The sequence below is a fragment of the Mucilaginibacter kameinonensis genome, from assembly GCF_003675385.1.
Taxonomy (GTDB): Bacteria; Bacteroidota; Bacteroidia; order Sphingobacteriales; family Sphingobacteriaceae; genus Mucilaginibacter; species Mucilaginibacter kameinonensis.
The window spans coordinates 980,413-1,095,755 of sequence record NZ_RCWZ01000003.1 but is presented as its reverse complement, the minus strand read 5'-3'; the positions used below and the strand labels follow the sequence as shown (position 1 = coordinate 1,095,755).

113 protein-coding genes (2 of these 113 only partly in view) are annotated in these 115,343 nt (G+C 42.4%); 49 read left to right on the top strand and 64 right to left on the bottom strand.

Annotation, left to right across the window (positions count from 1 at the left end; all coding sequences use genetic code 11):
• Together bioA and EAH55_RS17780 are read left to right on the top strand one after the other, a co-directional pair.
• Positions 1 to 572: the final stretch of an adenosylmethionine--8-amino-7-oxononanoate transaminase gene (bioA, locus tag EAH55_RS17785; protein ID WP_121810805.1), read on the top strand. It extends 694 nt beyond the left edge of the window; 572 of the gene's 1,266 nt are visible here — the last part of the coding sequence; the start codon falls outside the window, past its left edge; it ends in the stop codon at positions 570 to 572.
• A 3-nt stretch (positions 573 to 575) separates the two neighbouring features.
• Entirely contained in the window at positions 576 to 1,181 is a 606-nt protein-coding gene (locus EAH55_RS17780; RefSeq protein ID WP_208644873.1) for a hypothetical protein, read from the top strand.
• A gap of 111 nt (positions 1,182 to 1,292) precedes the next feature.
• On the opposite strand, the gene EAH55_RS17775 is transcribed toward EAH55_RS17780, so the two are convergent.
• The 6 genes from EAH55_RS17775 to EAH55_RS17750 form a co-directional block, all read right to left on the bottom strand.
• Complete coding sequence (locus EAH55_RS17775) at positions 1,293 to 3,170, bottom strand: LTA synthase family protein (protein ID WP_121810804.1); 1,878 nt, start codon at positions 3,168 to 3,170, stop codon at positions 1,293 to 1,295.
• Positions 3,171 to 3,244: 74 nt separating this feature from the next.
• On the bottom strand, positions 3,245 to 3,889 hold the full coding sequence (locus tag EAH55_RS17770) for a DUF4412 domain-containing protein (protein ID WP_112574155.1): 645 nt from the start codon (positions 3,887 to 3,889) through the stop codon (positions 3,245 to 3,247).
• 79 nt (positions 3,890 to 3,968) lie between these two features.
• The gene (locus EAH55_RS17765) at positions 3,969 to 6,071 is read right to left on the bottom strand and encodes a ComEC/Rec2 family competence protein (RefSeq protein WP_121810803.1); all 2,103 of its coding nucleotides are present in this window, start codon (positions 6,069 to 6,071) and stop codon (positions 3,969 to 3,971) included.
• A gap of 90 nt (positions 6,072 to 6,161) precedes the next feature.
• A complete protein-coding gene (locus EAH55_RS17760) occupies positions 6,162 to 6,497 on the bottom strand; it encodes a MerR family transcriptional regulator (RefSeq protein WP_114940357.1) in 336 nt (111 codons plus the stop codon).
• A gap of 116 nt (positions 6,498 to 6,613) precedes the next feature.
• Positions 6,614 to 7,276 (bottom strand): hypothetical protein, encoded by a 663-nt coding sequence (locus EAH55_RS17755; protein ID WP_121810802.1) that lies wholly within the window; start codon positions 7,274 to 7,276, stop codon positions 6,614 to 6,616.
• A 272-nt stretch (positions 7,277 to 7,548) separates the two neighbouring features.
• Positions 7,549 to 7,749, bottom strand: a complete 201-nt coding sequence (locus EAH55_RS17750; RefSeq protein WP_121810801.1) for an addiction module protein — start codon at positions 7,747 to 7,749, stop codon at positions 7,549 to 7,551.
• A gap of 137 nt (positions 7,750 to 7,886) precedes the next feature.
• On the opposite strand from EAH55_RS17750, the gene alaS reads away from it, so the two are divergent.
• Positions 7,887 to 10,526, top strand: a complete 2,640-nt coding sequence (alaS, locus tag EAH55_RS17745; protein WP_121810800.1) for an alanine--tRNA ligase — start codon at positions 7,887 to 7,889, stop codon at positions 10,524 to 10,526.
• A gap of 200 nt (positions 10,527 to 10,726) precedes the next feature.
• Here the strand turns inward: alaS and EAH55_RS17740 are convergent, their stop codons facing one another.
• Entirely contained in the window at positions 10,727 to 11,239 is a 513-nt protein-coding gene (locus EAH55_RS17740; RefSeq protein ID WP_121810799.1) for a hypothetical protein, read from the bottom strand.
• A gap of 373 nt (positions 11,240 to 11,612) precedes the next feature.
• Between EAH55_RS17740 and gatB the strand changes: the two genes are divergently transcribed.
• From gatB to EAH55_RS17725, 3 genes are all read left to right on the top strand, one after another.
• On the top strand, positions 11,613 to 13,082 hold the full coding sequence (gene gatB / locus EAH55_RS17735) for an Asp-tRNA(Asn)/Glu-tRNA(Gln) amidotransferase subunit GatB (protein WP_121810798.1): 1,470 nt from the start codon (positions 11,613 to 11,615) through the stop codon (positions 13,080 to 13,082).
• Positions 13,083 to 14,228 carry a TlpA disulfide reductase family protein gene (locus EAH55_RS17730; RefSeq protein ID WP_121810797.1) on the top strand — a complete coding sequence of 382 codons (1,146 nt, stop codon included), beginning with the start codon at positions 13,083 to 13,085 and terminating at the stop codon, positions 14,226 to 14,228.
• A gap of 106 nt (positions 14,229 to 14,334) precedes the next feature.
• On the top strand, positions 14,335 to 15,024 hold the full coding sequence (locus tag EAH55_RS17725; protein ID WP_022831601.1) for a response regulator transcription factor: 690 nt from the start codon (positions 14,335 to 14,337) through the stop codon (positions 15,022 to 15,024).
• 91 nt (positions 15,025 to 15,115) lie between these two features.
• Here EAH55_RS17725 and arsB read toward each other — a convergent pair whose 3' ends face one another.
• From arsB to EAH55_RS17675, 10 genes are all read right to left on the bottom strand, one after another.
• Positions 15,116 to 16,198 (bottom strand): ACR3 family arsenite efflux transporter, encoded by a 1,083-nt coding sequence (gene arsB / locus EAH55_RS17720; protein WP_121810796.1) that lies wholly within the window; start codon positions 16,196 to 16,198, stop codon positions 15,116 to 15,118.
• A 1-nt stretch (position 16,199) separates the two neighbouring features.
• Positions 16,200 to 16,625, bottom strand: coding sequence for an arsenate reductase ArsC (locus tag EAH55_RS17715; protein WP_121810795.1), 426 nt, complete (start codon positions 16,623 to 16,625; stop codon positions 16,200 to 16,202).
• A gap of 10 nt (positions 16,626 to 16,635) precedes the next feature.
• Positions 16,636 to 17,469, bottom strand: a complete 834-nt coding sequence (locus tag EAH55_RS17710) for an arsenite methyltransferase (RefSeq protein ID WP_121810794.1) — start codon at positions 17,467 to 17,469, stop codon at positions 16,636 to 16,638.
• Between the two features lie 40 nt (positions 17,470 to 17,509).
• Entirely contained in the window at positions 17,510 to 17,839 is a 330-nt protein-coding gene (locus EAH55_RS17705) for an ArsR/SmtB family transcription factor (RefSeq protein ID WP_121810793.1), read from the bottom strand.
• Between the two features lie 152 nt (positions 17,840 to 17,991).
• Complete coding sequence (locus EAH55_RS17700) at positions 17,992 to 18,477, bottom strand: hypothetical protein (protein WP_121810792.1); 486 nt, start codon at positions 18,475 to 18,477, stop codon at positions 17,992 to 17,994.
• 157 nt (positions 18,478 to 18,634) lie between these two features.
• Positions 18,635 to 19,801 (bottom strand): aldose epimerase family protein, encoded by a 1,167-nt coding sequence (locus EAH55_RS17695; RefSeq protein WP_121810932.1) that lies wholly within the window; start codon positions 19,799 to 19,801, stop codon positions 18,635 to 18,637.
• Between the two features lie 43 nt (positions 19,802 to 19,844).
• On the bottom strand, positions 19,845 to 20,897 hold the full coding sequence (locus tag EAH55_RS17690; RefSeq protein WP_121810791.1) for a UDP-glucose--hexose-1-phosphate uridylyltransferase: 1,053 nt from the start codon (positions 20,895 to 20,897) through the stop codon (positions 19,845 to 19,847).
• Between the two features lie 295 nt (positions 20,898 to 21,192).
• Positions 21,193 to 22,062 carry an HAD-IIA family hydrolase gene (locus EAH55_RS17685; protein WP_121810790.1) on the bottom strand — a complete coding sequence of 290 codons (870 nt, stop codon included), beginning with the start codon at positions 22,060 to 22,062 and terminating at the stop codon, positions 21,193 to 21,195.
• Positions 22,063 to 22,114: 52 nt separating this feature from the next.
• Positions 22,115 to 23,152, bottom strand: coding sequence for a hypothetical protein (locus tag EAH55_RS17680; protein WP_121810789.1), 1,038 nt, complete (start codon positions 23,150 to 23,152; stop codon positions 22,115 to 22,117).
• A 199-nt stretch (positions 23,153 to 23,351) separates the two neighbouring features.
• On the bottom strand, positions 23,352 to 24,710 hold the full coding sequence (locus tag EAH55_RS17675) for a glutamine synthetase family protein (protein ID WP_114940342.1): 1,359 nt from the start codon (positions 24,708 to 24,710) through the stop codon (positions 23,352 to 23,354).
• Positions 24,711 to 24,828: 118 nt separating this feature from the next.
• On the opposite strand from EAH55_RS17675, the gene EAH55_RS17670 reads away from it, so the two are divergent.
• The 3 genes from EAH55_RS17670 (at position 24,829) to EAH55_RS17660 (ending at position 26,883) form a co-directional block, all read left to right on the top strand.
• Positions 24,829 to 25,245, top strand: coding sequence for a gamma-glutamylcyclotransferase family protein (locus tag EAH55_RS17670; protein ID WP_121810788.1), 417 nt, complete (start codon positions 24,829 to 24,831; stop codon positions 25,243 to 25,245).
• Between the two features lie 12 nt (positions 25,246 to 25,257).
• A complete protein-coding gene (locus EAH55_RS17665; protein WP_121810787.1) occupies positions 25,258 to 25,842 on the top strand; it encodes a Crp/Fnr family transcriptional regulator in 585 nt (194 codons plus the stop codon).
• A gap of 69 nt (positions 25,843 to 25,911) precedes the next feature.
• Positions 25,912 to 26,883 (top strand): quinone oxidoreductase family protein, encoded by a 972-nt coding sequence (locus EAH55_RS17660; RefSeq protein WP_121810786.1) that lies wholly within the window; start codon positions 25,912 to 25,914, stop codon positions 26,881 to 26,883.
• Between the two features lie 208 nt (positions 26,884 to 27,091).
• Here EAH55_RS17660 and EAH55_RS17655 read toward each other — a convergent pair whose 3' ends face one another.
• The 3 genes from EAH55_RS17655 to EAH55_RS17645 all read right to left on the bottom strand — a co-directional run bounded on the left by EAH55_RS17655 (position 27,092) and on the right by EAH55_RS17645 (position 30,698).
• The gene (locus tag EAH55_RS17655; protein ID WP_091210736.1) at positions 27,092 to 28,102 is read right to left on the bottom strand and encodes a glutamine synthetase beta-grasp domain-containing protein; all 1,011 of its coding nucleotides are present in this window, start codon (positions 28,100 to 28,102) and stop codon (positions 27,092 to 27,094) included.
• 335 nt (positions 28,103 to 28,437) lie between these two features.
• Positions 28,438 to 29,916 (bottom strand): ATP-binding protein, encoded by a 1,479-nt coding sequence (locus EAH55_RS17650; RefSeq protein ID WP_121810785.1) that lies wholly within the window; start codon positions 29,914 to 29,916, stop codon positions 28,438 to 28,440.
• Between the two features lie 56 nt (positions 29,917 to 29,972).
• A complete protein-coding gene (locus tag EAH55_RS17645) occupies positions 29,973 to 30,698 on the bottom strand; it encodes an RluA family pseudouridine synthase (RefSeq protein WP_112574132.1) in 726 nt (241 codons plus the stop codon).
• Between the two features lie 275 nt (positions 30,699 to 30,973).
• Here EAH55_RS17645 and EAH55_RS17640 point away from each other — a divergent pair, with 275 nt between their 5' ends.
• Positions 30,974 to 31,417 carry a KTSC domain-containing protein gene (locus tag EAH55_RS17640; RefSeq protein WP_121810784.1) on the top strand — a complete coding sequence of 148 codons (444 nt, stop codon included), beginning with the start codon at positions 30,974 to 30,976 and terminating at the stop codon, positions 31,415 to 31,417.
• On the opposite strand, the gene EAH55_RS17635 is transcribed toward EAH55_RS17640, so the two are convergent.
• Positions 31,418 to 32,008 (bottom strand): nucleotidyltransferase family protein, encoded by a 591-nt coding sequence (locus EAH55_RS17635; RefSeq protein ID WP_112574130.1) that lies wholly within the window; start codon positions 32,006 to 32,008, stop codon positions 31,418 to 31,420.
• A gap of 433 nt (positions 32,009 to 32,441) precedes the next feature.
• On the opposite strand from EAH55_RS17635, the gene moaA reads away from it, so the two are divergent.
• The 5 genes from moaA to EAH55_RS17610 all read left to right on the top strand — a co-directional run bounded on the left by moaA (position 32,442) and on the right by EAH55_RS17610 (position 37,439).
• Positions 32,442 to 33,431 carry a GTP 3',8-cyclase MoaA gene (gene moaA / locus EAH55_RS17630; RefSeq protein WP_121810783.1) on the top strand — a complete coding sequence of 330 codons (990 nt, stop codon included), beginning with the start codon at positions 32,442 to 32,444 and terminating at the stop codon, positions 33,429 to 33,431.
• A gap of 20 nt (positions 33,432 to 33,451) precedes the next feature.
• Positions 33,452 to 34,657 (top strand): molybdopterin molybdotransferase MoeA, encoded by a 1,206-nt coding sequence (locus EAH55_RS17625; RefSeq protein ID WP_208644872.1) that lies wholly within the window; start codon positions 33,452 to 33,454, stop codon positions 34,655 to 34,657.
• Positions 34,658 to 34,746: 89 nt separating this feature from the next.
• Positions 34,747 to 35,217: a cyclic pyranopterin monophosphate synthase MoaC gene (gene moaC, locus EAH55_RS17620; RefSeq protein ID WP_114940333.1), complete on the top strand. Its 471-nt coding sequence runs from the start codon at positions 34,747 to 34,749 to the stop codon at positions 35,215 to 35,217.
• On the top strand, positions 35,198 to 36,388 hold the full coding sequence (locus EAH55_RS17615) for an NTP transferase domain-containing protein (RefSeq protein WP_208644871.1): 1,191 nt from the start codon (positions 35,198 to 35,200) through the stop codon (positions 36,386 to 36,388). The genes moaC and EAH55_RS17615 overlap by 20 nt, the downstream gene beginning before the upstream one ends.
• On the top strand, positions 36,381 to 37,439 hold the full coding sequence (locus tag EAH55_RS17610) for a HesA/MoeB/ThiF family protein (protein ID WP_121810781.1): 1,059 nt from the start codon (positions 36,381 to 36,383) through the stop codon (positions 37,437 to 37,439). The genes EAH55_RS17615 and EAH55_RS17610 overlap by 8 nt, the downstream gene beginning before the upstream one ends.
• 140 nt (positions 37,440 to 37,579) lie before the next feature.
• Here EAH55_RS17610 and EAH55_RS17605 read toward each other — a convergent pair whose 3' ends face one another.
• From EAH55_RS17605 to EAH55_RS17595, 3 genes are all read right to left on the bottom strand, one after another.
• The gene (locus EAH55_RS17605) at positions 37,580 to 37,999 is read right to left on the bottom strand and encodes a molybdenum cofactor biosynthesis protein MoaE (RefSeq protein ID WP_244228234.1); all 420 of its coding nucleotides are present in this window, start codon (positions 37,997 to 37,999) and stop codon (positions 37,580 to 37,582) included.
• Between the two features lie 18 nt (positions 38,000 to 38,017).
• Positions 38,018 to 38,446 (bottom strand): GNAT family N-acetyltransferase, encoded by a 429-nt coding sequence (locus EAH55_RS17600; protein WP_121810779.1) that lies wholly within the window; start codon positions 38,444 to 38,446, stop codon positions 38,018 to 38,020.
• 148 nt (positions 38,447 to 38,594) lie between these two features.
• The gene (locus tag EAH55_RS17595; RefSeq protein WP_112574123.1) at positions 38,595 to 38,837 is read right to left on the bottom strand and encodes a MoaD/ThiS family protein; all 243 of its coding nucleotides are present in this window, start codon (positions 38,835 to 38,837) and stop codon (positions 38,595 to 38,597) included.
• 385 nt (positions 38,838 to 39,222) lie between these two features.
• Here EAH55_RS17595 and fdhD point away from each other — a divergent pair, with 385 nt between their 5' ends.
• The 9 genes from fdhD to EAH55_RS17550 all read left to right on the top strand — a co-directional run bounded on the left by fdhD (position 39,223) and on the right by EAH55_RS17550 (position 46,938).
• Positions 39,223 to 40,107, top strand: coding sequence for a formate dehydrogenase accessory sulfurtransferase FdhD (gene fdhD / locus EAH55_RS17590; RefSeq protein WP_121810778.1), 885 nt, complete (start codon positions 39,223 to 39,225; stop codon positions 40,105 to 40,107).
• Positions 40,108 to 40,122: 15 nt separating this feature from the next.
• Positions 40,123 to 40,479 carry a DUF7009 family protein gene (locus EAH55_RS17585; protein WP_121810777.1) on the top strand — a complete coding sequence of 119 codons (357 nt, stop codon included), beginning with the start codon at positions 40,123 to 40,125 and terminating at the stop codon, positions 40,477 to 40,479.
• Positions 40,476 to 42,791 (top strand): FdhF/YdeP family oxidoreductase, encoded by a 2,316-nt coding sequence (locus EAH55_RS17580; RefSeq protein WP_121810776.1) that lies wholly within the window; start codon positions 40,476 to 40,478, stop codon positions 42,789 to 42,791. The genes EAH55_RS17585 and EAH55_RS17580 overlap by 4 nt, the downstream gene beginning before the upstream one ends.
• A 75-nt stretch (positions 42,792 to 42,866) precedes the next feature.
• Positions 42,867 to 43,184, top strand: a complete 318-nt coding sequence (locus EAH55_RS17575; RefSeq protein ID WP_091210719.1) for a ferritin family protein — start codon at positions 42,867 to 42,869, stop codon at positions 43,182 to 43,184.
• Positions 43,185 to 43,289: 105 nt separating this feature from the next.
• Positions 43,290 to 43,895 (top strand): GDSL-type esterase/lipase family protein, encoded by a 606-nt coding sequence (locus EAH55_RS17570; protein WP_112574119.1) that lies wholly within the window; start codon positions 43,290 to 43,292, stop codon positions 43,893 to 43,895.
• A gap of 42 nt (positions 43,896 to 43,937) precedes the next feature.
• Complete coding sequence (locus EAH55_RS17565; RefSeq protein WP_112574118.1) at positions 43,938 to 44,666, top strand: esterase family protein; 729 nt, start codon at positions 43,938 to 43,940, stop codon at positions 44,664 to 44,666.
• A gap of 49 nt (positions 44,667 to 44,715) precedes the next feature.
• Positions 44,716 to 45,237 (top strand): O-acetyl-ADP-ribose deacetylase, encoded by a 522-nt coding sequence (locus EAH55_RS17560; protein ID WP_121810775.1) that lies wholly within the window; start codon positions 44,716 to 44,718, stop codon positions 45,235 to 45,237.
• Between the two features lie 42 nt (positions 45,238 to 45,279).
• Positions 45,280 to 45,849, top strand: a complete 570-nt coding sequence (locus EAH55_RS17555) for a Crp/Fnr family transcriptional regulator (protein WP_121810774.1) — start codon at positions 45,280 to 45,282, stop codon at positions 45,847 to 45,849.
• Positions 45,850 to 45,915: 66 nt separating this feature from the next.
• A complete protein-coding gene (locus EAH55_RS17550; protein WP_121810773.1) occupies positions 45,916 to 46,938 on the top strand; it encodes an alpha/beta hydrolase family protein in 1,023 nt (340 codons plus the stop codon).
• Positions 46,939 to 47,009: 71 nt separating this feature from the next.
• Here EAH55_RS17550 and EAH55_RS17545 read toward each other — a convergent pair whose 3' ends face one another.
• Complete coding sequence (locus EAH55_RS17545; RefSeq protein WP_121810772.1) at positions 47,010 to 48,020, bottom strand: Kelch repeat-containing protein; 1,011 nt, start codon at positions 48,018 to 48,020, stop codon at positions 47,010 to 47,012.
• A 201-nt stretch (positions 48,021 to 48,221) separates the two neighbouring features.
• On the opposite strand from EAH55_RS17545, the gene EAH55_RS17540 reads away from it, so the two are divergent.
• Positions 48,222 to 49,631, top strand: coding sequence for a hypothetical protein (locus tag EAH55_RS17540; protein ID WP_121810771.1), 1,410 nt, complete (start codon positions 48,222 to 48,224; stop codon positions 49,629 to 49,631).
• Between the two features lie 8 nt (positions 49,632 to 49,639).
• On the opposite strand, the gene EAH55_RS17535 is transcribed toward EAH55_RS17540, so the two are convergent.
• Positions 49,640 to 50,029 carry a hypothetical protein gene (locus EAH55_RS17535; RefSeq protein ID WP_121810770.1) on the bottom strand — a complete coding sequence of 130 codons (390 nt, stop codon included), beginning with the start codon at positions 50,027 to 50,029 and terminating at the stop codon, positions 49,640 to 49,642.
• Positions 50,030 to 50,193: 164 nt separating this feature from the next.
• On the opposite strand from EAH55_RS17535, the gene EAH55_RS17530 reads away from it, so the two are divergent.
• Together EAH55_RS17530 and EAH55_RS17525 are read left to right on the top strand one after the other, a co-directional pair.
• Complete coding sequence (locus EAH55_RS17530; RefSeq protein WP_121810769.1) at positions 50,194 to 52,611, top strand: glycoside hydrolase family 3 N-terminal domain-containing protein; 2,418 nt, start codon at positions 50,194 to 50,196, stop codon at positions 52,609 to 52,611.
• Between the two features lie 118 nt (positions 52,612 to 52,729).
• Positions 52,730 to 53,170, top strand: a complete 441-nt coding sequence (locus tag EAH55_RS17525) for a DUF695 domain-containing protein (protein ID WP_112574110.1) — start codon at positions 52,730 to 52,732, stop codon at positions 53,168 to 53,170.
• Between the two features lie 133 nt (positions 53,171 to 53,303).
• Here the strand turns inward: EAH55_RS17525 and EAH55_RS17520 are convergent, their stop codons facing one another.
• Entirely contained in the window at positions 53,304 to 54,134 is an 831-nt protein-coding gene (locus EAH55_RS17520) for a sterol desaturase family protein (protein WP_121810768.1), read from the bottom strand.
• Positions 54,135 to 54,274: 140 nt separating this feature from the next.
• On the opposite strand from EAH55_RS17520, the gene EAH55_RS17515 reads away from it, so the two are divergent.
• From EAH55_RS17515 to EAH55_RS17485, 7 genes are all read left to right on the top strand, one after another.
• Positions 54,275 to 54,655, top strand: coding sequence for a hypothetical protein (locus EAH55_RS17515; protein ID WP_162996924.1), 381 nt, complete (start codon positions 54,275 to 54,277; stop codon positions 54,653 to 54,655).
• Between the two features lie 55 nt (positions 54,656 to 54,710).
• Positions 54,711 to 55,574: a helix-turn-helix domain-containing protein gene (locus EAH55_RS17510; protein ID WP_121810766.1), complete on the top strand. Its 864-nt coding sequence runs from the start codon at positions 54,711 to 54,713 to the stop codon at positions 55,572 to 55,574.
• Positions 55,575 to 55,671: 97 nt separating this feature from the next.
• Positions 55,672 to 56,208, top strand: a complete 537-nt coding sequence (locus EAH55_RS17505; RefSeq protein WP_121810765.1) for a carboxymuconolactone decarboxylase family protein — start codon at positions 55,672 to 55,674, stop codon at positions 56,206 to 56,208.
• 90 nt (positions 56,209 to 56,298) lie between these two features.
• Positions 56,299 to 56,916, top strand: a complete 618-nt coding sequence (locus EAH55_RS17500; RefSeq protein ID WP_121810764.1) for a pyridoxamine 5'-phosphate oxidase family protein — start codon at positions 56,299 to 56,301, stop codon at positions 56,914 to 56,916.
• 64 nt (positions 56,917 to 56,980) lie between these two features.
• Complete coding sequence (locus EAH55_RS17495) at positions 56,981 to 57,406, top strand: VOC family protein (RefSeq protein WP_121810763.1); 426 nt, start codon at positions 56,981 to 56,983, stop codon at positions 57,404 to 57,406.
• An 8-nt stretch (positions 57,407 to 57,414) separates the two neighbouring features.
• Positions 57,415 to 57,948: a hypothetical protein gene (locus tag EAH55_RS17490; RefSeq protein ID WP_121810762.1), complete on the top strand. Its 534-nt coding sequence runs from the start codon at positions 57,415 to 57,417 to the stop codon at positions 57,946 to 57,948.
• 259 nt (positions 57,949 to 58,207) lie between these two features.
• Positions 58,208 to 59,440, top strand: coding sequence for an ROK family protein (locus tag EAH55_RS17485; RefSeq protein ID WP_112574103.1), 1,233 nt, complete (start codon positions 58,208 to 58,210; stop codon positions 59,438 to 59,440).
• Positions 59,441 to 59,544: 104 nt separating this feature from the next.
• Here the strand turns inward: EAH55_RS17485 and EAH55_RS17480 are convergent, their stop codons facing one another.
• From EAH55_RS17480 to EAH55_RS17450, 6 genes are all read right to left on the bottom strand, one after another.
• A complete protein-coding gene (locus tag EAH55_RS17480) occupies positions 59,545 to 60,405 on the bottom strand; it encodes a hydroxymethylglutaryl-CoA lyase (RefSeq protein ID WP_121810761.1) in 861 nt (286 codons plus the stop codon).
• Between the two features lie 241 nt (positions 60,406 to 60,646).
• On the bottom strand, positions 60,647 to 61,960 hold the full coding sequence (locus EAH55_RS17475) for an NAD(P)/FAD-dependent oxidoreductase (RefSeq protein WP_121810760.1): 1,314 nt from the start codon (positions 61,958 to 61,960) through the stop codon (positions 60,647 to 60,649).
• Positions 61,961 to 62,196: 236 nt separating this feature from the next.
• Complete coding sequence (gene secDF, locus EAH55_RS17465; protein ID WP_121810758.1) at positions 62,197 to 65,187, bottom strand: protein translocase subunit SecDF; 2,991 nt, start codon at positions 65,185 to 65,187, stop codon at positions 62,197 to 62,199.
• Positions 65,188 to 65,301: 114 nt separating this feature from the next.
• Positions 65,302 to 65,784 (bottom strand): dihydrofolate reductase, encoded by a 483-nt coding sequence (locus EAH55_RS17460; RefSeq protein WP_121810757.1) that lies wholly within the window; start codon positions 65,782 to 65,784, stop codon positions 65,302 to 65,304.
• A gap of 90 nt (positions 65,785 to 65,874) precedes the next feature.
• Complete coding sequence (locus EAH55_RS17455; protein ID WP_121810756.1) at positions 65,875 to 66,240, bottom strand: four helix bundle protein; 366 nt, start codon at positions 66,238 to 66,240, stop codon at positions 65,875 to 65,877.
• Between the two features lie 79 nt (positions 66,241 to 66,319).
• On the bottom strand, positions 66,320 to 67,141 hold the full coding sequence (locus EAH55_RS17450; RefSeq protein ID WP_121810755.1) for a thymidylate synthase: 822 nt from the start codon (positions 67,139 to 67,141) through the stop codon (positions 66,320 to 66,322).
• Positions 67,142 to 67,322: 181 nt separating this feature from the next.
• On the opposite strand from EAH55_RS17450, the gene ispE reads away from it, so the two are divergent.
• Positions 67,323 to 68,123 carry a 4-(cytidine 5'-diphospho)-2-C-methyl-D-erythritol kinase gene (gene ispE, locus EAH55_RS17445; RefSeq protein WP_121810754.1) on the top strand — a complete coding sequence of 267 codons (801 nt, stop codon included), beginning with the start codon at positions 67,323 to 67,325 and terminating at the stop codon, positions 68,121 to 68,123.
• A gap of 385 nt (positions 68,124 to 68,508) precedes the next feature.
• Here the strand turns inward: ispE and EAH55_RS17440 are convergent, their stop codons facing one another.
• From EAH55_RS17440 to tgt, 5 genes are all read right to left on the bottom strand, one after another.
• A complete protein-coding gene (locus tag EAH55_RS17440; RefSeq protein WP_121810753.1) occupies positions 68,509 to 69,396 on the bottom strand; it encodes an NAD(P)-dependent oxidoreductase in 888 nt (295 codons plus the stop codon).
• A 3-nt stretch (positions 69,397 to 69,399) separates the two neighbouring features.
• Positions 69,400 to 69,678: a lipopolysaccharide assembly protein LapA domain-containing protein gene (locus EAH55_RS17435; protein ID WP_121810752.1), complete on the bottom strand. Its 279-nt coding sequence runs from the start codon at positions 69,676 to 69,678 to the stop codon at positions 69,400 to 69,402.
• Positions 69,679 to 70,687: 1,009 nt separating this feature from the next.
• Positions 70,688 to 71,593 carry a DMT family transporter gene (locus EAH55_RS17430; protein WP_394339777.1) on the bottom strand — a complete coding sequence of 302 codons (906 nt, stop codon included), beginning with the start codon at positions 71,591 to 71,593 and terminating at the stop codon, positions 70,688 to 70,690.
• A complete protein-coding gene (locus EAH55_RS17425; protein ID WP_114940302.1) occupies positions 71,590 to 72,693 on the bottom strand; it encodes an LptF/LptG family permease in 1,104 nt (367 codons plus the stop codon). The genes EAH55_RS17430 and EAH55_RS17425 overlap by 4 nt, the downstream gene beginning before the upstream one ends.
• 65 nt (positions 72,694 to 72,758) lie before the next feature.
• Complete coding sequence (gene tgt, locus EAH55_RS17420; protein WP_121810750.1) at positions 72,759 to 73,889, bottom strand: tRNA guanosine(34) transglycosylase Tgt; 1,131 nt, start codon at positions 73,887 to 73,889, stop codon at positions 72,759 to 72,761.
• Between the two features lie 222 nt (positions 73,890 to 74,111).
• Here tgt and EAH55_RS17415 point away from each other — a divergent pair, with 222 nt between their 5' ends.
• From EAH55_RS17415 to rsmG, 3 genes are read left to right on the top strand one after another with little or no spacing between them, the layout of a single operon-like run.
• Positions 74,112 to 75,233 (top strand): glycosyltransferase, encoded by a 1,122-nt coding sequence (locus EAH55_RS17415; protein WP_121810749.1) that lies wholly within the window; start codon positions 74,112 to 74,114, stop codon positions 75,231 to 75,233.
• Complete coding sequence (locus EAH55_RS17410) at positions 75,224 to 75,829, top strand: RNA polymerase sigma factor (RefSeq protein WP_112574090.1); 606 nt, start codon at positions 75,224 to 75,226, stop codon at positions 75,827 to 75,829. The genes EAH55_RS17415 and EAH55_RS17410 overlap by 10 nt, the downstream gene beginning before the upstream one ends.
• Positions 75,819 to 76,445: a 16S rRNA (guanine(527)-N(7))-methyltransferase RsmG gene (gene rsmG / locus EAH55_RS17405; protein WP_121810748.1), complete on the top strand. Its 627-nt coding sequence runs from the start codon at positions 75,819 to 75,821 to the stop codon at positions 76,443 to 76,445. Before EAH55_RS17410 ends, rsmG begins: the two co-directional genes overlap by 11 nt.
• Positions 76,446 to 76,799: 354 nt before the next feature.
• Here rsmG and EAH55_RS17400 read toward each other — a convergent pair whose 3' ends face one another.
• From EAH55_RS17400 to EAH55_RS17390, 3 genes are all read right to left on the bottom strand, one after another.
• On the bottom strand, positions 76,800 to 77,042 hold the full coding sequence (locus EAH55_RS17400) for a hypothetical protein (RefSeq protein WP_121810747.1): 243 nt from the start codon (positions 77,040 to 77,042) through the stop codon (positions 76,800 to 76,802).
• 274 nt (positions 77,043 to 77,316) lie between these two features.
• Positions 77,317 to 79,029, bottom strand: coding sequence for a M56 family metallopeptidase (locus tag EAH55_RS17395; protein WP_121810746.1), 1,713 nt, complete (start codon positions 79,027 to 79,029; stop codon positions 77,317 to 77,319).
• Positions 79,029 to 79,403, bottom strand: coding sequence for a BlaI/MecI/CopY family transcriptional regulator (locus EAH55_RS17390; protein ID WP_121810745.1), 375 nt, complete (start codon positions 79,401 to 79,403; stop codon positions 79,029 to 79,031). The genes EAH55_RS17395 and EAH55_RS17390 overlap by 1 nt, the downstream gene beginning before the upstream one ends.
• Before the next feature lie 157 nt (positions 79,404 to 79,560).
• Between EAH55_RS17390 and dprA the strand changes: the two genes are divergently transcribed.
• Positions 79,561 to 80,658 (top strand): DNA-processing protein DprA, encoded by a 1,098-nt coding sequence (dprA, locus tag EAH55_RS17385; protein ID WP_121810744.1) that lies wholly within the window; start codon positions 79,561 to 79,563, stop codon positions 80,656 to 80,658.
• A gap of 96 nt (positions 80,659 to 80,754) precedes the next feature.
• Here the strand turns inward: dprA and EAH55_RS17380 are convergent, their stop codons facing one another.
• The 7 genes from EAH55_RS17380 to EAH55_RS17350 form a co-directional block, all read right to left on the bottom strand.
• A complete protein-coding gene (locus tag EAH55_RS17380) occupies positions 80,755 to 81,231 on the bottom strand; it encodes a SixA phosphatase family protein (protein WP_112574084.1) in 477 nt (158 codons plus the stop codon).
• Between the two features lie 161 nt (positions 81,232 to 81,392).
• Entirely contained in the window at positions 81,393 to 82,013 is a 621-nt protein-coding gene (locus tag EAH55_RS17375) for a porin family protein (protein WP_114940294.1), read from the bottom strand.
• A 133-nt stretch (positions 82,014 to 82,146) separates the two neighbouring features.
• Entirely contained in the window at positions 82,147 to 83,112 is a 966-nt protein-coding gene (locus tag EAH55_RS17370; protein ID WP_121810743.1) for a glycosyltransferase family 9 protein, read from the bottom strand.
• 14 nt (positions 83,113 to 83,126) lie between these two features.
• On the bottom strand, positions 83,127 to 83,630 hold the full coding sequence (rfaE2, locus tag EAH55_RS17365; RefSeq protein ID WP_091162286.1) for a D-glycero-beta-D-manno-heptose 1-phosphate adenylyltransferase: 504 nt from the start codon (positions 83,628 to 83,630) through the stop codon (positions 83,127 to 83,129).
• 86 nt (positions 83,631 to 83,716) lie between these two features.
• Positions 83,717 to 84,286 (bottom strand): D-sedoheptulose 7-phosphate isomerase, encoded by a 570-nt coding sequence (gmhA, locus tag EAH55_RS17360; protein WP_121810742.1) that lies wholly within the window; start codon positions 84,284 to 84,286, stop codon positions 83,717 to 83,719.
• 120 nt (positions 84,287 to 84,406) lie between these two features.
• Positions 84,407 to 85,402, bottom strand: a complete 996-nt coding sequence (gene rfaE1, locus EAH55_RS17355) for a D-glycero-beta-D-manno-heptose-7-phosphate kinase (RefSeq protein WP_121810741.1) — start codon at positions 85,400 to 85,402, stop codon at positions 84,407 to 84,409.
• A gap of 86 nt (positions 85,403 to 85,488) precedes the next feature.
• Positions 85,489 to 87,162, bottom strand: a complete 1,674-nt coding sequence (locus tag EAH55_RS17350; RefSeq protein ID WP_121810740.1) for a DNA polymerase/3'-5' exonuclease PolX — start codon at positions 87,160 to 87,162, stop codon at positions 85,489 to 85,491.
• A 138-nt stretch (positions 87,163 to 87,300) separates the two neighbouring features.
• Between EAH55_RS17350 and EAH55_RS17345 the strand changes: the two genes are divergently transcribed.
• Together EAH55_RS17345 and EAH55_RS17340 are read left to right on the top strand one after the other, a co-directional pair.
• On the top strand, positions 87,301 to 87,675 hold the full coding sequence (locus tag EAH55_RS17345) for a hypothetical protein (RefSeq protein WP_121810739.1): 375 nt from the start codon (positions 87,301 to 87,303) through the stop codon (positions 87,673 to 87,675).
• 9 nt (positions 87,676 to 87,684) lie between these two features.
• Positions 87,685 to 88,434 (top strand): ankyrin repeat domain-containing protein, encoded by a 750-nt coding sequence (locus tag EAH55_RS17340; protein ID WP_121810738.1) that lies wholly within the window; start codon positions 87,685 to 87,687, stop codon positions 88,432 to 88,434.
• Between the two features lie 55 nt (positions 88,435 to 88,489).
• Here EAH55_RS17340 and EAH55_RS17335 read toward each other — a convergent pair whose 3' ends face one another.
• A complete protein-coding gene (locus EAH55_RS17335) occupies positions 88,490 to 88,954 on the bottom strand; it encodes a hypothetical protein (protein WP_121810737.1) in 465 nt (154 codons plus the stop codon).
• A gap of 80 nt (positions 88,955 to 89,034) precedes the next feature.
• Positions 89,035 to 90,825 carry a signal peptide peptidase SppA gene (gene sppA, locus EAH55_RS17330; RefSeq protein WP_121810736.1) on the bottom strand — a complete coding sequence of 597 codons (1,791 nt, stop codon included), beginning with the start codon at positions 90,823 to 90,825 and terminating at the stop codon, positions 89,035 to 89,037.
• 87 nt (positions 90,826 to 90,912) lie between these two features.
• Between sppA and folK the strand changes: the two genes are divergently transcribed.
• The gene (folK, locus tag EAH55_RS17325) at positions 90,913 to 91,401 is read left to right on the top strand and encodes a 2-amino-4-hydroxy-6-hydroxymethyldihydropteridine diphosphokinase (RefSeq protein ID WP_121810735.1); all 489 of its coding nucleotides are present in this window, start codon (positions 90,913 to 90,915) and stop codon (positions 91,399 to 91,401) included.
• Between the two features lie 16 nt (positions 91,402 to 91,417).
• Positions 91,418 to 91,795: an Hpt domain-containing protein gene (locus tag EAH55_RS17320; RefSeq protein ID WP_112574073.1), complete on the top strand. Its 378-nt coding sequence runs from the start codon at positions 91,418 to 91,420 to the stop codon at positions 91,793 to 91,795.
• A gap of 159 nt (positions 91,796 to 91,954) precedes the next feature.
• Here EAH55_RS17320 and purS read toward each other — a convergent pair whose 3' ends face one another.
• From purS to rho, 3 genes are all read right to left on the bottom strand, one after another.
• Complete coding sequence (gene purS / locus EAH55_RS17315) at positions 91,955 to 92,209, bottom strand: phosphoribosylformylglycinamidine synthase subunit PurS (RefSeq protein WP_112574072.1); 255 nt, start codon at positions 92,207 to 92,209, stop codon at positions 91,955 to 91,957.
• Positions 92,190 to 92,912, bottom strand: a complete 723-nt coding sequence (gene pssA / locus EAH55_RS17310) for a CDP-diacylglycerol--serine O-phosphatidyltransferase (protein ID WP_091210667.1) — start codon at positions 92,910 to 92,912, stop codon at positions 92,190 to 92,192. Before pssA ends, purS begins: the two co-directional genes overlap by 20 nt.
• A gap of 90 nt (positions 92,913 to 93,002) precedes the next feature.
• Positions 93,003 to 94,643, bottom strand: coding sequence for a transcription termination factor Rho (rho, locus tag EAH55_RS17305; protein WP_121810734.1), 1,641 nt, complete (start codon positions 94,641 to 94,643; stop codon positions 93,003 to 93,005).
• Positions 94,644 to 95,009: 366 nt separating this feature from the next.
• Here rho and pyrF point away from each other — a divergent pair, with 366 nt between their 5' ends.
• Entirely contained in the window at positions 95,010 to 95,840 is an 831-nt protein-coding gene (pyrF, locus tag EAH55_RS17300; protein ID WP_121810733.1) for an orotidine-5'-phosphate decarboxylase, read from the top strand.
• A 166-nt stretch (positions 95,841 to 96,006) separates the two neighbouring features.
• On the top strand, positions 96,007 to 96,528 hold the full coding sequence (locus tag EAH55_RS17295; RefSeq protein WP_121810732.1) for an REP-associated tyrosine transposase: 522 nt from the start codon (positions 96,007 to 96,009) through the stop codon (positions 96,526 to 96,528).
• Positions 96,529 to 96,647: 119 nt separating this feature from the next.
• Here the strand turns inward: EAH55_RS17295 and EAH55_RS17290 are convergent, their stop codons facing one another.
• Positions 96,648 to 98,090: a B12-binding domain-containing radical SAM protein gene (locus EAH55_RS17290; protein WP_121810731.1), complete on the bottom strand. Its 1,443-nt coding sequence runs from the start codon at positions 98,088 to 98,090 to the stop codon at positions 96,648 to 96,650.
• Between the two features lie 279 nt (positions 98,091 to 98,369).
• Here EAH55_RS17290 and EAH55_RS17285 point away from each other — a divergent pair, with 279 nt between their 5' ends.
• Entirely contained in the window at positions 98,370 to 100,343 is a 1,974-nt protein-coding gene (locus EAH55_RS17285; protein ID WP_121810730.1) for an alpha/beta hydrolase family protein, read from the top strand.
• A 30-nt stretch (positions 100,344 to 100,373) separates the two neighbouring features.
• Positions 100,374 to 102,374 (top strand): alpha/beta hydrolase family protein, encoded by a 2,001-nt coding sequence (locus EAH55_RS17280; RefSeq protein WP_121810729.1) that lies wholly within the window; start codon positions 100,374 to 100,376, stop codon positions 102,372 to 102,374.
• A gap of 103 nt (positions 102,375 to 102,477) precedes the next feature.
• Here the strand turns inward: EAH55_RS17280 and EAH55_RS17275 are convergent, their stop codons facing one another.
• From EAH55_RS17275 to trpS, 10 genes are all read right to left on the bottom strand, one after another.
• Complete coding sequence (locus EAH55_RS17275) at positions 102,478 to 103,014, bottom strand: pyridoxamine 5'-phosphate oxidase family protein (RefSeq protein WP_112574066.1); 537 nt, start codon at positions 103,012 to 103,014, stop codon at positions 102,478 to 102,480.
• Positions 103,015 to 103,189: 175 nt separating this feature from the next.
• The gene (locus EAH55_RS17270; protein WP_121810728.1) at positions 103,190 to 104,554 is read right to left on the bottom strand and encodes an exonuclease domain-containing protein; all 1,365 of its coding nucleotides are present in this window, start codon (positions 104,552 to 104,554) and stop codon (positions 103,190 to 103,192) included.
• Between the two features lie 53 nt (positions 104,555 to 104,607).
• Positions 104,608 to 105,165 carry a hypothetical protein gene (locus EAH55_RS17265; protein WP_121810727.1) on the bottom strand — a complete coding sequence of 186 codons (558 nt, stop codon included), beginning with the start codon at positions 105,163 to 105,165 and terminating at the stop codon, positions 104,608 to 104,610.
• Between the two features lie 102 nt (positions 105,166 to 105,267).
• On the bottom strand, positions 105,268 to 107,112 hold the full coding sequence (yidC, locus tag EAH55_RS17260; RefSeq protein ID WP_121810726.1) for a membrane protein insertase YidC: 1,845 nt from the start codon (positions 107,110 to 107,112) through the stop codon (positions 105,268 to 105,270).
• 22 nt (positions 107,113 to 107,134) lie between these two features.
• On the bottom strand, positions 107,135 to 108,745 hold the full coding sequence (locus tag EAH55_RS17255) for a CTP synthase (RefSeq protein ID WP_121810725.1): 1,611 nt from the start codon (positions 108,743 to 108,745) through the stop codon (positions 107,135 to 107,137).
• A gap of 199 nt (positions 108,746 to 108,944) precedes the next feature.
• Entirely contained in the window at positions 108,945 to 110,477 is a 1,533-nt protein-coding gene (locus EAH55_RS17250; protein ID WP_121810724.1) for an ATP-binding protein, read from the bottom strand.
• 3 nt (positions 110,478 to 110,480) lie between these two features.
• The gene (locus EAH55_RS17245) at positions 110,481 to 111,617 is read right to left on the bottom strand and encodes an FIST signal transduction protein (protein WP_121810723.1); all 1,137 of its coding nucleotides are present in this window, start codon (positions 111,615 to 111,617) and stop codon (positions 110,481 to 110,483) included.
• 240 nt (positions 111,618 to 111,857) lie between these two features.
• On the bottom strand, positions 111,858 to 112,592 hold the full coding sequence (kdsB, locus tag EAH55_RS17240) for a 3-deoxy-manno-octulosonate cytidylyltransferase (protein ID WP_121810722.1): 735 nt from the start codon (positions 112,590 to 112,592) through the stop codon (positions 111,858 to 111,860).
• Between the two features lie 9 nt (positions 112,593 to 112,601).
• Positions 112,602 to 113,216 carry a deoxynucleoside kinase gene (locus EAH55_RS17235; protein ID WP_112574059.1) on the bottom strand — a complete coding sequence of 205 codons (615 nt, stop codon included), beginning with the start codon at positions 113,214 to 113,216 and terminating at the stop codon, positions 112,602 to 112,604.
• 125 nt (positions 113,217 to 113,341) lie between these two features.
• Positions 113,342 to 114,337 carry a tryptophan--tRNA ligase gene (trpS, locus tag EAH55_RS17230; protein ID WP_121810721.1) on the bottom strand — a complete coding sequence of 332 codons (996 nt, stop codon included), beginning with the start codon at positions 114,335 to 114,337 and terminating at the stop codon, positions 113,342 to 113,344.
• 37 nt (positions 114,338 to 114,374) lie between these two features.
• On the opposite strand from trpS, the gene EAH55_RS17225 reads away from it, so the two are divergent.
• Together EAH55_RS17225 and gatC are read left to right on the top strand one after the other, a co-directional pair.
• Complete coding sequence (locus EAH55_RS17225; RefSeq protein WP_317127580.1) at positions 114,375 to 115,130, top strand: lysophospholipid acyltransferase family protein; 756 nt, start codon at positions 114,375 to 114,377, stop codon at positions 115,128 to 115,130.
• Positions 115,131 to 115,268: 138 nt separating this feature from the next.
• A protein-coding gene (gene gatC, locus EAH55_RS17220) for an Asp-tRNA(Asn)/Glu-tRNA(Gln) amidotransferase subunit GatC (protein ID WP_121810719.1) crosses the window boundary here: on the top strand, positions 115,269 to 115,343 show its 5' end (the start). Its footprint extends 216 nt past the window's final position; only the first 75 of its 291 coding nucleotides appear in the window; the start codon lies at positions 115,269 to 115,271; its stop codon lies beyond the right edge, outside the window.

Here is a 115,343-nt window from a genome sequence, read left to right as displayed (position 1 = left end):
TTGCTGATGAGGTATTTACTGGTTTCGGGCGTACAGGCAAGCCTTTTGCTACAAATCATGTGGAGGTAGAGCCGGATATTATGTGTTTTTCTAAAGGGCTTACTGGCGGTACCATGGCCCTTGGTTTAACAACTTGTACGCAGCAAATTTATGATGCCTTTTTATCTGACAATAAACTGAAAACCCTTTTTCACGGGCATTCATTTACAGCTAATCCGATAGCTTGTGCTTCGGCACTGGCCAGCCTTGACCTGTTTCAACAGCCCGAAACGGCAGAGAACATTGCCAGGATCAAAGCTGCCCATAAGGTCTTTGCCGACAGGATTCGCAATCACCCTAAAGTAAAAACCATAAGGCAAACGGGCACCATAGTGGCTATGGAGTGGGAAACCGGCGATAATACATCGTACTTTAGTTCACTTAGGGATAAGCTATACCATTATTTTTTGACTGCGGGGATCATATTGCGCCCGTTAGGGAACGTTATTTATATTTTACCGCCATATTGCACTACTAATGAGCAACTCAATTATGTTTACAGCAAAATTGAGCAAGCTCTTGAAGAACTATAAATTATGCTGAACAAAATACTACCTACCATAATAGCCGATAATCAACTGCATTCTCGCTGGTTAAACACATTGTCATTAATGGAAAATACCGGCGCGCGCAAGATCTCGGCCAGCGAAGATCCGCTTACTGTTACTTACATTATATTAAAGCACGCTGCCGAAGAGCACCGTCATGCTTTCTACCTGAAAAAACAGCTTGAAAAAACAGGCGTAACCTTGCCAACCTATGCCGCGGAATATTTGTTGGCCCCGGGTTCAAGCAAGTATTATTTAAACCAACTGGATGTTGACGTTTGCCGCTATTTAAAAAACGAGCTTAACCTTAAAGGTGCCGAACTCCGTTTTGCGGCTTACCTGTTGGTTACTTATGCTATTGAAGTGCGTGCCGATGAACTTTACCCTATTTACCAGGATGCCCTTGACGAAGCAGGCAGCAAAGTGAACGTGAAATCGATCATTTTAGAAGAAGAAGGCCACCTGGAAGAGATGATCAACCAGTTACAGCATTTCTCACCGCAATGGGAGCTACACGCCCAAAAAGCAGTTGAATTTGAAACCAAATTGTTTAATCAATGGGTTGAGCAGTTGGGGAAAGAACTGGCCTTGTAAGGAATAAAAAATATGTCATTGCGAGCGAAGCGTGGCAATCGCACGGAAGCAGAGCGGCTCTGTATAACATGCGATTGCCACGCTTCGCTCGCAATGACATGAGAATAAACCTCAATAACTCATATACTCTGTAAACACCTGCTGCAAATAAGCCTTACCATAGGCAAGTGCAGCTTCGGTGGTTTTGTCATCTGCGTTACGGTTGTTGTTATATATCATGGTGCGACCGGCGTTGTCATAGGATACGGTTTGCCCGTGTTGCATAAAACCGAAACCATTATCCCAATCAAAAAAAGCAAATGCTTTACTGTTAGGATTCAGTAAATCTTTCGACCATTTAAATTGGCTATGCGGGATACCCAATTGCGACAGCAGGGTGGCGGCGACATCGGTTTGTCCGCCCAATTTGCTGATCTTTTTGCCGCGGTATTCGGGTTTTATCACATCGCCAAAAAACAATAGCGGGATGTGGTACTTAGCGGGGTCATAAGCTTCGGCGGTATTACGGGGCAGGCGGTGACCGTGATCGGCTACTAAAATGAACAATGTATTTTTATACCACCTTTGCTTTTTAGCATGCTCAAAATAAGCGTTCAGGCATGAGTCGGTAAAGTAGGCTGTACTGCGGAATTTGTTGGCTGGATCGCCATTAGCATCGTCTGCGAAATGATGTTTTACCGGTAAAGTGAATGGCTCATGGTTGGATGAGGTTTGCACATAATTAAAAAAGGGCTGTTTCTGCCCGGCCGAATATTGCAGGTTGCGCATAAGCAGGTCATCGTCATAAACACCCCATTGTGTTTTTATGTGACTATTATCGAAGCTGGCCTCGTCAATAATATGATTGATATTGTGCGAGGTCATGAACTTATCAAAATTCATGTAATTGCTTTTGCCACCATAAAAGTATGCGGTTTCATAGCCTGCATCTTTAAATGATACAGATATGGCTGGAAGCTTTTTATGTTTAACGGTATCGCTGATAATGGTGCGGATGGCCTGTGACGGGAAGCCGCTCATAAGGGCTATAATACCTTTATCAGTACGATCGCCGGAGGCGTAAATGTTGTTGAAGAACAGGCCGTTTTTTATGAACTTTTCAAAGTTGGGCGCTACGCCTTTGTCGCCGCCTAATGATTCAATGACATCGGCTGTATAGCTTTCCATTTGTATAATTACCACATTGGGCCTGCTGGTGGTAAGGATCTGCTCGGTGGCGTTATCCTTAACATGGTATAACTCATCAACGGTTTTTTCAGCCTCGTCCGGATGGTCGTAAAGGTAAGGGTTATAAAGCGGGCGCAGATTTTCAAATACGTTGTTAAACAGGTTCCACTCCGTATTCAAGGCGCTTTGGTTCAGGATCTGTTTTTCGGAAAAATAGGCTGAGTTCTGGCTTACGGGTTTAGCTTGCAGGCCGCCACGCATCAGCACAAAGTTTACAAACACCAGTAGTGTAGTTAACGAAACCTTGAGGCTTGGCCGGGCGTCGGGTTTTTTAAACCGGTAGTTGATGATCAAATGCGATAGCACAATGCCTGTAGTAAGTAAGGCCATGCCAATGAAAATACATTTACCAACCGGCGATGAACCGCTTGAGGCAATGGCTTCAGACGGGGCATGATAAAATGAAGTGAACACCCTGAAGCTAACCTTAGTGCCCCATTCGCGGAAAATATTGAAGTTAAGTACCGTATTTAACGAAATGCAGAACAGGCAAAACCAAACATAAACCTTTAGCCAGATAGGTTTTACCTCTACTTTTGGAATAAACCAATTGATGATGAATACAAGGATGGGAATAATACAGATATATGCCGTAGCCGAAGCGTCAAGCCTTAAGCCCCAGAAAAAAGTTTGCAGGATTTCGCCTATGTGGGCATCGTTAAGCTTATGCAGAAAATAGATCTCAAATGTAGCCCTCGTGATAGCGAAGAAGACGATCCAGAAGACAAAAAATCTGAAGAAGCTGAAAAGGTTCCTTAACATTGGTGTAACAAAAATAATATTTTGCTACAATGTTAAGGAACCTTTAATGAATTGTTAATGAAATATTTTTTCGATTACCTGCCGCCGCTCATTGCTTTCAGGTCATCCAGGGTGATCTTTTCAAAGTCAGCAGGGATGCCAAATGTACCGGCAGGGTTTTTTTGTTCGGTGATGCTTTTAACAGTAACCTCGGTACTTTGACCTTGTGAAAATGAAGTATACTGAACCGGGAAACCGCCAACGTTGCGGTAATATTTAGCGATACCAGTGGTTGGTAAAGTAACATCGTTAGTTACCCAAACATCATAGGTTTTGTTGGTTTTGGTATCAGTAGCAACTACTTTTTTGCAGTTGAAGCCTGAAATTACTTTGGTTTCGGTACCCGGAGCAAATGTTAGTGTTGGCAAGGTAGCCAAAGCCTGATCAACCTCGTCAGGAGTTGCGATGGCCGCTTTTTTAATTGAAGCCACCGGCACGTCAACCAAAACAGCTAAAGATTTGCCATCGGCATCGGTTAATATTTTAATAGTAGCCGGACCGGTAGTAAATTGCATAGCTGCAGAATCGGCACGGAAATAACTTTTCGCTTCAACCTGTTGTCCCTGCATTGCCGTAGAAATAGTTATCACACCCTCTTTGTAAGCTTTTTGGGCGTTAGCACTGATTGCTGTTGCGGTAAGGGCAAGGCCTAAGGCAACGTTGAAAATTTTAATGTTCATGTTTTGAGTTTGATTTAATACAAAATTGACTTTTATTAATTAAAAGACAAATTTTTAGGTATGTAGTTTAATATGTTTTTCAATTAGATGCTGCCACAAACGAATTGTTACGTTTTAAAACCACATAATTAGTATGCAGGTAGCGGGCCTGATCCACAATAATCTGCACGGTTTTAGGGGTGTTTGTGGCATCAATAATTATGGTATGATATTCGTGATTTTTATTAATAATAGCAAGCGGAATTTTAGGGCTGCCGGTAATGTATAGGTAGTCAGTTTTTTGTTTTAGGGTTGATGTAGTATCGATATCGCCTTTGCTAATGATAGCTATAGATTGATCCCGGAACTGTATAAAATTATCCTGCTTTCGTAAAAATGCCGACCGGATCTCTTGATCTGGTTGGTACAATGCAACATCGCTTACTTTACAACTATCAAGGTACGGCCTTATGGAGTAATTGTAGTTTTTATCGGTATCGGTAAGGTTGCTTATTACAATGGCGTGGTTGCCGTTTTTGAACACGATACCCGAGTTTTTACGCAGGTTTAAAAAGGCGATGCCGTTTGTGTTGTATGAGCGATATTTTTTTACGCCGATACTAAAGGCAAACAAAAGCATCAGTACAAAGCCCGTTCGTAACAGCCAGGCTCGTTTATCATACAAAAAGTAAAACATGCAAATGATAATGGCATAGAGTAAAAGGTACTCGGTTGTGGTGAGCCATATTTTGCTGATGCTTGCAAAAGGTAAATGCTCAACCCAGGCCAGTACATAGTTCATGAGTAAAATGGTTTTTTCTAAAAGCCAGGCCAGGCAAGCCGATAGATAAGGGATTTGAGGTAGCAGCAGGTAAAAAATACCGCTGTACATGATAACAGCGGTTGGGATAACAATAAATAAATTACTGAACAGAAAATAAACCGGGAACTGGTGAAAGTAAAAGGCACTTAGCGGAAAGGTAATAACCTGCGCAGCTACAGATACCGAGCAAAGGACCCAGAGTTTGTCTATCCATTGATTTTTGAAAGTAAACCACGCGTAAACTACCGGCTGTAAAATAACAAGTCCGGCTACGGCGAGGTAGGACAACTGAAAGCCCACATCCGTTATCAGTAAAGGATTGTACAATAACAATATAAACGCGGATATAGCCAGGATATTTAAATTGTTGATATACCGGTTATAGGTTTTCCCTATGATAACTGTACTGATCATTACTGCGGCCCGGCAAACTGCAGGTGAGAACCCGGTAAGCATGGCATAATACCAGATAACGGGAATGATGATGACTGCCCTGATGAGCCGGCCATGCCTCCACCTGTCCAGAAAACGAAGGATAAAAGCCAGCAAAGCCCAGATTATTGCCACATGTGCGCCTGAAACCGACAGCACATGGATAGTACCGGTTTTGGAATATGCCTGCAGTACATCGTCGCTTAAATCGGCTTTGTAACCTAATATCAGGGTAGAGGCTACGGCTATGGCGTTTGGATTACGTAATTGTTGTTTTAGTCTTTGAACCATTTGTCGCCTGAGGGACAATGCTTGCGATATGAAAGGGTTACCTGTATTTGATTGTACCAAACGATATTGTCCCGGATATAAAAACTCCTGGTAATAAACATTCTGGTGCGCGAGGTATTTTTTGTAGTTAAATTCTGCCGGGTTAAAGGGCGGATCGATAGGGGAGTACTTGCCGGGAATCAGCAGTTCATCACCATAAGTGAGTTTTATTGCCACGCTATCTTTTATCGCGATTAGCAATGTACCGTTTGTCGGAATTGCTTGCTTTTGGTTGACATTTGCAATCACACTGGCGGTAAATCGGAATATCCCATTTTTCAACTGTGGCTCATTATTAATACGCACCAATAGCGTTTGTGCTGGCTGCTTTGAAAAATACCCGGTACTATTAAGCTCATTGTTATTGATGGCAGCTATCCAACCTGCAAGTAGTAGCAGCAGATGAATGAGAATACCGCCGAGCCATCGTTTTTTATAAACTTTAAAACGGTTATAATAAAAATTAAGCAGCAGGAACAAGATCAGCAGACTGGCAAAACCAATAGCCAGCGGCATCAAATATATTCCCGAATTGAAATTGATACCGAGGCTTATACCTAATAAAAACGGAAGCAATAAAATAACAACCGGGATCTCGCCCTTATGGTTAGCGATCATATTAAGTACGGCTTGTTATTGCAGGTAACGGCATGGTTGTAGGTTAATCCAACAAGATTATAAAAATAAAGATAGTTTTTATGCTGCAGATTACAACTGGTCGCGTACTTCGAGCAGGAACTTTTTGAGGTTTTCGAGCGAGTCGATAACACGTTGGTTATCCTTGGTATCACCCATATTGTTTTTGAGGTGTTCCTTAGCGCCGTTTAATGTGTAGCCCTTATCGCGGATGAGGTGGAAGATGATCTTGAAGTTTTCAATGTCTTCGGGAGTGAAATACCGGTTGCCTTTTTTGTTTTTCTTGGGCTGCAGTACATCAAATTCCTTTTCATAAAAACGTATAAGCGACTGATTAACATCAAACATGGCCGATACCTCGCCCATGGTGTAGTACATCTTGCTTATTTCACGTTCCTTATACGGCATAATACAAATGTAAGTGTTTAGTATTAAAGTCCGCAAGTCTATAAAACGGAAAGTCTGCAAGTTTCAGATGTTATTTTTCCTGATGGCCAGTAAAGGGAAGCAGGAAAAACTTCTGCTTATTTTTTTTCAGCGTAGTTGAGTGTGTATTCCCTTATAGCAACAGTATCACGATCGCCGAGTGTGCTAAGACCTGCTGTATTAAATTCGTTGGATACCCACATTACATTACGCGCGATAACTTTACCTGTATTAGGATCACGTTGCAAATAGCAAAAATCCATTTGACTGATTTTGGTAGCAGAATAGTCTCCCTGTAAAATTAAAGGCCATTGGTAAATAAAATTATTACCAGAGCTTTTTAAACCTGGATATTTATATAATGGAGCAAATTTTACCGCAGCGTCAAGTGGCGGGATCACTGAATATACATTGGCCGAAAATATCGACTTATGGTCCTGACTTTCATCAATAAATGAGTATTTATCGCCTCCAATCTGAATCTCATTTTTAGAATTCACTACAATCGTACCTCCGCTTGTCCAACTTGGATGCAATATCAGGTTAAGGCCGGTTGATACAATTGCTTTGGCTTTAATTGCAGGATCGGTGACCTCTCCTTTATTGGTAAACACTCTTTCAGTGGATAAAAATGTTGTTCCCTGATATTCAAGCGTCTTTGGGAACTCATTGACAATAGCAGGCTTTTCTTTTTTGCAGGATACGCCGGTAATGCTTATAATAGTGAGTAATAAGAGGATAGGTTTGTAAGATAATTTCATAATAATTGTGATAGGTTGCAAATTTAGGTTAATAATTAATAGTAATAATTATAAATATATAACACAGACACATTAAAAGATTAAAAGTTTAATTGTGTTCCTGAAAATAAGAACTTGGATTATAAAAGGAGAATGCACTATTTAGTACAAAGTATTGATGAGCAGTTTTAAATGAGCTGAAAATCCCGTAAAGATTCGATAAGTTAGATAGATGCCTGCTGGACTGGTAAGGTAGCGTAAGGTTCGAAAAGTCTTAAAAGGAGACCTTTGCGTTATTTGCTTTCGCTCCAGGGAAGGGAAGAAGCTTTACCGGCTAAAAAATCGGCCTTGCGGCTGGCCAGTTCCTTAGCCTGCTGTTCAAGTATGGCATCGCCTTCATTATCTACACGGTAGTTATAATCCAAACTGTCAAGAAATGCCAGAAGTACTCGTTTCTCCTGTTCGTTTTGAATGTCTACTCTTAAAGTTTCCATATGCAAATTTAAGTTAAATATGACAAATCGCGCTAATAGTATCGACGAACAAAGCCTAAATCAGCTATAATTAATAAATAAATCTGAAATCGAAAATCCGATATCCGAAATAATTGAAAATCCTATCTTTGCTCCCTATGACTGCTACTGAAATACGACAGGCTTTTCTTGATTTTTTTGTTTCAAAGGGACATACCATCGTTCCTTCGGCACCAATTGTAATTAAAAACGATCCAACCCTGATGTTTACCAACGCGGGGATGAACCAGTTTAAAGATATATTTTTAGGCGAGGCGGCACCTAAGGCCCCGCGCGTGGCCGATACACAACGTTGTTTACGCGTATCGGGTAAGCACAACGATTTGGAAGAAGTAGGTATCGATACCTATCATCACACCATGTTTGAAATGCTGGGCAACTGGAGCTTTGGCGACTACTTTAAAAAAGAAGCCATTGCCTGGAGCTGGGAACTGCTTACCGAAGTGTACAAGCTGCCTAAAGACCGCCTGTATGTTACCTACTTTGAAGGCGACGAAAAGGAAGGCCTTGAAGCGGATACCGAAACCTACCAACTGTGGAAACAGTATGTGGCTGAAGATCATATTCTTCGCGGTAACAAAAAAGATAACTTTTGGGAAATGGGCGAAACTGGCCCCTGTGGTCCGTGTTCGGAAATTCACTTTGACAGTCGCCCGGATAGCGAGCGTGCCGAAGAAAGCGGTGCTACATTAGTAAATGCGGATCACGACCAGGTTATTGAAATCTGGAACGATGTATTTATGCAGTTTAACCGCCTTAAAGGTGGTGTATTGCAGTCGCTCCCTAATAAACATGTTGATACCGGGATGGGTTTTGAGCGTTTGGTGCGTGTGCTGCAGGGTAAAACATCTAACTATGATACTGATGTTTTTCAACCGATGATCCAATTCATTGCCGAAAAATCAGGCAAAAAATATAACAGCGCCGCTAAACCAGGTGACGCTGACTGGAACGATGCCGTAGCTATGCGCGTACTGGCCGATCATATCCGTGCCATAAGCTTCGCTATTGCCGACGGACAATTGCCTGCAAGTAATAAAGCGGGTTATGTGATCCGCAGGGTCTTGCGAAGGGCTGTGCGTTATAGCTATCAAACTTTAGGTTTTAAGGAGCCTTTCTTTAATCAGCTTGTACCGTTATTGGCCGAACAGTTCAAGGGGGTGTTCAATAATCTATTTGAGCAGAAAGATTTTGTGCAGAAGGTAATTCTGGAAGAGGAGGTTTCTTTCTTAAGGACCCTGCAACAAGGTATCAGCTATTTTAACAAAAGTGTGAGCAGTAATACTGATAAAGTGTTAAGTGGCGCGCTCGCATTTGAGTTGTCTGACACCTATGGTTTTCCTATCGACCTTACTGAACTGATGGCCCGAGAAATAGGCTGGACGGTAGATATGAAAGGTTTTGATGCTGCCCTTCAGGAACAGAAAACCCGTTCCCGTGCAGCTACCGCAATTGATACCGGCGATTGGATCGTTCTGAAAGATGATGAATCAGTGGAGTTTACAGGTTACGATGAAACCGAAACTGTTGCCCATATCGTAAAGTACCGTAAAGTAACGGCTAAAGGTAAAGAACAATATCAATTGGTATTGGATAAAACCCCTTTCTATGCCGAAAGCGGTGGCCAGGTGGGTGATAAAGGCGAACTGGTTTTCCCTGATGGGGAGATCATCCTGGTTACAGACACCAAAAAAGAAAACGGACTGATAGTTCATTTTACTGATAAATTGCCGCAGGATATTGACGATGCTTTGACCGCCATTGTTGATCCGGCTTTACGCAGCCAAACCAACAGTAACCACTCGGCTACGCACTTGCTGCATGCAGCTATGAAGCAGGTATTGGGCGCACACGTAAACCAAAAAGGTTCGTTGGTTAATGCCGATTATCTGAGGTTCGACTTTTCTCACTTTGCTAAAGTTACCGACGAGGAGCTGGCGCAGATTGAGGCTATAGTAAACCAAAAGGTACGTGAAAATATCCCGCTTAAGGAAGAGCGCAGCGTATTATATGCCGAGGCTATCAGCAGCGGTGTAACAGCCCTGTTCGGCGAAAAATATGGCGAGTATGTGCGTGTAATTACTTTTGATGATAATTTCAGCAAGGAGCTTTGCGGTGGTACGCACGTAAAGGCAACCGGGCAAATCGGTTTCTTTAAAATTATAGCCGAAAGCGCTGTTGCCGCAGGTGTACGCCGTATTGAGGCTATTACTGGTGTTGCTGCCGAAAAATATATTGTTACCCAAAACGCTTTGGTTAACCAGTTAAAGGAATTGCTTAAAAATCCAAAGGATCTTTCAAAAAGTATTGAAGGATTGCTGGATGAAAATGCTAAACTGAAAAAAGAGATCGAGAAATCGATCCTCGAAAAATCATCAGGTCTGAAAACCGAACTGGCTCAAAAAGCCGAAGCTATTGGCGACATCAATTTCATCGCCCAAAAAGTAGCTCTGCCCAATGCTGACGCGGTTAAAAACCTGGCTTATCAGCTTAAAGACATTGTATCAAACCTGTTCCTGGTGCTGGTAGCCGATTTCGACGGCAAACCAAGTATCACCGTAATGATTGCCGAAAACCTGGTGAAAGAAAAAGGCCTGCATGCCGGTAATATCGTAAAAGAACTGGCCAAAGAGGTTAAAGGCGGCGGCGGCGGTCAGCCGTTTTTCGCAACTGCCGGCGGTAGTGACGTGAGCGGGTTGGATAACGCGCTGGCTAAGGCGAGAAGCTTTGTAGCTTAGTTAAAAAAGCAAAATCTCAAAATGATGTCATTGCGAGCGAAGCGCGGCAATCTCGTAGCCAATGCCTTTCCGCCCTGTACAGCTACGAGATTGCTTCGTCGTTCCTCCTCGCGATGACATAAAATAAAAAAACGACCGCCTCAACAGAAGCGGTCGTTTTTATTTTATATACTTTTTTTGGGGAAAAGTCTTGTTGAATATTAATGGCGGTGACCATTATCGTGTCCACGGTGTTCAACTACGCGGGTACGTTTTACTACAGTTTTATGTGGCTTTTTGTAGTGGTTTACAACGCGTGTGCGGTTCACCACATGTGTACGGTTCACTACCCTGGTATGGTAATTATCACGAACAATCACGTTACGGGTACCGCGGTAACGGGCATAAGTGTCACGGTCGTGCGCAAAATAAGTGTATGGCCTTGGGCGGTTTACGGCAACTTTATAACCGGTGGCAATATTATAACTTCTATAGCGTGGAGGCAAAGCAGCCCTTCTAACCCATGTACCACCTTCTAAATAAACGTATTGATGGGTTGGCACATAGTAGTAGCTTTCTACATCAGGTAAATAGTAATAGTTAACGCCTGCATATTCGGCAGGAGGGTTCCATAAACCAACGTTTACATTTACGTTTACCTGCGCATTTGATTTTGTAACCGAAGCCGCAAGTACAAAACATCCCGCAAGCATTCCTAAAATTAACTTTTTCATAGTGTCTGTCTAAATATGCGGCACATATTCAATTTCCGTGCCTGTATGTTGATAGACGGGTTCAACAGCCGAAGGTTTAAATCTTAAAGATCGCCGGTAATCAACTTTTGCTTTTTTGAGTGCAAGCTTGATTGGATTTTTCAGGTTTAATGCTTTTGGCCTCGAAAAAATTAATGTTAAAAAAAGCTACTGGTACGATTACTGCAGCTCATTGATTATGTGTAGTAAACTGTAAACCTGATGTTTCCTACCGTATAAGTATATTATTGCATCTTTACGGTTGTTTTTAAGAGTAAAATGGTACCGATAGTTTATTAATCTTTATATATTTGGTTTTTATAGCTATGTAAACTATAGCTGAATTTTTTATTTTATGACAGTTCTCGCAGACGGGATAGCTGAAAAGTACGAGTTGGTTATAGGCCTCGAAGTACACGCGCAGTTATCTACATCAAGTAAGGTATTCTCGGCAGATTCTGCTGCCTTTGGTGCCGAACCTAATCGCCATGTTAGCGCGGTATCGCTGGGCCATCCCGGTACTTTACCCTTTATTAATAAAAAAGCGGTTGAATATGCCGTTAAAATGGGCCTGGCCTGTAATTGCACTATCAACCTGAATAATAGCTTCGCCCGTAAAAATTATTTTTATGCCGATTTGCCTAAAGGTTACCAGATAAGCCAGGATCAGGCTCCGATATGCCTTAAAGGTTATGTGCCTGTGAAACTGGCCGATGGTACTGAAAAGAATATCGCGCTACATCATATCCATATGGAAGAGGATGCAGGTAAAAGTATGCACGATCAGCACCACGCCGATTCACTGATAGACCTGAACCGCGCCGGTGTGCCGCTGGTTGAGATCGTATCTGAACCCGATATGCGCAGCGCCGAAGAGGCTGGCCAGTTCCTTACCGAGATGCGTAAGATATTGCGTTACCTGGATATCTGCGATGGCAACATGGAAGAAGGCAGTATGCGTTGCGATGCCAATATTTCGGTTAGGCTTAGAGGAGCTACCGCTTATGGTAACCGCTGCGAAGTGAAAAACCTGAACTCTATCCGTAACGTGCAACGCGCTATTGAGCATGAGTTTGTACGCCAGGTAAATATTATCGAGGCTGGTGGCCATATCGATCAAAATACGCTGAACTTTAACGCTGATACCGGCGAAACCTCGGTGCTGCGCTCAAAAGAGATGGCAAACGATTACCGCTACTTCCCCGAACCAGACCTGCCGCCTTTGAAACTCGCTAACGAGTATGTTGAGAACATTCGTAAAGGTTTACCTGCATTACCTGCCCAGTTATATCATAAATATACCGAGCAATTAGGCTTAACAGCTTATGATGCTTCGGTTATCACCGCTGATAGGGATACCGCTGTTTATTTTGAGTCGCTGATAAAACATACCGATCATTATAAAGCCGCTGCCAACTGGTTGATGGGCGCTGTGCGCTCATACCTGAACGATCATAACCAAATCATTGGTAACTTTGCTGTTACGCCGCAAAACCTTGCCGCCCTCATCAAACTAATTGACACCGGGGTGATAAATAATTCTGTAGCTTCGCACAAACTATTCCCTGTCATGATCAAGGAACCGGGCAAAAAACCGGGTGATCTGGCTCAGGAACTTAACTTGCTTATCAGTGCTGATGGCGATGATGTAACCCGTTTTATAAAGGATGCCATCGCTAAATATCCTGATAAGGTTAAGGAATACCAAAAGGGAAAAAAGGGCGTTTTAGGCCTGTTTATGGGTGAGATCATGAAAAGCTCAAAAGGCAAGATCGATCCGCAGAAAACTAACCAGCTATTGATTAAAGAATTAGAAGCTAAGTAAATGAAAGTTAAAAATATGGCTGCCGGCGCATTGTTATTGCTAAGCGCTGGTATGTACTCTTGTAAAAACCAATCGCAGTTCAGCGTTTCGGGAACAATTAAAAATCCGGGTGCGCTTAAAGCTGTTTATTTGATTGAGGCCGATAGCTCAGGCTTAAAAATTGTTGACTCAACCTCATTGGGCGAGGGTGGCAAATTTGAGTTTAAGCACGTAGCGCTTTATCCAAACCTGTTTAAACTTCGTGTAGGTAATACCGGCCCGCAGGGCAGCGAAATGCAGGGCGAAAACCTGTACGACTTTATCGCTAAAAATGGTGACGATATCGAGTTTGAAACCGACAATAACGATAAAAAGCACGAGTATACCATTAAAGGTTCTGACGATTCGGACAAAATAAAAGAGTTTAACCGCATCAGTAACCTTTATGGCGATAAAAACGCCAAGCTTTTTGCCGAGTACCAGGAAAAATCACACGGCGAACGTAACGATTCGCTGCTGAAAATATACATGCCTATATTTTTAAAGAACGTGAACGAAAGTGGTGAGGCGGTTTTAAAATTTGTGAACGACAATAAAAACTCGCTTGCAGGTTTCTACGCGGCTACCACACTTGACCCTACAAAATACGAAGCTCAACTGATTAAGTTTGCCGACGAGATCAGGGGCGATTTTAAAGATAACCCCACTGTACAAAAATTCATAGCGCAGATGGATAAGGCTAAGCCGATCTCTATCGGTCATAAAGCGCCTGAATTTGCTGTTAACGGCATTGATGGTAAACCAATCAAGTTGTCTGATTACAAAGGCAAATATGTGATGATTGATTTCTGGGCTTCATGGTGCCAGCCTTGCCGCCAGGAAAACCCTAATGTGGTTAAACAATATGCTGCTTTTAATTCTAAAGGCTTTAATATATTAGGTGTATCCCTTGATAAAGATAAAGATCCATGGCAAAAAGCTATCAATGATGATAAACTTACCTGGGCGCACGGATCTGATTTAAATGGCTTTGAAGGCCCTACAGAAAGGCTTTATCATATTGAGGCTATCCCTTCAAATTTCATTATCGACCCGCAGGGAAACATCGTTGCCAAGAATATTACAGGCGCCGATCTTGAAGCTTTTTTAAATAAAACATTTAAATAGCCTCAACTTACGGTTAATATAAGGTAACGTTTAACAATTTGTTAATATTAGCTTAACTATTAGCTGTTGTAAAGCGTATACTTTTATACAAAAAAATTAACGCAACATGAGCAGCACCGCAAAACAGAAAATACTTATTGTTGATGATGAACCGGATATTTTAGAACTGATTGAGTATAACCTAAAAAAAGAGGGTTACCAGGTGTTTTTAGCACGTAATGGCCAGGAAGCCGTTGCCGAAGCAAAGAAAGCCTTACCTGATTTGATTGTACTGGACATCATGATGCCTAAAATGGATGGGATAGAAGCATGCCGCATTATGCGCACCATGCCCGAGTTTAAAAATACCTTTATGGTGTTTTTAACAGCCCGCAGCGAAGAGTATTCGGAAATTGCCGGTTTTAATGTAGGTGCCGATGATTATATTGCAAAACCTATTAAACCCCGCGCACTGGTTAGCCGCATAAACGCGATACTGCGCCGTAATGCCCCTGCCGAAGACGTAATTGATAACAAACTGGAAATTGGCGACCTGGTTATCGACCGTGAAGCTTACCTGGTTTACAAAAACGGCGTTAAGGTAGTATTGGCCAAAAAAGAATTTGAATTGCTTTACCTGCTGGCTTCAAAACCAGGCAAGGTTTATACCCGCGAGGTGATCCTTAAAAATATCTGGGAAGATTCGGTAGTAGTTACCAACCGTACCATCGACGTACACATTCGTAAACTACGCGAAAAACTGGGCGACGATTGTGTTGCTACGGTAAAAGGTGTAGGTTACAAATTTGAGGCGTAAGCCCCCGGCCCCCTAAAGGGGGAGTTTGGAATATTAAAAAAGCGATTGGTTTTCCAATCGCTTTTTTTGTGCCTATATCGTCAGCCGGTCTTTAGTTCACAGTTTCGGTTTCTTTAGTATAATATTTTCGCCGAAGCCAAAATGCCGCATTAACCAATGCTATCAAAGCCGGAACCTCCACCAGCGGGCCAATTACCCCGGCAAAGGCCTGCCCTGAGTTAATGCCGAATACGCCTATTGACACCGCAATGGCCAGCTCAAAATTATTGCCGGTAGCTGTAAAGGCTATTGATGTGCTTTTTGAATAATCGGCACCGAAGTATTTGCCAGTAAAGAAACTCAGTAAAAACATAATGGCAAAGTACAGTACCAGTGGTATAGCAATATGTACAACGTCCATTGGGATCTGTACGATAAGTCTGCCTTTAAGGCTAAACATAACTATAATAGTAAACAAAAGCGCGATTAACGTAACAGGTGAAATAAAGGGAATAAACTTTTGCTGAAACCAATCGATGCCTTTTAACCTGATTAGCGCGTAGCGACTAACAACCCCCGCGGTGAAAGGGATGCCAAGATATATACCTACGCTTTTGGCAATCTGAATTACGGTGATATGAATCTGAAGGCCCTTAAAGCCGAATAAGGGCGGTAGTACGGTTATGAAAATATAAGCGTACACACTGTATAAAAGTACCTGGAAAATGCTGTTCAAAGCTATCAGACCCGCAGCGTATTCACGGTTGCCATCGGCAAGTTCATTCCACACCACCACCATGGCAATACAACGTGCAAGCCCGATGAGTATGAGCCCTACCATATACTCGGGGTAGCTATGCAGGAAAACTAATGCCAATATGAACATCAGTACCGGCCCTATGATCCAGTTTAAAAACAGGGACGCACTCAAGACTTTAACATCCTTAAACACTTTGCCCATATGTTCGTATTTTACTTTGGCAAGCGGTGGGTACATCATCAATATAAGCCCGATGGCCAGGGGGATATTGGTTGTACCGGTTGAAAATGAGTTGATAAAGCCTGATGATGAAGGTATAAAATAGCCTATGGCAACCCCTATAATCATAGCCAGGAAAATCCAGACGGTAAGATACCGGTCGATAAAACCAAGCCGTTTTCGTTCAATGGCTGGAGCACAATTATTGGCAGACATATTAAGGCCTTTCTGTTAAATAGCCCATCACAAACTCCCGGGCATATACTTTGATCTGCTCCCGTACTTTTCTAAATTCATCCATCACCTCATCTTCGGTACCACGGGCTTTTGCCGGATCCGGGAAATTATGGTGGAAACGTTTTACATCCCCCGGAAAAAACGGACAGGCTTCCTTTGCGTTATCACAAACAGTGATCACATAGTCAAATTTAACATCGGCATATTCATCAACATGGTTTGATGTGTGGCCGGAAATATCAATGCCGTCCTCTGCCATTATTTTAATGGCTTTGGGGTTTACGCCATGTGTTTCAATACCGGCGCTATATATGTTTGCGCTATCGCCGGCAAAATGTTTTAAATATCCTTCGGCTATCTGGCTTCGGCAACTATTGCCTGTGCATAATACTAATACATTTTTCATTTATTATTGATTAACAGCAGCCGGGTTCGCAGCATGCTTTAGGTTTTTCGGCATAAACAGTAACACTTACAATAGCTCCGTTGCTATTTTTGAATTCGGCAATCTCATCTGCCGACAGGTAATTAGCCAAGATATCGTCGGGGATTACTATAGGTTTTTCCTTTTGTATGGTGATATTCACAAAGCCATTTTTGCTGATGAACTCCAGATACGCGTCTTTTTGGATGGCTCCGGACACGCAGCCTGCATACATTTCGGCGGCCGTCCTGAGTTTTTCCGGTAACTCGCCGGTTAACACGATATCCGAAATGCTGAAGTGCCCGCCGGGTTTCAATACACGATAGATATCTTTAATCACTGCATTTTTATCAGGGACTAAATTCAACACGCAGTTACTCACAATTACATCGGCTACATTAGCTGTAACCGGCATATGCTCAATGTCGCCCAGGCGAAATTCTACGTTGTTAAAGCCAAGCTTTTCCGCGTTTTCACGGGCCTTACTAATCATTGCTTCTGTAAAATCAATACCGATCACTTTGCCTGTTTCGCCGGTTTCAGCACGGGCAATAAAGCAATCGTTACCCGCGCCGCTGCCAAGGTCAATAACGGTATCTCCCTTTTTAATCTGAGCAAATTGAGTGGGTAAACCGCATCCTAAACCCAGGTCGGCATCAGCATTGTAACCCTGTAGTTCGGTGTAGTCTTCGCTCATAATATTATAAACCTCGGTTGAGCAGCCGCCTGCACCGCAGCATGACGATTGATTGGTATCCTTATCCTGCAAGGCTATTTCGCTGTATTTCAGCTTTACCAATTCTTTTAATTCCTCGTTTGTTTTCATTTGTTTATTGCAATATTGCGATTGATATAATCAAAAAATTTTAACAGCAGCTATTGATGCCTTTGTAAGATGAGAACAATTTGTTTAGTTCATTATTCAGGTTTTTCCAGGCTTCAGGTTCAATGCAATAGCAAACGCTTACACCTTCAATAGTGCCTTGAATTAGACCTGCATTTTTTAACTCTTTAAGGTGCTGGGATACCGTGGGCTGCGCCAAGCCTAACTCGGCCGACAGATCACCACAAATACACGCCTTCGCTTCTATTATGAGCTGAAGGGTAGCAATGCGGGCAGGGTGGGCAATAGCCTTAAGTTGTAGCGCCAGTTTATTCTGCTCGTCGGTAAATATTTCTGTTTTAGTAATGCCCATAATTATATTGCAATATTACGATTAATTAAATTGTTGTCAATAGCAGTTTTAATTATTTTTCGAAATTGTTTGCTTGACAGGAGGAGCTGAGGATAGGAGAGAGGAAGACTTACGAAGTTTCTGAAACTTCGTAAGTCTGGAAATGGGTAATGTTACTTGGCCGCTGCTGCAGCTTTCTTCTTAACTGAAGTAGCTGCTTTGGCAGTTTTTGCCGCTACGGCTTTTTTAGCCTCTGTAGCTTCGGTTTTGGCTTTTGTGGTAATGGCTTTAGCTTTGGTTGCTGCTTTAGCCTTAACATCAGCAACTTCTTTTTTGGCAGCTGCTGCTTCGTCCTTTACTTTGGTGGTAATGGCTTTAGCTTTGGTTTCTGCTTTAGCCTTTACTTCCGAAGCCGTTGTTTTGGCCTTGGCTGTTACCGCTTCAGCTTTTTTTGTTGCTGCTGTTTTCGCCGTTGCTACTTTTTTGGCAGTAGTGGCTTTTTTAGCGGTTACTTTTTCTTTTATATCTTCTATTTTTTCTTCGGCTGCTTCTTTTACGTCTTCGGCTGTGTCTTTTGTGCCTTCCCAAAGGCTTTCAATTGTTTCTTTAACCTTCTCGAAAAATCCTTTTTCTTCTGGTTGGGTTGAATTGTCACTCATGATGTTTTTTATAGATAGGTAAACAGATTGTTATTAATTAACCTTTTAACCTTAAAAAGTTTAGGTTTGTTTTAAATCTGCTTAACAAACACATCATATTTACATAAAACAAAAAGTCCCGCCGTTTGGGCAGGACTTCTTTATTAAAAGCATTCAATTATTTTACAACCGAAAATTTATAAAGCGATTGTGTTTTATAAGTATCGCCCGGTTTCAATTCAGTAGAGGGGAACTGTGGTTGATTTGGTGAATCAGGAAAATGCTGAGTTTCCATAGCGAATGATGTACGGTACTCATCTTTGATACCACGTTTCATCACGTTTTTAGCCTGCATAAAGTTACCGCTGTAAAATTGTAAGCCCGGCTCCTCGGTAAATACTTCCATCTTGATACCGCTTTTATCGCCAATAACTGTAGCGATTGGCGTGCTCAGATCATGTTTGTTTAACACGAAGTTATGATCATAACCTTTGCCATTTTTTAATTGGGCGTTATCCTCATTAATGCGTTTGCCAATAGTTTCGGGCTTGGTGAAATCAAACGGAGTACCTACAACTTTTTCAGGTTTTCCGGTAGGGATCAGGCCTGCGTCAACCGGTAAATAGTTATCTGCATCTATCTGCACTACGTGATCAAGAATAGTACCGCTACCTTCGCCATTTAAGTTAAAAAACGCGTGGTTTGTAAGGTTAACAACTGTTTTTTTATCAGTTGTAGCCTCGTACTGGCATTTAAATGAGTTATCATCTGTAAGGCTGTAAGTAACTTTAACATTGAGGTTACCAGGGAAACCTTCTTCCATATCTTTTGAAAGATAGGTAAGCTCCACGGTTGACGAATCAATCATTTTACCATCCCAAACCACTTCCTGGAAACCATGTTTACCACCGTGCAGCGTGTTTGGCGTATTGTTTATTGACGACTGGTAATCTTTGCCATCAATTTTAAAATGACCTTTGGCAATACGGTTACCGTAGCGACCAATAGTAGCACCATAATAACGTTCGGTTGATTTTTCAAAACCTTCTACATCATCAAAGCCCAAAACAACGTCGGTTAGCTTACCGTTTTTGTCAGGCACCGACAGGCTTACCACCCTGCCGCCATAATTGGTGATGGTAGCAGTTAAGCCGTTTTTGTTTTTAAGGGTGAACAGATGAGTCTGTTTTCCATCGATTGTTTTTTCGAATGCCGATGCAGTAGTTTTGGTGCTATCCGCCATAGTAGTGTTTTTCTGTGAGGTTGAAGTTTGATTACAAGCAGCCAAATATAGGCTACAGGCGGGTAAAATTGTTAAAGAAATACCTTTAATTAAGTTTCTCATAAATGGCTTGTTTATAGTTTGGTTTAAAAATAGCGTTTTTTCATTATCCCCTTTCTTTATAATGTACCTCACTTAAACCACGTAGCTTTTCGGCTGCAAATTCGGCGGTAATGTCGCGCTGCGGGTTTGCCAGCATTTCATAGCCCACCATGAATTTTTTAACTGTAGCCGAACGCAACAGCGGCGGATAAAAATGCATATGCCAGTGCCAGTAAGGATGCTCGCCCGAATTAACCGGCGATTGGTGCATACCTGCCGAATAAGGGAACGAAGTTTCAAACATGTTATCATACCTGATGGTCAATCTCCTGATAGCATCGGCAAGGGCGTGTTTTTCTTCTTCTGTAAAGTAAAGAATGCTGGTTACGTGCCTTTTGCTGATGATCATGGTTTCGTATGGCCAAACTGCCCAAAACGGTACTAACACCACAAAATGATCGTTTTCAAAAACGATGCGGTCTTGTTTTTTTAGTTCAAGTGCGAGGTAATCGGCCAACAAGCTTGTGCCTTTTTGCTCAAAATGAAGCTTTTGCTGCTGGGTTTCCTTAGCTACTTCAACCGGAAGGCTGTTTTGTGCCCAGATTTGCCCGTGCGGATGCGGGTTACTGCAACCCATGATATCGCCTTTGTTTTCAAAGATCTGGATGTGTTTAATCCATGGATAAGAGGCAAGGTCTTCAAATTCCGACTGCCATACATCAACCACTTTGCTGATCTCCTTGGTGGTCATCTGTGGCAGGGTAAGGTCATGACGTGGCGAAAAGCTGATCACCCGGCAAATACCTTTCTGGCTGTTTGCAACTAATAGTTCATCTTCATTTAAACCACCATCAGGCGTATTCAGCAAGAGCGATGAATAATCATTGGTGAAAACAAAGCTGCCTTTGTAGTCAGGGTTTTCACTTCCATCGGCGCGTTTGTTGGTAGGGCACAGGTAACAGGCCGGATCATATTGCGGGCGGTCATCGGCTTGTGTGGCCTCAACCTTGCCTTGCCATGGGCGTTTTGTACGATGCGGCGATACCAGGATCCAGTCGCCCGTTAAAATGTTTAACCTACTGTGAGGATGCTCTTTCAGATCAAAATTAGTGTCCATTAGTTTAAAATCAGGTAATAATTGGCTTAATACATGTAAGGTAGACAGTTATACCTTAGCGATTTCAAAGTTGGTAAAAATAAATGTAAACCATACATTTAAAATAGCTTTTTTGAAATAAATAGACAAAGTAGAAAGATTGATAGGATTTGTAGAAAAAGGAAGGGGGGAGGACTTTATGTCATTGCGAGGAGGAACGACGAAGCAATCGCATGCTATACAGGGCGACTAAGCTTCTGTGCGATTGCCCTCGCAATGACATGGGAGTGAGGCATGCCCGTCATGGTTTATTAGTCTAAAACGCAAACCCGCCAAGCTCAACCACTGCCGAGTCGCAGATGTAGGTTGGTACAATGCCGGTTGAGGTAATGCGGTTTTCGGCGTCTTTGGCCTGGGTGTTGCCAGATAGTACCAATACGGTATCCAAACCAAATTTATTACCACCCAGGATATCAGTTTGCAGGGTATCGCCAACCATTACAATATCCTTTTTACTGATAGCGCGGCGCTCGCGAAGCAGGTCATAAGCAAACATGAACATTTGCGAATCGGGTTTGCCGAAGCGGATAAATGCTTTGCCTACAATTTTTTCAATCATGCTGGCCAAACCGCCAATAGCTATAGATACATCATGCTTGGTTAAGGGATAGGCCTGATCGGTATTGGCCACAATAGCCGGAATGGTGCGCTTACGCATTAGGTTAACCGATTTGTTCAGGTCGCGGCCCCAGTCAAAGCCCTCGTCATCTAAAAATACCAGCGCGTTAACCCTATCGATATTGCTTTCATTCACTTCGCTGATCGGTAGTGTATGCAGGCCGGAGCTATCAATATAATGGGCAGAATCGGGCGTGCCAAGGTAAGCCACAATGCCATCATTTACCTTCAGGTCAAGATACTCTTTGGTAAGCATTCCCGACGAGATGATCCTATCAGGAGTTATGGCCATCAGTCCTTTTTTTGTATAGGATTCGGCCAGTTGTACCGGGCTTCTTGAGGCATCGTTGGTTACAATGTAGTACTCCTTGCCTTGCTCCTGTAAATAAGCAAAAGTGTTTTCAATACCCGGAAGCAGGCCACCATAATTTTTCAGAACCCCAAAAGCATCAAAAAAAACAACTTCGTATTTATCAATTATGGATTTAAAGTTGTCTATTCTGGTCATGCTTGTCTGTTTTTAGGGTTCTGCAATAAAATGAGCCCGAAAGATAGCTAACCTATTTTAATTTTAAAGCCTCAATGATTTTTTCGGCATCGAAATCCCTGTCTACCGATGGTAAATAGATATCAAATGCTTCAGCCTGTAGTTTTTTGGCGTATTGTTCGTTAAAAAAGTGCTTGCCATCCTTAATTACATAATTCAGAATAAAAAAGCGATAAGCTTCTTTTAAAAATCTTATCTCGTCGGCGGTTAGCGGGTTTACTTTATGATATTCCTTTAAAAACATGATGAAACGGTCTTCTATCATGGTGTTGATCACATAACTGAACACAGTACGGTCGCCAATATCAGATACTACACGGCTGAAGAAATAAAAATCAAGTAAACGGTAACTCATCCTGAACCAGTCATAATCCCAGCGCGAGTACAGTTCAAGGTTTGGCGTCACCGAAAAATTGCCAATGTTCCAATCAATAAATACCGGGATGATCTCAAACGAACTCATGTTGTATTTAGAGCGGTTCTTCAGGAAAGTTTCGCAATGGTATTTCAGGAAATCGGCCTGCATGCCAGTGCCAAACTGCTTAGGATCAGCCTCAATTTGCTGTAATAAGGCCGAAATATCGGTACGTAAAGTTTTTGACGATTTAGGCAATACATTTTTAACCCTTGAACAGGCCTTGTGGAATTTACCCACCTGTTGACCAAGTTTTTTAATATGATTTTCCTCCAACCGGCGCGGAAGACGCTGTAATATGCGTGTAGGATTATAAAATACCACCCAGGCGTCGGTTTTACCATGTTTATGATGATAAATATAAACGCGGTTATTTTTCTGTAAAGAACGGGCCAGGAAATTCTCAAACGGGTAAAGCAGGTTAATAGCCAGCGTCTGGATAATGCGGTGATCCTCTTTAAAGTGCTCAAATATGCCAAAGTATGATAGTTTGGCTATGATTATATCGTCGTCGTCGAACGTAATACGGTACACATGATTGGTTGAAACCATGGCACTGATATCTTCAATATCGCGGATAGTTTTTGACGCATCATACCCCTCCCAGGCCTTGCGGATAATAAAAGAATAGTCCATTTGTATATATCTGCCGGCAAAGTTACGCCAATGGCAGCATTCGGTTTATAATTAAGGGTACAAATATATTATAATTTGTTTGTTGAGGACTATACAATTAAAAGCGTCATTGCGAGGTACGAAGCAATCGCATGCTATACAGGGCCGCTTTGCTCCCGTGCGATTGCTTCGTTCCTCGCAATGACATGAAGAAGAGAAGTCAGATAATCTCAAAATACCTCTTCAATTCCCAATCAGTTACGCTTTTGGCAAACTGGCGGTATTCCCACAGGCGGGTTTGGGTAAAGTGGTCAACAAAGCCTTCGCCGAAAAGTTCTTTGGCAATATCAGAGTTTTGCATGGCTGTTGCGGCCGCGTGAAGGTTAGGCCAAAGTACACCATTGCGTTTATCCTGGTAGCCGTTACCTACAGTTGGCTCAATATTTAGTTCGAGCTTGTTTTTAATACCATACAGGCCTGAGGCCAGCGCCGCGGCCATAGCCAGGTATGGGTTAGTATCCGATCCCGGGATGCGGGTTTCCAGGCGGGTATAGTTTTCGGTGGTGTTAATGATCCGGATGGCTGTGGTACGGTTTTCAACGCCCCATGTAATGGTAGTTGGGGCCCAGGCACCTTCTACAAGGCGTTTGTAGCTGTTAATGGTTGGCGCGTACATGGGCAATAAATGGGGCATGCAATAAAGCTGACCTGCGAGGTAATGCTTATGCAGGTCGCTCATTTTGTTTACATCATTGGCATCGTAAAACAAGTTTTTTGACTGGTCGCTGGTCCACAGGCTTTGATGGATGTGACCGCTGCAGCCTGGCAGGGTTTCTGTCCATTTAGCCATAAATGATGCCATAATGCCGTGTTTATAGGCAATCTCCTTAACTGCGGTTTTAAATAGGGTAGCCTTATCAGCTGCAGCTAAAACCTCATCATGCAATATAGCAGCTTCGTATACCCCTGGACCGGTTTCGGTATGCAGACCTTCTATCGGGATATTGAATTTGGTAAGCAGGTTAAACAGGTCGTAGTAAAAATCGCTGTTTTCTGACGTGCGCAGTATTGAGTAGCCAAACATGCCCGGTGTAAGTGGTTCAATGTTGGTGAATTTTTTGTCGGCAAGGGTTTGCGGCGTCTCTTTAAAATTAAACCATTCAAACTCCTGTGCAAACTCGGCGTGGTAACCCATGTCGTTACATTGCTTCTTGATGTGTTTGAGCAAGCTGCGCGGGCATGCCGGCAGATCATCACCATCAGGTTTGCTGAAATCGGCTAAAAAAAACGGAATATCATCCTGCCACGGCACATTACGAAGCGTTGAAAGATCAATGCGGCAAAGTTTATCGGGGTACCCGCTTTGCCAGCCGGTTAGCTGTACATTATCATAGCAAACATCGTTGCTGTCCCAACCAAAAACAACATCGCAAAAACCGTAACCGCTTTGTAACCCATCAATAAACTTTTTAGGGTGGATCACCTTACCCCGCAAAATGCCATCGATATCGGCAAAGGCGAATTTTATTTTCTGGATGTTATTCTGTTCAATATATGCTTTGATCTGTTCTGCGTTCATGGTGTAAAAGTATGGCCGGTTAAGGTATGGCAAGATAGCTATTATGGCTTAAACTATAAAAAAATAGCCTTTACGCGTTTAATACGCAATTGCTTTTACCTTTGTTTGAGCTATTTATATGGAAATAACAAATCGGTTTTTATTTGTTTACGGCACATTGCTGCAGCCCGGTAACGAGTTTGCAGATTACCTGAATAAACATTGTAAATTTATAAACAAAGGTAAGGTCAACGGTCGGCTTTATGATATTGGGGAATACCCTGGTGCGGTGATTAATAATGCAGAAGCTCTTTTTATCCACGGCGGTATTTTTATGATGGATGAGCCGCAAACAATATTAAAAGTAATCGATGATTACGAGGGAATAGGAGAGGCCTATGACCATCCACAGGAGTATACAAGAGAGCTGGTTAATATTCTCACTGTTAACGGTGCCGAAAATTGCTGGATGTATCTTTACAACTTGCCTGTAAGCACATATCGCCAGATAATCAGCGGCGATTATGTGCAATACTTAAACAATGCCGCCAAATAATCATTAAACGAAATGTTTTTCCATTTTAAAGATAGATTTCCGAAGTTAAATGCCTATTGGGACAAATACCTGCCATTTCAAAAACGGGTAGAGGCCCCGGCTAAAGCTGTTTTACTTGAGGAAGGCAAAATATCTCAGCATTATATCTTTATTGAAAAGGGTTGCGTACGTACTTTTTTCAATAATAACGGAGACGATAAAACAGTGCAGTTTTTCTTTGAGAATGAAGGGTTAAGCTCTTTTGATAGTTTTATAAATAATGTGCCAAGCACATTCACCATCGAAACTATCGAACCTTCGGTTATTTATCTGCTGCCTAAGCAACACGTTCTTCGTTTAATGGATGAGTTGAGCCATGAGCCCGACTTCGCCCAAATGATATTGCAAATGACTGCCCGGCGGCAAATGCACTACATTAATGAGTTTGTTTCTATTATTCGCGATACTCCTGAGCAGCGTTATCAACTACTTTTGAGCGAGCGGCCGCACATTGTTCAGCGGGTACCCCAGCATTATATAGCCTCATATCTTGGAGTAAGCAAAGTGCATTTGAGTCGTATAAAAAGTAAGCTGGCAAAAGGTAAACCGCATTTCTGAACTTGATAACATATGTTATCGTTCCGGCGCTGTAGGCCGGGCTAATTTTGTGTTATTAAAAAAAATAGCATGAAAGCAGCAGTAATGTATCAACAGGGAGGGTTACCTCAATATACAGATTTCCCGGAACCGGCGGTTCAAAATAACGATGAAATATTAATAAGCGTAAAGGCGGTAGCACTTAAGCATTTTGACAAAGTAAGAGCTTCCGGCAATCATTATTCGAGCGACGCGCCCGTTACAAGCGGCCAGGTAATTGGCGGCGATGGTGTTTGTGTGCTGGAAGACGGTACAAGAGTTTATGGCGTAGGGGTAAGTGGTATGCTTGCCGAAAAAGCAACTATTCACAAAAGCAGGATAGTGAAATTGCCTGATGAACTGGATGATATTACGGCAGCCGCCCTGCCCAACGCGGTAATTGGCGCTGCCATGGGCCTTAAATTTAAAGCTGATATTCAGCCTGGCGATGTGGTGCTTATTAATGGAGCAACCGGGTTTACAGGGCGCGTTGCCGTGCAGATTGCAAAGCATTACGGAGCGAAAAAGGTAATAGCAACGGGTAGAAACCAGCAATCACTGAATGAATTACTATCTCTTGGGGCCGATGAAACAATTCAGGTATTACAGGATGATGAAAGTTTTAAAAGTCGGATCAGTGCAATACATTCAGAAACACCTATTGATATTATTGTTGATTACCTGTGGGGGCATACAGCCGAAATGATACTGGGCTGTATAAAAGGAGATGGCTCATTTACAAATAAGATAAGGTATGTATCTGTTGGTGGCATGTCGGGAGATCTTATACAGTTATCGGCTGCCAACCTCAGGAGTGTTGATCTTCAATTAACTGGGTCGGGACTTGGTGCCTGGTCAAAAGCACAGGTAGGCGAACTGTTTACTGATATTTTACCGGAAATGTTTGCGCTTGCCGCAGCAGGTAAATTGAAAGTGGACACTATTGCCGTGAAATTGGCAGATATTGCTAAACTGTGGGAGCAGCGTGTATCCGGCGGGCAACGCCTCGTTGTAACAATCTAAGAAACTGTTTGAAAATATATAAAAGCCGTCATTGAGAGGTACGAAGCAATCCCCAATAGACAGAGGAGCTATACAAGTCTGCACTGTAAAGTTCCGATTGCCTCGTGCCTCGCAATGACGGGTGGAATAGCAATTTTATTTATAAATAAAAAATCCCCCGGTTTATTAAAACCGGGGGATAAAACAAATAACTATTTTATTCAGGGCATTAAAGCTTTGCTGATTTTACAGTTTTGATGATAACTGCAGCAACTTTGTATGGATCAGCAGCTGAGTTAGGACGACGATCTTCCAGGTAACCGCTCCAGTTATGATCTACTGCATAAAGAGGGATACGGATAGAAGCACCACGGTCAGATACACCATAGCTAAAGTCATGGATAGAAGCGGTTTCGTGTTTACCGGTTAAGCGCTGATCGTTGTCAGCACCGTAAACTGCGATACACTCAGCAACAGCAGGACGGAAAGATTCGCAGATAGCTGTGAAAATTTCTTTGCTGTTTGCAGTACGTAAAGTAGTATTTGAGAAGTTAGCGTGCATACCAGAACCGTTCCAGTCTAATTGACCAAGCGGTTTGCAATGCCAGTTAATAGCAACTCCGTATTTTTCACCAATTCTTTCTAATAAATAACGTGCAACCCAGATCTGGTCACCAGCTTCTTTAGCGCCTTTAGCGAAGATCTGGAATTCCCACTGACCTGCAGCAACCTCAGCGTTGATACCTTCAACGTTTAGGCCTGCTTCTAAACACGCGTCTAAGTGCTCTTCAACGATTTCGCGACCGAAAGCGTTTTTAGCGCCTACTGAACAGTAGTAAGGGCCTTGTGGAGCTGGGTAGCCGGCAGCCGGGAAACCAAGTGGTTTGCTGGTTGATGGATCCCACAGGAAGTACTCCTGCTCAAAACCAAACCAGAAATCGTTATCATCATCAGCGATGGTAGCACGACCGTTTGATTCGTGTGGTTTACCGTCAGCACTTAATACTTCGCACATTACTAAGTAAGCGCTTTTTCTTTGTGGATCAGGAACAACAAAAACTGGCTTTAAGATACAATCTGATGAACCACCTGGTGCCTGCTCAGTTGAAGAACCATCAAAGCTCCAGTTATCTAAATCTTCTACTTTGCCGCTAAATTCTTTAACGATTTTTGTTTTGCTACGCAGGCTTTGTGTTGGTTTATAGCCATCAAGCCAAATGTACTCGAGTTTTGTTGCCATTTTTTAATTAATTTGTAAAGTTGGGGTTCTAATTATAGTTTTTGTATTAATCTCAATAATTATTAAGGCGAATTTAAATTATTTTTACAAAAATCATTACAAATGTTAAGAAATTTTACATTTTTTTTCAATAACATGTTAATTATGGCCGGAAACACGTAAAAAAGAAACCTCAAAACTGCATTTTTAACAATTTCATATTTTTAGAAATAAATTGAGGGTATTTTTTGACAATAACGCAAATTTGAATGCACAGCCGTACAGCCGGAGCATTTGTTAAACAGGTTAACTTGCTGCGGATGATTAAGTTATGGAAACTTTATTGTCGCCCGAGTTTAATCGCTCAATTTGTCAGAGATGTTCTTGATGGCCTCATCAAGTTTATTAGCCGAATCGTAAAGGTGCTTTTCTACCAGTAAAAACTCCTGCTTTTTATCCTTGCTTTCACTCATTAGTTCAACAAGACCTAATATATTGGTCAAATGCTTGCGTACCTCGTGCGAGTTAATAAATGCAAGCTCATTTTTTTTGTTATCGTACAGTAGTTTCTCGTAGTGGCGTTTTTGCCTGGCACTGCGGTATAATAACGCGATAACAGCAAACATAAAAACGGTGGTGATACTAACGAGGATTAAAATCAAACGTTCGCGACGATATTTTTCGGCAGTATCTGTAAAAGTGTTTTCAATTTTGTCGATTTTTATCTGCGCCGACGCGTTGCCCACCTGTGTAGTATTATTAAGGCTTTCTTCTGATTGCTTTAATGCGAGGTCAAAATTTTCGGCTGCCAGTTTATAATCGCCCCTGTCACGGGCTATTTTTCCAAGTAATTCGTAAAGGTGATGTTTTATTTCCGGGTGATTGGCAGAATAGGGCAGGACAAGTAATTGGTTGGCGATAGTAGTTGCCGAATCGGCCTGGCCATTGAGGTAAAACGCATCGGCAAGGTTTTGCTTCTCAAGATCGTTGTGTACGTATTTTTTATTGGCCTGAAGTTCTTTAATCTGCGTTATAGCTTCGGCATAGTGGTGTTTCAGGATAGATATATAGTAGGCAGTACGGTTTTGATAGGTAAATAATTTGTAGCTTTTATTATTGGGCCCCATTAATTCATTGTGGCACTGCTGCAACGAATCGAGATTTCTTCTTCTGAAAAAGTTTTCGGCCTTGTTATAGCTTATGATGGTGTAAAACCTATCGTCTTTGATCTTATTTTCTTCCTTGATCCGGAATGCCAGGTTAAGGTAATAGAGCGACTGACTATAAAGGTTGAGCTTGTAGTACAGATCGGAGATATTAATATTAAGGTATACCTGTAATAACGGCTCGTTAAGCTTTAAGGCTTGCTTTTGGGCCAGTCCGTAGCTGTATATAGCTCCGATGGGGTTGCCGCGGTCTGTTTGAATGAAAGCAAGGTGACTGATAAAGGAGTAGATCAGGAAATCGGCTTTGGCTTTTGATGCCTGGTCAATGGCCTTAACCATGGCTGTTTCGGCTTCGGGGAGCTTGGATAAACGCCGTTGCACGGTACTTTCAATGAAATATTTTAAGGCTTCCCGGTCATCAACCTGGTATTTATCCAGTTTTTCGTAAACTTCTGTCTTACCTTCGGGAATGGTGTTTTCCGGCCCTTGCTGAAAGCGGAGTTTGATATAATCAACTATTTTCTTGTCCTGTAAGTTTCTGTCTTTTATCTTAATAAAATTAACCAGACTGTCTTCGGAGAGATAAACGTATGATGAGGCTTCTGAACTGCTTACAACAAACGCCACCAGTAAAATACAGAGAGAGAACTTTTTAACAAGAGAAGCCATTAGGCATAAAAATACGTTGGCGTGGGTAAATATCAAACACTTTCTACTATTTAATTTTAGAGGTCAAATTTATCAAGCAGCTTTAAAAGTGTTTCAAAATCTTTAGGGTACGGCGCATGTATAGTAACTTCAGTTTCCGGATTGATACGAAACGTTACTTCATAGGCATGCAGGGCAAAGCGTTTCATGATAGGCAGTTCTTCCTGATCTTTACCTAAATGGTATTTGCGCTTTATTTTTGACAGAAAAACAGGCTCGCCCTTATACATTTCATCGCCGGCAATGGAGGCCCTTTGTGTAGCCAGGTGAATCCTGATCTGGTGCATACGGCCTGTTACCGGGCGGCATTCAACCAGGGTATAATGTTTATAATATTTTAACGATTGAAACCAGGTTTCGGCGCGTTTGCCTTCTTGCCTGCTGATGGTAACACTGCCTTTGCCTACGTTTAATATAGGTAGGTCAACAAGCAGGTTGTCGAAGGTGTGGGTACCGTCAATAACGGCATGGTATACTTTTTTAACCTTGCGTTTTTCAAACTGCATAGAAACAGAGCGGTAAGCCTCAGGATTTTTGGCAAAAATAAGGGCTCCGGATGTTTCCTTATCCAGGCGGTGGCAAATCTGCGCATCGTCCCAATAAGCCTTAGCCAGCCTGAGCATACTGATCTCGCTGCTGCCTTCGCCGCGTTCATCAAGCGAGCTTATAAAAGGAGGCTTGTTAACAACTATAATATCATCGTTTTCAAACAGTATCAGATCGGCGAATTTTGGAAACTTCATAGCCCGCAAAAATACGGTTTATAATTTAAACAGCTGACACTCTATTTTACTCATTCGTGATGTTAATTAAAGTAGCAGGGATGGTAAGGAATTAATGGATTTGTTAATAGAAGTTTTAGCCAATATTTAGATAATATCATCATTATTAATAAATAAAACTTCGTGATTTTTTGGTGCTAAAAAAGCGTACCTTCGCGCCGTTATTTTCATGACGGTATTAAAGGCAGTTTTACCTGTAATCCCTTCATCGACAATAAAAAAAAATAGAATAAATAATGAAAAAAATTGTCGACTACAGGAAACTCCTGAACGTAACTGAAAACACGGAGCTAACCGAATTACGTACGGTTTATAAAAGTATGATGAAAACCTGGCACCCTGACAGGTTTCAGGATGAGAGCAGGATAGAAGCCGAAGAAAAGAGCAAAACCATTATCGAAGCTTATCACTTTTTAGTAAGCATAGCTCCCGAAACCCGTGCCCAAACCCTGTCCGATTATACTGCGACAACAACATTATCAAACATTGCCGATTTTGAGTACAAACAACAGGTACTAAAAGTTACATTTTTGGATGGTAACGTGTACGAATATTTTGATGTGCCGAGAGCGGTTTATACCAAATTCATCAATGCCGACTCGCCGGGACGATTTGCCCGCAGGCATATTTTCAACGAGTTTGTATACCGCAGCGTAAATAAACTGGTAGCTTCTGCCTAATTAACCGGCCTGGTTAAGCCGTTCCAGATCGTCGGCAGTATCAATATCAATAGCACCCAGCGGAAAGGGGAGGATAAAAACATCATCAGCATGTGTTTCGATGATTTTTTTTGCCCCCTCGTGCCCTTGCAGGTTCAGCAGGTCGGGAAAATACTTTGCATCGAACAAAGCCGGAGCGCCCAAGGCATCGCGATAGCTGCTGGCGATGATGCCACAATCATTGATTTCTTTTTTCTCAACTAACTGGGATATCAGGAATGAATCAACAAAAGGCTGATCGCATAACATTAAAATAATTGAAGTTATGTCGGGTTTAAGCCGCAGCATTTCCTGTACGCCAATTTTTATTGATGAACCCATGCCTTCCTGCCAGTGTGGGTTGTAGGCAACATGAACAACCTGGTCATCTATATTTGAACGGATCAGCTCCTCATTAGCTCCCAGCACAACAATAACTTTTTCGCAGTGCAGACAGGTGAGTGCGGTTTGAATTGCCCGCTGCAAAAGGGTTTTACCCTGGTAAACGAAATTTTGTTTAGGTGAGCCAAAACGGCTTGATGAGCCTGCTGCCAGAATAATAATCCCCGTCATTTTTTAACTGTTAACATTAGGTATTTGTATAACTATTGCTGTAGTGCCCGATTAGTCATCGTGCATTACAATTCATACAGCTTCCGGTCCTTTTGGATTATGTGTAAGGGTTCAGGGGACTTCCCTTTTATAATTGTATTCGGGCGGATGCTTGCCTTAATACGGGATTGATTAAATTAAAGTTTTAGTTATGTCTGTTCATTTATAACAAATTGATTTTTTGTGGTTTATGATGGTGCGGTGAATAGGAATTAATTGTGTGGTTTTCCTGTTAGTTAATTGTAAATAAAATTGAACGTCGATCAGGAAGCAAAAAATACATTTTATAAACATACCGCCCCGCCGTAATGCTTACTTTTACCCTCGCCACGTATAAACTTAAAGTTTTAATGGCTGTTAATTGATTAAATTTACAAGGTAAAAGCGCTATATTTTGCTAACAGATAACCATGGCCGGAAGATAAGTTACATGCGCCTCGCGGTGACAGACAGGTGCAACCTGCGCTGTTTTTACTGTATGCCGGAGCATGGCCTCGACTGGCTTTCACGCACCGAACTCATGACCAATGAGGAAATGCTGCAGATCTGCAGTTTATTGGTTAAAATGGGTATCGAGAAGATCCGTATAACCGGCGGCGAGCCTTTTGTAAGGAAAGATATCATGCAACTGCTCACTGGTATCTCCGGCCTCAATGGCTTAAAAGAACTTGGCCTGACCACTAATGGTGTGCTAACCGCCCCTTACGTTCCCGAATTGAAAAAGATTGGTGTACGTTCCATCAACCTTAGTTTGGATACGCTGGATGCCAATCGATTTTTTACCATTACCCGCCGCGATGAGTTTAGCAATGTAATGGCCTCTTTAGATGCTATGCTGAGCCACGATATGGAGGTGAAGATCAATGCCGTGGTGATGGACGGCAAAAATACACAGGATATTATACCGCTGGTTGAGCTGGCCAGAGAGTTGCCCGTTAGCGTGAGGTTTATTGAAGAGATGCCTTTTAACGGTGATGGCCATGTGTATGATGGCTTGCACTGGGACTATGTCCGGATCCTGGACGAAATAAAAGGCAGCTACCCTCAAATTAAAAAGCTGGATGATCCGGCTTATTCTACTTCCTATAATTATCAAATCCCGGGGCACAAAGGGAGCATCGGCATTATAGCCGCTTATTCGCGTACCTTCTGCGGTACCTGTAACCGCATTCGCATAACACCACAGGGCGAGTTAAAAACATGCTTGTACGACGATGGCGTGCTTAATTTAAAAGATCTGATGCGGAAGGGCGCTTCTGACGAGGTACTGCAAGGCGCGTTGTTAACTGCCTTTAGTCACCGGCCGGCAGACGGCTGGGAGGCTGAGCTGGCCCGTGTAGCTAAAACCGGGATTCATGAATCAATGGCCACTATTGGCGGATAGTTTTAAAACCCAATATAAAAATGACAACGGTTGTAGAAGCTGAAAAACTGGTATTGGCACAAACAAGGGACTACGGTACACAAAGTCTGCCGTTTGAACAAGCCTTGGGTTATGTACTGGCCGAGAACCTGCAAGCAGATCGTGACCTGCCCCCTTTTAACAGGGTAACCATGGATGGCATTGCAGTAAAACATGCCGCCATTGAAAAGGGCATCCATACTTTTCGCATTAAAGCCACCCAGGCAGCAGGTGACCAACCTGTTGAAATAAATGAACTTGACGAATGTATTGAGATCATGACAGGGGCGGTATTGCCTGCTTCGGTTGATACGGTGATCCGTTATGAAGATGTGGAGATCAGCGCGGGACAGGCAAGCTTAAATGTTATAGACGTCAAAAAAGGCCAAAACCTGCATCTGCAAGGTGTCGATAAAAAACAAAATGATGTTATCGCGCTATCCGGTCAGCTGGTAAGTCCTGCCATCATCAGCGTGGCGGCATCGGTGGGTAAAACCCATCTGCTTGTTAAAAAAATGCCGCGGGTGGTAATCATTTCATCGGGCGATGAACTGGTGGATGTGGATGAAACACCTTTGCCATACCAAATTCGCAAATCAAACAGTTACACAGTTAAGGCAGTTTTGAAACAACATCACAATGATGCCGATATTTTACATATCCCCGATGAGCCAAATATCACCCGCGAAAAAATCCAGCATTGCTTACAGAGTTATGATGTGTTACTGCTGAGCGGCGGCATTTCGATGGGGAAGTTTGATTATATCCCCCAGGCACTGGAAGAATCTGAAGTTGAAAAACTGTTTCATAAAGTGGCTCAGCGCCCCGGCAAACCTTTTTGGTTTGGCAGGCATAACAACGGCGCGTTAGTGTTTGCCTTTCCGGGTAATCCGGTAGCAACATTTATGTGCCTGCATCGTTACTTTTTAACATGGCTGAGTGCTACGCTTGGTCTGCCCGCAAAGGCACGGTTATATGGTGTATTAGGCAAGGATTTTACCTTTCAGCCGGCATTACAATATTATCTGCAGGTAAAATTGCAGAGCAACCGGCAAGGACAATTGATAGCGATGCCTGTTGAGGGAAATGGTTCGGGCGATTTTGCTAACTTAGCAGATACCGAAGCTTTTTTGGAGCTTCCACTGGAAAAAAACGAATTTAAAGCGGGAGAAGTGTTTAAGGTTTGGAGGTTTAACCATGATTTTTAGGATTTTGGGATTACCCTGATGGAATAAAATCTGATAAAATATGCAAGCAAAATCCTTAAATCCTATAATCAAGTAAATCAAGGTTCATCATGTTAACCCACATAAACAAACAAGGCGACCCAAATATGGTTGATGTAACTGAAAAACAGGTTACACACCGCACGGCCACGGCGCGTAGCGTGGTTGCTTTGCCTGCCGAGGTATTTGAGCTATTGGCAGGGAACGAATTACAAAGCAAAAAAGGCCCGGTTTTTCAAACAGCTATTATTGCAGGAATTATGGCGGCAAAAAAAACTGGCGACCTGATTCCGCTTTGCCACCCGCTGGGTTTGGATAATTGTAACGTTACTATCCACATAAACGAGCAGCAGGAGGTTGAGGTTGATTGTACCGCAAGTATAACCGCTAAAACCGGGGTGGAAATGGAAGCATTAGTTGGCGCTTCAATAGCGGCACTTACCATTTATGATATGTGCAAGGCCATGAGCCATGATATAGTGATAAAAGAAACCAAACTGATATCAAAAACAGGAGGTAAACGTGACTTTAAAAGATCATAACCAGCCATCAGGCCATCGTAAACATGCTAAGCTGGCCAGGCCTTCAACCGGCAATTTTGGACGTAATGAATGGGCTATTGTAGGTGGTCCATGCACCGTGATCAAACTACTGGCCGATGATGTGGTCCGCTCGCTTTCGCCGGTATATAAATGCGCTTATGTGGATATGTCGCATAACGATGATATCACGTTACTACCCGGAAGGCTGGTAAGCGGCGCCTCACTTGAGTATACTGACCAGGTAAATTATCAGCAGTTTAATTATCAAAACCCGGTATATCCTTATCAGCTTAAGCAGCAATTTTCATCGGCGGATCTGGTATTGGTTAATGGCAACCATCAGCAGGCCAAAGCCCAGGTGGTGATCATCGACTTTAATAAAAAAGCATCGCTGCAAAAAAGAACAGATCAGCTTGATAATGTACAGCTTTTTCTGCTGGCCGATAACGCAAGTGAAATACCTGACTTTATACAGGAGGTTATTCCTCACTGGCAACAAATCCCGGTTTTAAAGGTAGACGACCGTGAAAAGATCGTAGCTTTTTTTGAAGCAGCTTTAAAGCAAGCCAGACCTGTTTTAAACGGACTGGTTTTAGCAGGCGGTAAAAGCACCCGGATGGGTTTTGACAAAGGCGCTGCTAACTGGCACGGCAAGGAACAGCGGTATCATATGGCCGATTTGCTTAAAAGTTTTTGCAAGGAAGTTTATATATCCGGCCGCCCGGGCCAACAGCAGGAAATTGACCCGGCTTATCCTGTTATAGAAGATACATTTACAGGTTTGGGCCCGTATGGTGCTATTCTTTCGGCGTTTCGTGAACAGCCGGACGCGGCATGGTTGGTAATAGCCTGCGATCTGCCATTGATGGATGATAGTACGCTCCGCAATTTAGCAGCCTGGAGAAACAGTTCTTCAGTGGCAACGGCTTATCATAGCCCGGTAACCAATTTTCCCGAACCTTTAATTGCTATATGGGAGCCCAAAAGCTACCCGGTATTGTTATCGTTTTTGGCACAGGGGTACTCCTGTCCCCGCAAGGTTTTGATCAATAGCGATATCACATTGCTAAATGCTCCGCATGAGGAGGCGCTGACCAATGTGAATACGCCTGAGGAATTGGAGAAAGTAAAATCAATGATCCATAATAAAATAGTTGCTACTAATGAATGAGGATTTACAACGATATAACTGCCAGATAGCGCTGCCTGGTTTTGGCGAACAAGCTCAGCAATTATTACAGCAAGCCCGCGTACTGGTAGTAGGGGCAGGCGGCTTGGGCTGCCCGGCCGCGCAGTACCTGGCATCAACAGGAATAGGCACATTAGGCATTGCCGATTTTGATATGGTATCGGTAAGCAACCTGCACCGTCAGGTTTTGTACACCCCGGCCGATGAAGGCAAAAATAAGGCTGAAGTAGCCTGCGCACGTTTACAAGCTCAAAACCCCGGTATTAAGCTTGTACCACATATCTCCAAGATAACCTCCGATAATGTCATGGACGTTATCAGTAATTATGATATTGTGCTGGATGGTACGGATAATTTTGAAACCCGTTACTTGCTTAATGATGCCTGCGTCTTGGCCGGTAAACCGCTTGTTTATGGCGCTATATACCAGTTTGAAGGTCAGATAGCCGTTTGGAACGTAAGCAATGGCAAGGGTGCAAATTCGCCCAATTACCGCGATTTATTCCCGGAAGTAGATGCCACGCAGATCCCCAACTGTACCGAAGGCGGGGTGATCCCTACATTGGCCGGTATTATTGGTTGCATGCAGGCCAATGAGGTTATTAAATACATTACTAAAACAGGCGAGCTGCTGGCAGGAAAAGTGCTGATATTTGATGCGCAAAGTATGCAAAGCCGCATCTTTAAGATAGGCCCGGTTACCAAAACGCATATCCGCAGGTTAAAAACAACTATTACCATTCCTTCTATTAATGCCGATGACCTGAAAAAAAGGATCCTGGTTGACGATACGGTTGAGCTTGTAGACGTACGTACCATACAGGAGCGCGAAGCTTACGACATTGGCGGCACCCATATCCCGTTAGACGAGGTTGAAGAATACCTGGCCTATTTTACCAGTCCGAATACCAAAGTTCTTTACTGTTCGTCAGGTAAGCGAAGCGATGAGGCGGTAAAGCTGATCCTAAAAATGATCCCCGAAGCTGATGTGTTTTCGTTGGAAGGTGGATTGGAAGGGTATAAGGTTAGTTAATACGTATGCTGTTGATAACAACAGCAATAATATAACGTCATTGCGAGGAACGAAGCAATCGCGAACTGTACAGAGCGTCTATACCAATCGGGGATTGCTTCGTTCCTCGCAATGGCGCTTTTCTTTTTTAATCCCAAATCCTAAGGATGTGCTGCTACCCAAACATCGCCATCTTCAAAGCTTTCTTTTTTCCAGATAGGGACGGTTTGTTTGAGTGTATCTATGATATATCTGCATGCGTCAAAAGCGGCATCACGATGGGCTGCTGAAACAGCTATTACCACAGGTACCTCGCCAACCTGCAGCAAACCGGTACGGTGATGGATCAAGATCTTTTGAACCGGCCAGCGCTCAAAGGCTTGCGCCGCTATCTTGTTCATCTCGCTGATGGCCATGGGCTCATAAGCTTCAAAATCAAGCTTTAAAACTTTTTTGCCTTTGGTGGCATTGCGCACGGTGCCAATAAACACATCTATTCCTCCCGATTCGGGCGACATGATCCAGTTGATACACGATTGGATATCCAATGTTTGGGCCGATAGGAGGATCTGTGTATTCAAGATGATGTAATTTAAATATTATTCAACTAATGATTTCATCAGATATTTAGGCGATTCGGAATAACCCTGCCTGTAGTAAAACCGGTGTGCATCCACCCGGCGCGAGTGGCAATGAACCTCTATCCGATCGCAATTACGCTCTTTGCCAAGTTCGGTAATATAATCTTCGAGGGCTTTACCTATGCCTTTGCCGCGGGTATTCTCATCAACAGAAAAACAACTGATGCGGATAAAATCGCCTTTAACAACTAATTGGGTTAAAAAGTCGATAGCTATAAATCCTGAAACCTCACCTTCATCTTCATAAACCAAAACCTGCGATGACGATTGCCCCAGCATCTTTTCAAGGTTCTCCGGCAAAAAATCTTCAGTACCGGGATATCCCAACTGGGTTAGCAGGTTTGATATTGCAGAATGATCGACAAGCGTAGCGCTTCTGATAGCCATTGTTTTATTTGGATTGAATGGATTTGTAATAAGTAATATTTAAGCATCTGCAACCGGAAGCTATCAATCAAACACGAGTGCTACTGCAACTGAAGCCTGCTACTAAACTGCCTGCTGCCACTAATAACCGCTACTAACTGCCAACTGACTACCCCCCGCTTACCGGTGGAATGATGGCTATTTCATCGCGTTCGTGAATGGTATCGCCGGGCAACGCATATTCGTTATTAACAGCCAGCATATATGATGATAGCTGCTTTAAACGCGGATATTGCTGTTCGAGCAGGTATTTCAAATTGGAGATGGTAGCGTCGTTTGTCATTTCCAGGCTAATTTCACCGCTTCCAAATATTTCCCTGGTCACTCCAAAAGCCAGTATATTGATCTTCATATCTCAAAATTATTCAATTTAGCTTATAAAACGAGTACTGGTTTTAAATTTAACATGATGTTATATGCAGGTCCAAGCGTCCACGCTTGAACTCAAACAAAAAGTACGCATCCTCGCTTACGATTCTCTAACTTAAGCTCGGGACGCTTGATCTTGCCGGGGTTAACACATGTTAATGCTGTTTTTTGTTTAATATTCTGGTTGTCAACTTGATGTGTGAATATAATCCAAATTTCTGTTAACCCTGTTAACCCCCTGTTGGCCTAAGTTAACAGTTATTGCATGGACGCTTACCCTCGAAATAATTCAAGCAGAGATGCTTGAACTTGTATTACGTGCGTAAACTTGCATAAACAAAGCCGCCCTTTAAGTTGTATATTTGAGTATGTCTACGCCATCAATTATACATATCCCCGTTGTAAAAGTTAACGCCAATCAAAGTGCGAGGGAAGAGGATAGTATAGCCATTGAAGAACCATTGGAAATTAAGTTAGAACATGGTCCTGCGGACAATCGGGAGGTGCGCAATATTTCCGTAACCATGCGTACGCCCGGCCATGATGCCGAACTGGCTACCGGTTTTCTTTTTACCGAAGGCATCATTAAAAATGCCGACGAGGTAAAATCGGCCAGACACAGCTTTATAGCTTGTGCCGAAAACAAGGAAAACACCATATTGGTAACCCTTGAACAGGATACTGTACCCAATCTCCAAAATACTGAGCGTAATTTTTATACTACCAGTAGTTGCGGCGTATGCGGCAAGGGTTCTATTAGTGCCATTCGTACAGTGAGCAATTATGCCGCCAGGGGGGATGATGGTAACATGATCCACAGTATTGTACTTAATCAGCTGCCGAAGATTTTGCGTAGGCATCAGCGGGTTTTTGATGATACCGGGGGCTTACATGCCTCGGCATTATTTACCCCCGTTGGCGAGTTGTTGCTGCTCAGGGAAGATGTTGGCCGGCACAATGCTTTAGATAAGCTTATAGGCGCAGCCATGATGTATAACTGGCTGCCTTTGCAGCAAACCATATTGTTGTTAAGCGGCAGGACCAGTTTTGAACTTGTACAGAAAGCGGCCATGGCAGGCATCAGCATCATTGCTGCTGTAGGGGCGCCATCAAGCCTGGCCGTGGAGCTGGCAAACGAATTTAATATCACACTTATAGGCTTTTTGCGCGATGAGCGCTTTAATATTTATACCGGCGCACACCGCGTCATGATTCCTGCCGATGAGGCCGTTTTGACCGCACCATCGGCATAAACCGTTTACTATCAAATGAAAATAAGAATAAAAGGTAATTCGCTGAGATACAGGCTTACCAAAACCGATGTAGCTAAACTGGCCGAAGATGGCTACGTGCAGGAAACGGTTGATTTTGGCAGTCAGCAGCTTGTTTATGCTTTAAGGCTGATTGATGACGAGCAGCTTTCGGCAACTTATAAGGAAAACATCATAACGCTTTACGCGCCTAAAGTAATGGTTGCCGGTTTCGCTGACGAAGATAAAGTTGGTTATGAGGGCAATCATGGCAATTTGCATTTACTGGTTGAAAAAGATTTTACCTGTTTAGATGAAGTTGTTGAAGATCAAAGCGATAATTATCCCAATCCATTGGCAGCTAAAAAGATATGAGCAAGGAACCAGAACAGGATCCGGCAGCTGAAAACCCTGAAGAACTGCTCGACCTGAAAATAACAGAACCGAAAGACTGGGCGGCGGGCATTCCAGCTGTAACAGTTGCCATGGTTGATATACTCAAGGAAACCGGCTTTGTAAGGGGAATGGAAGGCCTTTTTCATATGAACAAAAAAGGCGGCTTTGATTGCTCGGGCTGTGCCTGGCCAGATCCGGATGACGACCGCTCACCCATAGCCGAATATTGTGAAAATGGGGCTAAAGCTCTCGCCGAAGAGGCTACTACCAAAAAGCTCAGCGGGGAGTTCTTTGCCGAAAATTCGGTGGCTGACCTTGCCAAGCTCAATGATTACGACATAGGCAAAAAAGGGCGTATAGCTCAACCGATGTACCTTGCCAAGGGGGCCACGCACTATACCCCTGTAAGCTGGGACTTTGCCTTTAAAAAAATAGGCGATGAGTTAAATGCTTTGGCATCGCCGGATGAGGCTGCGTTTTATACATCTGGCCGTACCAGTAACGAGGCCTCATTTATGTATCAATTGTTTGTGCGCGAGTTTGGTACCAACAATATGCCCGATTGCTCTAATATGTGCCACGAAAGTACCAGCGTTGGCCTTGCCGATGCAATTGGAATAGGCAAGGGGACCGTTACCCTCAATGATTTTTACGATACGGATGTGATCATTATCATGGGGCAGAACCCCGGTACTAATCACCCGAGGATGCTCAGCGCGCTCGAAAAAGCCAAGGATAAAGGCTCGAAGATTATAGCCGTCAATCCATTGCATGAAGCCGGTTTAATGGGCTTTAAAAATCCGCAGAAGGTAAAAGGCATTTTGGGTATCAAAACCCAGCTTGCCGACTTGTACCTGCAAGTGAGGATAAACGGAGACATGGCACTGCTTAAAGCCATGGAAAAATTGCTTTATAAAGCCGAGCTTGAAAATCCCGGAAGTGTGTTCGATCATGAATTCATCAAAAAGAACACTACCGGCTATGTTGCTTTTTTAGATAGTCTGAATCAATACGAGGTTGATGACCTGGCCAAAGCTGCAGGCTTAATGGTAAAGGAAATTGAGCAGGCCGTTGAACTGATCAAAAATACAAACCGCATTATCATTTGCTGGGCCATGGGTGTTACTCAGCATAAAAACGGTGTGGCTACGGTAAAGGAAATTGTAAACCTTGCTATGCTTAAAGGTGCAATAGGCAAGCCGGGTGCCGGTTTATGCCCGGTTCGCGGTCACAGCAATGTGCAGGGAAACCGAACCATGATTATATGGGATAAACCCAAACCTAAACAGTTGGATAAACTTAAGGAGGTTTTCGGTTTTGAGCCGCCGCGGGGCCATGGCTATGATGTTGTTGAATCCATTAAGGCGATGGATGAGGGTAAACTGAAAGTGTTTTTCGCTATGGGTGGTAATTTTCTTTCGGCTACGCCCGATACTTTATTTACAGCACAGGCGCTACGTAAACTTAAACTATCGGTACATGTATCAACCAAATTAAACCGGAGCCATTTGGTGCATGGTGAAGAAGCTTTGATCCTGCCAACGCTGTCGCGAAGCGATAAAGATGTTGTAAACGGCGAAGACCAGTTCATCAGTTGCGAAAACTCTATGGGCGTGGTCCAGATGTCAAAAGGGATGCTGACGCCGGTATCTGAGCATCTGATGAACGAAAACCAGATTGTTTGCAATATGGCAAAAGCAACTTTAGGCAGCCGCTCTGTTATTGATTGGGATAAATACGCTAAAAGCTATGATGCCATACGCGATGTGATAGCCAAAGTTATTCCCGGTTTTGAGGATTATAATCAAAAGGTGCGCTTGCCCGGTGGTTTTTATCTGCCTAACCTGGCCCGTGAGGGCAAATTTATTACCGAAAAGAATGGCGACGTTGTGCCTTTCAATATTGCTCCGCTACCGAAACACGAACTTGCGGCAGATGAGTACCACATGACCACCATCCGTAGTCATGATCAGTTTAATACTACCATATATGGCCTTAATGATCGCTATCGTGGTATTCACAATGAGCGCCGGGTAATTTTGATGAACGAAAACGACATGCGGAAAGCCGGTTTTGGTCCGGAAGAAAAAGTTGACCTGTTTAACTACGACGATGGTGTGGAACGGGCCGCAAGGCTGTTTGTAGTAGTGCCCTACAATATACCTGAGGGCAACACAGCTACCTACTATCCCGAAGCCAATGTACTGGTGCCTATCAACAGCGTGGCTGTGCAAAGTAATACACCTACATCAAAACTGGTTACCATCAAAATAAGGAAACACCTGGCTTGATAACCATTCTAAATACTGCAAAGCTTAAAACAAAAATGTTTAAATCATGCTTATCTCCTTTAAAAAAGGAGTAATATGTCATTTGATCAATATCACGAACCTGCAAATGAGCTATCGGACGAAACCCGCACATTTGCCCGTATGATAGTTTCGTTAACCGAAGAAGCTGAGGCTATAAACTGGTATGAGCAGCGCATTTCGGTTGAAAAGGATAAACAGGCAAAAGCCATTATGCAAAACGCCCAGCAGGAAGAGTTTAAGCACTTTGGTATGGACCTTGAGTTTTTGCTGCGTAAAAAGCCGGTATGGCGTACCACTTTGCAGGCCATACTTTTCAAAAAGGGCGATATTGTGGAATTGGGAACCAAAGGCGAAGAAGCGGCGGAAGAATAGTCATTTTTACAATTTTAACACCATTGTTTTATCAACGTTACATTAAGTTTGGGCTATTGTATTATCTTTAGCGCTTAATTTAATACGGCCCTACTATAGAAGAATATGATCTGGTACGAAGAGGATGTGAAGCAGCTGGAAATCAGGCGAACAAAGCTTGATTACGTGCCGCGGGTAATATTTTACGGAAGCTCATCCATTCGTTTATGGAATACGCTTGATAATGATTTTGATGATATGCAGCCTGTTAACCTCGGTTTTGGAGGTTCAACACTGGCGGCATGCGTGTGGTTTTTTGAGCGGATAATGCATTCTTACAATCCCGAAGCCATTGTGGTGTACGCGGGTGATAATGATCTTGGCGATGGCCGCAATCCCGAAGAAGTTTTTATATTTTTTAAGCAGCTAACCGTTGAGGTTGAGCGGCTTTTTGGAAATATCCCCTGCTATTACATATCACTTAAGCCAAGCCTTGCGCGCTGGCCTATTGTTGAAAAGTACAGGTACACTAATAGCTTAATTGAAAACGAAATAATTCACCGCCATAAAAACTGGCAGTTCATCAACATATTTAATCAGATGATAGATGCTTCCGGTAAACCAATACGCGAATATTATGATAAAGATGGTTTGCATTTAAGCACCGCCGGTTACACTTTGTGGAAAAATGCAGTTTTGCAGCGAATGCCACAAAGCATCAAATTAGCTTAATATAGGGTTTACACGCATTTGTCATCTTTCAGCGGTTTAAAGATGAAAAGAGAGTACCACAAGTGGTTCAGTCCGTCGCTTCAGCGTAACATGGAATTGCTGGTTTTTGGCCATGCCGGTGCCTCTGTTTTATTTTTCCCTACACGTACCGCCCGGTTTTATGACTATGAAGACTGGAGGGTAATTGAAGCCCTACGCAGCAAAATTGAAGCAGGTCACCTGCAAATTTATTGTGTTGACAGCATCGACCGCGAAAGTTTCTATAATGAATACAGCCACCCTTACCATCGTATGGAAAGGCACTTGCATTATGAGCAATACATTTTGCAGGAGGTAGTGCCCCTGATGAAAACGCTCAATGCTGATGGGCCAATTATTTCGGCAGGTTGCAGTATGGGCGCTTACCATGCTGTTAATATCGGGTTTAAACACCCCTCGGTATTTGTTAAAGTTGTAGGCATGAGTGGCCGCTATGATATTACCCAGGCTATGGGTAACTTCCGCGATCTGCTGGATGGCTATCGTGATGAAAATGTGTATTTCAACATGCCTAACCAGTTTTTAAATAACCTGCACAGTCCCGAAATTATTGACCAGATCAAGCGCCTCCAAATTATCCTGGCCGTAGGCGAGGAGGACGCGTTTTTGGAAGATAATAAATACCTGAGCACTGTATTGGCGAGCAAAGGCATTCAAAACAGCCTGTATATCTGGCATGAGGAAGCGCATCGCGCGCGTTACTGGCGCAAAATGGTGCAGCTATATTTCTAAAAGCAAAACATTTCCCCGTTTGTTATATCAGCTATAAATCTTAAATGTTATGGGCGCTATTGAGTTGATACAGGGCGATATCACAAAAATTAAGGCTGATGCCATCGTAAACGCCGCGAACAGCTCGCTCATGGGCGGAGGCGGTGTTGACGGTGCCATACACCGTGCAGGCGGACCGGAAATACTGGAAGATTGCCGTAAAATAGTAGCCCGGCAAGGTGGCTGCAAAACCGGGCAGGCTGTAATTACCACAGGAGGCAAGTTGCCCGCTAAATATGTAATCCATACGGTTGGCCCTGTTTACAACAACGGTAAAAAAGGAGAGGATGAACTGCTTCATGCCGCTTATTTAAATAGTTTGAAACTTGCGGCCGAGAATGATGTACATATTATAGCTTTCCCAAACATCAGCACCGGTATTTATCACTTTCCAAAGGATAAAGCCGCGGCTATCGCCGTTAAAACTGTTCAGGATTTCTTGGCTGATAATAATGTAGTTGAGAAAGTGATATTTGTTTGCTTTGATGATGAAAACTATAATTTATATCAAAATTTACTCGCTCAAAATTGATGCGGACTTGTCAACTCCAAGCTAAGTGCATAAATTGCAGTTATGCACCCTGCTTTAAAACAACATATTGGAGATAAGTTAATACTCTCGCCGGAGCATGAGCTACTGGTAGATAATTGTTTTAAAACCCGACTAACCAAACGTAACGAGATACTGGTTGAAAAAGGAAGTATCGCAAGGCATTTGTATTTTGTAGTGAAAGGCTGCCTCCGCGTATTTTTGACCGATGATGATGGTAATGAATCAACCCGCTTCCTGATATTTGAGGGGCGTATGGGTACAGCGTTCCCGAGTTTTATATTGAAAGAACCATCTGTCGCATCCATTCAAAGCCCCGAACCATCCGAGCTATTGGTATTGAGCTATGCCGACCGTGACCTCTTGCTGAACGAAATTCCTGGCTTTGAAACTATGTATCGTTTGGGCCTTGAACTGGATTACATCGCATCCATACAACGGATAGAAAGCCTGATCACCATGGATTCAAAAGCCCGCTATAATATCCTGATGCAAACCCAGCCCGAGATTATCAAGCGACTCCCCAATAAAATAGTTGCGGATTATCTCGGGATCTCGCAGGAAACTCTCAGTCGCCTCAAATCAAAAAAATGATTTATTGACTATTGTCAATCTTTTTGAAATCGTAAATGCCTTGTTTTGTGGTATAAACACTAAACAATGATGTGCAAGCAAATACTTATCGCTGTTATAATACTGCTATCGGGTGGCGTAATTAAGGCTCAAAATTTAGGGGAACGTACGTTTAATTTTAAAGATCGCAGCCGTAATAACCGCCCAGTGGTTACAGAAATCTGGTATCCGACGGTAGATACGCTAAAACCATCAGATAAACATTTCTCACCCTTTTTACGACAACCAACCGTTCGTGATGGCAAACTCCCGGTGAATAAGCTGCCGCTGATCCTGCTCTCGCATGGCACCGGTGGCGGCAGGCTGACTTTAGAGTGGCTTGCCCAGGCCCTGGCAAACAGCGGCTGCATAGTTGCAGCTGTAGATCATTACGGTAATACTTATGATCATAAAATCCCGCTTGAATTTGTTAAACCCTGGGAGCGGCCTCTTGATCTCAGCTTCGCGCTTACCTCCTTGCTGAATAACTCAGATATTGGTCCGCTTATCGACCAGCAGAAGATCGGGGCCATAGGCTTTTCTTTCGGTGGTTATACCGTAATCGCCCTTGCCGGTGCAAGGCTTGATTTTGAACAGGCGCGTAATTATTATAAAACCACAGGCCGTAAAGAGTTGGAGATTCCCGAATTTCCGGGTCTGATAAAATTATTGGATGATAGTTCGCTTATCGCCGGGTCTAAACATGTGCCACCATTAAAGGATAAACGGATCAAAGCTTTCTTTTCCATATCGCCCGCACTGGGTTTCGGCTTTATCCGCAAAGAGCAGGTAGCCGATATTAAAAGCCCTTTGTATATTGTAGGCTCTCAAAGTGATAGCATCGCCCCTGTAAAAACCAATGCAAGGCATTATCATCAGTTAATCAGTAAATCAATCTATACCGAACTACCGGGCAAGATAGGCCATTATGTGATGCTTGGAGAAGCTATTGACGCAGTGAAGAAAGAGGCACCAATATATTTTACCGATGATCTTTCGGTTAACAGGCATGCTATCCATTTACAGGTAGATAGTCTGGCTGTAGGTTTTTTTAGAAAGGAATTGAAGTAAGGATATCACATTAAATAAAGAAGCCGGTTAAAAATAAACTTTAACCGGCTTCTTTGTATAATATCAGGCTTTTACCTGCTTGTAGAGTTTTTAAGGAATGGCGTAATATTGGTAGCCTGTACAGTTGCCAAAGTTGAAACATTAAATGCTTTGAAGCGTGTACTGCCGCCAAAAACAAACAACATATTATTTACTATAGCGGATGATGCAGCGCGACGAGGCTCCATATTTGATTTCAGTTTGGTGAATTTGCCACTATCGGTATCAAAATAACCTAACAGGTCTTCATCATCATAGCTACCTGCAACAAATATCACGCTACCGCTTGCGGCTACGCTGTTAGCCGACATAAACTCCGGTAGTTTGCCAACGGTTTTCCAGGTATTGGCCTTGATGTCATAAGCGTAAATATTAGTACCCTGGTGTTTAAGAAAAGTATCGTAACCACCAAAAGTGTAAATAACGCCGTTTACAACTGCTCCGGCAGCCTGCAGGTATTCGGGCATATTGGCTAATTGAGTGAATTTTAGTGTTAGCGGATCAAATTCATACACCGAATTGATGCTACGCTTGCCTTCGCGACTGCCGCCGAATAAGTAAATTTTGTTTTGCCATTCAATCGCGCTACCATAAGTGCTGGCCATCGGGTTTAATACTTCAAGATTTTTTACTTCCCCGGTTTTAATATCAACACTTTGTACGCCTTGAAATATCTGGCTGGTGCGTATGTCATTGCTAACGCCGCCAATACCCCCAAAAACATATATTTTACCGGTAGCTGGCACATAAGCCGTGGCTGATTGAACTTTGTTGCCGCCCATGTCGGCAATTTTAGTCCAACTGTTGGTTTCAGGACTGTATTTCAATACATCCGACGAATAGCCGCCGCGCCCTCCTTTATAACCGGCAACGGTGTAAATATTGTTGCCATCGGTAACACTGCTGGTCCAGGTAAGCGGATAGGGGAGATTACTTACATTTTGAAAAGTTACTGTTGGTACAGAAGTAGATTGGGCAGATACGGGATTGTAGCTTAATCCTGCAATAGCTGCAAAAAGACACAAGGTTTTTATTGATTTCATGGCGGTTTAGTTTAATAAGTGAATGTACAAATTATTAAACTGAGGTATAGAGCCTTTGGTTTAATTGTAGCTTATTATTTACACTAATATTATATAGTATTAATTGGCTTTTAACAAAAGCTTATTATTCAGCTAAAAACATTTTTACCGTGCAGGAGTTGATAATTTAACTCTTGGTATTAAAATATTTCTGCTGATACTATGAAAGCTTTTGTGTTTTGTTTCCTTATCCTATTTTTTGCCGGCGTTAATGCCGGGGCGCAAACCAAAAATGTAAGCGGTGTTTACGCCGGTATTGAATTAACACTGCCAGTTACTATGGGGGCCGGGATGGGGCGTAACGATGTGGTATACATGCTAAGGCCCGATGGAACGTTCAACGATCTGCTTGAAAAGCCCGACTGGAAAACCCGCGTTGCCGGTCATTACCAGGTACAGGGCAATACGCTCAAAATGCAGTACCTGAAAGGCACCAAACAAGAATACAAACTGGAAGCCGATGGTGATATTGATGCAGGTAGTTTCAATATTCTAAAACTTAATACATCTGATAGGGTGCCTGCCGGTTACTATGAATTTACGCATGCAAGCAGCATGGGCGGTATGAACACCGGACAAGTATTTGTTGGTACATCCGGCGAAAAAGGGCTTTATTTTGATGGCAAGGGTAACTTTAGTCAAAACAGTTCGTCGGCTACCATGGTATCTGGCGATGGTATTGGCGGCGGTGGGAGCCATAAGGATAGTGGTGCTGGTACTTATACTATAAAAGACGGCATACTTACTTTGATTTATAACACCGGTAAAACCGAAACCCACAGTTTCTTTTGCCGCCCCGGCGAAAAGCCGATTATGGCTGCCATAGATGGTAATATATATTTTATGAAAGATAAAGCGCCCAAAAGTGCTTCATCTACAGCAAAAACTACATCCGGAGCTCCACGTAATAATACCAAGTCGACTGGTGCTACTGAAACTTCCTTCACCGGAACGGGCGGTAATAATGATGCCGCAAGTTTACTAAGTAAAGCTGCCGAAGCTCATGGCGGGGCAAAGCTCGATGCAATTAAAACTATGCAGGTATCAGCCATAATGATGGGTATTGATATTACCCTGAAGGTTGATCTCGCCGCTCATCGTGTACGTTCTGAACTCCGAAAAGGAGGGAAGTTGCTACAGGTTGAGCAAATGGAAGGAGATAACGGCTGGCAATGGCGTAATGGCGATAAACAGCCGCTTTCGGCCTCACGCATTGCGCAGTTAAAACAAGGTTTCCGCTCCGGGCCGTTGCTATTCAGGAAAGAGAATCTCGATCACATCCAAAATGTTAAAGTGCAGGAGGGGAAAAACAATATGGTGATTGTGAGTTATAATTTTGATGGAGTCACCAGTTTTGCGGCTTTAAACAGTAACAATCAGTTGGTTGGCGAAGGCACTAAAACAGGTTCAGTGATCCAGGCATCGGCCTTTACAGGTTTTAAAACGGTAGATGGTATTGTTTTACCAGCTGCTGAATTACAAAGTGAAGGAGCGCAAAAAAGTAGTATTACCTATAACGACTATAAGATAAACCCATCATTTACCGATGCTGATTGGGCTGATGCCCGGTAGTGGATTGTTTATAAAGTTTTTAATACCCGTTGATATACAATCTTAACCGGTTCGATGAAAAAAATAGTGGCAATAATGATGAAAAATATCTGCCGGTCGCTTTCTTTATAGTTGCTTATCGCCAATAAACCAATAACCAGTAAAAACAATGGTGCTGCATATTTAAGTATGCTCCAGTTGGCTTTTGCCTTAGTATCGATAATGTTATATACCAGGTAGCTGCAAACAGCAATCACATAGCCTGGGATAGCAAACAAGGCATACATTACCGCTGCGGCTATCTCACTTCCCTCGCGGGTAATGCCATAAATAATAAATGCAATTATCAGGAAAGGGACGCAAATACCGGCCTGGATAAGCGCTTGTGAAATTAGGGTTACTGGTTGTTTTAAGCTCATCGAAAGCATAAAAGTAACAGAAAGTTTCTGAATAATGCAAGTGGTTGATTAAACGCTGTCAACTCAAACGATATAGTTAAAATATCCCGTCCAAGGCATGGCTATAACCGCGCAGGTTAAGCCTAAAGCTATATATTTGGAAAAACCAACCCTAAAACAACCTCATGAGAAATAAATACTGCCTGCCCCGGGTTTTCGTGGCATCCGCTTTATCTCTTAGCTTTAGCCTCAGTGCATCGGCACAGGAAAAAAACATCTACCACAAAGGCTGGATAGATTTTAACAAAAACGGCAAGATGGACGTGTTTGAAGATCCATCCCAACCCATTGACAAACGCGTGGCCGACCTGGTAAGCCAGATGACCGTTGAAGAGAAAACCTGCCAGATGGCTACTCTTTACGGGTACAAACGCGTATTGAAAGATGAAATGCCGGTGCCCAGCTGGAAAAACGAAGTTTGGAAAGATGGTATAGCCAATATTGATGAAGAACTGAACAACCTTACATCGCATACCGATGATGCGCCTACGCAGTATTCATATCCGTTCAGCAAGCACGCGTCGGCCATTAATACCATTCAAAAATGGTTTGTTGAAGAAACCCGTTTAGGCATCCCTGTTGACTTTACCAACGAAGGGATCCACGGTCTTAATCATGACCGGGCCACACCGTTGCCTGCGCCAATTTCAATAGGCAGTACCTTTGATAAAGAGCTGGTTTATGAGGCCGGTAAAACGGTTGGCCGCGAAGCTAAAGCTTTGGGATATACCAACGTTTACGCGCCGATACTTGACCCAGCCCGTGATCAGCGCTGGGGCCGCGTGGTTGAATGTTATGGTGAAGATCCATTTCATATTGCCGAAATGGGCAAGCAAATGGTATTGGGGATCCAGGAAGGTGGCGTAGCTTCAACGCTTAAACACTTTGCTGTATATAGCGTACCTAAAGGCGGCCGCGATGGGAGTGCCCGTACCGATCCGCACGTGGCCCCACGGGAAATGCATCAGTTGTATTTATACCCCTTCCGTAGGGTAATCCAGGAAGCACATCCAATGGGTGTAATGAGCAGTTACAACGATTGGGATGGCGTGCCAATTACCGGTAGCTACTATTTTCTTACCCAGCTTTTACGTCAGCAATTTGGTTTTAATGGCTATGTAGTGAGCGATAGTGAGGCTGTTGAGTTTCTTTACTCTAAACACCATGTGGCGACCGATTATAAGGAGGCTGTAAGACAAGCTGTTGAAGCAGGCCTTAACGTGCGTACCAACTTCACCATGCCGCAAACATTTATCATGCCTTTGCGCGAGCTGATTAAAGAGAACCGCATCTCGATGAAGATCATTGATACCCGTGTTGGCGAGGTGTTGAAAGTGAAATTCAGGTTAGGTTTATTTGATAGTCCTTACGTTAAAGACCCTAAAGCTGCTGATAAAATAGTACACACCGAAGCTGATAAGGCGATGAGCCTTAAAATGAACCGCGAATCGATGGTATTGCTTAAAAACGCTAACAACTTGTTACCGTTGGACAAAAAGAAATATCCTAATATTCTAATTACCGGTCCGCTGGCTAAGGAAACCAATTACGCTGTAAGCAGGTACGGCCCGTCACACAACCCGGTCACTACTGTGTTTGACGGGGTTAAAAATTACGTCGGCAATGATGCTAAAGTAAGCTATGTTAAAGGCTGCGATATGATTGATGCCACCTGGCCAGAAAGTGAGATCATCGAAACACCATTAACCGCTCAGGAGCAGGCCGGCATTGATTCGGCAGTGGCACAGGCTAAGCAGTCGGATATTGTAATAGCTGTGGTAGGTGAGGATGTTGACCGTGTAGGCGAGAGTTTATCACGTACAGGCTTAAACCTGCCGGGCAGGCAGCTGAAGCTGATCCAGGCTTTACAAGCTACAGGTAAACCTGTAGTAATGGTTATGATTAACGGGCAACCGCTAACCATCAATTGGGAAAACAAATATGTGCCAGCCATTTTAGAGGCCTGGTTCCCGAGCGTACAAAGCGGGCAGGTAATTGCCGAAACCCTGTTTGGCGATAACAATCCGGGAGGAAGGCTGCCGATCACATTCCCTAAAACAACCGGACAACTGGAATATAACTTCCCTTTCAAGCCATCATCACAGGCCGAACAGGGCGGGCAAAACAGTTGGGGTAAAACCAGTGTAAAAGGTGCTCTATATCCTTATGGCTATGGGTTAAGCTATACCACGTTTGAGTATAGCAATCTGCAGGTATCACCCGAAAAAGGAAACTCCCAGGGACTTGTACAGGTAAGTGTTGATGTAACCAATACCGGTCAACGCAAAGGCGATGATGTGGTGCAGCTTTATCTGAAAGACGAAGTGAGCAGTGTTACCACTTATGAGTACGACCTGCGTGGCTTTGACCGTGTAACCCTTAACCCTGGCGAAAAGAAAACGGTACAGTTCACCCTTCATCCTGATGACCTGGCACTGCTGGACAAAAACATGAACTGGACAGTTGAACCCGGCAAGTTTGAAGTTATGATAGGAAGCTCATCAGTTGATATTAAACTGAAAAAAGAGTTTGAGGTAGAATAAATACAAGCAAAATAAATCATCAACGTTAATGAAAAAGAGCAATTTGATTATAATTCAAATTGCTCTTTTTTTATGCTTATAGCGCTATTTTTCATAACTTCAGCGTAAAATTAAACCTATGATCTTAGATGATACCTGGGTATCGGTAGAGGCTGTATCCGATGAGGATATTCCGCTGTTGGTACGTTACAGACCCAATCTCACAAATTTTTTTGAAAGTGGCGCTTACTTTCAGCGCATGGACGTGACCTGGAGGTATGATACGTTTGATCCCTCACTATTACCCCCTGCAGATGAAATGCTTTTAATGGAACAGGTAGAAGATGCATTGGTGGATCTGCTTGAGGATGACCATCAAAGTATCCTTGCCTTTGTGTTCACCGGCGAAAACGAACGGTGGTGGGCCTGGTATACCACAGATATAGAAGTTGCAGGCGACAGGTTAAACGATGCCTTATCCGAGTTTGATGAACTCCCCATCAACATCACCGTTATTGACGACCCGGACTGGGAAGAATATTTTGGTGTAATGGAGGATTTTGGAGAGGACGTGGGGTAAGTTCCGATGTGTTACAGTAAGAGATAAAAGGCCGCACCAGAGGTGCAAAAGGTCTGTAGAAATAAGATAACAGATTTTTGGTGTGCCAGAGGTACACAACTTTGGTGTTATGTACCTCTGGCACCTTTGATTTTTAGTTCTGATGTCCTTTCGGTCTTTCCAATTTCTGAAAAGGTATTTTAAGAATATTTGCAAACCTGCCGGTAACGTTTTTATCCATGTGGGTATCAATACCAAAGCGGGTGTTTTCCTGTTCCAGTTCGCCAAAAGTGCCAAAAAGCCTGTCCCAGATGCTTAGTACGTCGCCGTAATTGCGGTCGGTGTGGGGTAGTTGATAATGGTGGTGTACGTGGTGCAGGTTAGGTGTTATAAATACCAAACCAACAATTTTGTTAACACGTTGCGGTAACCTGAATTCGGTATGGGCCAATATGTTAAAAATAGATTGAAAGGTTTGTCTTAATACCAAAACACTTACAGCCGGACCGCAAATAAACACCCAAAGCATTAAGCAGCAGGTGCGCACACAGGTTTCGCCTGGATGTTCACGAACGGTTGTCGATACATCAACATGTTGATCGCTGTGATGTACGAGGTGGAATTTCCAAAGTGGATCTATCTTGTGCATTACTACGTGGTAAATGTACTCGCACAGGTCAAGCAGCATGAAAAGACTGATGTAGTAAACCCATTTGTTGTGATGACCCGGTATATAATTAACCAGCCCCCAATGATGTGCATTGGTCCAGCCTACTATGATTAAAACAATGGTTGTAAGTAATAGCTGAATAGGGAGAGCGGTAAAAATAAACATCAGATTGGTTTTGTTATGCTGCCAGCGTTTTTTTACCGAAATACCTGATGAAAAACAAACTTCCATCAGCCATAATGAGCATATGATTAAAGCATACAAAGCAACTTGCACAGCATCCTGATGCTGGTCGAGGAATTGGGTAACCGTCATTCTTAAATTAGTAGGGTAGTCGCTTTTAAGTATTAAAAAGCAATTGGAGTGCAATTTCTTTTTTTTGAATGAATGTTTGATGAAGTGTGTTAAGCAGTTGTTAACAGGATATTGAATTATATATGATATTAAAAAAAAGAATGTTGATACTATCGCTGATCGCTTTAGTATTTTCAGGATGTTTTCAACTTTTTGGGCCCGGGCCAAGTACAGCTATTTTAACTGTATTTAATCCTGCAAAAAATCAGCAGGCCATTTTATTTTTAAAAGGAGGAAATACCACTTCCGGCGATTCTATGCAGATTTCTATAAAAGATGGAGACGAAATATTGGGTGATACTGAAGTTGGAAACATTTTTACGGCCGATAATGCGCACGTGGGCATTGCACTTGATACAAATGCTATAAAGTTGAAGTGGCTGAATAATAACAAACTGGAAATTGATTATAACAAGAAATTGAGAACATTTATTAAAGTTGATAGATACAACAATAACCTGATTCTGTACAAGACTTTTTAGATACTGACAAAGTACGGATGAAGGTAATCCTGTTATCTTTGTCATCACGCAAAAAATGAAACTATCGGTTACAGAACAATCTACAGGCGGCGATCTGCTGTTGCTTATCAATGAAAAACATTTCGACAGAATGTTTTACACGCGGGATCGTCAGCATAAATACCTTACCATAGCCTGGAACAGGGGCGAAAAGCAAACCGTTACCATTGATGAGGTGGATTATGATTTTTTGCCCAATACCATTTTGCCTTTAATGGTTAACCAGTCCTTCCGTTTTGAACGGCCCGAGGATATTGTGGCCTGGCAGTTTAATCGCGATTTTTATTGCATTGTTGACCATGATGAAGAGGTAAGCTGTGTGGGGTTCCTGTTTTATGGCAGCGCTGAGCAAGTATTTGTAAGCCTTGATGAAACCATGCAGTTTAAGTTGCAGCGCCTGCTCGATATTTTTATTGAAGAGTTTGAAACGGCCGACAACATCCAGATAGATATGCTCCGGATGCTACTGAAACGCCTCATTATTATTGTAACCCGGCTGGCCAAGGCCCACCGGGGGCAAAGTGAAGCAACAGCCGATGAGAAATTTGGCACTATCCGCAAGTTTAATTTAATGGTTGAGAATAATTACCGCCAGCAGCATTCGGTGGCCTATTATGCACAGCAGTTAAATAAATCGCCTAAAACGCTGTCAAACCTTTTCGCTTTGTATAACCATAAAACACCTTTGCAGGTAATACAGGAGCGGCTTATCATTGAAGCTAAACGGTTATTATACTACACCGATAAATCGGCAAAGGAAATTACCTATGAACTTGGTTTTGATGATGCGGCTTATTTCAGTAATTTCTTCAAAAAACATACCTCCTTTTCACCTACCGATTTCAGAAATAACAAGCTTTTCGTTGCCGAAGGGAAATAATTACAAGAAGCCGGGAAATTTGCCCATTCCGCAGGGCTGCTAAAGTCGCCACCTTTGTAGTGTTAATTCAAAACAACAAATATTAACACAACATAAAATGAAAACTTTCGCAATTCCAACAAGAGAACAAGTAACTCCAGAAAATCAGGCCATATTTGATACATTAACCAAAGTAGTGGGCCGCGTGCCAAACCTGTTTGCAGTTTTTGCAACTTCAGACCATGCGCTTGCTAGCTATATAACACTTTCAAACGGTAAAACATCATTACGCGCTAAAGAAAAAGAAGCCGTAAACCTTATAGTAAGCCAGGTAAATGATTGTGCTTACTGTTCTGCTGCTCACACAGCCATCGCTAAAATGAATGGTTTTACTGATGACCAGATCCTTGAGATCCGTGGCGGTTCAGCTTCATTTGACCCTAAAATTGACGCTTTGGTTAAAGTAGCTAAATCAATTACCGAAAATAAGGGTCATGCCGATCATCAAGTGGTTGAAAACTTTTATGCTGCCGGTTATACACAAGCCAACCTGATTGACGTAGTTGTGGCCGTTGGTGATAAAACCATCACCAACTATGTATACGCCTTAACCCAGGTTCCAGTTGACTGGCCAGCTATCCCGGAAGTCAAATAATTGTCGATTTATAATTTAGTTTACGCTTTTATGCCCGCCTTGCTTCTGTAAGGCGGGCATAACTGTTTATTTTTATAAAAAACCTATATCATGAACTTTGCACGTTTTGCATTTACCGATGGGGTAAAAAAACTCCAGGAAAAATATGGCAGCCGCCCGGCTTACGCTCGTATGGAAAATATGCTGGCCGATAAGGAAGGGATTACCGAGGCCGAACAAATGTTTATTGAAAGCCGGGATAGTTTTTACATGTCCAGCATAGGCGAAAACGGTTACCCGTATATTCAGCACAGGGGAGGGCCCGCAGGGTTTATCAAGGTGATTAATGATCATACCCTCGGCGTGGTTGATTTTAGAGGGAACAAGCAATATATTTCTGTTGGCAATGTGATGGCGCACCCGCAGGTATCTTTGTTTTTGATGGATTATCCGCATAAAACAAGGCTCAAAATCTACGCCGACGCCCGGATTGTTGAACTTGCCGATAATCCCGAATTGTTTGATTTGATTGATCCGTCAGAATATAAACACACCGCCGAACGGATGCTTATTTTTGATGTAAAAGCGTTCGATTGGAATTGTCCGCAGCATATTACACCACGTTACACTGTTGAAGAGATCAAAGAAGCTTTCGCCCCGCAAAACGAATATGTGCTTAAATTGGAGTACGAAATAGCCAGGCTTAAAAAACAGCTGGAAGAAAAATAAGCTGCTTTGATAATTATGTTTCAATAGTTTACCTTAGTTGCAGATAACAACCAGTGGTAAACCGATGAGCAATAACCAGCAAATAATTCCGATGCTTGCCTATGAAGATGGCCTTGCGGCTATGGACTGGTTATGTGATGTATTTGGGTTTACCGAAAACATGCGGATGACGGATGACGCCGGTCGCCTTGCTCACGGTGAGCTAAAAATGGGCGATAGTTTGGTGATGCTGGCCGAGCCCTCGCCTCATTATCAGGGGCCGGCGCGTCATGCTCAAAGTTGCGAGATTGCTGCCAAATGGAGCACAGTACCTTACATTATAAACGGCGTTTTAGTTTATGTAGATGAGGTTGTGGCTCATTATAATATCGCGAAAAGCAAAGGCGCGATCATACTAAGCGAGCTTGAATATGGTTTTCCGGGTACCCGTTATCGTGCTGCCGATCTTGAAGGGCAACGCTGGGTGTTTATGCAAATTGAAAAAAATTAAACCACCTTATGACGGCACTGTTTCACTTTTTATTTGTAGTACTCAAATCATATCTACTTGCCCTTATTTATGCGCCCATCGTTTGGTTTTTATGGGTACTGATTCTGAAAGCCCGGAAAAAGTATACCGGTTTTAAATGGTCAAAAGTATTTAAAGTTTATACTGTTGTCGCCCTTTTACTCATCGTTTTTTCATTCACCTATTATGGCGATCACGGTCTTGGCGACAGTCCGCGTATTCCGTTGGGGTATGGCGAAACAATGGTAGGAGATAATCAGTTTGCATCTTTTACGCCTAAAGGCAAAAATGAACAGATCCATGTAAAAGCATTTGCCTTGAAAGGGGATAACCTTTCTATGGCGGTAGATTCGGGATACAAAGTATACAATTTAAAAACTAAAGGCGTTGTAAACTTCAGCGAAGGGCAAATGTATGATGCTTTTGCTTTTTCATACGGCTTACCTTTATCGCTCCAGTTACGGAGTTTCAGACCTCAATATGACGAATATTGGAACGGATGGCGGTTTTGGCTGTTGCCGTAGCAGATTTTAACTTTAAATTGATGTAATTGGCTTTGAATAGCTAATTTTTAACCAAAACCTTTACAGATTGTTATCGTACACGGATATTATAGATATTTTTGTGCCTTGTAGGCAAAAAGTACATTAATAGTGTCCATGTACTAACAGCAGGTTAATACTGTAATAAATACAGTTGTACTTTATTACTTTATTTATAATTTTATAAATGCAATACACTAAGGGGCTTGGCCTGTTATAAACCAAACTATAAATTTTGTTAATGGAAGTTACGACTAAAGGGGTAAAAGGCAGCCAGTTAAAAAATATGATCATTAAAAGGCTTTATTTTAATAAGGCCATGTCGTGTGCTGGATTAAGTGAGTTATTTGATAAAAGTATCCCTTCTATAGCTAAAGCTATAAATGAATTAATGCACGAGGGCTTTGTGGTTGAGCAGGGTTATGCCCCGTCAAGCGGCGGACGCCGGCCGTTAATGTACTCTGTAAAATCAAGTGCTATGCATATTTTGGCTATCGCGCTTGATCAGCTCACGGCCCGTATCCAGATGTTTGATTTATTGAACAATCCGGTTGCCGATATGCTCACTTTTGAGCTTAAACTGCTCAATAACCCGGATGCTTTACCTAAACTGGTTGAAGAGATCAATAGTTACATCGCGCACAGCGGTATCTCTAAAGATAAAATTGCAGGCATCGGTATTGGTATGCCCGGATTTATAAATATCACCGAAGGCATCAACTACACTTACCTGGATGCCGGCGGACAAAGCTTAACCGCCTATCTCACTTCAAAAACGGGTATCGCTACTTATATCGATAACGACTCGAGCCTTATAGCGCTTGCCGAGCAAAAGTTTGGTATTGCCAAAGCACAGCAGGAAGTTATGGTGATAAACCTGGGCTGGGGTATTGGTTTGGGGATGATTGTAAACGGCAAACTCTTCCGCGGGCATAACGGCTTTGCAGGCGAACTAAGCCATATCCCGCTATCAGAAGATGGCTCCCTTTGCGAGTGCGGTAAACGCGGTTGCCTTGAGGCCGAGGCCTCATTACTTGTTGTGGCCCGTAAAGCCATTGAAGGTATAAAAAAAGGCCGTGTAACCAGTTTGAAATACAACGAGGAAGATCATTCTAAATTAATAGGTGATGCCCTTTTAGATGCCGCGAATAATGGTGATCAGTTTGCGATCGAGTTGCTTTCTGACGCGGGTTATAAAATTGGGAAAGCCATTGCAATCCTTATCCACATTATGAACCCGGCTATCATTGTTTTGAGTGGTCGCGGCGCTAAAGTGGCCAAAATCTTAACCGCGCCAATGCAGCAAGCATTACATAAATACTGTATCCCGCGCCTTGCAGCCGGTACCGAACTACTGGTATCCGAACTTGGTTTTGATGCCGAACTGATCGGAGCAGCTGTACTGGTGATGGAAAACTTTGACCGTGTGGTAAAAACTAAAGCAGTTAAAGCTGCTAAGAGCGCTGCGGCGTAATGCAACAAAAATGTCATTGCGAGGAGGAACGACGAAGCAATCGCACGGAGACTGAGCCGCTCTGTATAGCATGCGATTGCCGCGCTTCGCTCGCAATGACACGTTTATAAAACATCTCCAAACACCCTATCCGAATAACCCAGAGCTTCCTGGAATTTATCCATATTAAGCCCTGTGGGCTCGTTTTGTGCTTTTAGGTAAGCCATCAGGTTTTCAGTAGCGATATTGCCTGTAAGGTCATCTTTGGCCATTGGACAGCCTCCGTAACCCTTAAGTGCAGTGTCAAAGTTTTTACATCCGCTTTGATAGGCTGCGGCTATTTTAGGCTGCCAGGTATCTGGTGTAGAATGAAGGTGGATACCAAACTCAGTATTGGGGAATGGACGGCAAAGGTTTGGGTAAATACTGCCGATCTGTTCTGCATCTGCAATGCCTATGGTGTCGGCAAGGGCAATGTTTTTTATGCCTTCCGCAACCATCTTTCCGGCCCAGTGTTCGATGATGCCGGTGTTCCATTCGTCGCCATAAGGGTTCCCGAAACCCATAGAAAGATAAACCAGTAATTGCTTGCCGTTTTTATGGCTCAGTTCATTTATCCGCTGCACAGTTTCAAAAGCCTGATCAATGGTAGAGTTGGTATTTCTTAGCTGAAAAGTTTCGGATATGGAAAAAGGATAGCCGAGATAGGTGATCTCTTCATGTTTAACCGCGTCTTCGGCGCCCCGGTAGTTGGCAATGATAGCCAATAGCTTTGAGTTTGTGCTACTCAAATCGAGTTTCTTTAATACCTCTGCTGTATCCTGTAACTGAGGGATAGCTTTGGGAGATACGAAGCTGCCGAAGTCAATCGTATCAAAACCCACCTGTAAAAGCAGGTTGATATATTCGGCCTTTACATCGGTAGGAATAAAATCATGAATACCCTGCATAGCATCGCGGGGGCATTCTGTTATTTTGATTGCCATTTTTTTTGCTTGGTATGAACGCCTGTTATAATATTAGAGAGCGTCATTGCTGTAAGGTACGAAGACAACCGACCGGAGGGAGCTCATTAATTGATACCTATAAAAAACAAATTATAATTATTAATAATCCCCGATTAGCAGGTCGGCCTTGCATAGCTAGCGATTGCTTCGTGCCTCACAATGACGTTTCTGATGAAGCGTAGTTAAAGTAAAAATATGAACATCTTTTCAAATTCCCTACTCAATCAACCGTATTAGGCAAATGCTGATCTTCCGTTAAGCCTTCGCGCTCAAATTTGCGGATTATAAGCCTTGTACCGCCGTTGTAGGTTACATAACTTGATACCCAGTTAATGAATACAATCACTTTGTTACGGCCGCCCAAGAGCGATATCAGGTGCACAAACATCCACACCAGCCATGCAAAAAATCCCTGGAACTTTACTTTACCCAAATCAGCCACTGCCTTATTACGGCCAATAGTAGCCAATGAGCCTTTGTCATTGTATTTAAAAGGCGATGTTTGCTCGCCGTTAATGATATGAATGATGTTTTTGGCTACGTGCTGGCCCATCTGTATCGCTACCTGTGCTACGCCCGGGTGTCCTTTAGGCGTTTCGTCGGTGATCATCGCTGCAACGTCGCCGATTGCAAAAATATTGTTAAAGCCTGCTACACGACCAATGCTATCTACCTTTATTCTATTCCCACGTTCAAGAACGTCTTTATCAAAACCTTCGGGAACAACCCCCATAACCCCGGCACTCCAGATCACATTTTTGGTACGGATGGTTTTACCGCCTTCAAATTTGATCTCTTCGCCATTATAGCTTTCTACCTTTACGCCGGTTAGCACCTCAACGCCCATATTGGAGAGGAAAGTGCGTGCAGCGTTTGATGCCTGCTCGGAGAAAGGGCCAAGTACTTTCGGCAAAAAATCGACCAGGTACACCTTCATATCCTCTTTTTTAAGCTCAGGATAATCTTTGGTTAAAACGTGGTTACGGAGCTCGGCCAGTGAGCCGGCAAGCTCAACACCGGTTGGCCCGGCGCCCACCAGCACAAACGTAAGGTACGGGTCGCGCTCGGCTTTGCCTACTTTAAGCAGGGCTTCCTCAATGTTCTGCAAAATAGAATACCGTAGGTTCAGTGCCTCAGGGATTGATTTCATCGGCATAGCATAATGCTCAATGTCTTTATTGCCAAAAAAGTTAGTGGTTGAACCCGTTGCTATTACCAGGTAATCATAAGCTATATTGCCTATGGTGGTTTCGAGCATATTGTTATCCGCATCAACCCTGGTTACCTCGGCTATCCTGAACCTGAAGTTTTTCTGACTGGCAAAATTCTTTCTTAATGAGAAAGCTATCGACTCCGATTCGAGGCTGCCCATAGCCACCTGGTATAACAGGGGCTGAAATGTATGGTAGTTGTGCTTATCAAGCATCAAAACGTCAACCGGTTTGTCCTTTAGCTGCTTTGCTACCTGCAGACCGCCGAAGCCGCCGCCCACTATCACTACTAAAGGAAATTTTGAATTACTGGATGTATTCATGAGCAGGTTGTTATTTAAATTTATTCTTTTACAGACACTTGCTATCCATATGCAGGTGTTGCACAATCACCGTGCCGCCAATGCTGATGCGTGCAGAAGTACAGTGCAATTATACCTCATTGTTTACGATATGCAACACCAACTGTCGGTTGTTTTTATACTTTTTTATGGCAATTGGTCTATAACAAAAAAGGCCCCAAATTACTTTGGAGCCTTTCAGTTATTTAAACTTTATATTATTTAAGGTCTTTCTTTCCAAAGTCAACGATTACCGGTGTTGCCACACAGATCGACGAGTATGTACCGAAAAGAACACCAATTAACAACGCGAATGAGAAGCCTTTGATCACATCACCACCAAAGATGAACAATACTAACAATACGAATACCACGGTTAAAGCAGTGATAATGGTACGGCTTAATGTACTGTTGATGGCTTTGTTGATAACCTCTTCTGGTTTTTCGTTTTTGTTTGAGTGCTCAAGGAATTCACGGATCCTGTCAAATACTACCACGGTATCGTTAATTGAATAACCAATAACTGTAAGGATAGCCGCGATAAACGCCTGGTCAATATCTAATGAGAACGGAAGGAAACCATTGAATAATGAGAAGAACGATAATACCAACAGTGCATCGTGAGCGGTAGCGATCATCGCGCCCAAGCTGAACTGCCATTTACGGAAACGGATCAGGATATAAGCGGAGATCACGAAGATGGCGAACAATACGGTATAGATAGCTGATGTTTTTAACTCATCGGCTATAGTAGCACTTACTTTTGAACCACCTAAAATGTTGCTGTCGCTGATTTTGGTTTCGGCTTTGGTAGCTAATGTGCTCACCAATGTAGCGCGTACTTTAGCGTCGGCAGCAGTTGAGTTATCATTGAACAGGTAGTTGGTAGTGATACTGAATTTATCGGTCCCCATGGTTTTAACCTCGGTACTACGACCTAAAGTAGCGTCAATTGCCTCGTGGATCTGCTCGGTAGTAACAGTTTTGTTAGGGAAGCTAACGATGTAGTTACGGCCTCCTTCAAAGTCAACACCGTAGGTAAAGCCGCGGGTGAAGATAGATACCAAACCTGCAGCAATGAACAAGCCTGAGAAAATGTAGAACTTACCGCGGTTTTTTACGAACGCGAAGTTTGCATTTTTGAAGGTATGTGAGCTCCATGGGTTAGAGAATTTGATATCCATGCCTTTATCAAGCATCCACTCAAATATAACCCTTGAAATCAATAATGAACAGAACAATGAAGTAGCGATACCGATCATCAAAGTAGTTGCAAAGCCCTGGATAGGACCTGAACCAAACACAAACAGGATTAAACCGGTAAGGAATGTACTGATCTGTGAGTCAAGGATTGAAGGTAAAGCGTGTTTGAAACCGTCAGAAACAGCAACCCTTAATGATTTGCCTAAGCCGAGCTCTTCACGTACACGTTCGTAAACCAATACGTTAGCATCTACCGCAATACCCAAGGTTAATACGATACCTGCAACACCCGGTACAGTTAATACCGCGCCTAAGCTGGTTAATACACCCATCAGGAAGAAGATGTTGATAACTACCGCAACTACCGCTACAGTACCTGCACGGTTGTAGTAAGCAATCATGAAGATCAACACTACCACCAAACCTAAAACACTTGAAGTGATACCTGCAGTAATAGCTTCCTGACCTAATGACGGACCTACAATTGACTCAGATACGATGTGAGCAGGAGCAGGTAAACGGCCAGCTTTTAATACGTTGGCTAAGTCGCGGGTGTCATCTATGGTGAAGTTACCAGAGATTGACGATACACCACCTGAAATTTCGTTTTGTACAGTAGGAGCAGAGTATACGTTATCGTCCAATACGATGGCGATAGCTTTTTTGTTAGTACCAGATGATGCTTCGGCAGTAACGGCACGCCATTTTTGAGCACCTTCTGAGTTCATGATCATCACAACCTCGGGGCTGCCTTTCTGGTCGTTATCAGCACGGGCATCGTTAATTACGTCGCCTGACAGTACAGGGCCATTATCAGCACCGGTAAGTTTAATAGCGTATAACGCGAAAGTTTTAGTGTTTTTAACCGGTTTTACTTCCCACAAAAATTTGATGTTACGTGGGATAACCGCTAAAACATCCGCACTGTGCAGGTATGAGTTAACTTTAGCAGTATCTTGTAATGGAGCATAACCAACAACCGGGCCTGGGCCTAATTGCTGCTGACCATTTGCGCCCTGACCAACATTTAATGACATTACTGCAAACAGCGGGTGCTGTGAAGCCAATTTTGTTTTGCTTAACGAAGCAGCTGAAGTATCGTTTTTAGCTGCGTTTTTCTGAACCTTGCTTAATAACGAGCTACCTTTAGCAGTATCTGCTTTTCCGGCAGCAAGTTTAGCAGTAGTATCAGCTTTTGCTGATTTACCTGTATCGGCTTTAGCTGTTTTGCTTTTAGCTGCAAGCAGGTTATCAACGTTGATCAGGTATTGGTAAGCCTCAGCGTTGTCAAAAGTTTCGTAAAACTCCAATTTGGCCGAGCCTGAAAGCAATTTACGAACACGCTCCGGCTCTTTAACACCTGGCAACTCAACCAAAATCCTGTTTGAACCTTGTTGCAACTGAATGTTAGGCTGGGTTACACCAAACTGGTTGATACGGGTGTTCAAAACAGTAAATGATTGTTTAACCGCTGTTGAAGCCAGATCCTCAAGGTAAGTTTTAACCTCGCTGTTTGAAGCATTAAACTTCAGGTGGTCCTGGTTATCTTTTGTTGAAAAGATGGCGGCAAGCTTACCGTTAGGGTTTAGCTTTTCGTATTCGCTTACAAATAACGCGATGTAATCTTTCTGGTTGGTTTGAGCGTTAGCCTGTAATTTATCGGCATTAGCCAAAGCCTGGTTAAAAGTAGCATCAGGATTGTTGTTGGCGATTTTCCTAACCAGTTCATCAAGCTGAATCTGCATGGTAACGTTCATACCACCCTTAAGGTCCAAACCTAATGCAATTTCCCTTTGCTTTACATAAGCATAGTCATGTTTTAACAGCGGATATACCGGCTGGTTAGAGATCGAATCTAAGTAAGTTTTCTCTTTTGTAGAATCTCCTTTGGAATACTCCCTGGCATCACTCTCAACTTTATGGGCCACCCACGTAAATGATAGCTGGTATAAGCACACCACTGCCAGTAGTATGGCGAAAAATTTAATAACCCCTTTGCCTTGCATTGAATTTGTAATATGTAATAAATTAGTTTATAAGCTTTTTTAATAAGGCAGCAAATCTAATAAAATTTCGTAAGGACAAAATTTTAAATTAAAACAAAATGATGACAAAAAATGTTACCGACGTTCAAGTGTGATAAACGAATATTTATACTTGTTTTTTTCGTCGGGCTCAAAATCTTCACGATCTTTTTCCTGCCACTCATCAGGATTTAACTCCGGGAAAAATGTGTCCCCTTCAAAATCCTGGTCTATTATGGTGAGATATATGCGGTTTGTAAGCGGAATAGCCTGCCGGTAGATCTCGGCCCCGCCAACAATAAAAACTTCGTCCTCGGCTTTACAAAGCTCAATAGCGGCCTCAATAGATGGCACAACCTCGCAACCCTCAATACTGATGGCTTGGCGGGTAATTACAATATTGCGTCGCTTAGGCAAAGGCTTGCCAACAGAATCAAAAGTTTTGCGGCCCATGATCACGGTATGCCCGGTAGTAACATCCTTGAAATGTTTCAGATCGTTAGGCAGGTACCAGAGTAGTTTATTGTCTTTGCCAATAGCATGGTTTTTGGCTATGGCTACGATGATGCTTAGTATCATTTCTTTGTGGTCATTAAGTCATTGGATCATTTTGCTTCGCGTCATTTGCGTTGCATCGTTAGGTCATTGAGTCATTTTTTTGACTTCCGCTCATATGTTTCCTTTTCCAATGAATTTGATGTAGATGTTTAGTTTTACGTGGATGGTTTCTAATTCCCGAAGCAATGACTGGTAATCTTCGTCACTGATTAGACTTCTGGTATTTGCTTTCTTAAGCCAGCCTTTTGTTTCAATAACCGATCCTCTGCTAAAGTAGCAGAAATTTTTATTTTCCTTGTAATGATAGCGTCCAAAGCCTTCAGCAATGTTTGCGCCTATTGAATCGGATGAGCGAACGATTTGCTTCCCTAAGGTGTCTTTGGCGAAATACTCCCACTTAGCCACTAAAAACCAAACTCTGTCGGCAAACGCTTCCGAAAGATTATAAACGTCAAGTTCTTCAATTCGATTACTCATGATAAGATCAGGATAGGCAAAAAAATAGGACAAGAAAAAAATGACTCAATGACCTAATGACGTAACGAAAATGACCGACTTACACCGCCACTTCCGCCTTAATATGCGGCCATGGATCATAGTTCTCGAGCGTAAAATCTTCAAACTTGAACGAGAAGATATCTTTAACCTTCGGGTTGATTTTCATGGTTGGCAACGGACGCGGATCGCGGCTTAGTTGCAGGCGTGCCTGCTCCATATGGTTGTTGTACAAATGGGCATCGCCAAAGGTGTGTACAAAGTCGCCAAGGTCAAGATCGCATACCTGTGCCATCATCATGGTGAGCAGGGCATAAGATGCAATATTGAACGGTACCCCCAGGAATATATCAGCACTCCTTTGGTATAGTTGGCAGGAGAGTTTTCCTTTAGTTTCGCCATTTGCAGTATCGGCTGGAGCTACATAAAACTGGAACAAGCTATGGCACGGTGGCAGGGCCATCTGGTTAACCTCGGCAACGTTCCATGCGGATACAATGATGCGGCGCGAGTCGGGGTTATTTTTAAGCTGGTTTACCACTTGTTTAATCTGGTCGATATGACCGCCATCTGGTGTTGGCCATGAGCGCCACTGTTTGCCGTACACCGGGCCAAGATCGCCGTTCTCGTCGGCCCATTCGTCCCAGATGCGTACGCCGTTTTCTTTCAGGTAACGGATATTGCTGTCGCCGCTCAAAAACCAGATGAGCTCGTGGATAATAGATTTGAGGTGGAGCTTTTTGGTGGTCACCATCGGGAAGCCATCCTTAAGGTTGAAACGCATCTGGTAGCCAAACACACTTACCGTACCGGTGCCGGTTCTGTCATGCTTTTGCGCGCCGGTTTCCATCACATGCCTCATCAGGTCGAGATACTGTTTCATTTTATTTTAAGTTAGATTAGGTTGATTGAGCTATATTGGGTTGATTAGGTTAATGCTTTGAGAAGGCAATGACTTAATGACCTAATGACTCAGTGACCAAAGTTTCAAAGGGCAAAGAAAAATAATCTACCTTTGGTTTCCTACGGATGTTAGCAAATACATCACGTGTTAATTACTTTGTATGATTTTATTTCCGAATGCAAAAATAAACATCGGCCTCAATATTACCGAACGCCGGCCGGATGGTTATCATAATCTCGAAACCATTTTTTATCCAATCGACATTAAAGACGCTCTTGAAGTAGTAAAAAGCGACAAGCTCAGCTTTACATCAACTGGTCTTGATATTCCCGGCCTAATGGAGGATAACCTGTGCGTTAAAGGCTACCACATGCTGAAGCAGGATTTCGATTTGCCGCCGGTTAGCATCCACTTGCATAAACATATCCCGATAGGCGCTGGGTTGGGCGGAGGCTCGTCCGACGCTGCTTTTTTCATCAGGCTGATGAACGACGAATTTAAGCTTGATTTATCTGTTGATGAGATGACAGATTACGCCCGCCGTCTTGGTGCCGACTGTGCTTTCTTTATCGAAAATAAACCAGTGTTTGCCTTTGAGCGTGGCGACGAATTTGAGAGCATTAAACTCGATCTGTCGGCTTATAAAATAGTGCTGGTAATGCCACCTGTTCACGTATCAACCGGCGAGGCTTTCAGGGGCATACAACCTGCTCCTGCAAAGGAGTCGTTATTTGATCTTATCAACGAGCCAATAGCCGACTGGAAAAAGTTTATCAAAAATGATTTTGAGCAAACTGTGTTTAAAAATCACGTGGAGATCCGAGGTATCAAAGCCGCCCTTTATGAAGCCGGTGCCATTTACTCCAGCATGAGCGGAAGCGGCGCGTCTGTATTCGGGATTTTTGCCGATACACCCGACCTGAAATTTTTAGAAACGGAGAACGAAGTGTTCTATTTGTAATATCGGATCTGGGATGTTCGATTTCGGATTCAGCTTGATTTAGAAGGCCTGCCAGAGGTAAGAAAAAAGCGTCATTGTAAGGTACGAAGCAATCTCCGATAAGCAGGTTCGCCGTGTACAATTTGGGATTGCTTCGTACCTCACAATGGTGTAATGCTGTTAAACAGACTTACGAAGTTTTTAAAACTTCGTAAGTCTTAAAATGAGGCTATCAGATAAGCGATTTTTACTTGCTCAATTACACACAAAAATGCCGGATGATATATAGATCGTTTTATTGATCAATATATCATCCGGCATTTTGTTTAAATTAGAAAATCTAATATCAAAAATTCTCAATCAAAAATTCCGAAATCGAACATCCGAAATCCGAAATCAAGACAAATTACAATCCCGCATCTTCACTCACCCCGCGTGCTATTCCTTCTACCCAATCGCTCTCGCCCCAGCCTTTGGCTACGGCGGTTAATAAGCGGCCGTGTACGGCGTTTGCGATTGGCATAGGCATCTCGCTTGTCTGTGATAATTTGAATGCAAGACGCGCGTCTTTATAGCCCAATTTTGACTTGAAGCCTACCGGCTCATACTGTTTACCGGCTATAAGCTTGCCGTAATTTTGAAAGATGGGGGCGTTGAAAAGTGTGGAGCCAAAAAACTCAGAAACCTGTGTTCTGTTCAGCCCATTTTTTTCGGCGAGGGTAAATGCTTCGGCCATCATTTCCATGGATGCCATGATCATGAAATTGCCGGCTATTTTAACCACGTTTGCCCCACCTGCCGAGCTGCCAAAATCTATTACCGCCTGACCCAATAAATCAAGGATAGGGCGGGCATCAGTTTTAGTTTTTTCGTCGCCCGAAACACAGATCCAAAGCTTACGTGCACCGGCTGCTTCGGGCCTGCCGAACACCGGAGCGGCAAGATATCGGCTACCGGCCTGCTCGTGTAACCTGGCAAGATCTTCAGAAGTTTGGGGTGAAATTGTGCTCATGGAGATGTGCACAGCATTCGGCTGTAGCGTTTTTAAAATTCCGCCGTCGCCTACAGCCGATTCTCGCAGCACTTCATCATCCGACACCATTGTGATTAAAAATGGCACGTCGGCCGCTGCTTCGGCGGGGCTCAGGCACTTAGTTACGTTGTCGGCACCGAGCTCGTCAATCTTTGAAAGTGTACGGTTGTAAACCTGTAAATGGTACCCCGAGTTGATCAGGTTTTTGGCCATGTTGATACCCATGTGGCCAAGACCTATAAATCCAATTCTTGTTTTCATATGTTAGCTGATGTATTCTCTGTCTTCGTCGCTTAGTGTATCGGAGTTGTCTTTTTTGTGTAAGGCATCATGATACCCTTCAATATCATACTTCTGTTTTTTGGGCCAGGCAACAATGAGGCCGAGCACAAAACCCGTTATGGCAACTACAAGCATCATCATTAGTTTAGATACCCTGAAAGTGGCGAACAGAAATTTGAAGTAAACCTCATCTGTGTTTTGCATCAGGACGATGGTAAGCAAAACTGCGATGGCTACAATGACTATGGTTTTAATGCTCATGATGGATGTTGGTTTTAGAGTAATACAATATCCGCTTTTTAAATGTTTAATAAAAATTGATCTCCGGTTAATTGATGTCCTGAAATCTCACTGAGTCGGAGCATGAGGAAACCTTACCTTTTTACCGCCACTTATTTACTGCCGGCAGCGATGCCAGGCATTCCCGCTGTTCTTAAGATTTCAGGATTTCATTGGGCCGACGATCATGGCTCGAAAACAGAGCGAGGATGAGCCATATAAAACTTTGTGTCTTATTTTTTCAGGGGGGAGATTTACGATCCCTGCTTTCCCTCAGTTTGTGGTTCTGGCAAATTTTCATCTCTGAAATTTCTCCGTGACAATCGTACGAGAGCGTAAAAAAAATGGCGCAAAAAAAAATTCTGTATACAAGCAGGAGAGATGCGTTGATTTTTTTTGATTCCTGAATAATTACTTCACTACACTTTGTAAAACCATTTATGTATTCACCTTAATTGAAACTTTTACCTTATATAATATGATTTAATTATTTGATTATTAAAATTATATAGCTGTTTTAAAATGCAATAATTAAAAATGCTAATATTTTTAGTTTTTTACGATTTTACTTAGCTCGCTTAATGTTAATTTATTGTTTATATAAGAAATGTAAATTTCTGATTTTTAATTTTTTATTTTTATTAATTAAATGAATATTTTAACTTTTAGTGTTTTAAATAATTGATGGAAATCCAATTTTCTGAAATTGGCTGTATGATTTTGTGTTTTGAATTTGATACACTAAGTAAAAAGTGGATTTTGTCGCTATTTTGCGCTGAAGTGTTGATTGAGCCCGGAATACCCTAAAAAATTAGAATCGCTCTGAGGGGCTAAAAACGGCCAAAACCGGCATAGGGAATTTGCCCCTATTTGGGGTTGGGAATTAGAAATACAAGATAGATTTGAGTTTTAAAACAGCTGCCCGATAGCCGGCGGATGTACGGTTTTTTGCAACCGTTTTATGATGTGGGGATGCGGAAAAGAGAAAAAGTCAGACGCGGTTTTTACGCCTGGTAATTTGCTTTTGTGCTACGGGATACAAAAAAATTGTAGACAAGATAAGGACTGCTCCACCCCAAAATCCCAGTGTCATTTTATTGATGTCGCCAAAAAAAATGAATGACATGATGATGCCGTACACCGGTTCAAGGTTGGTGATTAGTGCCACGCGAAAGGCCGACAGTTCGCGCATTACGGATACGCCGGCGACGTAAGCAAGCGATGTGCATACCGTTCCGAGCAGTACCAGGTAACCGATATCTGCAGGCTTCAACAGCATGGCCCGGGTATAGCCCGAGGTTATAAATAGGTACATGGAGATCCATACGAAGGCGCCGGAAAGCTCGTAAAATGCAATGACAGGAGCTTGTATTTTTTGTACCTGGCGCGAATTTATGATAGAGAAAAGGCTTGCGCAAACGGCACTCGAGAGCCCGGTTATGATACCCTTAGTGTATCTGCTTTCGAATTTGAAAATCAAAACAATGCCGGTGATTATTAAAAGTCCGGCCAAGATCTCCAATTTTGAAATGCTTTTTTTATTGATCAGCGGTTCAAAAATTGCAGTGAAAAGTGTGATGGATGAAAGACAAACCAGTGTTACCGCGACGGTTGAAAGCTTGATCGCGGCGAAAAAAAGGATCCAATGACCACCCACAATTGCCCCGGTAAGAACCAGTTTTATCAGTGATTTTTTATCGACCTTAAAATCGGTTTTGTTGAATTTGAAATACAAAAACAACGAAACAAAGGCTATAAGTACCCTAAACCACACCAATTGTACGGCCGAAATGCTAATCAGAGCGCCTAAAATTCCGGTAAATCCCCAAACAAAAACCGTAAAATGGAGGATAATTAGGTTCTTATTTAAGGTAGAAGGGGTATTTTGTGCCACTATTTAGGCGCTTTTAAAAGTAGATAATAGCCTAAAATGCCGAAAATGATATTAGGAATGAAAACGGCGATCAACGGAGACATGCCCCCTTTTATCGAAAATACCAGGGCAAACTTCTCTAATATAATATAGGCGAAGCATAATAATATACCTATACCCAGTGGTAAACCGACGCCTCCACGTACCTTTCTTGATGATATGGAAACGCCAATAAGCGTGAGCACAAACGCCGATAAGGGGTAAACAAACCGGTGGTATTTTTCAAAGTAAATGGCCTTTAAATATTCAGGTCTGCGCAGCTTTTCTTTGTCGATATTCTTGTTTAAATCGCTTAATGACATCGCCTGATATACGTTATCATATACAATAAAATCGCTCGGGTGCATATCTAAAACGGTATCTTTTGGCGCATCACTTTTGATGAATTGCTCCTTCATTCCGTTCACATATTTAACGCTGTATTGCATAAGCGACCACTTTCTTTTTAAAGAATCATACTGAATTCTATCGGCAATTAATTTTTCCCGCAGGGTATCGCCGTTAAATTTCTCCATAATGAAATTGTATCCAAGGTGTGTTGTTTCATCGTAATTGGCAAGATAAACAAAGGTATGCTTGTCAATTTGCATGTGTACTTCCAGCTTGGTGGGGTCATTATCCATCATGCCGTTGGCGTTTTCGAAGTCGATTTTAAGCCGGTTTGTATACGGAATTAGGTAAACATTCGCAAAAAACGATACCACAAATATGATGGTAGAAGCAATTGCATACGGTCGTAAAAAGCGATTGAAACTTGCTCTTCCGCTCAGGATCGGGACAATTTCCGTTTGGTTTGCCATCTTGGCTGTAAAGAAAATTACAGCCAAAAAGTTGATCAGCGGCGACAGCATATTCAAATAAAACGGAACGAATCCGGCGTAATATCTGAATACAATATCGTGAAAGCTGGCGTGTTTGTTCAGGAAATTATCCAGCTTTTCTGATACGTCAAATACCACAGATATCACCATGAAAATGCCCATGGTGAAGATGAAAGTACCCAGGTATTTTCCGATAATAAACCTATCGATGATCTTTAAATGTCTATGAAAAAAAGCTTTCATCTATCGGTTATTTTTGATTTTTTAATGTTCATTTTTGGGCTAAAATCTCTAAAATTTTTAATTGCTTATAAGCGTTGGCCCAGGCGTTTTACCATTATGTTTTTCCAGTCGTAAAACTCACCTGCAATGATTTTTTTCCTTGCCTCTTTAACCAACCATAAATAAAAATGCAGGTTGTGTAAGGTTGCAATCTGTGCGCCAAGCATCTCGCCAGAGTGGATCAAATGGCGCAGGTAGGCCTTGCTATAGTCTCTGTCTGCAAATAGGTCGCTGTCATCTTCAATAGCCGAGAAGTCGTTTTTCCACTTCTCATTTTTGATATTGATGATGCCATTTTTTGTAAAAAGCATACCGTTTCTCGCGTTACGGGTAGGCATAACGCAGTCAAACATATCAATACCAAGAGCTATATTTTCGAGGATATTTACAGGTGTACCTACACCCATTAAATAACGCGGTTTTTGCTGCGGTAATATATTGCATACAATTTCGGTCATGGCATACATTTCTTCGGCGGGTTCACCCACAGAAAGGCCACCTATGGCGTTACCCTCACGCTCGTATGAAGCAATAACTTCGGCAGAGCGAACACGCAGATCTTTATATACCGAGCCTTGAACAATAGGGAAAAGTGTTTGGCTGTAACCGTACTTTGGCTGTGTGCTATCGAACCTGTCGCAGCAACGTTTCAACCAGCGGTGGGTCATTTCTATTGATCGTTTGGCGTAGTTGTAATCACATGGGTAGGGGGTACATTCGTCAAATGCCATGATAATATCTGCGCCAATTATGCGCTGAATATCCATAACATTTTCGGGCGTAAAGAGATGTTTTGATCCGTCTATATGCGAGCGAAAAGTAACACCTTCCTCTTTAATTTTACGTACTTCGGTTAATGAATATACCTGGTAGCCGCCGCTATCTGTTAAGATAGGGCCGTCCCAGCCATTAAATTTATGCAGCCCTCCGGCACTTTCAAGGGTATTTAACCCGGGACGCAGGTATAAATGGTAGGTGTTACCAAGTATAATTTGCGCTGAAATATCCTGTTTAAGCTCGTGCTGATGCACTGCTTTTACAGTACCTGCAGTACCTACAGGCATAAATATAGGGGTTTGTATAGTACCGTGGTCGGTAGTGATCTCGCCGGCGCGGGCCTTTGAAAGCGGATCTTGTGCTGTTAAGTTAAATTTCATTTTAGGGTTGCAAAATTAGCAAAAAAAAGCCTCCCGACCGTTCTTTCAATGGCGTCATTACGATAAAAGCTATTTATAAAGGTGCTGAATATTAAAACCATGTTAATTAATGGCTTTTATTTTAAGGGGATAAAATAAGAGCATATTAAACTTCAAATTAACGCTGATATTGGCAGTTAATTTCATTGATTTTTAACAAATTTGCCTCATTATTTTTTTTGTTTGGAAACGTACTTACACGACGCGCTTTTTATTCTTTTTCAGCTTTGTTTTATAGTTCAGCTGTATTATCTGGTAAGCAGGCATACCCGCCTTGCAGGCTTTAAACCCGCTGAAGGACCACCGCCACAGGTTATGATCCCTGTTTCGGTTATTATTAGCGCTCGCAACGAGGCCCGTAATTTACAGGAGAACTTGCCGGCTATTCTTGAGCAAAACTACCCCGATTTTGAGGTTATTGTGATTAACGACTGCTCGTATGATGCATCCGACGAAGTGCTTGAAGCCCTGCAAAAGGAGTATCCACGCCTTAAAGTGGTTACCATTACAGAGCATGACCGCTTTAAAACCGGGAAAAAATTTGCCCTTACACTGGGAATCAAAGCCTCAAAAAACGAATACCTTATATTTACCGATGCCGATTGTAAGCCTGCTTCCGAAAATTGGATCAGCAGGATGGCAGCCAATTTTACCAGTGGTGTACAAATTGTGTTAGGTTATTCACCTTATATTAAGGCTGGTGGTTTTATCAACACTTTTACCCGTTTTGAAACGGTAAAAACAGCCACAAATTATCTGTCAAGCGCTTTAACCGGCGACCCTTATATGGGTATAGGGCGTAACCTGGCGTATACAAAATCTCTGTTTTTTAGTGCAAAAGGCTTTGCATCGCACATGCATGTAATATCCGGTGATGATGACCTTTTTGTTAATCAGCATGCCGCTGCCGATAATACAGTTATAGAGTTAAACCCCGAATCCTTCATGTTTACCGAGGCTAAAACCACTTTTAAATCGTGGTTTAAGCAAAAAAAACGCCACATGGGGGTAGGTAAACTGTATAAAAACCAGCACAGGCGCATGCTTAGTTTTGACGCAATAAGTGGTTTTATATTTTATATTTTATTAATATTATTCCTTATTTTCGGGTATGAGCCGTTACTGGCATTAGGTTTGTGCGTTTTTCGATTGATATTACAAGCGGCCATTTATAATCGTATATTTAAAAAACTGGATGCTAAAGACCTCTTGTGGTATCTTCCCTTTTTTGACATATTATATTATATGTATTTAAATGTTTTTGGATTGATCGGTACCTTTTTAAAAACTACTCAATGGAAATAAACGCCAACTTTACCGAGAATGCGAAGAATGATTTTCACCTGGTAGTGAAAGCCAGGCAAGGAGATCAGAAAGCCTATGCCGATCTGATGCACCGTTATAAAGATTCGATTTACTTTATGGTGCTGAAGATGGTAAACAACAAAGAAGATGCGATGGATTTAACGGTTGAAACCTTTGCCAAAGCATTTGAAAAACTTGAGAAGTATCAGCCTGATTATGCTTTTAGCACCTGGCTTTTTAGGGTGGCAACTAACAATTGCATTGATTTTATCCGCAAAAAAAAGCTGACCACCATGTCTATCCATGGCATGATGGATGATGACGGAGACGAAAAGCCATTACAAATTAAGGCAGATATTCTCAATCCGGAAGAAACTTCTATCAAAAAGCAACAAACCCAGGAGCTGAAATTGTTGATAGAAAGTTTGCCTACACGTTACAGAAACCTCATTACTTTACGCTACTTTGATGAGCTTTCGTACGAGGAAATAGCCCAGCAGCTCGACCTTCCGTTAGGGACTGTAAAGGCCCAATTGTTTAGGGCGAGATACCTGCTTGGTAATATTATTAACCGTTTTAACAGGGATGACATCTGAAATAATTCTACAATATTTTCCTGATTTAAGTACAGAACAACGCGCGCAATTTGAAAAACTGTCGGCGTTATATGAACATTGGAACAGCCAGATCAACGTAATTTCGCGTAAGGATATTGATCTTTTATACGAGCGCCACGTGCTTCACTCGCTTGGAATTGCCAAAGTTATGACCTTTTTACCCGGCGAAAATGTGCTTGACGTTGGCACCGGCGGAGGCTTTCCGGGTATTCCTTTGGCTATTTTATTTCCCGAAACGTGCTTTCATTTGGTTGATTCTATCGGGAAAAAAATCAAGGTTGTTACTGAAGTTGCGGCAGCTTTAGGCTTAAAAAATGTAAAGGCATCACATGCCAGAGCAGAGCAAATTGGCGACAAATTTGACTTCGTAGTATCGCGCGCCGTTACCCAATTAAAAGATTTTTATCCCTGGGTAAAAGGTAAGTTTAACAAAGAATCTAACAATAAATTGCCCAACGGAATCCTTTATTTAAAAGGAGGCGACCTCGATCAGGAGATCAAAGAATCGGGTTTAAAAGTTGTTCAATATCACCTTAAAGATTACTTCAAAGAAGAGTTTTTTGAAACCAAACAGGTGATATACGTGAAGTGGTAATACCCTTTTTTTGTTATGCCGAGTGGCTGTAAAGTATACAAAGGCTAAGGATTTTCACAGAAAATCCTTAGCCTTTGTTAATTATAGGGCTTGAAGATTGCTGTCATTCTGAGCGATAGCAAAGGATCTTCATTGATAGCCACAACCGCTATACAGGCGAAAGAACTCCTCCGTTTTTGTTCGTGATTCAATTAAAATGGGGTGTCATGCTGAGCTTGTCGAAGCATAGTGGGGTGGCCTCTGCGCGCGTCCTTCGACAAGCTCAGGAGGACAGTCTCTCTGCACCCGGTCTAATTTTATTTTCAAAAGTTGATGGATTTTAGCAGAATTAAATGTAACTAATCCACTCCTTTTTTATATCAAATGATCGTGGTGTTGGTTGTCGGTGCGTGAGGCAGCCCAGAAAACAAATCCCAGGAAAAACAAAGCGCCGCCGGCAAAAACAGGTAGTTTAAAAGTCCATCCGCCATTTACTCCTAAGGTAATAATTGAACTGCCAGAACTATCTACAGCGTTGATAGTATGGTGATAAAAGAAGTTGCCTGCAATGAGCATCACAATGCCCACAATTGCTAAAATGATACCAAACCTTTTCATATTATCAAGTTTAAAAATTGAACAAATCAGGTTACCGGTAAGGCTCAGGAAGTATAATTGCTATAAACTAAACAAAGCGTATTTGGATAGGTTTGCCTTGTTTGGTTAAAATCTGTAAGATATATAACTAAGTTACAAACTTTTAAATAGTTAATGAAATATTTAAAAGTTTAAAAAAAGGATACTTTAAAAAGGAGGAATGGGCTTTACGCAGAAAATTGCCGGGACGGTTTTAGGCCGATCGGCAATGAATTTAGTTGGAAAATAGAATAATTTAGTCTACATACCCAACCACAACAACCTGACTTTTTTCTTTGTCGATATTGTTAGATATAAATTTATCATTTGAAGTTGCCAGCTCAAGAGCTACGGTAACTGTATAATCACCCTGGTTTAAGCTTGCGAGTTTGCCATCAAAATCACTCACTACTCTTGCTACCTCTTTGTCTATTTGAGGGTCAGCAGATTTAAGTACTTTAACCCCGTTTATTTTTCCGTTACTTAGCTTAAAACCCACCGTTACCTGGCCTGTAATACGGTTGTTGCGTGCTGCAGCCGGGTACCTTACATGCTTAGCTATGTATTTGTAAAGCGGGTCCATCGGATCTGCAGGTGGCGGTGGTGGCGGCAATTTTGCTGAAGCTGAGGGGTGTGCAGGGGCTATAGGCTCGCCTACAGGAATAGCTTCCTGAACTTTTACCACCTTGGGCGCCTTTTTTACTTTTTCGGGATTTGGCGGTGGCGGCGGCGGAGGGACCTTAGCATCAATGCCTTTAGTTTTTTTGCCCGGAGCAGGTGGTGCGGGTGGCGGTGGCGGAAGTTTTGGGTAGATCATCATTTTAGGGAAGGTATAGCCATATTTACTTTTCAGCGTAGCCAATTCCTCTGGTGTTGATTTGCTTTTAAAGTATTCTTTCTGTTCTCCGTTCTTTTCGGTAATGATCACCCTGTAATCGGTTTTATTGTTAACCAGATAACCGGTTTCCTCGTATTGATAACCTTTGGAGGTACGATCTTCTTTTTTTATGCGAATTGGATCTGCTTTTATTGTATCAGCAGAACTTGTTTGTGCATTTGCCGATGGGGTAACGATCTGCTGTTTAGGCATCAGATCAATAAATCCGTAGCTTTTACTGAATACTAAGGTCGACGCGCAAAGCAGGCCGGCGCTTATGGGTACGGCCACGAGGTATTTTAGCCTGGCTAATTTCCCCGAACGTTTTTGGTTTAACATGATTATCCTCTTTTTTAATAAGTTATAATTGAAAAATGAATGCGCGAGAGATGAACCGTTTAACCCATAAGCGTTATTTACCAAAAATGATGAATAGCTTAGGGCGTCGCTTTCCTGTGCAGCTGTTTGCTCATCAGCTATATATTCATGTATAGTTTTCAGGCTTATCTGCAGTAAATAAATCAGCGGATTAAACCAGTTTAGGATCTTGATCAGCTCCAGGAAAACAATATCTGCCGAGTGTTTTTGACGGATATGCACCAATTCGTGCCTGATTATGATATTGTTCGCTTGTGTTTTTGTGCCGATAAAAAGATAATTGAAGAAGGAGAAAGCTGTATTTGAACCTTCAATGCTTATAAGTTTATACTTATCATGAACCAAAGTTTTGGTGGCTTTTGTAAGTTTGGCCAGCTGGTATAATCTTACTAAAAGTACCGTCGTAAGCACTATTGCACCCAATATATAAGCGTAAAGCAGCAGTTCCTGAAGGCTTGAGGCAGGTTGTGCGGCCAGTTTATGATCAATAGCTTGCTTACCGTTGCTTGGTATAATAAAAGTAGTAGTTGGCGATTCGAGTGCTTTTAACCAACCAATTTGTACTACCGGTAATACAAACGAAATTATGCAACTCAATAACAGGTATACACGGTTTAGCGTGTAATGTGTTTCCCTGTTCAGAAACAGGCAATATACCGCATAAAATATGCAGAGGTACAAATTTGCCTCCAGGAGGTAATGCAGCCAGTTCATTATTTTTCGTTTTTAAGTTTATCAATTAATGAAGTTAACTCGTCCAGTTCCTTTACGCTGATCTTCTTTTCGTCAACAATGAATGATACCAGGCTTTGATACGAATTGCTGAAATAGTTATTCATCATCTTATCAAAAGTGAACTTTTTGTAGTCAGCATCGCTGATTAAAGGGAAGTAAACATGCGAGTTTCCGTAGGCCTTGTGGTCAATAAAGCCCTTGCCCTCCAGTACCCTTACTACTGTTGATACCGTGTTGTAAGCTGGCTTAGGCTCCGGCATTTCCTCAATAATGTCTTTAACAATGGCTTCCTTCAGTTGCCAAAGTATTTGCATCACCTGTTCTTCGGCTTTGGTTAATTCTTTAATATGCATAGCAAACTATTTTTATAGTTAGATAAAGGTAAAACTATTTTTATAGTTTGAAAACTATTTTTGTAGTTTTATTTGTCAATGGATTTTTCCGCTTGATAATCGGCCGAATATTTATAATTTGCGCGGCTGTAATCTATCATCAGCGCATCTAAACCCAATGTCATTACTCCATAAAGTTGCCTTATCTTTTGTTAAAAATCTCGGCCCGGTAGCGGCTAAGTCCCTGATAGCATACCTTGGTAATGAAGAAGAGGTATTCAGGACGTCGCCCGAAAAAATGATCAGGATCCCTGGAATAGGAGAGAAGCGTGCCGTGAAATGGGATTTTGATGGTGCCTTAAAACAAGCCGAAAAGGAACTGAAATTTGTTGATGAAAATGGGATTGATGTTATCTTTTATACGGATGCCCGATACCCGAAACGCCTAAAAAATTGTCACGATTCGCCTGTGCTGCTTTACGCGAAAGGGAAAATGGACCTTAATCCGCCTCATATCGTCAGCATAGTTGGCACCCGTAACGCTACCGAGTATGGCAAGCAGCTATGCCATCAATTGATAGAAGAACTACAGCAATACAACATATTAATTGTAAGCGGACTGGCGCACGGTATCGACGTTGCAGCTCATAAAGAGTGTGTAAAGATAAACCTGCCAACCGTTGGCGTGCTTGGTCACGGGCTCGACAAGCTTTATCCTGCTCAAAACCGGGCTACTGCCGATAAAATGCTCCAAAACGGCGGCTTGCTTTCAGAATATCCATCCGGAACTAATCCCGACAGGGAAAACTTCCCGCAGCGAAACCGCATAGTTGCCGGTATTGCTGACGCGACGGTGGTAATTGAAGCCAGTATAAAAGGCGGGGCACTTATTACTGCCGAAATAGCCAATTCCTATAACCGGGATGTATTTGCTTTTCCGGGCAGGTTGGGCGATGAATTTTCTGAAGGGTGTAACTTTCTGATCCGCAATAACAAAGCAAGCCTGCTAACCTGCACTGCCGACCTGGCTTTTAGCCTGGGCTGGGAAAAAAATGACGTAAGTAAGCCGGTTGAGCAATTTATGCTGCCCTTTGATCTGTCGGACGATGAACGGCTGATCATGGACATATTACGGCAAAATAACGCTCCAATTGCGATAGATGATCTTACCTTAAAGGCCAATATGCCAATGAGCCAACTGGCTATGACACTGCTTACCATGGAAATGCAAGGCTATATCAGCTCATTGCCGGGAAAGACTTATAAGGTGAATTAATCTTAAGTTCTAAGTCTTAAGTCGAAAGCCTTAAGTTGATAGTTCTAAGTGGAAATTCAGACTCCAGACACAGAATTTAAGACTCCAGACTTAAATCTACCCTTTGGGCGAATCAAAATGGATCAGTTTTCCGTCCTCTTCGCTGATGGATTGCCATGTATCGTTTTCAAAAGCGATGATGGCCACGGCGCAAGTAGGCATTTCCTTTAACTGGCTGGTAAGGTAATATAATATCTGGCTAATACCGGGATTATGGCCCACTACACCTATAAAATCATACTCATCCGGAAGGCTGTTAATTACTTTAACCCAGGTATTTTCGCTGGCTTCGTAAATCTTTTTATCCTCGCCGGGTGCCGGTAATTTAAAATGGTTGGCAAAGATCTCGGCGGTGGTTTTAGTACGCAGCGCCGGACTGGTTATTATAAATTCGGGGATCTGTAACTGCCCTTTTAAAAGGGTAGCCATTAAAACCGCATCCTGCATACCCGATTGTTTCAAAGGTCTGTCAAAATCAATATAACCGCTTTCATGGGTAGCTTTTGCGTGGCGTATTAATAATAACTTTTTCATGATTTTAAACGGGTTAGCGATGGGTTTATAATATTAAGGTGTTGTAAATATAACGTGAAAGTTTTTCAATAGGTTTCAATAATACTAAATAAAAAAGGAGAAGCTTTCGCTTCTCCTTTTTAAAAGAGATGGACAAAAAGCCCCTTTTTTCCCTGTTTTAATTAGAACGCGTAACCAACTGAAACGCCGAAAACGCGGTTTGTAAGTTTAATACCATTAACATTGGTAATATTGGTTAATCCCCAGTCATAATTGGCATTGATAAGAAATCCGGTTTTAAATTTAAAGCCAACAATAGCGTCTAAACCGGCATCGGTTCTTTTGATCTGATCCTGGCTGCTGCCAAATTTAATGTCTTCAGAGTTGCCGCTGTCATCTTTTGCTTTTCCTGAAATACCCATGCCAAGGTACGGGCCGGCGCCAAAATAAAAGTCGCCAACAACGGCAGGAACATGATAAACAACGTTTACAGGTACTTGTAAATAGTAAAGTTTTACTTTGCTGTTTGAGCTTGCTTCATCATCGACAGCGAAGCTTGACGAACCGCCTTTACCGGTAAAGTTTAGGGCCGGTTGCAATGATAAGTTGCCAAATTTAAAGTCGACAAAAGCGCCTACATTGAATGAGGTTAAGCTGCCGGAATTGCCGGAGCCACTAAATCCATCAACTGTTGCATGTAAAGTAGCGAAGTTTACGCCACCTTTAACACCAAAGGTTGGTAATTGAGCAAACGCGGCAAAAGATGCCATTAAAAGGCACAGGCTTAGTAAGGTTTTTTTCATGGTGTAAGGATTTTAAGTTAATTCACAAAGCTACACAAATACACTTAGTATAAAGTGTATCTGGTATTTTTTGTGGAATATTAACAGTAGTGTGCTTGTAAGTATTACTTACGCAATGTTTTACGGTACGATGCTATCGATTGGAGAAATTTACAATATCTGTCTCAGGCATATCGTTCATACACTTAAAGTGCCCAAGCGGGCATTTCTCAAGGCCGAATTTAGAACAGGGGCGACAGGAAAGATCAACGCCTGCAACCAGCACTTCTTTTACTTTATACGGCCAAACACCCAGCAGATCGGGCGTGGTGCCGCCCCAAACCGAGGCGATCGGCACGTTAAAAGCTTCGGCGATGTGGGTAAGACCGGTATCAAAACCTATTACATTTTTGGCCTTTGATACCAGGAATACGGATTCGTCAAGAGTGGTAATGCCACACGCATTATAAACAGAAGTGCCTATGGCAGCGGCAATTTCATCGCCATTGGCCTTTACATCATTGCCACCCAATAATAAAACCGGCAATTGAAGCTGTTTACAAATGCTGATGATCTTGTAATTAGGCATACGCTTAGTGAAATGCGTGGCGCCAATTACAAACGCGACGTAACCGTTTTGATGACTTGTAGGAAGTAGTTTGGTTATATCATGCTCGGCTTTGATATAGTAGTCGATAGGATTATCATCATTAACTACGCCTAAGAATTTAACAGCTTTTAAATACCTGTCAACCAAATGATCCTTGCTTACCAGGTTGCGTTTCAGCTTTAAACTCAGCCATTTGAGGATAGGTTGTTTTTTATAGGTTGATGCCTTAATCCCCGTACGCAGTTTAATTATGCTTGTACGGAGGTTGTTATGCAGATCGATGATCTGATCGTACTTTTCGGCTTTTATCTCGTTGATCGTATCTGTTAAGGAAGGTTTTAGTAACAGCAATTTATCAACGTAAGGATTATTATCGTAAATATATTTGAAGGCTGGTTTTGTTAAAAAGTGGACCTCGGCATTGGGAACCTGCTTTTTAAGGCAGCGTACAACAGGTGTGGTATAAATTATATCACCCATCGAACTAAAGCGGATCACCAATATCTTCATGTTGTTATGTGCGCTCAGGAAATCTGGTTCCTGATTTTTTCGATTATCGAGGTAGATGAATATCCCTCAACAAAATTAATGGTTTTAACCTCGCCTCCGTTGGCTATCACTTCTTTGGCGCCTACAATGTTCTCAACCGCGTAATCCGCGCCTTTTACCAGGATATCCGGCAGGAGCGAACTGATCAGGTTAAGCGGTGTATCTTCTTCAAAAACAACAATGGCATCCACAAAAAATAGGGCTGCCAATAATGCGGCACGGCTATTTTGATCGTTCACCGGCCGGGTTGGGCCTTTTATACGCCTTACCGAGCTATCGGCATTGAGACCAATCACCAGCTTATCGCCAAGTTCGGCGGCTTTGGCCAGGTAGGTGAGGTGCCCAATGTGCAACAGGTCAAACACGCCATTAGTAAACACTACTTTTTTACCTTCAGCTTGCCAGTTTTTGATTTGCGCCTGCAACGATGGTTGATCTGTTATTTTATCAAGAAGTGTTTTTTCGAAACCGGTTCTCATTTAGTTTTCCTGTAGAGACGCATCACATGCGTCTTTTTTTAATGATCAAAGATATAAAGACGCATGTGACGCGCCTCCACCTATTGCTATTCAAAAAGATTATCCACGGCAGTACACAGGATATGCCCGATGAGGATATGCATTTCCTGGATGCGCGCGGTGATGTTTGATGGCACAATAACATTCAATTGGCAAAGGCCATTCATTTTACCACCATCCCTACCCGAAAGGCCTAAGGTTTTAAGCTCCAGTTTTTTAGCCGATTCAAACGCCGCCAATATCCCCGGACTGTTACCACTGGTTGAAATACCGATGAATAAATCGCCCGGCCTGCCAAATGCCTCTACCTGACGCGAAAACACGTGTTCATAACCATAATCATTAGCTATCGATGTAAGTGCCGAAGTATCTACCGTTAAAGCAATACCTGGCAAAGGTTTACGGTCTTTTACAAAACGACCGCTAAGCTCCGCCGCAATATGCTGGGCATCTGCAGCACTCCCGCCGTTACCTGCTAATAATACCTTGTTGCCGCTTTTTATAGTTGAGGTGATCATTTCACAGGCTGCTTCAATATCGCCGCTAAGGGTATCAATTACCTTTTGCAGGGTATCCTGGTGATCTTTAAGTTCGTTTAATATTTGAATTTTGTTCATTCGTTCGTTCACTGGTTCATTTGTTCACTGGTTCATTTGTCCAGTCTTGAGGCACGCGTCCTTTAGTCTTTCGCCTTTGACCTTTCTCGTTTTGCCTCAATTTATCTTTCGCCTTTAACCTCAATTAGCTGCCGACTTCAATATATCTTCAACTATCTCATCTACAGTAGTTGTGGCGCTGCCCACCCTGCGGATCACTATGGCGGCGGCATGGTTGGCCAGCTCGCACGAATCCTCAATGCTTAAACCACCCGCCATAAAGTAAGCCATAGTTGCTAATACGGTATCGCCGGCACCGGTTACATCAAAAACTTCGGTTGCTTTTACCGGTAAGCTTGTATGGTCCTGCTCGCTTAGTATTACCATGCCCTCTTCAGACAAAGTAACTACAATGTATTGCGTACCCGTTTGCTCAAAAATAACCTTCCCGGCTTGCTGTAGACTTTCAATCGAGTTGATCTTCTCGGTTTTAGCGGCTTCAGACAGTTCCTTGCGGTTAGGTTTGATGATAAAAGCACCTTTATATTTTTCGTAATTAAGCCCTTTAGGGTCGATGATCACTTTTTTGCCTTTAGCATTCGCGGCCTTTATAATGCCTTGCGTTAAAAACGGCGAAAACAAGCCTTTGTTATAATCAGATAAAAGAACCATATCAGCACCATCAATATGGCTGTTTAATTTGCTGATGAGCTCATTGGCAATCGGTTCCGATACTTCGTCGGTAACTTCACGGTCAACCCGTACCAGTTGATGGCTGCCGACAACAACACGGGTTTTAACTGTGGTTGGCCTGTCGTTATCCTTTATAATGGTGTCCGTTTCAACACCTTCATCCGTAAGGATCTTGATTAATTCGCCTGCTGCCTGATCATTGCCAATTACCCCTGCAACAATAACCTTAGCCCCTAATGATACCAGGTTTTGAACCACGTTGCCGGCACCACCCAATGTAGTGGTTTCGTTTTTTACGTTTACAATAGGTACAGGTGCCTCGGGCGAAAGGCGGGTAGCATTGCCCCATATATAATGATCAACCATAAGGTCGCCAATAACCAGTATTGCCGGTTTGTGTGCAGCTGCCTGTATGGATTGTACTTTATCTTTTAGGTGGTTCATTTAATTTTTAGTCATTATTTCATTGCGTCATTAGGTCATTGTTTTATCGGGAAAATCCCAAAAAACTAATCTCCAATCTCTAATCACTAACCTCTTTTAGCTGCAAAAGCCTTGGTAATCTCATCCAGCGACATAGCATTCATGCACATTTCTCTGTATAAGCCGCCTTTACGCGCTGCAAGGATGCCGTAATGCATATCCGTAAAACCTTCAATACGGTGGGCATCAGGATTTATGGAAAGCATAACACCTTTATCTAAAGCATATTGGTGCCAGCGCCAGTCGAGGTCAAGACGCAGCGGATTGGCATTGATCTCAATAACCACATTGTTAGCGGCACATGCATCTATCACTTTTTTATAATTGATAGGATAACCGCCACGACTTAACAAAAGCCTGCCGGTAGGGTGCCCCAATATGGTCGTATACGGATTCTCGATTGCGGTGATCAGCCTTGACGTGGCCTTTTCCTCGTCCATTTTAAGGATTGAGTGCACAGAGGCTACAATGAAATCAAATTTTTGCAGGATCTCATCAGGATAATCAAGCGAACCATCATACAAAATGTCCGACTCAATACCTTTAAAAATATGAAAGCCGTCGATCTTTTTATTTAGGGCATCAATTTCGTCATGTTGCTGCAGTACCCGTTCAATGCTTAATCCTTTTGCATAAAACGCGCTTTTGCTGTGATCGCACATACCCAGGTATTCCAGTTTCAGGGTATCCCGGCAGTAAAGCGCCATTTCTTCAATAGTGTTCACTCCATCGCTCCAGGTACTGTGGTTGTGGAGCGTGCCTTTCAGATCATGCCAGTTGATTAGTACTGGCAGTTCGTTCTTTTCGGCTTTTTCAATAAACAGGGTGCCTTCGCGCAATTCGGGCTGCATCCAGGCCAAACCGGCTTTGGTATAAATGAGTTCTTCACTCGCAGGTTGTTCTATCGGTGTGTTGATCCTGTCAAAAACAGCCTGTACGTGGTCATCTGTGCCGGTATTAGCAAACAGTTCATAATAATAATCCGCTTTATCAACACAAACAATATCAACCAGCAAGCCATTTTGCAGCTCACCCTGAATATGGTTTTTATTCTGAGTTACGTTGCAAAGGATAGTAGAATTTACCAACGCGTTGTAAGCCACATCCTGGTTAAGACTGCCAACTACAATCACAATTTCGGTAATGATCTCATTTAAACGCCTGAATTCACCTGCGAAATGTTTCAGCGCATCAGGGAAAATGGCCTTTACTTCATCCATCAACTCATTAGCTTCCTTTTCAACCTGCGCAAAAAGGAATTTGCCATTGCTCGCCATCCTGAATTCGATGGCCTTACGGATCTCTTCCTGCGTTTTAAGGCCGAAGCCTTTCGCTTCAATCAGGCGGTTTTCATTACAGGCATAAAATAGTTCGCCTGTATTTTCAATTCCCAGCTCTTTCCAGATAATGGCCACCTTTTTAGGGCCTATACCTTTGATACCCATCATTTCAACCACACCGGCCGGCGTTTTATCCAACATGTCCTGTAGTTCGGTCATGGTGCCGGTTTCAAGTAGTTCGGCTACTTTGCCGGCTATGCTTTTGCCTATGCCATCAATCTTTTCCAGTTCGTCCAGTTTTTTGCCGGCGATAGGGAAGGGCAGCTTGTCAACTTTAAAAGCTGCATTAGCTACCGATTTGATCTTGAACGGATTAACCTCATGGAGTTCCATGAGTTGCGAGAGTAAACGAAGCGTGCGGGCTATGGGTTTATTTTCCATAAATACAATGAGGCGGTAAAAATACAAAAAGCCATTGTAATGACAGCTTAAGGAGAGGGTTTGTTTTATGAGAGCGTTACATAATTAGTTTTGAAAGCGTTCGTTTATATTAATACACTAAACGTCTAATCACAAATCATGAAAAAAATAGCCTTTTTATTGGGATTTATATTTTCCGGTATCAGCATAGCTTCGGCCCAGGATGCCGTTTATAAAAATGATACGCTTATTTATAAAAACATTAAAATTTACCCGATGCAAAAGATCCAGCTGCTTTACGGAGCCAAGCCGGATAAAAATTTTGTATTTATAAGCAACAATAAAAGAATGGACGACCCTTTGCCCGCTATTGTTTCTAAACAGAAGGGTGGTATACTTAAAATAATAAAACAGCATAGCAAGTATTATGCCGTGGGTTATTTAAGCGATGCTCCGGCATATTTGGCTAAAGAAATTGTGATAGATTTAGAAGGTGCTATCGATAACAACGAAATAAAAATAGAATCCAAATGATTTAAAGCCATGCCCAATTACAACGACATCCTTTACGCGGCCGAAACTCATGCAGTTGATGAGATTAAAGCGTATTTTAATAAAGGCGGCAGTCCGAATGAAGTTCATGATGGGATGCCGGTTTTTACCATGATGGTTGAAATGTATGCCCGCGGCCCCCGGTTTAAGGATTGCGTAAGAGCGTTTATTGATGCGGGGCTTGAGTATGAAGACAAGGCATTGTTGGCAGTTTTAGCCCACGATGAAGAGATGTTGAAGCAGATATTAAACACGGGTGCTTCAACTGTTGACAAAGCGTATTCACTATATAATAATACGTACACGCCCTTAACAGGCGGCACTTTAATGCATTTTTGTGCCGAATACAATAGCCTTGCTTGCGCCAGAATACTTTTAGATCATGGTGCTGATATAAATGCTAAAGCGGCATATGATGAATATGGCTTCGGCGGACATACGCCTATTTTTCATACTGTCAATCAAAACGGCAATAGCTCGGTTGATATGCTTCACTTTTTGCTGCAAAACGGAGCCGATCTATTATATACAGTTAAAGGTCTGATCTGGGGCAGGGGATATGAATGGGAAACGTTTGTGCCGTCGGTAAATCCAATAAGTTATGCTATGATGGGCTCATTACCTCAATTTCATCGTAAGGAACAAACAACTATGGAAACTGTGAGCCTGCTGATAAAGAATGCTTATGGAATTAATTATGTGCCAAATAATGTACCTAATGCTTATTTGAAGAGGGGGTAGATAAATAGTACTCAACAGACTTAAAGTTTTAAAACTTCGTAATCCAATAAGTAAATTAACTACGTAGATATTTCTTTAAAATGGTTCTTTCTGCGTTTTCACTGGGCCAAATCTCTATTCGATAGAAATCATTACCTTCATCTCCATCAACAGAAGCAAGGTTTGAAGAATATATCCTAACCCTATAATTTCCAGGCGCGGTGCGTAATTCTATCTGTACTGTCCAATCCGGGCAATTAAGTATTTGGATTACTCCGGATTTTATATCAATACCAGCCTCAACAACATGATCGAAACTGGAAAAATCTACAATGTTATTCGCTGTCTCTAAAATTTCAAGTTCGGCTTTAACAGGGCCATAACATTCCGTTCCTATACCTAAAACGCCATCTTCAATAGCTAACCGATCTTCATAAGCTTCGTTTGTCCAGAAACTTGCAGAATCAGTTTGGCCGGGAGAGCTTTTATCAGAAACATAAAACTGGTTATATGAAGTGTAGAAATCCAATGGATATTTCATGGTTTAAGTTTTTCTAAAAATAAAAAAAGCCACCCAAACAGGCGGCTTTTTACAATCAAAATGTATGTATTAATGAAATTTTATTTGATCACGAGGTCGTAAGGCAGGCGGGCTTGCGGGGTGCGCATCATTTGAGTGATGCCTTTTATCTGTTGATAAATCCTGTAGTTTTCGCCAAGCTCATTTTTTACCATGCGGGTTTGTACCTCGGCACTTAAGCCGCTGCCCACTTTGCTGAAAATACTTTTTTGCTCGGGGTAGTTTACTATGTTATAGTTTTTGATCTTCGCTTTTTTAGCGGCAGAGGCAATAGCGTCATTTATATTTCCTAAGCGGTCAACCAGGCCAATTTTCAGGGCTTGCTCACCTGTCCATACACGGCCCTGGCCAATGCTGTTGATGTAGGCCTGCGTTTTACCACGACCGTCGGCAACAGCCTTGGTAAATTCGTCATAACCGTGGTTTACGCTGTTTTGTAGTATCAAACGTTCTTCCGGGCTTAATGGTCGACTGATATCGCCCAGATCTGCATATTTACCGGTTTTTACACCGTCAAATGTTACGCCCAGTTTATCGTTAAATAATTTTTGCATATTAGGCAGCACCGCGAAAATACCAATAGAGCCGGTGATAGTGTTAGGTTGCGCGATGATAGAATCGGCGGCACATGAAATATAATAACCACCGGATGCCGCGTAATCGCCCATTGAAACAATGATCGGTTTCTTTTCGTGGATGAGTTTTACCTCGCGCCAGATCACATCCGATGCCAATGAACTGCCGCCGGGTGAATTAACACGCAATACCACAGCTTTTACCTTATTATCTAAACGCGCCTTTCGTAAGGCTTTTGAGATTGTTTCTGAGCCGATATTATTGTCGTCACTCTCGCCGCCGGTAATGTCACCTGATGCATAAACAACAGCGATGCGGTTTTTTGACGATGAGTCATCTTCCTTGTCGTCAGTATCTTCGGTTTTATTTTTTGCGTAGTCTTTAAGGTCAACGCTTTTTAAATCGTCTTTTAAATCGGTACCGGTACGTTTTTTCAGATCGTCCAGAATCTCGTCTTTATATTTTAATCCGTCAACCAGTTTCAGTTTATAAGCATCTTCGGGGAACTGGATGCGCATGTTATCGGCGTAGCTAAATAATGAATCTTTGCTAACTCCACGGCTTTTGCTGATGCCGGTTAAAAAATGATCATACAATGAACCCAAGTATGAAGTTACCTGAAGTTTATTGGCATCGCTCATTTTGGTCAGGAACAAAGGTTCTACAGCGCTTTTATAAGTGCCAACCTTAATAATCTGTGCTTCAATGCCTAATTTATCTAAAGCACCTTTAAGGAAGGTAGTTTGTGAGCTGAAGCCATGAAATTCAAAAATACCTTTGGGGTTAATATAAACCTTATCTGCAACAGAAGCGAGGTAGTAAAAGCCCTGGGTATATACCTCGGCATAGGCAATAATAAACTTGCGCGATTTTTTGAAGTCAATAAGCGCGTTGCGGATCTCTTCGGTAGTGGCCTGACCGGCGGTCATATAACTTTCGTCCAGGTATATGCCTTTTATATTATCATCGGTTTTAGCTTTTTTAATATCGGCCAGGATATCATTAAGCCCTATTGATTTATTGTCATTCAATCCTAAAAAGTCCAGATCGGCAAGCGGATTATTGGGGGTACGTTCAACTATCTGATTTTTAAGCGACATGTACAAAATAGAGTTGGGACTAACATCTACCGTTTTATCGCTGCCGGCTGATGCGATGAGGCCGACAATAATGCCAGCTCCTATTACACCTATTATTATGCCTGAAATAATTACCCCTACAATAGTGGCCAGAACGAATTTGAAGAATTGTTTCATTAATGTTATAAATCTTTTTAACTATGCAAACTTAGTAATAAGGCGCCGTATAATGCTAAGAGCGGTTTCCATTATATTTGTTACAACATGATTGATGTTTTTTTACTACTTGGGAGTAACCTCGGTAAGCGCGAATTGTTTCTGCAACAAGCAATTGAAGCTATTTCGTCCCAAGTTGCACCCGTTAAAATTGTATCATCGGTTTACGAAACCCAATCGTGGGGAAAAACTGATGAACCGGACTATTTAAACCAGGTGCTGATGCTCCAAACCGAGCTTTCGGCACAGGATGTTTTGGAAAAAATATTGGGTATCGAACTGGAGATGGGACGCAAGCGGGAGGTTAAGTGGGGATCGCGTACTATTGATATCGACATTTTGTTTTATGGCGATGAAGTGATCCACGAGTTTAACCTGGTAGTCCCACATCCCGAATTGTATAAACGCAGCTTTACGTTAATTCCCTTGGCCGAGATAGCGCCTGATTTTATTCATCCTGTGTTTAAAAAAAATATTTTGCAGCTAAAGGATGAACTAAAGGATAACTTAATCGTAAAAAAGCATATTTTTGAGTAAACACAAAGTTTTTATAATGGCAGATATTTCACCAGATCAGGATCTTGATCTTTCTTTTTTATACGAGATTGCTGACGGTAGCGACGATTTTATTGTTGACTCGATTGGGATGTTCCTGGAGCAATCGCCCGAGCTACTCAACACCATCAGCAACGCGTTAAATAACCAGGACTGGGCATTAGCCGCACAGGCCGCACATAAATTAAAACCAAATCTTGGATTTTTCGGTATGCCTATAAGTCAGGCTACTATTCAGGAAGTTGAACTGGCCTGTAAAGCCGGGGGGCAAAATCCCGCCGAAATTTTTGAAAAGTTTAACCAGGTAAACAGCATGGTATCAGCCAACCTGATCACTTTAAAGGAAATTAAAGCCGAGAAGGAAGCGAATTTATAAGGTGAACCGTGATTTTTAGGATTAGGGGATTACCCTGATACTATACATAAAAGCAAAAGGCAAGAAATTTTCTTGCCTTTTGTGCTTTATAAAAGTTTTAATTATTGGATGAGATTAGAAAAATAAAAAACCTTTCAGCTTTTACCCTTCGCCTTTAACTTAAACGGCTGATATTTTAAAAGTATAGCTTTCCATGATTAGGTTAGCCAGCAGGCTTTTGCAGGCCTGGTCAACCTTAGCACTTGCAACTTCTGCATTCTCTGCTTCAATTTCAAGCGTAATGTGTTTGCCAATGCGCACGTTATGTATTTCGGTTAAGCCAAGATTTTTCATACTACCGGTTACTGCTTTTCCTTGTGGGTCAAGTATTTCTTTTTTGGGCATTACCTCGATTTCAGCCTGGAACTTTGTCATTTGTGAGTTTTGTTTGAATCAGGGATAAGGTGATATAAATAAATATAACCACCGGAACGGCCACAAATTTAAAAAATAGTATGAGTATCGCCGAAAACAAGAGCAGTAAATACCGGAAAATGTTTTTGTTAAAGTCGCGGTTTTTGAATTTAAGCGACATTAACGGTATTTCGGATACCAACAGGGAGCACATTACCAGTACCAAAACTGTAAGGAAGTAAGGATTTAATATATAATGCGCCAACGCATCATATTGCTGTACTATTAAAGGTAATGATGCTATTAATATGGCGTTTGCTGGTGTTGGTAAACCTATAAAGCTATCTGATTGCCTGGTATCGTTATTGAATTTTGCCAACCTCAATGCCGAAAATACAGGTAATAAAAACGCAACAAAATTTAATATCTGGCTCACCCCGTTTATTTGCGGCGCTTGTAAAAACAGCTCATACATAATAACCGAAGGCAATACGCCAAAGCTTACCATGTCGGCCAATGAATCGAGATCTTTACCTATAAACGAGTAAGAATTTAAAACCCTTGATGCAAGACCGTCAAAAAAGTCAAATATCGAACTAAGAAAAATGGCGTAAGCCGCCACTACAAGGTTACCCTGAAAGGCGAAAACAATCCCTATGCAACCGCTAAACAGGTTGGCACAGGTAATAGCATTCGGGAGGTGTTTTTTAACGCGTCTCTTCATTTCGCCATGAAATTATCAGGAAATTATTAAGTAATAATGAAGTTACAAATAATATTCTACTTTACTTATAACTTCATTATCGCTAAAATATTACGAATTCATCGAAATCAGAAATTCTTCGTTAGTTTTTGTGCCCCTAATTTGAGCCTGTAAAAACTCCATTGATTCCTGCGAATTCATATCGGCAAGGTGGTTGCGAAGGATCCAAACACGTTGAAGTGTTTCACGGTCAAGCAGTAAGTCGTCGCGGCGGGTACTTGAAGCAGTAATATCGATAGCCGGGAAGATACGTTTGTTTGATAATTTACGGTCAAGCTGTAACTCCATATTACCGGTACCTTTAAACTCCTCAAAAATAACCTCGTCCATTTTTGAGCCTGTTTCGGTAAGTGCGGTAGCGATGATAGTTAATGAACCACCATCCTCAATATTACGGGCAGCACCAAAGAAACGTTTTGGCTTGTGCAATGCGTTGGCATCAACACCACCTGATAATATTTTACCTGATGCAGGGGCAACAGTATTATAAGCACGGGCTAAACGGGTGATAGAATCAAGCAGAATTACTACGTCGTGACCACACTCCACCATACGTTTTGCTTTTTCAAGCACAATGTTGGCAATTTTTACGTGACGCTCAGCAGGCTCATCAAAGGTTGATGAAACAACTTCGGCACGTACGCTGCGGGCCATATCGGTAACCTCTTCCGGGCGTTCGTCTATCAGTAATATAATAAGGTATACTTCCGGATGATTTTTGGCGATTGCATTGGCCACATCCTTTAATAACATGGTTTTACCTGTTTTTGGCTGCGCCACAATCAAACCACGCTGACCTTTACCAATAGGTGAAAAAAGGTCCATGATGCGGGTTGAGTAATTGTTCGGATCGGTGAACAGGCTCAGCTTTTCTGACGGGAACAATGGTGTTAAGTGATCAAACGGAACACGGTCACGCACTTCTGCCGGGATACGGCCGTTAATGGCTTCAACACGTACCAACGGGAAGTATTTTTCACCTTCTTTTGGCGGACGGATGCTTCCGCGAACGGTATCTCCTGTTTTAAGACCAAATAATTTTATCTGTGATTGCGATACGTAAATATCGTCGGGAGAAGTGAGGTAGTTATAATCAGATGAACGAAGGAAACCATAACCATCAGGCATAATTTCTAAAACACCTTCGTTTACAATTACATTATCAAAGTCGAGATTGATCGGTGGCTCCTGCGCTTTTTGCTGGTTTTGATTATTGCTGTTAATCCTGCGTTCAAACTTTTGCGGACGGGCTTCGGGAACAACTTCTTCGGCTTTTGCCGGTGCTTCACCCGGTTGCGGAGCTTCTGTTTCGGTGGCTGCTGCTACCGGTATTTCATTTTCTGATTCATCTGCTACCGGCTCATCATCCTGTGTGTCAAAAAGAGTAGCATCATCTAACAACGGAACTTCAACACGTGGTTTTGCTTGCTCTTTGGTTTTTATAACGCGTGCCCTTTTACGGGGTTTTTCTGCTGTTTCGGCCGCGGCTTCATCAGGAGAAGGGTTAGGGGTATAGTTGGATTCAACAAGATTTTGCTGTGCCCTGGCGGCTTCAATAAGTTGTTGTTGTTCAATAATACGTGCAATAAGCTGAGCTTTACGTAGTTCGTCGGCCTCAGCAATACCTAAATTTCTGGCAATTTCGCGCAACTCAGAAACGAGTTTGTCGTTCAATTCAATTTTATCAGACATGATATGAATTATAGTTCAATGGGATTTTTTAATTGTAATTTGTTTTCAAACGGCAAAAATTTCTATGCAAGTGTTAAAGCTTGACCACATGTTGAAACATATGAGGCTATAATTGAAAGAAATTGATCTTGAAACCTTGTTTTAGTAAAACATCCAAACCCATGCAAGTATTATGTGAAAGTGATAATAAAAAGCGTGGTGATTTAAATAGTTTCTTTAGTGCAAGAAAAATTCAATGGAAAACGATGCAAGTGTAAACAATTATTCTTTAATTTCAAATTAATTAAATAAATATCACCTATATCAGAACACATAAGCCAAATTTTTAGTTTTTTTGACAATTAAAATATTATTTAGCAGCTGATGATGTCTCGCCAGGAGTTAATTGAACAGATCAAAAAAAAGAAATCATTTTTATGTGTAGGGCTTGATCCGGATATAAATAAGATCCCTGAATTTTTAAGATCATATCCCGATCCTATACTTGAATTTAACAAACGCATTATTGATGCTACACAGGATTTGTGTGTGGCCTATAAGCCCAACGCCGCTTTTTACGAAGCGTATGGCATAAAAGGCTTACAGGCATTAATAGATACTTATAAATACCTCCCGAAAGATTGTCTAAGCATCATTGACGCCAAGCGTGGCGACATCGGTAACACGTCTGATAAATATGCCAAAGCGTTTTTCGACGAGCAATCGGGCGGAATGAGCTTTGATGCTATCACCATTACACCTTATATGGGTAATGATAGTGTTACGCCATACCTGGCCTATGAGGGCAAATGGGTAATTATCCTGGCACTTACTTCATCGGTAGGTAGTAAAGATTTTCAATACCTGGAAACCGGCGATGGATATTTATACGAAAACGTAATTAAAAAAGCCAATACCTGGGCCGGAGCCGATAGGATCATGTATGTAGTTGGGGCTACAAAAAGTACCGAGTTTACCAATATCCGCGCATATGCTCCCGATAACTTTTTATTGGTACCAGGCGTAGGAGCGCAGGGCGGCAGCCTGGCAGAGGTTTGTAAATACGGTATTACTAAAGATTGCGGCCTTTTGGTAAACTCATCCCGATCTATTCTATATGCAAGCAATGGTGAAGATTTTGCCGATGCTGCCCGCGCCGAAGCGCTTAGTCTGCAGCAGCAAATGCAGGTTGAGTTAGAAAAGGCAGGGGTGATATAACCATAAGGAGGCAGGTTCAAGCGTCCGCGCTTGAACCATATAAAAAGTAAGCGTCCACGCTTACGAAAAACAACTATTTAAAATAGTAAGCGTGGACGCTTACCTTAAAAATCATTCAAGCGTAGACGCTTGAACGTGCGAATGTGAACCTAAATCATAAAAACGAATGCGTCGTACAGCATCAACAGATGAACTCTATTTTGTTACTTTAACAGTTATAGATTGGGTTGATGTATTTACGCGCCGTATTTACAGCGACTTCATTATCCAAAATCTTAAGTATTGTCAGCAAAATAAACGACTAAATATTTATGCTTATGTTTTGATGACTAATCATTTGCATATGGTAGCAAACGTTGATGAAGGTTCATTAAGTGACGTTTTGCGTGATTTTAAAACCTACACATCAAAAGAGATAATCAAGCTAATTTCTAATAATCCTTCCGAAAGTCGCCGCGTATGGCTGCTTAATGCATTTGAATTGTCTGGTAAACAAAATCCTCTAAATAAAAACCACCAGTTTTGGCAAAATGGGAATTATCCTGTTTTGTTGTATTCAAATGATGTTATTCAACAAAAGATAGATTATATCCACGATAATCCTGTTCGTGCGGGATTTGTCGGTTCAGCGCATGAATATTGGTATAGTAGTGCTAATCCTGAAAGTCCATTAGAAATTATTTATTAAAAGTCACAATTACATACGCAGGTTCAAGCGTCCACGCTTGAACTATAATGAAGGTAAGCATCCACGCTTACTTTATCCTCCTAATTCTTTTTCGTAAGCGTGGACGCTTACACCAAAAATCATTCAAGCGTGGACGCTTGAACGTGCAAAGGTCGAACAGGCAAATCGGCCATATCAGGAATAGCATTACCCGTTCGTTTCCCCAAATTTATCTTAATTAACACCGTTTCCAGCGCCGGGAGTGTATTATTCAGGCTTTTAGTTTTGATCAAAAAGTTCCATACTGGTTCAAATTTCTTCCATCCGCCGGCGTAAAAGAAATGTTTCAGCTTATGCAGGTGCGATTCATGCTGCATGCTGGCTTTGAAAATACTATTCCATTTATAAAATTCCTTGTACGCCCACCAGTAGCCATCCTCAAGTTCTTGGGCGGTTAAACCTATAGTTTGATACACAACCTTCCGGGTATCATATAAATCCCAGTTTTTTGTGAGGATCCGGCCCTGGCGTTCCATACTGTTAAATAGTTCAGTGCCGGGGTATGGGGTAAGCACGTGATAGGTTGATGTTGTGATGGAATGCTTTACGCCCCAATCTACCGTACGTTTAAACACATCTTTATCGTCATCATCTAATCCGAAAACAAAGCTGCCGTTTATCATAATTCCGAGACTATGCAGGCGGTTAACCGCTTTGATATAGTCTTTTTCAAGGTTCTGCTTTTTATTGCTTTGTTTAAGGTTTTGGGGCGAAAATGTTTCAAAACCAACAAATAAGCTGCGTAGCCCGGCCTCGGCGGCTTGTTCAATTAGGTTCCCGCGTAATATGGAATCGACGGTTGCTGCTCCCTGAAAAACGCGGTTCATGCCCTTCATCCCACTAAAAAGTGCCGAAGCAAACTTAGTGTTGCCGAGCAAATGATCATCTAAAAAGTAGAGATGCCTGCCGGGCAGGCGGTCAATTTCGGCAAGGGCATCATCAACTTCCTGTGTATAAAAAGTACGACCGCCCTCAAAAAAGGCATCTTTATAACAAAAGCTGCAATGGTGCGGGCAGCCACGTGTTACTACTATTGAATTGGGCACCAAATATAAATGCCTTTTGATAAGGTCGCGGCGAATTGGTGGCACCCGTTCAAGGGTTCGGATGGTAGACCGATATATTTTTTGCGGGCAACCATTCTTAAAATCGACCAAAAATTTAGGAAATGTATCCTCACCCGGGCCTATAAATATGCTATCGGCATGTGGCGCGGCTTCCAACGGTAAAGAGGTAACATGCAATCCTCCCAAAATCACATATGACCCTTTTGCCCGGTAATGATCGGCTATTTTATAGGCCCGGTAGGCGTTGGTGATATACACCTGTATAATCACCAAATGAGGATGATCATTAAGCTTGAGTTTTTCCACGTGCTGGTCCTGCAGGTCAATTTCGTCATCGGGAGAGAGGTAGGCGGCAAGTGTAGCCAATCCCAGCGGTGGGAAAAGTGAATATTTTATCGAGCGCCAGAAAGGGCTTTCGGCTTCGGTTAAGGCAGGCAGGATCAATTTTACTTTCATAATTCTAATATTTAAAAGTACTTTGCATTTCAAAGTTAATTAAAAAATTGAAAACTCAAAATGGAAATATCGATGAGTTTGGATAGGGGATTAATTATTTATTAAAAAAGCTTTGTCATCCTGGGAGATAGTGGAGGATCTTTCGAAAACGCAATTCCTTTCAGAATTGCAAATACTTCTAAAATATGCCAAAATTTTATAACAAAAGCATGGCAATTCGTTTAACCCTAAAATCGAGGTTCTTTTGCTAAATTACGGGCTCCATAAAATACATCATTTATGAAGCGAGCCTTACTTGCAATTATCACGCTTTCAGTTGCTTTCAGCACATCCGCCCAACAAAAAAAGCCTTTAAAGCCTGCTGATGTTTATCGTATTCCCACGGTTAGCGATCCGCAATTATCGCCCGATGGCAAATGGGTGGCCTATAGTGTTTCGGATGTGGATACGGCGAAAGATCGGAGGGTATCTCATTTATGGATGCAAAGTTTTGATGGTAAGGAGTCCATCCAGCTAACACATGGCGACGAAGCGGCGTCATCGCCACGTTGGAGCCCGGATGGCAAATATTTGTCATTTCTTTCCTCGCGCGATTCAAAAACAGGTTCGCAGCTTTGGCTGATTGACCGCCGTGGCGGTGAGGGCGCCAAGCTAACCAATATTAAAGGCGACCTAAGCGATTATGCCTGGAGCCCGGATGGTAAACGTTTGGTAATGGTGATTGGCGACCCTGAAAATAAAGGTAAGGAGGAACCTAAAACGCCTAAGCCTATCGTCATAGATCGCTATCATTTTAAGCAGGATATAGTTGGATACCTTCAAAATTTGCACAGTCACCTGTATTTAATTGATGTTGCTACAAAAAAGCTGGATACGCTTACCAGCGGCAATAAAGACGAGAGTTCGCCGGTATGGTCGCCTGATAGCAAGACCATCGCTTTTGTAAGTAACCGCAGTGCCGATCCGGATAAAAATCAAAACACTGATATTTTTACCATTGATGCCCGGCCCGGAGCAAGTATGTTACAACTTACCACCTGGAAGGGTAGGGACGGCAATCCGCAATGGAGCCCTGATGGGAGATACATTTCCTACCTGCGTTCAACCAGTGATGCTGATTATATGATGTATGATCAAAGCGTAGTGTGTATCATGGACGTTGTTGGCCAAAATAATAAGCCGCTTACGCTGCAGCTTGATCGCCCGGCTGCGGCGCAAACCTGGACTAAAGACAGTAAAAACATCGTATTTATTGTAACCGATGATCGTACCCGCTACCTGGCCAATATTAACATTAACAGCGGTAAAATCACTACCATAAATAAAGGCGATTATGTTTTTAATGATATCGCTACCAATCTTTCGGGTAATTGGATAGTGCAAAAGACCGATCCCTACACGCCCGCGGAGCTATTTGCTTTGGAGGATAAAAAGCTGCGCCGGCTTACATTTCATCATGATGCCTGGTTAAATACTGTACAACTGGCTTATGCCAAAGGCTTTGAATCAACAAGTTCCGATGGTACAAAGGTATCGGGTATTGTTTTAACACCCGACAGCGTTCCTAACAAGAAATATCCGTTGATCCTCTTCATTCATGGCGGCCCGGTAGGGCAGGACGAGTTTGGTTTTGATGCTACCCGGCAAACACTGGCTGCGGCGGGATACGCCGTAGCTGCTGTAAATTACCGGGGCAGTAACGGCCGTGGTCTTGATTATTGTAAAGCTATTTATGCCGATTGGGGTAGCAAGGAAGTTAAAGATTTGCTCGGGGCGGTTGACGAACTGGAAAAGTTGAGCATTGCCAATCCCGATAAATTGGGTATTGGAGGTTGGAGTTATGGCGGTATCCTGACTGATTATACCATCGCGTCTGACACCCGCTTTAAAGCCGCGGCAAGCGGTGCGGGCAGTGCCCTGCAACTTTCAGTCTACGGGAGCGACCAGTATGTGTTACAATATGAAAATGAAATAGGTGTGCCATGGAAAAATGCAGATAAGTGGATCCAGATCTCGTATCCGTTTTTCCATGCCGATAAAATAAAAACACCGGTAATGTTTATGTCAGGTCTGCGGGATTTTAATGTGCCAACAATCGGTAGCGAGCAGATGTATGAAGCTTTGCGTACTCAAGGCATTCCAACCGAATTAATACTGTATCCTAACCAGTTTCACGGCCTTACCAAGCCAAGTTACCAGGTTGACAGGCTGCAGCGTTATGTAGATTGGTATAATAAGTATCTGAAGAAATAAGGTTTACACTAAGGATTTTGCATCGTGTTTATGAAATATGTTCTGTTGATTTTAGGAGGGTTGGTTTTCAAACCGGTATTTGCCCAAACTGTTAAAAAGCCCCTCAAACCTAACGATCTGTATAAGCAGCCAACGCTTATGGCGCCGCAATTATCGCCCGATGGCAAATGGTTGGTTTATGAATTATCTGAAGTTGATACGGCTAAGGATAAACGTGTATCGCACCTGTGGATGCAGAGTTTTGATGGCAAGCAATCTATCCAGCTTACATATGGTGATGAACCTGCGTCTACCCCAAAATGGACACCGGATGGTAAATCTATCTCTTACCTGTCCGAAAAAGATTCAAAAAATGGTGGCCAGGTTTGGCTGATGGACAGGCGTGGAGGCGAGGGACATAAACTCACTGATATTAAAGGTGAGATTGAAGAATATGCCTGGGCGCCGGATAGTAAAAGGCTGGCGCTGATCATCAAAGATCCGGAAAATAAAGGCAAGGAAGCGCCCAAAACTGCGCCGCCTATCCGGATAGATCGTTATCATTTTAAACAGGATATTGACGGCTATCTGCAAAACCGGCATTCACATTTATACGTGTATGATATCAATACAAAAAAGATAGATACACTAACCAATGGCGATATGGACGATAGCTCGCCGCAGTGGAGTCCCGACGGAAAAACTATAGCTTACGTGAGTAATCATACGCTTGATCCCGACAGGAATGAAAATACCGATATTTTTACCATTGAGCCTAAACCCGGCGCGGAAGGTAAGCAGCTAACTACTTTTACCGGCCACGATATTAGTCCTTTGTGGAGCCCGGATGGTAAGCATATTGCGTATCTCCGGTCCACAAGCGATGCCGATTATTTTATTTATCAGCACGATGTTTTATACCTGATGGATGCCGACGGTAAAAACAACCGCCCGCTAACCGATCAGCTGGACAGGCCAGTAAGCAACATTGCCTGGAGCAAGGACAGTAAAGATTTGGAATACGTGGTAAGTAGCGACAGGATCCGCTATATCAACAGATACAATTTGCTGTTCCGTAAATCAGTACCGGTTTACAAAGGTAACGAATGCAGTTTCTCTGATATTACAGGCCATTCGTTAGGGGTATGGATAGGACGTATGACCACGCCTTATATGCCCAACGAACTGGTGGCGATTGAAAACGGTAAGATCCGCCGCTTAACATTTCACCAGGAAAAATGGCTAAGCGAAGTTAAGCTGGCCTATGTGAAAGGTTTCCAGTCCTTTAGTAGTGACGGCACGTTGGTATCCGGCATTTTGTATACGCCGGATAGCGCGGTAACTAAAAAGATGCCTTTCATCCTTTATATTCACGGTGGCCCTACTGATCAGGATGAGTTTGAGTTTGACGAGATCAGGCAAACACTGGCTTGTGCCGGTTATGCCGTAGCTGCGGTAAACTATAGGGGAAGTACCGGCAGGGGCATCGAATATACTAAAGCCATTTATGCCGATTGGGGAAACAAAGAAGTGAAAGACTTACTTGGCGCTGTAGATGAATTGGTTAAGCTTGGAATAGCCGATAAAGACCGCCTTGGAATTGGCGGCTGGAGTTACGGAGGTATCCTTACCGATTATACCATAGCAACCGATCCGCGCTTTAAAGCTGCGTCAAGCGGGGCGGGGAGTGCTTTGCAGTTATCCATCTACGGCTCGGATCAGTGGATAATGCAGTATGATAACGAATTGGGCGCGCCATGGAAAAACGCCGATAAATACATTAAACTATCATACCCGTTTTTTTATGCCGATAAAATAAAAACACCAACGCAATTCATGTCGGGTTTAAAGGATTTTAACGTACCAACGGGAGGAGGCGAACAGATGTATGAAGCGCTGAGATCGCAAGGCATACCAACACAGTTGGTACTTTACCCCGGCCAGTATCATGGTATCACGGTGCCCAGCTACCAGGTTGACAGGTTGCAACGATATATAGAATGGTTTGATAAATATTTGGCCCCCCAGCCCCCTAAAGGGGGAGCTTTTTGATAGCTAACTTATAAACTTGAAAAGGCCTGAGTTAATGATCTCAGGCCTTTTCAAATTCTTTTAATTCCTTAATTCGACAAATTCACGTTCAGACTATCTGATTTCAGACAGTTAGCTTTCCCTCAACGGAGTCATCAATAGTTTTGCCAATTGCAGCCCCGGCAAGGCGTTTAACAAAAGCTACGGCATTGCCATGTTTATTGTCCCAGTAATAACCCTCAGATGGTTCAACTTTGATGATGCTGATACGCGGATCGTCAATACCCTCAGTAAACCAGACTTTTAAAGTTGGCTCCCATAATTCTTTGATCTTTTCTTTGTCTTCGGTGATGGTAGCAAATCCGTAAAGGTTCAGAAAATCAGAATAAGCCGAACCCTGGAAAAGCAGGTGCACAAATGGGTCTTTAGCTAATTCATCGTTTTTATGACTGTCGTTGGCGCTCAGGAACCAGAAATTACCCGCATCGTCAATTTTCTGTGCCGACATCGGTCGCACAGAAGCAGGCACACCGGTTTTAATATTACTTACAAAAAAGCAGCTTTTCGCGCTCTCTGCCATCTCTTTGATCTTGGCCAAAGCTTCTGGGCCGTTAAGATCCTGCATATTATCCTCGGGCTGTTGTTGATTGATACTATCCATTATTTAAGTTTTTGATTGGTAAATGATATAAGATTAACCAATGGAAAGCATCTTTGTGTGAGGTTTATTTAACTTAATAGATAATTATTTATTTATAAGTATTGTTTTGGAGTAAGCGCATCTCCGTTCCTCGCAATGACGCGCGATGTAAAGCTTTGAATTTGCAGGGAATAGTCTACCCAAACACCACCATCCTGTCCGGATACTTGGAGGCGTAAGTAGCTACAATATTTTTGATGTAATCATTCCCCGGGTAGGGTGTGAGGTGGCTTTTGAGTTGCTGTATATTATCCGCGTCAAAATAATGAGAGATGTAACCCATGCCATAAAACTGCCCTTTTTCTACAAGGATACAGCTATGCTCGTCGCCTGTGCGGCCTTCATCCCTGATGGCGTAGGTTGGTAAGGCTTGCTTAAGCTGATCTATGGCATTGTTAACCTTTTTGTTGTAACTATCAGCAGCTTCAACACCTTCACATGCGCAGGAACTTCCTGCAGGGCTGGTGCATAGCTCATTGTTTTTTTGAATAAAACAAAGCTTCGGGCACAGGTCAAAAGCTTCTATTAATTTATTGAGCAGGTTATATCCGTCGAGCAGGGAATTACAGGTATATATCGGATCGCTGTATTTACGGTATTTATCAACCGCCAGGCGAATGTAGCCCCGCTGATCTTCAAAGGCGTAAAGACAAAAGGCGTTTTCAAAACGCTTTAACGAACGGTTATATTTTGGCCAGAGGCGTTTGATCTCGATGGCTTCCAGTACAAAGGCAATCAGTTCGGTGCCACAAACCTGGTAGCTGATCTGGTGGATATTGCGCAAAAACTCCTGCCGCTGAAGGCCGGGATTGTTACCGGTAAAATGGCTGCTCACCCTTTTCTTGACATTTTTGGCCTTGCCTACATAGATTACTTTGCCTTTTTGATCGTGAAAGTAATATACTCCCGGCGTGTACGGTAACTGGTCTATATCTTTTTTAGATAGGTTAGGCGGCAATACCTGATCTTTTGAGCCCAGTTTAAGCGATTGTTTGATATGTCCATCCGTATCACTGTTTAACAGCAGGGTAAAGAGTTCAGCAGTCGCCTCGGCATCGCCCATGGCGCGGTGACGGCTTTGGTTATCGATACCAAGGTGTTTACATAATTTGCCCAGGCTGTATGAAGGCAATCCCGGTATTATCTTGCGGCCAAGTCTTACGGTGCACAGCTTATTGGTTTGCAGATCGTATCCCGCGGCAGCGAGGTGATACCTTACAAAAGAAAAATCGAAATTGACGTTATGAGCAACGAAGATCTTACCATGAATGAGGTGATAAATATCCGCCGCTACATCCTCAAAAGGAGGGGCGTCTTTTACCATTTCATTGGTAATACCTGTTAAGGCGCTAATGTAAATAGGGATGTCACGCTGCGGGTTAACAAGTGTTTCAAAGCGCTTCACTACCTTTTTACCGTCATGTATGCATATGGCTATCTCGGTAATGCCATTTGCGCTGGCATGCCCTCCGGTGGTTTCGATATCGACAATTGCATACATTATTTCAAATGTAAAACAATTTTGCTAATTATTTTAGTGTTTGTGCTGGAAAATTATTCGATTGTTTCACCTTTTTCGTTTAAAATATAATTGTAACCTTCAAAATCCCGAAGATGAATTTCTATTCCTGAAATCTCAAATGATTTTGTTCCATCAATAGTGACAAATATATCCCGCGCACTAAAGCTCCATTTTACAACTCCATCATCTGATATTCGAAGTATATCTATTTCTCCATGAATAAGTAAGTCATCATTAAATTGATGGATGCCAAAGCAGGTTCCGGCATTAGTTTCTTTATACCAGTTAAGATCTAACTCCGGAAGGTTAAGTGAATATATAGTATTACCACAACAAATAAAAATAGTATCATCTCTAATGACAGCTGAATTCTGATGAATTGTTGTTGCCCCTCCTCCGCTACAAATTATAGCGCTGCCCTTCTCTGAACCGCTTTTTTTGATTCTTAATCCGTGTTTATGTGTGTACCACAAATTATCGGAACTCGTAGAGTAGACTTTTTCATAATTAAATAAGTTATCAGCTGAACCGAGAATGTATTTATCATCATTTATTATGTCAATGATGTAGTCGTTGTAGATTATGGTCATAGTTGATAATAACTGGGTATCTAAATAAAGATCAATAAAAAACCCACAGTTGTAAAACTGTGGGTTTAAAATATTCCGATTTGCAGACTTCCGACTAAAGACTTAAGACTTCTTATTCTTATTAGCCTGAACTTGTTGTTGCTGACGCATCATCTCTTCCATTTTTGCGCTGAAGCCTGATTTTTTCTTTTTAGTGTCTTCAGGTTTCTTTTTGTTTTCCTGGATCTGGGCATGGATCTTCTTATCATCAACCATGAATTTGATCAGGTATTGTTGTAAGAAGGTGAACATGTTGGCCAAAAAGTAGTAGTAGTTCAAACCTGCAGGGTAGCTGTTAAGCGTAAACAGGAACACAAGAGGAGTAATATAGCCTATATACTTCATCTGGCCTGTAGCGCCCGAGATCTGGTTGTTGAAATAAGTATAGATCAACGTTGAGATGGTCATCAGCAAACACATTAAGCTAACGTGGTTAACACCGCCAAGGAAAGCTACAGGAGCAAACTTGATAACCGAATCATAAGTTGAAAGGTCATGCATCCACAGGAAACTTTCGCCCCTTAACTCAAATAAGCTCGGGAAAAATTTGAAGAACGCGATAACTATCGGCATCTGGATCACCAATGGTAAACAGCCACCCAATGGGTTAACACCTGCTTTTTTGTACAGTTTCAGGTACTCCTGTTGTAGTAATGTAGGATTATCCTCACCAACTTTGGTTTTGATCTCATCCATTTCAGGCTTCAGTACACGCATTTTAGCCATCGATAGGTATGATTTATAAGTAAGCGGTGACAATACCAGCTTCAACAATACGGTTAATACCAGGATGATCAAGCCGTAGTTCCAGTTAAACTTGTTAAGGAAATTAAATACAGGCAATACCGCGAAACGGTTGATGTATTTTAATGGGCCCCAACCAAGGTTAACCAACTTATCAAGGTCATGGCCCTGGTCTTTGAGCGTATTAAAGCGATTAGGGCCAAAATAAAACTCCAACGGTACAGAACCATCTGCCGCGCGTGTAAGCGACAGGTCGGCTTTCATTTGTCTTACGTCAGTTGTATCATTAACATCGGTAGCAACTGAAATGTCTGTTTTAGCAATACTGTTTTTAGCGATCAGTACATTTGAAAAGAAGTGCTGCTTGAATGCAACCCAAGCCATCTTCTTATCGTTGATGCTTTTTTGATCATCTTTGGTTTCGCTCAGATATTCGACATCTCCATCGGTATTGTAGTAATAAACATTGGCGTACTGGCGCTCCTGCTTCATATCCTTTTCCTGTTTGTGCAGGCTGGCTGCCCAGTTCAGGTTGTAGGTACTGCTGTTTGCAATTACGGCATCAAGGCCGGTAGGTTTAATAGTTAAACCAAGTTTAAAACCATCGCCTTTTAAGCTGTATACGTAATCGATATACTGGGTTGGGCTGTAGCTTAAACGCATGGTAACCGAACCCGAATCTTTTTCGGCAACAGTAAGTGCCTTGGCGCTTGGCGTAAAATAGTAATTGTTGGTATTGATATTGGCAACGCCGGCGGCAAACTTTAACCCAAACTGGTTATTGTCGCCACTGAAAAGTACCAAAGGTTGTTTGCTAAAGGTTTTATAGTTCTTTAACTCAACCGAAGACACTTTACCACCCTTAGTACTTAATTTGATAAGCAACTCTTTGTTCTCGATGGTAACAAAGTCTTCCTTACCAACTGAAGCGGCGCCAAAAGGCATTTTTAATAAAGCCGAATCAACCGGGGCTGTTTTTGAAGTATCAAACTTAGCTGTGTTTTTAGCTGCTGCCGTCGCGGCTGCGCCTGCTTTTTTCAGCGAATCCTGGTGCTGTACCTCGCGTTCTTTTTTAAGGTCGGCTTCCGATGGCTTTAAAAAGTATATCGAGCCGGCAATGATCGCCATGATCAGGAATAATCCTGTAAACGTATTTTTATCCATTATCTAATTATCGTACAATTACTTATTTTTTGCGGGCATAAGCCAGCGAAGCGGCGACAAAGTTAATAAAAAGTGGGTGCGGATTAGCAACTGTTGATTTTAATTCGGGGTGAAATTGCGAACCAACAAAAAATGGGTGATTTTTTAACTCAACAATCTCCACCAGGCCATTGTCAGGATTTATGCCGGATGGGGTAAGGCCTGCAGCCTCATATTGCTTAAGATAGTCATTATTAAACTCGTAACGGTGACGGTGCCTTTCCGAAATATGGTTTTTACCATAAATAGCAGCTGCTTTAGTCCCTTTTTTGATATCGCAAGGATAAGCGCCCAAACGCATAGTGCCACCTTTCAGGGTAATGTTTTTCTGATCTTCCATCATGCCGATAACCGGATGTGGGGTGTCGGGGTTCATTTCGGTGCTGTTGGCTCCTTCAAGTTCCAATACGTGACGGCCAAATTCAACTACGGCACATTGCATGCCTAAACAGATCCCAAAGAAAGGAATATTGTTTTCACGTACGTGACGGATAGCCTGAATTTTGCCTTCAAAGCCGCGCTCGCCAAAGCCAGGGGCAACCAATACGCCATGCATGCCTTTCAGTTTTTCAATAGCGTTTTCAGGAGTTAACTGTTCAGATGGGATATATTCAATCCGCACTTTACATTCCTGTTTAGCACCTGCATGGATAAATGCTTCGGTAATTGATTTATAAGCATCAGGCAGTTCCACATATTTACCAACCAGGGCGATGCGTACATCTGCAGTTGGGTTTTTTAGGCGACCAAGAAAATCTTTCCAATTTTCAAGGCTTGGCTCGTTTTTGTGCGGAAGCTTTAATTTGGTCAATACGGTTTTGTCAAGCTGTTCTTTCAGCATTAACAAAGGCACATCATAAATACTTGGCGCGTCAATTGATTCAATAACCGCGTTGATATTTACGTTACAGAACTGTGCTATTTTTTTACGGATATCGTTAGTTAAGTGATGCTCGGTACGGCAAACCAATACATCTGGCTGGATACCGTATTCCAATAGCATTTTTACGGAGTGCTGGGTTGGTTTGGTTTTCAATTCGCCTGCAGCTGCAAGGAAAGGTACCAGGGTAAGGTGAATAACCAATGAGTTGTTTGAGCCAATTTCCCAACGGAACTGCCTTACAGCCTCAATATATGGCAGCGATTCGATATCACCTACGGTACCGCCAAGCTCGGTGATCACGATGTCAAATTCGCCGTTTTCGCCCAGGATGCGGAAGTTTCTTTTAATTTCGTCGGTAATGTGTGGTACTACCTGTACAGTTTTGCCTAAAAAAGCACCTTCACGCTCTTTGTTGATCACATTTTGATAAATACGACCGGTGGTGATGTTATTAGCTTTTGAAGTAGGGGTGTTCAGGAAACGCTCGTAGTGGCCAAGGTCAAGATCGGTTTCGGCACCATCTTCGGTAACATAGCATTCGCCGTGTTCATAAGGGTTAAGCGTTCCCGGATCGATATTAATATAGGGATCGAACTTTTGGATGGTTACGCGGTAACCGCGCGATTGAAGTAGTTTGGCTAAAGAAGCAGAGATTATACCTTTTCCTAACGATGAGGTAACACCGCCCGTAACAAAAATATATTTAGTCATGATTTTTTTTGAAAATGACCGGGCTTTTATACCGCGACCAATTGTTTCTGTACGGGATACAAAAGTAAGAAAATTTTCAGGCTTTGACGTATCTGTTTTTCAAAAAAGGGAACGGTTAAAGTCTTTTGTTTGTAAGTATTTTGTATAGAGTGAATTATGGAGATAGTTGTGTGATGGTGTTCCTTTAATGAGGAGCGTTCTATACACTTTCATTTTGCCTGCTGTACAGGTCTATTTTCCGGTGCAGTTCATTGGGGTTAAAAGGTTTGCTCACATAGTCATTCATGCCAACGGTAAAGGCCATATCCTGGATATCAAGCATGGCAGATGCGGTTAGCGCAATGATGGGCAGGTTTTTATATTTATCGCCCGGCAACTCACGTATGGCGCGGGTAGTTTGATAACCGTCCATTTCGGGCATTTGCAGGTCCATCAATATCATGTCGTAGTCATGGGTTTTCACCAGCATTAAGGCTATTTCACCGTTTTCGGCCACATCGCACTCAACCTCCCATTGTTTCATGAACTGCTTGGCCAGTATTACGTTGATCTGGTTATCCTCGGCAATTAACAGCTTAGTTCCTTTAAGGCTTTTCAATCGATAAAACTCGTCGCTATCAGCTGTGCTTGCCAGTTGTTTCCGGCTGTTTTTAAAGGTAAGACTGAAATTAAATACCGAGCCCTTGCCATATTCGCTTTCAACAGTAATATCACTACCAAGTAGCTGCAATAAGCGTTTGGTGATGGTTAAGCCCAAACCTGTACCACCGTATTTACGGGTGGTATCTGAACTGGCCTGGCTAAAGCTTTCAAAAATATGGTCAATTTTATCGGGCGTTATGCCAATGCCGGTATCGGCTATTTCAAATTCGATGGTTGATGAATTATTAGTGCTATTTGCAAGGGTTGCGGTTACGGTTACTTTTCCTTTATGCGTAAATTTAACGGCATTGCTCATCAGGTTGGTGAGGATCTGGCCCAGGCGTACCGGATCGCCAATAATGGCATTAGGCAGGTCCTGATCCATCATTAGTTTTATCTGGATGTTTTTTTCGTTGGCCTTTTGCAGCAAGGCAAGTCTGATATTTTTGATCAGATCAGTAAGACTGAAATCAACGCTTTCAAATTCAACCCTGCCGGCTTCTATCTTGCTGAAATCCAATATATCGTTAATAAGCACCAACAGGTTTTCTGCCGAGAACTTGAGGAAGTTCAGAAATTCCATTTGCTCGGGCTTAGGGTCCTGGTGTATAAGCAGGTGCGTAAAACCGATAACCGCGTTCATTGGTGTACGAATCTCGTGGCTCATGATACTCAGGAACTGCGCTTTGGCCATGGCCGCTTTTTCAGCAAGCTCTTTTGAATGGATCAGGGCAACTTCCAGCTCTTTAGCCTTGGCTATGCGTTCATGTAAAAAGCTGATGATATGGATCAGATCATCGTCCGAATCAGAGATGTTCAGCTCGGTATCTGGATTAAGCGCTTTGATGGCTTCTTTTAGCTGGGAGATTGAGCGCTGCTTGATCTCGTTTTGCAGTTTCAGGTTATCTGTAACGGCTACATATTCACGCTCGCTTACATTGAAAGCATGATCTGCCAGTTTTATGGATTTATCGAAGTTTTTGAAACTGTTATTTATGGCGCTTAAAAACTGCAAAATGGTTTCATCTTCCAGGTATTGGGCCGGGAGCATCTTTTTTATCTGCTTATCTAATAAATGGTGGTAATCCATAAATTAACGTTCGGTGAAAGTTGTGATAGTCATGGTTTGGTTATGCAGCTCGCAGTTTGACCCTTTATTGAGGGGCGACAACTCTCCATACGAGTAAAATCCTGCCATGGATGTTTTATCACCGAAAATATTTTTTGCAGCTATTAACTCTTCGTCGGTACGATCATTTAGTACCAGTTTGCGACCAACACAACTTACCAGTATAGCCAGATCAGCCTCTTCCGGCCCTATTATTGAATCGGTAGCGGCAGATGATGAGGCATCAATCAATTTTTCAAAGTTGGCCTTCATCAGGCGTACTTTACTGTCTTCGGGCAAGTTGCCTGCAAAGGTCATTGATTTCTCGTCTTCATTAACGTTCAATATGGTACGCACCAGTTTTTTATCTGAGCCTTCAATGCTTAAAGATAAGGGGAATAACAGGGCTGAGCCGGGGAGTTCTTTGGCGTATTCACCTAAGTATTCTTTATAAAGGTCGAGAGCGCTTTTGCCGTCTATCTCAAAAAGTACGTTTTTGTCTGATCTGGTAATAGTGCGCTGCGGGCCAAATTCTTCCCAGCCACCGCATGATCCATGATTGATGTGCAAATTATCGCCATAAAAACCTATAGCTATGACATTACCCCGGGCCGGAATAGCATTAAGACTGGTAAATGTGCTGCTGAACCGCGCCGCATCACCGGCCAGGCCGCCCGTTACAGGAACTTTACCAGGATTATCACGATTAAAGCCGTCTACCAGTTCGCTGCCATTTATAAAAGTACCGTCGGATATGATGAATACACAGTTTAATCCTTTTTTATCCAGCTGCGACATCAGGAAAGCTCCGGTTTCAGAGCTGTTAGTCTGTTCATTTACATGAGTAGCTGTACAGCTAATGGTTGATTTCTCCAGTTCTACGGCAGTTACCACGATGCTATCATCAAACACAGCGCTACCTATGATCTCGCCGGATGTGGAGGCGAACACAATATTAGCATTTGGATAACCTGATTTAAGATAATCGTAAATTCCGGGATCGGTAATAAGTTGCGGTGCCCCAAAAGCAAGTACCAGCTGACATTTTTCGGCGCTAAATTCCGGATCGGCAAAATAATTTACCCAGCCTTTGTTTACAAAATGATGCTGCCTTATTTTCATAATGGTTTTTAGGTTAATAGCAGAGCCTTGCTATATAAAGTTATATAATTTACATCGCGATAATTGGTTAAAATACGAAAGTATTAAACGGTTTGTCGTTGGTATAAATTATTTACTTTTTAATAGTAGAGCCGTGTTTCAATAGTTCAAACTGGCTGTTAATTTAATGCATTCCACTTTTATACGGGTGAGTAGCAAGGAAGGTTATTGCAGGAAATGCGAACGTTGTTTTCGCCGTATTTATATATCAAACTTCAACTTTTCCAGGTCTTCCGGAACATCAACGGCATGGGTTTCCAGTTCGGTTTCGGCAACTTTAATGCGGTAGCCGTTGTCAATCCAGCGAAGTTGTTCCAGGCTTTCGGCTTTTTCAAGCGGAGATACAGGCAGCAGGGTAATTTGCTGCAAAACATCGGCGCGGTAACCGTAAATGCCAATGTGTTTATAAAAAACATGAAATTCGAGCCAGTTTTCGGGTTCCTGACCGCGAATGTGGGGAAGTGTAGCGCGGGAGAAATAAATAGCCTCAGATAGTTTATTGATAACCACTTTTGGCGAATTGGTATTATGCAGTTCCTGCTCGGTAAAGATCCTTTTTACAAGAGTAGCCAACTGGGTGTCCGCATCATTAAAACAGTTGGTTAATTTGACAATCTGTTCAGGGTCGATAAAAGGTTCATCGCCCTGAATATTGATGATCACATCATATCCCAGATGTAAGCGGGCAACTTCGGCGCAGCGGTCGGTGCCACTTTGGTGGTTTGAACCCGTCATTACAGCTACACCGCCAAAACCGGTAACATGTTTAAAAATCCGGTCGTCATCGGTGGCGACAATAACCTCGCTCAGGCTCCGGCATTTTTTAGCCTGCCCGTACACACGTTGGATCATGGTTTTACCGCCGATATCAACCAATGGTTTACCGGGAAAACGTGATGACGCGTAACGGGCTGGGATAATGCCTAAGATTTTCATTGCGTGAGTCTAAAACAGTCCGTTAATTTCCCTTTCAATCAGGTTCACAATGGTGGCCATATCCTCGGTATTGTTGGCAAAATCAAGGTTGTCTTTATCCAGGATCAGTAACTTGCCAAGTTTATAGTTGTTGATCCATTTATCATACTTTTCGTTCAGTTTTGAAAGATAATCTAAACGGATACCTATCTCATATTCACGGCCACGGCGCTGGATATTGCTTACCAGGGTAGGCACGGAAGCTTTAAGGTAAACCAACAGATCAGGCGGTTTAATGAACTCGGTTATATTCTGAAAAATTGACTCGTAGTTTTCGTAGTCGCGGGTGGTCATCAGGCCCATGTCATGCAGGTTTTCTGCAAAAATGTAGGCATCTTCATAAATAGTACGGTCCTGGATGATGTTTTGTCCGCCTTTCTGAATATCGATGATCTGGCGGTAACGGCTGTTCAGGAAGTAGATCTGCAGGTTAAAGCTCCAGCGTTTCATATCGCTGTAAAAATCTTCAAGGTAGGGATTATTGTCTACGGCTTCGTACAATGGGTCCCACCCGTAATTTTTGGCCAGCATTTCGGTAAGGGTGGTTTTGCCGGCGCCTATATTTCCTACAATAGCTAAGTGCATATTCTTTAGTTCATGGGTTATAGTTCATGGTTCATAGCTGATGTTTTTAACGAAGAACACCCGCTGTTTTAAGATGAACTCCGACTAATATACACTATGAACTATGAACTATCAAAACCCGCTGTTTAAAATTTCCTGAAGCCGATGATCTCTCTAACTTCTCTTATTGTTTTTGAAGCGCTTTCGCGGGCTTTATCTGCACCCATTTCTGCTACCTTACGCAGGTAATCAGTATCGGCAGCAATAGCATTGATCCTGTCGCGGATAGGGGCTGTAGCCAATACCATATCTTCGGCAAGCTGTTTTTTCAGATCGCCATAACGGATAGCCATTTTGTTATATAGTTCGTCAAAATGAGCAAGCGTATCAGGTGTTGATACCACTTTCATCAAATCGAACAGGTTTTGGATCTCCTGTGGTTTTTGTTGGTTTTCAACGGTTGGGCCGCTGTCAGTTACTGCGCGCATTACCTTTTTACGGATAGCCTCAGGCGTATCACCTAAAAAGATGGCGTTGCCTTCACCTTCAGATTTACCCATTTTTCCTTTACCATCCAGGCCTGGTATTTTTACCAAACTTTCGCCAAAGCTAAAGGCATAAGGTTCGGGGAAGTAATCGTTGTTGTATAACCTGTTAAAGCGGTTACCAAAAGTACGGGCCATTTCAAGGTGCTGTTCCTGGTCTTTGCCAACAGGAACTTTAGTGGCTTTATGGATAATAATATCGGCAGCCATTAATACGGGGTAGGTTAACAGGCCGGCATTTACGTTTTCGGGATTAGCGCGAACTTTATCTTTAAAAGATGTAGCGCGTTCCAACTCGCCCATATAGGCGTTCATGTTCAGGTACAGGTATAATTCTGTAACTTCCGGAACATCCGATTGTACATAAATAGTAGCCTTCTCCGGATCGATACCGGCGGCTAAATATTCTATCAGCACCTGTTTTACATTGCCGTGTAAATTGGCAGGTGTGGGGTGTGTAGTTAACGAGTGGAGGTCGGCAATAAAGAAAAAGCAGTTGTATTCATGCTGCATTTTTATAAAGTTTTGCAACGCTCCGTAATAATTTCCTAAGTGTAAGTTTCCGGTCGATCGGATACCACTAACAACAGTCTCCATAGTGTGGCGAAAGTAAGGAATTTTTCTATTTTTGGTGATGATGAAAATGATATTGAGAAAAGTGCACGTATACCTTTACGTTATAAGTGTAGCCCTTGGTTACTTTATACTGTGGCCTTTTTTTTATTATTTTTCGCGTAAACCCGAACGCTATAGTACACTTAATTCATTTAGAAGGATCTGGGGATTAGTTAGTTCGGCTTTTGTGGGCATTTTTTACCGCTTTGAGTATGAGCAGCCGATAGACTGGAGCAAGCCATACATCATTTGCCCCAATCATACTTCCAACCTTGATATTTCGGCCATGTGTATACTGGTTAAAAGCAATTGCTGTTTTATGGGGAAGCAAGAGCTTGAAGACGGACTTGTAACTGGTCTTTTTTTTCGCACCGTAGATATTCCGGTTAACCGCGACAGCAAAATGTCATCGTTTCGTGCATTTAAAAAGGCATCCGAGAAATTGCAGGAAGGTATATCGCTTATTATTTTTCCTGAAGGAGGTATCTCTGACCATTATCCGCCGCAACTGGGATCGTTTAAAAACGGACCTTTCAGGTTGGCTATTGAATTAAAAATACCCATCATCCCGGTAGCATCCGCAAATACATGGCAAATACTTTGGGATACAGGTACCAAACACGGCAGTAGGCCAGGGTTGTGTAAATTTAAAGTCCATAAACCTATCGAAACCGCTCATATGAATATTGATGATGCTGATGCCTTACGCGATAGGGTATTTGATGTCATGAATGATGATTTAAGATTTGAAGGCACTGTTTCTACTTTTGCTTAATCAATTATATGGTAGCAGACCGGGAATTTGTAATATATTTGTGCATAAACCCATTGAAACGGCCCATTTAACTTTAGATGATGCCAACGCTTTGCGCTATGGGGTTTACGCTATTATAAAACAAAAATTACAACAGGCATGACCATTGATAAAGAAACCGTTGAAAAAGTAGCCCACCTGGCCCGCCTTGAACTTACCGAAGCCGAAGTAGAG

What these genes read in the sequence shown, in the direction of transcription:
- EAH55_RS17780 (WP_208644873.1), top strand. Translation starts at nt 576, where the DNA reads ATGCTGAACAAAATACTACCTACCATAATAGCCGATAATCAACTGCAT.
- EAH55_RS17775 (WP_121810804.1), bottom strand. Translation starts at nt 3,170, where the DNA reads ATGTTAAGGAACCTTTTCAGCTTCTTCAGATTTTTTGTCTTCTGGATC.
- EAH55_RS17770 (WP_112574155.1), bottom strand. Translation starts at nt 3,889, where the DNA reads ATGAACATTAAAATTTTCAACGTTGCCTTAGGCCTTGCCCTTACCGCA.
- EAH55_RS17765 (WP_121810803.1), bottom strand. Translation starts at nt 6,071, where the DNA reads ATGATCGCTAACCATAAGGGCGAGATCCCGGTTGTTATTTTATTGCTT.
- EAH55_RS17760 (WP_114940357.1), bottom strand. Translation starts at nt 6,497, where the DNA reads ATGCCGTATAAGGAACGTGAAATAAGCAAGATGTACTACACCATGGGC.
- EAH55_RS17755 (WP_121810802.1), bottom strand. Translation starts at nt 7,276, where the DNA reads ATGAAATTATCTTACAAACCTATCCTCTTATTACTCACTATTATAAGC.
- EAH55_RS17750 (WP_121810801.1), bottom strand. Translation starts at nt 7,749, where the DNA reads ATGGAAACTTTAAGAGTAGACATTCAAAACGAACAGGAGAAACGAGTA.
- alaS (WP_121810800.1), top strand. Translation starts at nt 7,887, where the DNA reads ATGACTGCTACTGAAATACGACAGGCTTTTCTTGATTTTTTTGTTTCA.
- EAH55_RS17740 (WP_121810799.1), bottom strand. Translation starts at nt 11,239, where the DNA reads ATGAAAAAGTTAATTTTAGGAATGCTTGCGGGATGTTTTGTACTTGCG.
- gatB (WP_121810798.1), top strand. Translation starts at nt 11,613, where the DNA reads ATGACAGTTCTCGCAGACGGGATAGCTGAAAAGTACGAGTTGGTTATA.
- EAH55_RS17730 (WP_121810797.1), top strand. Translation starts at nt 13,083, where the DNA reads ATGAAAGTTAAAAATATGGCTGCCGGCGCATTGTTATTGCTAAGCGCT.
- EAH55_RS17725 (WP_022831601.1), top strand. Translation starts at nt 14,335, where the DNA reads ATGAGCAGCACCGCAAAACAGAAAATACTTATTGTTGATGATGAACCG.
- arsB (WP_121810796.1), bottom strand. Translation starts at nt 16,198, where the DNA reads ATGTCTGCCAATAATTGTGCTCCAGCCATTGAACGAAAACGGCTTGGT.
- EAH55_RS17715 (WP_121810795.1), bottom strand. Translation starts at nt 16,625, where the DNA reads ATGAAAAATGTATTAGTATTATGCACAGGCAATAGTTGCCGAAGCCAG.
- EAH55_RS17710 (WP_121810794.1), bottom strand. Translation starts at nt 17,469, where the DNA reads ATGAAAACAAACGAGGAATTAAAAGAATTGGTAAAGCTGAAATACAGC.
- EAH55_RS17705 (WP_121810793.1), bottom strand. Translation starts at nt 17,839, where the DNA reads ATGGGCATTACTAAAACAGAAATATTTACCGACGAGCAGAATAAACTG.
- EAH55_RS17700 (WP_121810792.1), bottom strand. Translation starts at nt 18,477, where the DNA reads ATGAGTGACAATTCAACCCAACCAGAAGAAAAAGGATTTTTCGAGAAG.
- EAH55_RS17695 (WP_121810932.1), bottom strand. Translation starts at nt 19,801, where the DNA reads ATGAGAAACTTAATTAAAGGTATTTCTTTAACAATTTTACCCGCCTGT.
- EAH55_RS17690 (WP_121810791.1), bottom strand. Translation starts at nt 20,897, where the DNA reads ATGGACACTAATTTTGATCTGAAAGAGCATCCTCACAGTAGGTTAAAC.
- EAH55_RS17685 (WP_121810790.1), bottom strand. Translation starts at nt 22,062, where the DNA reads ATGACCAGAATAGACAACTTTAAATCCATAATTGATAAATACGAAGTT.
- EAH55_RS17680 (WP_121810789.1), bottom strand. Translation starts at nt 23,152, where the DNA reads ATGGACTATTCTTTTATTATCCGCAAGGCCTGGGAGGGGTATGATGCG.
- EAH55_RS17675 (WP_114940342.1), bottom strand. Translation starts at nt 24,710, where the DNA reads ATGAACGCAGAACAGATCAAAGCATATATTGAACAGAATAACATCCAG.
- EAH55_RS17670 (WP_121810788.1), top strand. Translation starts at nt 24,829, where the DNA reads ATGGAAATAACAAATCGGTTTTTATTTGTTTACGGCACATTGCTGCAG.
- EAH55_RS17665 (WP_121810787.1), top strand. Translation starts at nt 25,258, where the DNA reads ATGTTTTTCCATTTTAAAGATAGATTTCCGAAGTTAAATGCCTATTGG.
- EAH55_RS17660 (WP_121810786.1), top strand. Translation starts at nt 25,912, where the DNA reads ATGAAAGCAGCAGTAATGTATCAACAGGGAGGGTTACCTCAATATACA.
- EAH55_RS17655 (WP_091210736.1), bottom strand. Translation starts at nt 28,102, where the DNA reads ATGGCAACAAAACTCGAGTACATTTGGCTTGATGGCTATAAACCAACA.
- EAH55_RS17650 (WP_121810785.1), bottom strand. Translation starts at nt 29,916, where the DNA reads ATGGCTTCTCTTGTTAAAAAGTTCTCTCTCTGTATTTTACTGGTGGCG.
- EAH55_RS17645 (WP_112574132.1), bottom strand. Translation starts at nt 30,698, where the DNA reads ATGAAGTTTCCAAAATTCGCCGATCTGATACTGTTTGAAAACGATGAT.
- EAH55_RS17640 (WP_121810784.1), top strand. Translation starts at nt 30,974, where the DNA reads ATGAAAAAAATTGTCGACTACAGGAAACTCCTGAACGTAACTGAAAAC.
- EAH55_RS17635 (WP_112574130.1), bottom strand. Translation starts at nt 32,008, where the DNA reads ATGACGGGGATTATTATTCTGGCAGCAGGCTCATCAAGCCGTTTTGGC.
- EAH55_RS17625 (WP_208644872.1), top strand. Translation starts at nt 33,452, where the DNA reads ATGACAACGGTTGTAGAAGCTGAAAAACTGGTATTGGCACAAACAAGG.
- moaC (WP_114940333.1), top strand. Translation starts at nt 34,747, where the DNA reads ATGTTAACCCACATAAACAAACAAGGCGACCCAAATATGGTTGATGTA.
- EAH55_RS17610 (WP_121810781.1), top strand. Translation starts at nt 36,381, where the DNA reads ATGAATGAGGATTTACAACGATATAACTGCCAGATAGCGCTGCCTGGT.
- EAH55_RS17600 (WP_121810779.1), bottom strand. Translation starts at nt 38,446, where the DNA reads ATGGCTATCAGAAGCGCTACGCTTGTCGATCATTCTGCAATATCAAAC.
- EAH55_RS17595 (WP_112574123.1), bottom strand. Translation starts at nt 38,837, where the DNA reads ATGAAGATCAATATACTGGCTTTTGGAGTGACCAGGGAAATATTTGGA.
- fdhD (WP_121810778.1), top strand. Translation starts at nt 39,223, where the DNA reads ATGTCTACGCCATCAATTATACATATCCCCGTTGTAAAAGTTAACGCC.
- EAH55_RS17585 (WP_121810777.1), top strand. Translation starts at nt 40,123, where the DNA reads ATGAAAATAAGAATAAAAGGTAATTCGCTGAGATACAGGCTTACCAAA.
- EAH55_RS17580 (WP_121810776.1), top strand. Translation starts at nt 40,476, where the DNA reads ATGAGCAAGGAACCAGAACAGGATCCGGCAGCTGAAAACCCTGAAGAA.
- EAH55_RS17575 (WP_091210719.1), top strand. Translation starts at nt 42,867, where the DNA reads ATGTCATTTGATCAATATCACGAACCTGCAAATGAGCTATCGGACGAA.
- EAH55_RS17570 (WP_112574119.1), top strand. Translation starts at nt 43,290, where the DNA reads ATGATCTGGTACGAAGAGGATGTGAAGCAGCTGGAAATCAGGCGAACA.
- EAH55_RS17565 (WP_112574118.1), top strand. Translation starts at nt 43,938, where the DNA reads ATGAAAAGAGAGTACCACAAGTGGTTCAGTCCGTCGCTTCAGCGTAAC.
- EAH55_RS17560 (WP_121810775.1), top strand. Translation starts at nt 44,716, where the DNA reads ATGGGCGCTATTGAGTTGATACAGGGCGATATCACAAAAATTAAGGCT.
- EAH55_RS17555 (WP_121810774.1), top strand. Translation starts at nt 45,280, where the DNA reads ATGCACCCTGCTTTAAAACAACATATTGGAGATAAGTTAATACTCTCG.
- EAH55_RS17550 (WP_121810773.1), top strand. Translation starts at nt 45,916, where the DNA reads ATGATGTGCAAGCAAATACTTATCGCTGTTATAATACTGCTATCGGGT.
- EAH55_RS17545 (WP_121810772.1), bottom strand. Translation starts at nt 48,020, where the DNA reads ATGAAATCAATAAAAACCTTGTGTCTTTTTGCAGCTATTGCAGGATTA.
- EAH55_RS17540 (WP_121810771.1), top strand. Translation starts at nt 48,222, where the DNA reads ATGAAAGCTTTTGTGTTTTGTTTCCTTATCCTATTTTTTGCCGGCGTT.
- EAH55_RS17535 (WP_121810770.1), bottom strand. Translation starts at nt 50,029, where the DNA reads ATGAGCTTAAAACAACCAGTAACCCTAATTTCACAAGCGCTTATCCAG.
- EAH55_RS17530 (WP_121810769.1), top strand. Translation starts at nt 50,194, where the DNA reads ATGAGAAATAAATACTGCCTGCCCCGGGTTTTCGTGGCATCCGCTTTA.
- EAH55_RS17525 (WP_112574110.1), top strand. Translation starts at nt 52,730, where the DNA reads ATGATCTTAGATGATACCTGGGTATCGGTAGAGGCTGTATCCGATGAG.
- EAH55_RS17520 (WP_121810768.1), bottom strand. Translation starts at nt 54,134, where the DNA reads ATGACGGTTACCCAATTCCTCGACCAGCATCAGGATGCTGTGCAAGTT.
- EAH55_RS17515 (WP_162996924.1), top strand. Translation starts at nt 54,275, where the DNA reads ATGTTGATACTATCGCTGATCGCTTTAGTATTTTCAGGATGTTTTCAA.
- EAH55_RS17510 (WP_121810766.1), top strand. Translation starts at nt 54,711, where the DNA reads ATGAAACTATCGGTTACAGAACAATCTACAGGCGGCGATCTGCTGTTG.
- EAH55_RS17505 (WP_121810765.1), top strand. Translation starts at nt 55,672, where the DNA reads ATGAAAACTTTCGCAATTCCAACAAGAGAACAAGTAACTCCAGAAAAT.
- EAH55_RS17500 (WP_121810764.1), top strand. Translation starts at nt 56,299, where the DNA reads ATGAACTTTGCACGTTTTGCATTTACCGATGGGGTAAAAAAACTCCAG.
- EAH55_RS17495 (WP_121810763.1), top strand. Translation starts at nt 56,981, where the DNA reads ATGAGCAATAACCAGCAAATAATTCCGATGCTTGCCTATGAAGATGGC.
- EAH55_RS17490 (WP_121810762.1), top strand. Translation starts at nt 57,415, where the DNA reads ATGACGGCACTGTTTCACTTTTTATTTGTAGTACTCAAATCATATCTA.
- EAH55_RS17485 (WP_112574103.1), top strand. Translation starts at nt 58,208, where the DNA reads ATGGAAGTTACGACTAAAGGGGTAAAAGGCAGCCAGTTAAAAAATATG.
- EAH55_RS17480 (WP_121810761.1), bottom strand. Translation starts at nt 60,405, where the DNA reads ATGGCAATCAAAATAACAGAATGCCCCCGCGATGCTATGCAGGGTATT.
- EAH55_RS17475 (WP_121810760.1), bottom strand. Translation starts at nt 61,960, where the DNA reads ATGAATACATCCAGTAATTCAAAATTTCCTTTAGTAGTGATAGTGGGC.
- secDF (WP_121810758.1), bottom strand. Translation starts at nt 65,187, where the DNA reads ATGCAAGGCAAAGGGGTTATTAAATTTTTCGCCATACTACTGGCAGTG.
- EAH55_RS17460 (WP_121810757.1), bottom strand. Translation starts at nt 65,784, where the DNA reads ATGATACTAAGCATCATCGTAGCCATAGCCAAAAACCATGCTATTGGC.
- EAH55_RS17455 (WP_121810756.1), bottom strand. Translation starts at nt 66,240, where the DNA reads ATGAGTAATCGAATTGAAGAACTTGACGTTTATAATCTTTCGGAAGCG.
- EAH55_RS17450 (WP_121810755.1), bottom strand. Translation starts at nt 67,141, where the DNA reads ATGAAACAGTATCTCGACCTGATGAGGCATGTGATGGAAACCGGCGCG.
- ispE (WP_121810754.1), top strand. Translation starts at nt 67,323, where the DNA reads ATGATTTTATTTCCGAATGCAAAAATAAACATCGGCCTCAATATTACC.
- EAH55_RS17440 (WP_121810753.1), bottom strand. Translation starts at nt 69,396, where the DNA reads ATGAAAACAAGAATTGGATTTATAGGTCTTGGCCACATGGGTATCAAC.
- EAH55_RS17435 (WP_121810752.1), bottom strand. Translation starts at nt 69,678, where the DNA reads ATGAGCATTAAAACCATAGTCATTGTAGCCATCGCAGTTTTGCTTACC.
- EAH55_RS17425 (WP_114940302.1), bottom strand. Translation starts at nt 72,693, where the DNA reads ATGAAAGCTTTTTTTCATAGACATTTAAAGATCATCGATAGGTTTATT.
- tgt (WP_121810750.1), bottom strand. Translation starts at nt 73,889, where the DNA reads ATGAAATTTAACTTAACAGCACAAGATCCGCTTTCAAAGGCCCGCGCC.
- EAH55_RS17410 (WP_112574090.1), top strand. Translation starts at nt 75,224, where the DNA reads ATGGAAATAAACGCCAACTTTACCGAGAATGCGAAGAATGATTTTCAC.
- rsmG (WP_121810748.1), top strand. Translation starts at nt 75,819, where the DNA reads ATGACATCTGAAATAATTCTACAATATTTTCCTGATTTAAGTACAGAA.
- EAH55_RS17400 (WP_121810747.1), bottom strand. Translation starts at nt 77,042, where the DNA reads ATGAAAAGGTTTGGTATCATTTTAGCAATTGTGGGCATTGTGATGCTC.
- EAH55_RS17395 (WP_121810746.1), bottom strand. Translation starts at nt 79,029, where the DNA reads ATGAACTGGCTGCATTACCTCCTGGAGGCAAATTTGTACCTCTGCATA.
- EAH55_RS17390 (WP_121810745.1), bottom strand. Translation starts at nt 79,403, where the DNA reads ATGCATATTAAAGAATTAACCAAAGCCGAAGAACAGGTGATGCAAATA.
- dprA (WP_121810744.1), top strand. Translation starts at nt 79,561, where the DNA reads ATGTCATTACTCCATAAAGTTGCCTTATCTTTTGTTAAAAATCTCGGC.
- EAH55_RS17380 (WP_112574084.1), bottom strand. Translation starts at nt 81,231, where the DNA reads ATGAAAAAGTTATTATTAATACGCCACGCAAAAGCTACCCATGAAAGC.
- EAH55_RS17375 (WP_114940294.1), bottom strand. Translation starts at nt 82,013, where the DNA reads ATGAAAAAAACCTTACTAAGCCTGTGCCTTTTAATGGCATCTTTTGCC.
- EAH55_RS17370 (WP_121810743.1), bottom strand. Translation starts at nt 83,112, where the DNA reads ATGAAGATATTGGTGATCCGCTTTAGTTCGATGGGTGATATAATTTAT.
- rfaE2 (WP_091162286.1), bottom strand. Translation starts at nt 83,630, where the DNA reads ATGAGAACCGGTTTCGAAAAAACACTTCTTGATAAAATAACAGATCAA.
- gmhA (WP_121810742.1), bottom strand. Translation starts at nt 84,286, where the DNA reads ATGAACAAAATTCAAATATTAAACGAACTTAAAGATCACCAGGATACC.
- rfaE1 (WP_121810741.1), bottom strand. Translation starts at nt 85,402, where the DNA reads ATGAACCACCTAAAAGATAAAGTACAATCCATACAGGCAGCTGCACAC.
- EAH55_RS17350 (WP_121810740.1), bottom strand. Translation starts at nt 87,162, where the DNA reads ATGGAAAATAAACCCATAGCCCGCACGCTTCGTTTACTCTCGCAACTC.
- EAH55_RS17345 (WP_121810739.1), top strand. Translation starts at nt 87,301, where the DNA reads ATGAAAAAAATAGCCTTTTTATTGGGATTTATATTTTCCGGTATCAGC.
- EAH55_RS17340 (WP_121810738.1), top strand. Translation starts at nt 87,685, where the DNA reads ATGCCCAATTACAACGACATCCTTTACGCGGCCGAAACTCATGCAGTT.
- EAH55_RS17335 (WP_121810737.1), bottom strand. Translation starts at nt 88,954, where the DNA reads ATGAAATATCCATTGGATTTCTACACTTCATATAACCAGTTTTATGTT.
- sppA (WP_121810736.1), bottom strand. Translation starts at nt 90,825, where the DNA reads ATGAAACAATTCTTCAAATTCGTTCTGGCCACTATTGTAGGGGTAATT.
- folK (WP_121810735.1), top strand. Translation starts at nt 90,913, where the DNA reads ATGATTGATGTTTTTTTACTACTTGGGAGTAACCTCGGTAAGCGCGAA.
- EAH55_RS17320 (WP_112574073.1), top strand. Translation starts at nt 91,418, where the DNA reads ATGGCAGATATTTCACCAGATCAGGATCTTGATCTTTCTTTTTTATAC.
- purS (WP_112574072.1), bottom strand. Translation starts at nt 92,209, where the DNA reads ATGACAAAGTTCCAGGCTGAAATCGAGGTAATGCCCAAAAAAGAAATA.
- pssA (WP_091210667.1), bottom strand. Translation starts at nt 92,912, where the DNA reads ATGAAGAGACGCGTTAAAAAACACCTCCCGAATGCTATTACCTGTGCC.
- rho (WP_121810734.1), bottom strand. Translation starts at nt 94,643, where the DNA reads ATGTCTGATAAAATTGAATTGAACGACAAACTCGTTTCTGAGTTGCGC.
- pyrF (WP_121810733.1), top strand. Translation starts at nt 95,010, where the DNA reads ATGTCTCGCCAGGAGTTAATTGAACAGATCAAAAAAAAGAAATCATTT.
- EAH55_RS17295 (WP_121810732.1), top strand. Translation starts at nt 96,007, where the DNA reads ATGCGTCGTACAGCATCAACAGATGAACTCTATTTTGTTACTTTAACA.
- EAH55_RS17290 (WP_121810731.1), bottom strand. Translation starts at nt 98,090, where the DNA reads ATGAAAGTAAAATTGATCCTGCCTGCCTTAACCGAAGCCGAAAGCCCT.
- EAH55_RS17285 (WP_121810730.1), top strand. Translation starts at nt 98,370, where the DNA reads ATGAAGCGAGCCTTACTTGCAATTATCACGCTTTCAGTTGCTTTCAGC.
- EAH55_RS17280 (WP_121810729.1), top strand. Translation starts at nt 100,374, where the DNA reads ATGAAATATGTTCTGTTGATTTTAGGAGGGTTGGTTTTCAAACCGGTA.
- EAH55_RS17275 (WP_112574066.1), bottom strand. Translation starts at nt 103,014, where the DNA reads ATGGATAGTATCAATCAACAACAGCCCGAGGATAATATGCAGGATCTT.
- EAH55_RS17270 (WP_121810728.1), bottom strand. Translation starts at nt 104,554, where the DNA reads ATGTATGCAATTGTCGATATCGAAACCACCGGAGGGCATGCCAGCGCA.
- EAH55_RS17265 (WP_121810727.1), bottom strand. Translation starts at nt 105,165, where the DNA reads ATGACCATAATCTACAACGACTACATCATTGACATAATAAATGATGAT.
- yidC (WP_121810726.1), bottom strand. Translation starts at nt 107,112, where the DNA reads ATGGATAAAAATACGTTTACAGGATTATTCCTGATCATGGCGATCATT.
- EAH55_RS17255 (WP_121810725.1), bottom strand. Translation starts at nt 108,745, where the DNA reads ATGACTAAATATATTTTTGTTACGGGCGGTGTTACCTCATCGTTAGGA.
- EAH55_RS17250 (WP_121810724.1), bottom strand. Translation starts at nt 110,477, where the DNA reads ATGGATTACCACCATTTATTAGATAAGCAGATAAAAAAGATGCTCCCG.
- EAH55_RS17245 (WP_121810723.1), bottom strand. Translation starts at nt 111,617, where the DNA reads ATGAAAATAAGGCAGCATCATTTTGTAAACAAAGGCTGGGTAAATTAT.
- kdsB (WP_121810722.1), bottom strand. Translation starts at nt 112,592, where the DNA reads ATGAAAATCTTAGGCATTATCCCAGCCCGTTACGCGTCATCACGTTTT.
- EAH55_RS17235 (WP_112574059.1), bottom strand. Translation starts at nt 113,216, where the DNA reads ATGCACTTAGCTATTGTAGGAAATATAGGCGCCGGCAAAACCACCCTT.
- trpS (WP_121810721.1), bottom strand. Translation starts at nt 114,337, where the DNA reads ATGGAGACTGTTGTTAGTGGTATCCGATCGACCGGAAACTTACACTTA.
- EAH55_RS17225 (WP_317127580.1), top strand. Translation starts at nt 114,375, where the DNA reads ATGATGAAAATGATATTGAGAAAAGTGCACGTATACCTTTACGTTATA.